This is a genomic window from Pseudomonas sp. HMSC057H01 (genome assembly GCF_001836405.1).
GTDB classification, from domain to species: Bacteria; Pseudomonadota; Gammaproteobacteria; order Pseudomonadales; family Pseudomonadaceae; genus Pseudomonas; species Pseudomonas aeruginosa.
Genome location: NZ_KV828391.1, coordinates 1 through 110,079, shown reverse-complemented (window position 1 = coordinate 110,079; position 110,079 = coordinate 1). Strand labels below are relative to the sequence as shown.

At 66.7% G+C, this 110,079-nt stretch carries 108 protein-coding genes and 1 pseudogene (1 of these 109 only partly in view); 68 read left to right on the top strand and 41 right to left on the bottom strand.

What is annotated here, in order from left to right; all coding sequences use genetic code 11:
• The 6 genes from HMPREF2581_RS04380 to HMPREF2581_RS04355 all read left to right on the top strand — a co-directional run.
• Positions 1-245, top strand: partial view of a serine hydrolase domain-containing protein gene (locus HMPREF2581_RS04380; RefSeq protein WP_016254124.1) — the 3' end only. 901 nt of this gene lie to the left of the window's left edge; the window shows 245 of its 1,146 coding nt (coding positions 902-1,146); its start codon lies off the left edge, out of view; its stop codon occupies positions 243-245.
• A gap of 205 nt (positions 246-450) precedes the next feature.
• A complete protein-coding gene (locus HMPREF2581_RS04375) occupies positions 451-1,332 on the top strand; it encodes an OmpA family protein (protein ID WP_003108672.1) in 882 nt (293 codons plus the stop codon).
• 98 nt (positions 1,333-1,430) lie between these two features.
• On the top strand, positions 1,431-2,078 hold the full coding sequence (pdxH, locus tag HMPREF2581_RS04370) for a pyridoxamine 5'-phosphate oxidase (protein ID WP_003086357.1): 648 nt from the start codon (positions 1,431-1,433) through the stop codon (positions 2,076-2,078).
• Between the two features lie 7 nt (positions 2,079-2,085).
• On the top strand, positions 2,086-3,198 hold the full coding sequence (locus tag HMPREF2581_RS04365) for a CdaR family transcriptional regulator (RefSeq protein WP_003112517.1): 1,113 nt from the start codon (positions 2,086-2,088) through the stop codon (positions 3,196-3,198).
• A 159-nt stretch (positions 3,199-3,357) separates the two neighbouring features.
• Complete coding sequence (locus tag HMPREF2581_RS04360; protein ID WP_003086363.1) at positions 3,358-4,716, top strand: GntP family permease; 1,359 nt, start codon at positions 3,358-3,360, stop codon at positions 4,714-4,716.
• 41 nt (positions 4,717-4,757) lie between these two features.
• Positions 4,758-5,903, top strand: coding sequence for a glycerate kinase (locus HMPREF2581_RS04355; RefSeq protein WP_003140617.1), 1,146 nt, complete (start codon positions 4,758-4,760; stop codon positions 5,901-5,903).
• Here the strand turns inward: HMPREF2581_RS04355 and HMPREF2581_RS04350 are convergent.
• Positions 5,882-6,124 (bottom strand): hypothetical protein, encoded by a 243-nt coding sequence (locus HMPREF2581_RS04350; RefSeq protein WP_003082053.1) that lies wholly within the window; start codon positions 6,122-6,124, stop codon positions 5,882-5,884. The two genes, HMPREF2581_RS04355 and HMPREF2581_RS04350, sit on opposite strands and share 22 nt — an antisense overlap.
• Before the next feature lie 187 nt (positions 6,125-6,311).
• On the opposite strand from HMPREF2581_RS04350, the gene HMPREF2581_RS04345 reads away from it, so the two are divergent.
• From HMPREF2581_RS04345 to HMPREF2581_RS04295, 11 genes are all read left to right on the top strand, one after another.
• The gene (locus tag HMPREF2581_RS04345; protein ID WP_003082056.1) at positions 6,312-6,776 is read left to right on the top strand and encodes an outer membrane lipoprotein; all 465 of its coding nucleotides are present in this window, start codon (positions 6,312-6,314) and stop codon (positions 6,774-6,776) included.
• A gap of 328 nt (positions 6,777-7,104) precedes the next feature.
• Entirely contained in the window at positions 7,105-9,906 is a 2,802-nt protein-coding gene (locus HMPREF2581_RS04340) for a monovalent cation/H+ antiporter subunit A (protein WP_003108684.1), read from the top strand.
• On the top strand, positions 9,906-10,244 hold the full coding sequence (locus tag HMPREF2581_RS04335) for a Na+/H+ antiporter subunit C (RefSeq protein ID WP_003082068.1): 339 nt from the start codon (positions 9,906-9,908) through the stop codon (positions 10,242-10,244). The genes HMPREF2581_RS04340 and HMPREF2581_RS04335 overlap by 1 nt, the downstream gene beginning before the upstream one ends.
• The gene (locus HMPREF2581_RS04330) at positions 10,241-11,740 is read left to right on the top strand and encodes a monovalent cation/H+ antiporter subunit D (protein WP_003140614.1); all 1,500 of its coding nucleotides are present in this window, start codon (positions 10,241-10,243) and stop codon (positions 11,738-11,740) included. The genes HMPREF2581_RS04335 and HMPREF2581_RS04330 overlap by 4 nt, the downstream gene beginning before the upstream one ends.
• Positions 11,737-12,261: a Na+/H+ antiporter subunit E gene (locus HMPREF2581_RS04325; RefSeq protein ID WP_003086371.1), complete on the top strand. Its 525-nt coding sequence runs from the start codon at positions 11,737-11,739 to the stop codon at positions 12,259-12,261. The genes HMPREF2581_RS04330 and HMPREF2581_RS04325 overlap by 4 nt, the downstream gene beginning before the upstream one ends.
• The gene (locus tag HMPREF2581_RS04320; protein ID WP_003082079.1) at positions 12,246-12,515 is read left to right on the top strand and encodes a K+/H+ antiporter subunit F; all 270 of its coding nucleotides are present in this window, start codon (positions 12,246-12,248) and stop codon (positions 12,513-12,515) included. The genes HMPREF2581_RS04325 and HMPREF2581_RS04320 overlap by 16 nt, the downstream gene beginning before the upstream one ends.
• On the top strand, positions 12,512-12,859 hold the full coding sequence (locus tag HMPREF2581_RS04315) for a Na+/H+ antiporter subunit G (protein WP_003140612.1): 348 nt from the start codon (positions 12,512-12,514) through the stop codon (positions 12,857-12,859). The genes HMPREF2581_RS04320 and HMPREF2581_RS04315 overlap by 4 nt, the downstream gene beginning before the upstream one ends.
• Before the next feature lie 113 nt (positions 12,860-12,972).
• Positions 12,973-13,878 (top strand): DMT family transporter, encoded by a 906-nt coding sequence (locus tag HMPREF2581_RS04310; protein WP_003140610.1) that lies wholly within the window; start codon positions 12,973-12,975, stop codon positions 13,876-13,878.
• A 10-nt stretch (positions 13,879-13,888) separates the two neighbouring features.
• Positions 13,889-14,986: a PLP-dependent cysteine synthase family protein gene (locus tag HMPREF2581_RS04305; RefSeq protein ID WP_003140608.1), complete on the top strand. Its 1,098-nt coding sequence runs from the start codon at positions 13,889-13,891 to the stop codon at positions 14,984-14,986.
• Between the two features lie 10 nt (positions 14,987-14,996).
• Positions 14,997-15,518, top strand: coding sequence for a GNAT family N-acetyltransferase (locus tag HMPREF2581_RS04300; RefSeq protein ID WP_003140606.1), 522 nt, complete (start codon positions 14,997-14,999; stop codon positions 15,516-15,518).
• A complete protein-coding gene (locus HMPREF2581_RS04295) occupies positions 15,515-15,766 on the top strand; it encodes a hypothetical protein (protein WP_003140605.1) in 252 nt (83 codons plus the stop codon). Before HMPREF2581_RS04300 ends, HMPREF2581_RS04295 begins: the two co-directional genes overlap by 4 nt.
• 28 nt (positions 15,767-15,794) lie before the next feature.
• Here the strand turns inward: HMPREF2581_RS04295 and HMPREF2581_RS04290 are convergent, their stop codons facing one another.
• Entirely contained in the window at positions 15,795-16,460 is a 666-nt protein-coding gene (locus tag HMPREF2581_RS04290; protein WP_003082099.1) for a COG3650 family protein, read from the bottom strand.
• 94 nt (positions 16,461-16,554) lie between these two features.
• Between HMPREF2581_RS04290 and HMPREF2581_RS04285 the strand changes: the two genes are divergently transcribed.
• Complete coding sequence (locus tag HMPREF2581_RS04285; protein ID WP_016254125.1) at positions 16,555-16,953, top strand: DUF488 domain-containing protein; 399 nt, start codon at positions 16,555-16,557, stop codon at positions 16,951-16,953.
• Positions 16,954-16,963: 10 nt separating this feature from the next.
• Here the strand turns inward: HMPREF2581_RS04285 and HMPREF2581_RS04280 are convergent, their stop codons facing one another.
• Complete coding sequence (locus HMPREF2581_RS04280; protein WP_016254126.1) at positions 16,964-17,563, bottom strand: short chain dehydrogenase; 600 nt, start codon at positions 17,561-17,563, stop codon at positions 16,964-16,966.
• 105 nt (positions 17,564-17,668) lie between these two features.
• On the opposite strand from HMPREF2581_RS04280, the gene HMPREF2581_RS04275 reads away from it, so the two are divergent.
• The 3 genes from HMPREF2581_RS04275 to HMPREF2581_RS04265 all read left to right on the top strand — a co-directional run bounded on the left by HMPREF2581_RS04275 (position 17,669) and on the right by HMPREF2581_RS04265 (position 22,923).
• A complete protein-coding gene (locus HMPREF2581_RS04275; protein ID WP_003082110.1) occupies positions 17,669-18,583 on the top strand; it encodes a LysR family transcriptional regulator in 915 nt (304 codons plus the stop codon).
• Between the two features lie 98 nt (positions 18,584-18,681).
• On the top strand, positions 18,682-20,592 hold the full coding sequence (locus tag HMPREF2581_RS04270) for an ATP-binding protein (RefSeq protein WP_003140603.1): 1,911 nt from the start codon (positions 18,682-18,684) through the stop codon (positions 20,590-20,592).
• 36 nt (positions 20,593-20,628) lie between these two features.
• Entirely contained in the window at positions 20,629-22,923 is a 2,295-nt protein-coding gene (locus tag HMPREF2581_RS04265; RefSeq protein WP_003082116.1) for a tetratricopeptide repeat protein, read from the top strand.
• A gap of 76 nt (positions 22,924-22,999) precedes the next feature.
• Here the strand turns inward: HMPREF2581_RS04265 and HMPREF2581_RS04260 are convergent, their stop codons facing one another.
• The 5 genes from HMPREF2581_RS04260 to HMPREF2581_RS04240 all read right to left on the bottom strand — a co-directional run bounded on the left by HMPREF2581_RS04260 (position 23,000) and on the right by HMPREF2581_RS04240 (position 28,023).
• Positions 23,000-23,701: an ABC transporter ATP-binding protein gene (locus HMPREF2581_RS04260; RefSeq protein WP_003086389.1), complete on the bottom strand. Its 702-nt coding sequence runs from the start codon at positions 23,699-23,701 to the stop codon at positions 23,000-23,002.
• 2 nt (positions 23,702-23,703) lie between these two features.
• Positions 23,704-24,471, bottom strand: coding sequence for a high-affinity branched-chain amino acid ABC transporter ATP-binding protein LivG (gene livG / locus HMPREF2581_RS04255; protein ID WP_003082125.1), 768 nt, complete (start codon positions 24,469-24,471; stop codon positions 23,704-23,706).
• The gene (locus HMPREF2581_RS04250) at positions 24,468-25,721 is read right to left on the bottom strand and encodes a high-affinity branched-chain amino acid ABC transporter permease LivM (RefSeq protein ID WP_003140602.1); all 1,254 of its coding nucleotides are present in this window, start codon (positions 25,719-25,721) and stop codon (positions 24,468-24,470) included. The genes livG and HMPREF2581_RS04250 overlap by 4 nt, the downstream gene beginning before the upstream one ends.
• Positions 25,718-26,641, bottom strand: a complete 924-nt coding sequence (livH, locus tag HMPREF2581_RS04245; protein ID WP_003086391.1) for a high-affinity branched-chain amino acid ABC transporter permease LivH — start codon at positions 26,639-26,641, stop codon at positions 25,718-25,720. Before livH ends, HMPREF2581_RS04250 begins: the two co-directional genes overlap by 4 nt.
• 260 nt (positions 26,642-26,901) lie before the next feature.
• A complete protein-coding gene (locus HMPREF2581_RS04240) occupies positions 26,902-28,023 on the bottom strand; it encodes a branched-chain amino acid ABC transporter substrate-binding protein (protein WP_003086396.1) in 1,122 nt (373 codons plus the stop codon).
• 298 nt (positions 28,024-28,321) lie between these two features.
• Between HMPREF2581_RS04240 and HMPREF2581_RS04235 the strand changes: the two genes are divergently transcribed.
• The 31 genes from HMPREF2581_RS04235 (at position 28,322) to fliJ (ending at position 62,875) form a co-directional block, all read left to right on the top strand.
• Positions 28,322-28,639: a DUF2288 domain-containing protein gene (locus HMPREF2581_RS04235; RefSeq protein WP_003086400.1), complete on the top strand. Its 318-nt coding sequence runs from the start codon at positions 28,322-28,324 to the stop codon at positions 28,637-28,639.
• A 66-nt stretch (positions 28,640-28,705) separates the two neighbouring features.
• On the top strand, positions 28,706-29,068 hold the full coding sequence (locus HMPREF2581_RS04230) for a DUF5064 family protein (RefSeq protein ID WP_003082140.1): 363 nt from the start codon (positions 28,706-28,708) through the stop codon (positions 29,066-29,068).
• A 252-nt stretch (positions 29,069-29,320) separates the two neighbouring features.
• Complete coding sequence (gene flgB, locus HMPREF2581_RS04225; RefSeq protein WP_003082144.1) at positions 29,321-29,728, top strand: flagellar basal body rod protein FlgB; 408 nt, start codon at positions 29,321-29,323, stop codon at positions 29,726-29,728.
• Positions 29,729-29,733: 5 nt separating this feature from the next.
• Positions 29,734-30,174, top strand: a complete 441-nt coding sequence (gene flgC / locus HMPREF2581_RS04220) for a flagellar basal body rod protein FlgC (protein WP_003082150.1) — start codon at positions 29,734-29,736, stop codon at positions 30,172-30,174.
• A 12-nt stretch (positions 30,175-30,186) separates the two neighbouring features.
• Positions 30,187-30,900 (top strand): flagellar hook assembly protein FlgD, encoded by a 714-nt coding sequence (flgD, locus tag HMPREF2581_RS04215; protein WP_003111390.1) that lies wholly within the window; start codon positions 30,187-30,189, stop codon positions 30,898-30,900.
• Positions 30,901-30,927: 27 nt separating this feature from the next.
• The gene (gene flgE / locus HMPREF2581_RS04210; protein ID WP_003086405.1) at positions 30,928-32,316 is read left to right on the top strand and encodes a flagellar hook protein FlgE; all 1,389 of its coding nucleotides are present in this window, start codon (positions 30,928-30,930) and stop codon (positions 32,314-32,316) included.
• Positions 32,317-32,532: 216 nt separating this feature from the next.
• Entirely contained in the window at positions 32,533-33,282 is a 750-nt protein-coding gene (gene flgF, locus HMPREF2581_RS04205) for a flagellar basal-body rod protein FlgF (RefSeq protein ID WP_003082159.1), read from the top strand.
• 46 nt (positions 33,283-33,328) lie between these two features.
• Positions 33,329-34,114, top strand: a complete 786-nt coding sequence (gene flgG / locus HMPREF2581_RS04200; protein WP_003082164.1) for a flagellar basal-body rod protein FlgG — start codon at positions 33,329-33,331, stop codon at positions 34,112-34,114.
• A gap of 45 nt (positions 34,115-34,159) precedes the next feature.
• Positions 34,160-34,855 carry a flagellar basal body L-ring protein FlgH gene (gene flgH, locus HMPREF2581_RS04195; protein ID WP_003086407.1) on the top strand — a complete coding sequence of 232 codons (696 nt, stop codon included), beginning with the start codon at positions 34,160-34,162 and terminating at the stop codon, positions 34,853-34,855.
• Between the two features lie 11 nt (positions 34,856-34,866).
• On the top strand, positions 34,867-35,976 hold the full coding sequence (locus HMPREF2581_RS04190) for a flagellar basal body P-ring protein FlgI (protein ID WP_003082169.1): 1,110 nt from the start codon (positions 34,867-34,869) through the stop codon (positions 35,974-35,976).
• A 10-nt stretch (positions 35,977-35,986) separates the two neighbouring features.
• On the top strand, positions 35,987-37,189 hold the full coding sequence (flgJ, locus tag HMPREF2581_RS04185) for a flagellar assembly peptidoglycan hydrolase FlgJ (RefSeq protein ID WP_003116316.1): 1,203 nt from the start codon (positions 35,987-35,989) through the stop codon (positions 37,187-37,189).
• Positions 37,190-37,207: 18 nt separating this feature from the next.
• Entirely contained in the window at positions 37,208-39,259 is a 2,052-nt protein-coding gene (flgK, locus tag HMPREF2581_RS04180; protein ID WP_003140599.1) for a flagellar hook-associated protein FlgK, read from the top strand.
• 25 nt (positions 39,260-39,284) lie between these two features.
• Positions 39,285-40,604 (top strand): flagellar hook-associated protein FlgL, encoded by a 1,320-nt coding sequence (flgL, locus tag HMPREF2581_RS04175; RefSeq protein ID WP_003111492.1) that lies wholly within the window; start codon positions 39,285-39,287, stop codon positions 40,602-40,604.
• Between the two features lie 54 nt (positions 40,605-40,658).
• The gene (locus HMPREF2581_RS04170) at positions 40,659-41,420 is read left to right on the top strand and encodes a class I SAM-dependent methyltransferase (protein WP_003116317.1); all 762 of its coding nucleotides are present in this window, start codon (positions 40,659-40,661) and stop codon (positions 41,418-41,420) included.
• A gap of 4 nt (positions 41,421-41,424) precedes the next feature.
• Positions 41,425-42,027: an HAD-IB family phosphatase gene (locus HMPREF2581_RS04165; protein ID WP_003082178.1), complete on the top strand. Its 603-nt coding sequence runs from the start codon at positions 41,425-41,427 to the stop codon at positions 42,025-42,027.
• The gene (locus HMPREF2581_RS04160) at positions 42,003-42,665 is read left to right on the top strand and encodes a phosphocholine cytidylyltransferase family protein (RefSeq protein WP_003082180.1); all 663 of its coding nucleotides are present in this window, start codon (positions 42,003-42,005) and stop codon (positions 42,663-42,665) included. Before HMPREF2581_RS04165 ends, HMPREF2581_RS04160 begins: the two co-directional genes overlap by 25 nt.
• A complete protein-coding gene (locus HMPREF2581_RS04155) occupies positions 42,658-47,742 on the top strand; it encodes a CDP-glycerol glycerophosphotransferase family protein (RefSeq protein WP_003140597.1) in 5,085 nt (1,694 codons plus the stop codon). Before HMPREF2581_RS04160 ends, HMPREF2581_RS04155 begins: the two co-directional genes overlap by 8 nt.
• Positions 47,743-48,099: 357 nt before the next feature.
• Complete coding sequence (gene fliC, locus HMPREF2581_RS04150; RefSeq protein WP_003082185.1) at positions 48,100-49,566, top strand: B-type flagellin; 1,467 nt, start codon at positions 48,100-48,102, stop codon at positions 49,564-49,566.
• Between the two features lie 78 nt (positions 49,567-49,644).
• Positions 49,645-50,016: a flagellar protein FlaG gene (locus HMPREF2581_RS04145; protein ID WP_003082188.1), complete on the top strand. Its 372-nt coding sequence runs from the start codon at positions 49,645-49,647 to the stop codon at positions 50,014-50,016.
• Positions 50,017-50,101: 85 nt separating this feature from the next.
• Complete coding sequence (gene fliD / locus HMPREF2581_RS04140) at positions 50,102-51,526, top strand: flagellar filament capping protein FliD (protein ID WP_003140595.1); 1,425 nt, start codon at positions 50,102-50,104, stop codon at positions 51,524-51,526.
• A 121-nt stretch (positions 51,527-51,647) separates the two neighbouring features.
• Entirely contained in the window at positions 51,648-52,028 is a 381-nt protein-coding gene (fliS, locus tag HMPREF2581_RS04135) for a flagellar export chaperone FliS (RefSeq protein ID WP_003082192.1), read from the top strand.
• Positions 52,029-52,050: 22 nt separating this feature from the next.
• The gene (gene fleP / locus HMPREF2581_RS04130; protein WP_003082194.1) at positions 52,051-52,347 is read left to right on the top strand and encodes a pili length/flagellar attachment protein FleP; all 297 of its coding nucleotides are present in this window, start codon (positions 52,051-52,053) and stop codon (positions 52,345-52,347) included.
• 281 nt (positions 52,348-52,628) lie between these two features.
• Positions 52,629-54,101, top strand: a complete 1,473-nt coding sequence (gene fleQ / locus HMPREF2581_RS04125; protein WP_003086448.1) for a transcriptional regulator FleQ — start codon at positions 52,629-52,631, stop codon at positions 54,099-54,101.
• A gap of 112 nt (positions 54,102-54,213) precedes the next feature.
• A complete protein-coding gene (gene fleS / locus HMPREF2581_RS04120; protein WP_003109120.1) occupies positions 54,214-55,422 on the top strand; it encodes a sensor histidine kinase FleS in 1,209 nt (402 codons plus the stop codon).
• A gap of 4 nt (positions 55,423-55,426) precedes the next feature.
• Positions 55,427-56,848 (top strand): sigma-54-dependent response regulator transcription factor FleR, encoded by a 1,422-nt coding sequence (fleR, locus tag HMPREF2581_RS04115; RefSeq protein ID WP_003082202.1) that lies wholly within the window; start codon positions 55,427-55,429, stop codon positions 56,846-56,848.
• Between the two features lie 246 nt (positions 56,849-57,094).
• Positions 57,095-57,424, top strand: a complete 330-nt coding sequence (fliE, locus tag HMPREF2581_RS04110; protein ID WP_003140591.1) for a flagellar hook-basal body complex protein FliE — start codon at positions 57,095-57,097, stop codon at positions 57,422-57,424.
• A gap of 22 nt (positions 57,425-57,446) precedes the next feature.
• Positions 57,447-59,243 (top strand): flagellar basal-body MS-ring/collar protein FliF, encoded by a 1,797-nt coding sequence (fliF, locus tag HMPREF2581_RS04105; RefSeq protein ID WP_003109118.1) that lies wholly within the window; start codon positions 57,447-57,449, stop codon positions 59,241-59,243.
• A 5-nt stretch (positions 59,244-59,248) separates the two neighbouring features.
• Positions 59,249-60,265 (top strand): flagellar motor switch protein FliG, encoded by a 1,017-nt coding sequence (fliG, locus tag HMPREF2581_RS04100; protein ID WP_003082212.1) that lies wholly within the window; start codon positions 59,249-59,251, stop codon positions 60,263-60,265.
• Between the two features lies 1 nt (position 60,266).
• Positions 60,267-61,073 carry a flagellar assembly protein FliH gene (fliH, locus tag HMPREF2581_RS04095; RefSeq protein ID WP_003140589.1) on the top strand — a complete coding sequence of 269 codons (807 nt, stop codon included), beginning with the start codon at positions 60,267-60,269 and terminating at the stop codon, positions 61,071-61,073.
• Positions 61,063-62,418, top strand: a complete 1,356-nt coding sequence (fliI, locus tag HMPREF2581_RS04090; RefSeq protein ID WP_003086458.1) for a flagellar protein export ATPase FliI — start codon at positions 61,063-61,065, stop codon at positions 62,416-62,418. The genes fliH and fliI overlap by 11 nt, the downstream gene beginning before the upstream one ends.
• Before the next feature lie 13 nt (positions 62,419-62,431).
• The gene (gene fliJ, locus HMPREF2581_RS04085; protein ID WP_003082220.1) at positions 62,432-62,875 is read left to right on the top strand and encodes a flagellar export protein FliJ; all 444 of its coding nucleotides are present in this window, start codon (positions 62,432-62,434) and stop codon (positions 62,873-62,875) included.
• Between the two features lie 4 nt (positions 62,876-62,879).
• Here fliJ and HMPREF2581_RS04080 read toward each other — a convergent pair whose 3' ends face one another.
• The 3 genes from HMPREF2581_RS04080 to HMPREF2581_RS04070 all read right to left on the bottom strand — a co-directional run bounded on the left by HMPREF2581_RS04080 (position 62,880) and on the right by HMPREF2581_RS04070 (position 66,262).
• Positions 62,880-63,593 carry a TorF family putative porin gene (locus HMPREF2581_RS04080; RefSeq protein WP_003086461.1) on the bottom strand — a complete coding sequence of 238 codons (714 nt, stop codon included), beginning with the start codon at positions 63,591-63,593 and terminating at the stop codon, positions 62,880-62,882.
• Positions 63,594-63,791: 198 nt separating this feature from the next.
• On the bottom strand, positions 63,792-64,988 hold the full coding sequence (gene roeA, locus HMPREF2581_RS04075; RefSeq protein WP_003086463.1) for a diguanylate cyclase RoeA: 1,197 nt from the start codon (positions 64,986-64,988) through the stop codon (positions 63,792-63,794).
• A gap of 116 nt (positions 64,989-65,104) precedes the next feature.
• Positions 65,105-66,262: a multidrug effflux MFS transporter gene (locus tag HMPREF2581_RS04070; RefSeq protein ID WP_003140585.1), complete on the bottom strand. Its 1,158-nt coding sequence runs from the start codon at positions 66,260-66,262 to the stop codon at positions 65,105-65,107.
• Between the two features lie 89 nt (positions 66,263-66,351).
• On the opposite strand from HMPREF2581_RS04070, the gene HMPREF2581_RS04065 reads away from it, so the two are divergent.
• Entirely contained in the window at positions 66,352-67,131 is a 780-nt protein-coding gene (locus HMPREF2581_RS04065; RefSeq protein ID WP_003140583.1) for an AraC family transcriptional regulator, read from the top strand.
• 4 nt (positions 67,132-67,135) lie between these two features.
• Here HMPREF2581_RS04065 and HMPREF2581_RS04060 read toward each other — a convergent pair whose 3' ends face one another.
• Entirely contained in the window at positions 67,136-67,846 is a 711-nt protein-coding gene (locus HMPREF2581_RS04060) for an rRNA pseudouridine synthase (RefSeq protein WP_003140581.1), read from the bottom strand.
• A 112-nt stretch (positions 67,847-67,958) separates the two neighbouring features.
• Between HMPREF2581_RS04060 and hcuA the strand changes: the two genes are divergently transcribed.
• Positions 67,959-68,582 (top strand): hydrophobic compound transporter HcuA, encoded by a 624-nt coding sequence (hcuA, locus tag HMPREF2581_RS04055; protein ID WP_003086467.1) that lies wholly within the window; start codon positions 67,959-67,961, stop codon positions 68,580-68,582.
• A 92-nt stretch (positions 68,583-68,674) separates the two neighbouring features.
• Complete coding sequence (gene hcuB, locus HMPREF2581_RS04050; RefSeq protein ID WP_003140579.1) at positions 68,675-69,823, top strand: hydrophobic compound transporter HcuB; 1,149 nt, start codon at positions 68,675-68,677, stop codon at positions 69,821-69,823.
• Between the two features lie 3 nt (positions 69,824-69,826).
• Here hcuB and HMPREF2581_RS04045 read toward each other — a convergent pair whose 3' ends face one another.
• Positions 69,827-70,048: a VF530 family protein gene (locus tag HMPREF2581_RS04045; RefSeq protein ID WP_003082243.1), complete on the bottom strand. Its 222-nt coding sequence runs from the start codon at positions 70,046-70,048 to the stop codon at positions 69,827-69,829.
• 100 nt (positions 70,049-70,148) lie between these two features.
• A complete protein-coding gene (locus tag HMPREF2581_RS04040; RefSeq protein ID WP_003109112.1) occupies positions 70,149-70,340 on the bottom strand; it encodes a hypothetical protein in 192 nt (63 codons plus the stop codon).
• A gap of 470 nt (positions 70,341-70,810) precedes the next feature.
• Here HMPREF2581_RS04040 and hcuC point away from each other — a divergent pair, with 470 nt between their 5' ends.
• Positions 70,811-72,577 carry a hydrophobic compound transporter HcuC gene (hcuC, locus tag HMPREF2581_RS04035; RefSeq protein WP_003086478.1) on the top strand — a complete coding sequence of 589 codons (1,767 nt, stop codon included), beginning with the start codon at positions 70,811-70,813 and terminating at the stop codon, positions 72,575-72,577.
• Positions 72,578-72,579: 2 nt separating this feature from the next.
• Here the strand turns inward: hcuC and HMPREF2581_RS04030 are convergent, their stop codons facing one another.
• Both HMPREF2581_RS04030 and HMPREF2581_RS04025 read right to left on the bottom strand, forming a co-directional pair.
• Positions 72,580-72,915, bottom strand: a complete 336-nt coding sequence (locus HMPREF2581_RS04030; protein ID WP_003086480.1) for a lysozyme inhibitor LprI family protein — start codon at positions 72,913-72,915, stop codon at positions 72,580-72,582.
• 103 nt (positions 72,916-73,018) lie between these two features.
• On the bottom strand, positions 73,019-75,343 hold the full coding sequence (locus HMPREF2581_RS04025; protein ID WP_003140575.1) for an LTA synthase family protein: 2,325 nt from the start codon (positions 75,341-75,343) through the stop codon (positions 73,019-73,021).
• A 254-nt stretch (positions 75,344-75,597) separates the two neighbouring features.
• Between HMPREF2581_RS04025 and HMPREF2581_RS04020 the strand changes: the two genes are divergently transcribed.
• Positions 75,598-76,437, top strand: a complete 840-nt coding sequence (locus HMPREF2581_RS04020) for a CvfB family protein (protein WP_003082250.1) — start codon at positions 75,598-75,600, stop codon at positions 76,435-76,437.
• 9 nt (positions 76,438-76,446) lie between these two features.
• Here the strand turns inward: HMPREF2581_RS04020 and HMPREF2581_RS04015 are convergent, their stop codons facing one another.
• From HMPREF2581_RS04015 to yfiR, 5 genes are all read right to left on the bottom strand, one after another.
• A complete protein-coding gene (locus HMPREF2581_RS04015) occupies positions 76,447-76,821 on the bottom strand; it encodes a hypothetical protein (protein ID WP_003082252.1) in 375 nt (124 codons plus the stop codon).
• A gap of 106 nt (positions 76,822-76,927) precedes the next feature.
• A complete protein-coding gene (locus HMPREF2581_RS04010) occupies positions 76,928-77,482 on the bottom strand; it encodes a magnesium transporter (RefSeq protein WP_016254128.1) in 555 nt (184 codons plus the stop codon).
• Between the two features lie 274 nt (positions 77,483-77,756).
• Complete coding sequence (locus HMPREF2581_RS04005) at positions 77,757-78,263, bottom strand: small colony variant regulatory network protein YfiB (protein WP_003133895.1); 507 nt, start codon at positions 78,261-78,263, stop codon at positions 77,757-77,759.
• On the bottom strand, positions 78,235-79,542 hold the full coding sequence (gene tpbB / locus HMPREF2581_RS04000) for a small colony variant regulatory network diguanylate cyclase TpbB (RefSeq protein ID WP_003116327.1): 1,308 nt from the start codon (positions 79,540-79,542) through the stop codon (positions 78,235-78,237). The genes HMPREF2581_RS04005 and tpbB overlap by 29 nt, the downstream gene beginning before the upstream one ends.
• Complete coding sequence (gene yfiR, locus HMPREF2581_RS03995) at positions 79,542-80,114, bottom strand: small colony variant regulatory diguanylate cyclase inhibitor YfiR (RefSeq protein WP_003086488.1); 573 nt, start codon at positions 80,112-80,114, stop codon at positions 79,542-79,544. Before yfiR ends, tpbB begins: the two co-directional genes overlap by 1 nt.
• 209 nt (positions 80,115-80,323) lie before the next feature.
• Between yfiR and def the strand changes: the two genes are divergently transcribed.
• The gene (gene def / locus HMPREF2581_RS03990) at positions 80,324-80,863 is read left to right on the top strand and encodes a peptide deformylase (RefSeq protein ID WP_003086490.1); all 540 of its coding nucleotides are present in this window, start codon (positions 80,324-80,326) and stop codon (positions 80,861-80,863) included.
• A 33-nt stretch (positions 80,864-80,896) separates the two neighbouring features.
• Here the strand turns inward: def and HMPREF2581_RS33470 are convergent, their stop codons facing one another.
• On the bottom strand, positions 80,897-81,028 hold the full coding sequence (locus HMPREF2581_RS33470; protein WP_003086493.1) for a hypothetical protein: 132 nt from the start codon (positions 81,026-81,028) through the stop codon (positions 80,897-80,899).
• A 132-nt stretch (positions 81,029-81,160) separates the two neighbouring features.
• Positions 81,161-81,481 (bottom strand): DUF2025 family protein, encoded by a 321-nt coding sequence (locus tag HMPREF2581_RS03985; protein ID WP_003082265.1) that lies wholly within the window; start codon positions 81,479-81,481, stop codon positions 81,161-81,163.
• 230 nt (positions 81,482-81,711) lie between these two features.
• On the opposite strand from HMPREF2581_RS03985, the gene dgt reads away from it, so the two are divergent.
• Positions 81,712-83,208, top strand: a complete 1,497-nt coding sequence (gene dgt / locus HMPREF2581_RS03980; RefSeq protein WP_003109104.1) for a dGTPase — start codon at positions 81,712-81,714, stop codon at positions 83,206-83,208.
• Positions 83,209-83,221: 13 nt separating this feature from the next.
• Positions 83,222-83,974, top strand: coding sequence for an SIR2 family NAD-dependent protein deacylase (locus HMPREF2581_RS03975; RefSeq protein WP_003140568.1), 753 nt, complete (start codon positions 83,222-83,224; stop codon positions 83,972-83,974).
• 6 nt (positions 83,975-83,980) lie between these two features.
• Here HMPREF2581_RS03975 and HMPREF2581_RS03970 read toward each other — a convergent pair whose 3' ends face one another.
• The gene (locus HMPREF2581_RS03970) at positions 83,981-84,568 is read right to left on the bottom strand and encodes a DUF4234 domain-containing protein (RefSeq protein ID WP_003082271.1); all 588 of its coding nucleotides are present in this window, start codon (positions 84,566-84,568) and stop codon (positions 83,981-83,983) included.
• A gap of 94 nt (positions 84,569-84,662) precedes the next feature.
• On the bottom strand, positions 84,663-85,652 hold the full coding sequence (locus tag HMPREF2581_RS03965) for an aldo/keto reductase (protein WP_003082273.1): 990 nt from the start codon (positions 85,650-85,652) through the stop codon (positions 84,663-84,665).
• Between the two features lie 134 nt (positions 85,653-85,786).
• Between HMPREF2581_RS03965 and HMPREF2581_RS03960 the strand changes: the two genes are divergently transcribed.
• Together HMPREF2581_RS03960 and HMPREF2581_RS03955 are read left to right on the top strand one after the other, a co-directional pair.
• Positions 85,787-86,698 carry a LysR family transcriptional regulator gene (locus HMPREF2581_RS03960; protein WP_003086503.1) on the top strand — a complete coding sequence of 304 codons (912 nt, stop codon included), beginning with the start codon at positions 85,787-85,789 and terminating at the stop codon, positions 86,696-86,698.
• Between the two features lie 34 nt (positions 86,699-86,732).
• Positions 86,733-87,140 carry a FosA family fosfomycin resistance glutathione transferase gene (locus HMPREF2581_RS03955; RefSeq protein WP_003082280.1) on the top strand — a complete coding sequence of 136 codons (408 nt, stop codon included), beginning with the start codon at positions 86,733-86,735 and terminating at the stop codon, positions 87,138-87,140.
• Here the strand turns inward: HMPREF2581_RS03955 and HMPREF2581_RS03950 are convergent.
• Both HMPREF2581_RS03950 and HMPREF2581_RS03945 read right to left on the bottom strand, forming a co-directional pair.
• Positions 87,137-88,114: a rhamnosyltransferase gene (locus HMPREF2581_RS03950; RefSeq protein WP_003140566.1), complete on the bottom strand. Its 978-nt coding sequence runs from the start codon at positions 88,112-88,114 to the stop codon at positions 87,137-87,139. The genes HMPREF2581_RS03955 and HMPREF2581_RS03950 overlap by 4 nt on opposite strands.
• Positions 88,102-89,370 (bottom strand): MFS transporter, encoded by a 1,269-nt coding sequence (locus HMPREF2581_RS03945; RefSeq protein WP_003140564.1) that lies wholly within the window; start codon positions 89,368-89,370, stop codon positions 88,102-88,104. The genes HMPREF2581_RS03950 and HMPREF2581_RS03945 overlap by 13 nt, the downstream gene beginning before the upstream one ends.
• Before the next feature lie 312 nt (positions 89,371-89,682).
• On the opposite strand from HMPREF2581_RS03945, the gene HMPREF2581_RS03940 reads away from it, so the two are divergent.
• On the top strand, positions 89,683-90,372 hold the full coding sequence (locus HMPREF2581_RS03940; RefSeq protein ID WP_003140562.1) for a hypothetical protein: 690 nt from the start codon (positions 89,683-89,685) through the stop codon (positions 90,370-90,372).
• 9 nt (positions 90,373-90,381) lie between these two features.
• Here the strand turns inward: HMPREF2581_RS03940 and HMPREF2581_RS03935 are convergent, their stop codons facing one another.
• From HMPREF2581_RS03935 to hchA, 3 genes are all read right to left on the bottom strand, one after another.
• The gene (locus tag HMPREF2581_RS03935; protein ID WP_003140561.1) at positions 90,382-90,732 is read right to left on the bottom strand and encodes a DUF7079 family protein; all 351 of its coding nucleotides are present in this window, start codon (positions 90,730-90,732) and stop codon (positions 90,382-90,384) included.
• A gap of 66 nt (positions 90,733-90,798) precedes the next feature.
• Positions 90,799-91,212: a thiol-disulfide oxidoreductase DCC family protein gene (locus HMPREF2581_RS03930; RefSeq protein WP_003109099.1), complete on the bottom strand. Its 414-nt coding sequence runs from the start codon at positions 91,210-91,212 to the stop codon at positions 90,799-90,801.
• Between the two features lie 255 nt (positions 91,213-91,467).
• Positions 91,468-92,343 (bottom strand): glyoxalase III HchA, encoded by an 876-nt coding sequence (hchA, locus tag HMPREF2581_RS03925; protein ID WP_003140559.1) that lies wholly within the window; start codon positions 92,341-92,343, stop codon positions 91,468-91,470.
• 171 nt (positions 92,344-92,514) lie between these two features.
• On the opposite strand from hchA, the gene HMPREF2581_RS03920 reads away from it, so the two are divergent.
• Positions 92,515-93,246: a PA1136 family autoinducer-binding transcriptional regulator gene (locus HMPREF2581_RS03920; protein ID WP_003140557.1), complete on the top strand. Its 732-nt coding sequence runs from the start codon at positions 92,515-92,517 to the stop codon at positions 93,244-93,246.
• Between the two features lie 6 nt (positions 93,247-93,252).
• On the opposite strand, the gene HMPREF2581_RS03915 is transcribed toward HMPREF2581_RS03920, so the two are convergent.
• Positions 93,253-94,239 (bottom strand): NAD(P)H-quinone oxidoreductase, encoded by a 987-nt coding sequence (locus HMPREF2581_RS03915; RefSeq protein ID WP_003082297.1) that lies wholly within the window; start codon positions 94,237-94,239, stop codon positions 93,253-93,255.
• A gap of 145 nt (positions 94,240-94,384) precedes the next feature.
• Here HMPREF2581_RS03915 and HMPREF2581_RS03910 point away from each other — a divergent pair, with 145 nt between their 5' ends.
• Both HMPREF2581_RS03910 and HMPREF2581_RS03905 read left to right on the top strand, forming a co-directional pair.
• A complete protein-coding gene (locus HMPREF2581_RS03910) occupies positions 94,385-95,260 on the top strand; it encodes a LysR family transcriptional regulator (protein ID WP_003109095.1) in 876 nt (291 codons plus the stop codon).
• 90 nt (positions 95,261-95,350) lie between these two features.
• A complete protein-coding gene (locus HMPREF2581_RS03905; protein ID WP_003082304.1) occupies positions 95,351-96,199 on the top strand; it encodes a CAP domain-containing protein in 849 nt (282 codons plus the stop codon).
• A 97-nt stretch (positions 96,200-96,296) separates the two neighbouring features.
• Here the strand turns inward: HMPREF2581_RS03905 and HMPREF2581_RS03900 are convergent, their stop codons facing one another.
• The 5 genes from HMPREF2581_RS03900 to HMPREF2581_RS03880 all read right to left on the bottom strand — a co-directional run bounded on the left by HMPREF2581_RS03900 (position 96,297) and on the right by HMPREF2581_RS03880 (position 101,191).
• A complete protein-coding gene (locus HMPREF2581_RS03900) occupies positions 96,297-97,133 on the bottom strand; it encodes a bifunctional allantoicase/(S)-ureidoglycine aminohydrolase (RefSeq protein WP_003086528.1) in 837 nt (278 codons plus the stop codon).
• Between the two features lie 136 nt (positions 97,134-97,269).
• On the bottom strand, positions 97,270-98,172 hold the full coding sequence (locus HMPREF2581_RS03895; protein WP_003109090.1) for a LysR family transcriptional regulator: 903 nt from the start codon (positions 98,170-98,172) through the stop codon (positions 97,270-97,272).
• Positions 98,173-98,337: 165 nt separating this feature from the next.
• A complete protein-coding gene (locus HMPREF2581_RS03890) occupies positions 98,338-99,054 on the bottom strand; it encodes a UTRA domain-containing protein (protein ID WP_003086532.1) in 717 nt (238 codons plus the stop codon).
• A gap of 81 nt (positions 99,055-99,135) precedes the next feature.
• The gene (locus tag HMPREF2581_RS03885; RefSeq protein ID WP_003101837.1) at positions 99,136-99,789 is read right to left on the bottom strand and encodes an HAD family hydrolase; all 654 of its coding nucleotides are present in this window, start codon (positions 99,787-99,789) and stop codon (positions 99,136-99,138) included.
• Between the two features lie 67 nt (positions 99,790-99,856).
• Positions 99,857-101,191 (bottom strand): MFS transporter, encoded by a 1,335-nt coding sequence (locus HMPREF2581_RS03880; RefSeq protein ID WP_003140556.1) that lies wholly within the window; start codon positions 101,189-101,191, stop codon positions 99,857-99,859.
• 493 nt (positions 101,192-101,684) lie between these two features.
• Here HMPREF2581_RS03880 and HMPREF2581_RS03875 point away from each other — a divergent pair, with 493 nt between their 5' ends.
• The gene (locus HMPREF2581_RS03875) at positions 101,685-102,587 is read left to right on the top strand and encodes a LysR family transcriptional regulator (protein ID WP_003140555.1); all 903 of its coding nucleotides are present in this window, start codon (positions 101,685-101,687) and stop codon (positions 102,585-102,587) included.
• A gap of 4 nt (positions 102,588-102,591) precedes the next feature.
• Here the strand turns inward: HMPREF2581_RS03875 and HMPREF2581_RS03870 are convergent, their stop codons facing one another.
• The 5 genes from HMPREF2581_RS03870 to HMPREF2581_RS03850 all read right to left on the bottom strand — a co-directional run bounded on the left by HMPREF2581_RS03870 (position 102,592) and on the right by HMPREF2581_RS03850 (position 109,019).
• Entirely contained in the window at positions 102,592-103,773 is a 1,182-nt protein-coding gene (locus tag HMPREF2581_RS03870) for an iron-containing alcohol dehydrogenase (RefSeq protein ID WP_003086539.1), read from the bottom strand.
• A gap of 101 nt (positions 103,774-103,874) precedes the next feature.
• Positions 103,875-105,365 (bottom strand): APC family permease, encoded by a 1,491-nt coding sequence (locus HMPREF2581_RS03865; protein ID WP_003140554.1) that lies wholly within the window; start codon positions 105,363-105,365, stop codon positions 103,875-103,877.
• Positions 105,366-105,624: 259 nt separating this feature from the next.
• A complete protein-coding gene (gene toxA / locus HMPREF2581_RS03860) occupies positions 105,625-107,532 on the bottom strand; it encodes an exotoxin A (RefSeq protein WP_003140553.1) in 1,908 nt (635 codons plus the stop codon).
• Between the two features lie 311 nt (positions 107,533-107,843).
• The gene (locus HMPREF2581_RS03855) at positions 107,844-108,623 is read right to left on the bottom strand and encodes an ATP-grasp domain-containing protein (protein ID WP_003082336.1); all 780 of its coding nucleotides are present in this window, start codon (positions 108,621-108,623) and stop codon (positions 107,844-107,846) included.
• Positions 108,624-108,650: 27 nt separating this feature from the next.
• Complete coding sequence (locus HMPREF2581_RS03850; RefSeq protein WP_003133848.1) at positions 108,651-109,019, bottom strand: DUF2195 family protein; 369 nt, start codon at positions 109,017-109,019, stop codon at positions 108,651-108,653.
• 494 nt (positions 109,020-109,513) lie between these two features.
• Between HMPREF2581_RS03850 and HMPREF2581_RS31620 the strand changes: the two are divergent.
• A pseudogene (locus tag HMPREF2581_RS31620) lies at positions 109,514-110,079 on the top strand (pyocin killing protein); the annotation flags it as partial.

The window sequence follows — 110,079 nt, the reverse complement described above, 5'->3', positions numbered from 1 at the left end:
ATCGGACCTTGCTGACCCGGACCCGCTTCGGCCTCGGCACCATGCTCGACCAACCGGGCGTGGCCAATGCGACCTACGGACTCGGCCCCAAGGCCTTCGGCCACCCTGGAGCGGGTGGCTCGATCGGCTTCGCCGATCCCGAGCGCGACCTGGCTTTTTCCTTTGTCAGCAACGCCTTGGGGCCGTACGTGCTGATGGATCCGCGGGCGCAACAGTTGGCGCGTGTCGCGGGGGAGTGTCTGTAATCCGTTGGTTAACTTTTAACCGCTTGTCGGCTCGACGCTAAATTTCATTGCCAAATAATGGCTTAGCGACACAATCTAAAGCGTCGTATGAGATAGGGCGTTGCCGGGGCAGTGGATCGACTCCGGCATCGCTGCGATGTGACCGGCGGTTGAGCCGAATGTTCCATCGGGCTCGCCTTCTTTCACTTCCAACGGACCCCGACGTATGAAACTGCTTAAGACCTCGACGCTTCTTCTCTGCATGACCGCCTCTGGCTGCAGCTATTTCCAGACCCAGGATGCTTCCTCGCAGCCAGCCAAGGCTCCGGCCGAGCAGGCTTCCAGCCATTCATGGTGGCCGTTCGGCAAGGACGACGGACAGACCGTCGCCAAGCAGGCCACGGAACAGAAGGCCGAAGCCGAGCATGTCGGCTCCAGCCACTGGTGGTGGCCGTTCGGCAAGGACGAAGGCGGTCGGGACGTAGCCGCCAAGGCTGCGGAGCAGAAGGCCGAGATCGCCGCGGCGAAGAAAGAAGTCGCCGCCGCAGCCGAGCCGAAGGCCGCCAACCCCTGGTGGTGGCCGTTCGGCGCCAGCTCGGCGAGCAAGGCGTCGGGCAAGCCGGCACTGGTCCAGCAGAAGGTCACCAAGGAGTGGCTGGATACTCATGAGAAAGCCCTGCGCGAAGCGATCGCCGGTAGCGAGTTCACCCTCGAACGCCGCGACAACGCATTGATCGTCATCGCCCCCGCCGACTACTCGTTCAATCCCAAGCGCCACACCATGCTGATGCCGATCACCCTCAACCCGCTGGGCAAGGTCGCCAAGATGGCCCAGGCCGATCCGCAGAGCGGTATCCTGGTGCTCGGCCATACCGACAGCACCGGCAGCAAGGCGGTCAACGACAAGCTGAGCTTCGAGCGTGCCCAGTCGGTGGCGGCGATCTTCCGCCTCAGCGGCCTGAAAGGCGATCAATTGCGCCTGAAGGGGGTCGGTTCCGACATGCCGCGCGCGGACAACGCCAGCGCCGCCGGCCGCGCCCAGAACCGTCGCGTCGAAGTGCTCTATACCCAGCGCGCCAGCCTGCTGTCCCTGGCCCAGGGCAACTGAGCCGAACCGGGGCAGGGCGCTTGGCGCCATTGTCCCGGATCAAGCGCGAGGCGGAGTCTGCGGTTAAGCTATGGCGCATTTCCCCCTGGAGATGCGCCATGACCCAGTCCCTGGCCGATATGCGCCGCGAGTACACCCGCGATGGCCTCAGCGAGGCCAACGCCCCTAGCGATCCCTTCAGCCTGTTCCGCCAGTGGTTCGACGACGCGGTGAAGACCGAGCGCCTGCCGGTCGAACCCAACGCCATGACCCTGGCCACCGTCGACGCCGACGGCTATCCGCATTGCCGTATCCTCCTGCTCAAGGGCCTCGACGAGCGCGGCTTCACCTTCTTCACCAACTACGAAAGCGCCAAGGGCCGGCAACTGGCGGCCAATCCGCGGGCGGCCATGACCTTCTTCTGGCCGGCGCTGGAGCGTCAGGTGCGCATCGAAGGCAGCGTCGAGAAGGTCACTCCCGAGGAATCCGACGCCTACTACCAGGTGCGTCCGCTGGGCAGTCGCCTGGGCGCCTGGGCCTCGCCGCAGAGCCGGGTCATCGCCGATCGCGCCGAGCTGGAACGGCTGCTCGCGGACACCGAGCGGCGTTTCGCCGACCAGCCGCCGAGCTGTCCCGAGCACTGGGGCGGCTACCGTCTCCTGCCGCAGCGCATCGAGTTCTGGCAGGGGCGGCCGAGCCGCCTGCACGACCGTCTCGACTATCGACGCCAGGACGGCGGCTGGTCGCGCGAACGCCTGGCGCCCTGAGTCCTCCATGTTCGAACTGGATTCGACGCTGGCGCAGCACATCGTCGATCGGGCGATGGCGATCCTGCCGCACAACATCAATGTGATGGATGCCCAGGGCATGATCATCGGCAGCGGCGATCCATCGCGCCTGCATACCCGCCACGAAGGGGCGCAACTGGTGCTGGCCAACCGGCGGGTGGTGGAAATCGACGAGCAGGCCGCCGCCTGCCTGCGCGGGGTGCGGCCAGGGGTGAACCTGCCGTTGCTGCACGCCGAGCGGCTGGTCGGCGTGCTCGGCATCACCGGCGCGCCGGAGGTGGTCCGGCCCTATGCCGAGCTGGTGCGGATGGCAGCGGAAATGCTCATGGAACAGCGCCAGATGCAGGACGAGCGACACTGGCAACGCCAGCGTCACGAAGCCTGGCTGCGCCAGTTGCTCGATCCCGGCCACGGCCTCGGGGCGCTGGCGGCCGATGCCGAACACCTGGGGCTGGCCATGCACTGGCCGCGCCAGGCGGTCTTCCTGGAGCTGCCCGAGCATGCCGATCCGCTGCCTTGCCAGGCTCGCCTGCTGGCGGCACTCGGCGGCCGGGCGGAGCACTGGAGCGCGGCGCTGGGCGAGCGCCTGGTGTTCTGGTGCCGGCCGGTAGCCCACGCAGATACGCTCGAGCACTGGCTGGAGCGCGCCGACGCGCGCGGCTGGGGCGTGGCGCGCCTGTGTGCCGGCGACCCGGCGCATGACCTGGCCGAGCTGCGCGCCTCGGCCTGCGCCGCGCGCGACCTGCTGGACTATGCGCGCAGCCGGTTGCCCGGTCGGCGGGTCGTGACCCTGGACGGACACCGCCTCGCCAGCCTGCTGTTCAGCCAGCGCGACAGTTGGCAGGTGCGGCAGCTGCTGGCGCCCTTGCAGCGGTTGCTCGACCACGATCCGCAAGGTTCGCTGGCCGCTACCCTGGAGTCCTGGTGCGCCCATGACGGGCACGCCCAGGCCTGTGCCCAGGCGCTGGGAATCCATCGCAACAGCCTGCGCTACCGACTGGAGCGCATCGCTTCGATCAGCGGGCTCGATCTCGCTCGCCTGGAGCACCGCCAGCAATTGTTGCTGGGGCTGCAATTGCTCGTTCCGCGCCGCGGGTAACGGGCGGATCAATCGATTCACTGTGCAGTCGCACAAAATGTTCCCCTTCCAGCGCCGTCTTCCTCTGGCCGTTGCACAAGGCGTGTCCGGTCCCGACGGAGCGAAAATGACCCGCCCCTGGGCGCCCATCCCACACCCATAACAACAAGGAGGCGGCTCATGACCCTGGTCCTGATCCTGCTGGCGTTGATCGCCTTTATCGTCCTGTCCACCACGCGACTCAAGCTGCACCCGTTCCTCGCCCTGCTGGCGGCCGCGCTGATCGCCGGCTTCGCCTACCAGGTACCCACGGCGGAAATCGTCAAGACCGTTACCGGCGGCTTCGGCAGCATCCTCGGCTACATCGGCATCGTCATCGTGCTCGGCACCATCATCGGGGTGATCCTCGAGCGCAGCGGTGCGGCGATCACCATGGCGGAAAGCGTGATCCGCCTGCTCGGCGAACGCTTCCCGACCCTGACCATGTCGATCATCGGCTACCTGGTGTCGATCCCGGTGTTCTGCGATTCCGGCTTCGTCATCCTCAACTCGCTGAAGAACGCCCTGGCGGCGCGGATGAAGATATCCACCATCGCCATGAGCGTGGCCCTGGCCACCGGTCTCTACGCCACCCACACCTTCGTGCCGCCGACCCCGGGACCGATCGCCGCGGCCGGCAACCTCGGCCTGGACGCCAGCCTTGGCCTGGTGATCGTGGTCGGCCTGGTGGTCGCCTTCGTCACCGCGATGGCCGGCATGTGGTGGGCCAATCGCTTCGTCGGCAAGGACATTCCCCTGGTCGACGACGGCCAGGTCGTCCAGACCGAAGAGGATTTCAGCGAGCTGCGTGCCCGCTACGGCAAGCTGCCCAGCGCGACCCAGGCGTTCGCGCCGATCTTCGTACCGATCCTGTTGATCTGCCTTGGCTCGGTCGCGGTATTCCCGAGCAAGCCGCTGGGCGAGGGCGTACTGTTCGCCTGCCTGAACTTCCTCGGTCAACCGGTGATCGCCCTGCTGGTCGGCCTGGCCCTGGCCTGCACCCTGCTCAAGGGCCAGAGCAAGCGCGAGGAGTTCCATGAGCGCGTGGTGGAAGGCATCCAGTCGGCCGCGCCGATCCTGCTGATCACCGGCGCCGGCGGCGCCTTCGGTGCGATGCTGAAGATCACTCCGCTCGGCGACTACCTGGGCAGCACCCTGTCCGCGTTGGGCATCGGCCTGTTCATGCCGTTCGTGGTGGCGGCCGCGCTGAAGACCGCACAGGGCTCGACCACCGTGGCGCTGGTCACCACCTCGGCGCTGGTCGCTCCGCTGCTGCCGCAGCTCGGCCTGGACAGCGAGATGGGCCGGGTGCTGACGGTCATGGCGATCGGTGCCGGGGCGATGACGGTGTCCCACGCCAATGACAGCTTCTTCTGGGTGGTCACCCAGTTCAGCCGCATGACCGTATCCACTGCCTATCGCGCCCAGACCCTGGCGACCCTGGTCCAGGGTATCGCCGGTATGCTCGCGGTATGGCTGCTCAGCCTTGTGCTGCTCTGATTGAAGCGGGGCCGGGGACTCCCGGCCCTGTGAGGTGACTGATGAAAATCGTGATTGCTCCTGATTCGTTCAAGGAAAGTCTGTCAGCGCCCGACGTCGCCGAGGCTATCGCCCGCGGTTGGCGGCGAGTCTTCCCGCAGGCCGAGGTGTTGCTGCGGCCACTGGCGGACGGCGGCGAAGGCACGGTCGATGCGGTACTCGCCGCCACCGCCGGCGAACGTCGCGAATGCCGGGTGGAAGGCCCGCGCGGTGAGCCGACCCTGGCGCACTGGGGCTGGCTGGACGACGCCACCGCAGTGATCGAAATGGCTTCCGCCAGCGGCTTGCACCTGGTTCCGCGCGACCGCCGCGACGCCACGCGCAGCAGCAGCCGTGGCACTGGCGAGCTGATCCGTGCGGCGCTGGACGCCGGGGCGCGGAAGATCATCCTCGGCCTCGGCGGCAGCGCTACCAACGATGCCGGCGCCGGCCTGCTGGGCGCGCTCGGCGTGCGTTTCCTGGCTGCCGACGGCGAGGAACTGGCGCCCGGCGGCGCCGCGCTGGCGGGCCTGCACAGTCTCGACCTGGGCGGGCTGGATCCGCGCCTGGTGGATGTCGCGGTGGAAGTCGCCGCGGATGTCGACAACCCGCTATGCGGGCCGCGCGGCGCGTCGGCGGTGTTCGGTCCGCAGAAGGGCGCCAGCGCCGAACAGGTGGCGCAACTGGATGCCGCCCTGGCGCACTTCGCCAAGGTGGTCGCGGCGACCCTGGGCGAGGACTTCAGCCGGGTGCCGGGCGTCGGCGCCGCCGGCGGCCTGGGTTTCGCCGCGAGGGCATTCCTCCGTGCGCGTTTCCGCCCAGGCATCGAACTGGTGGCGGAGCTGGCCGGGCTGGCCGATGCGCTGGTCGGTGCCGACCTGGTGCTGACCGGCGAGGGCCGCCTGGATGCGCAGAGCCTGCACGGCAAGACCCCGGTGGGCGTGGCGCGGATCGCGCGCCAGGCCGGCGTTCCCGTGGTAGCCCTGGCCGGCAGCCTGGGCGACGGCTACCAGCGCCTGCACGACGCCGGCATCGATGCGGCGTTCAGCCTGGCGCCGGGACCGATCAGCCTGGAGCAGGCCTGTGCCGGAGCGGCGGCGGAACTGGAGGCGCGCGCCGAGCAGATCGCCCGGCTCTGGCGCCTGGCTCAGGCTTCGCGAGAAGGGTAGTCGGCGGCGGCGCGCTCCAGCCAGGCCGGCAGGTCGCGCCGCTTCACCTTGCTGGCCTTGGCTTCGGCCAGTCGCTGTAACAGATAGTCACGCTTTTGCGGGTCGTCGCCGGCGAATGACAGCGCCAGGTCGCGGTCCATCCAGCGGCGGATGCGCCAGTAGATCCACCAGTGGAAATACAGGCCGGCGGCGGTGGTGACGACGATGATGAAATAGTCCATGGCTGTTCCTTCTGCGGGCGCTCACCCTAGCCGATCGGTTCCGCCGATGAAAGCGGGAGGGTTCGGTCGAAACTGAACGAACCTGTACCATTGCTGAATCGATTCGATTATCTCGCGCCGGCCAGGTGACAGGAGCGGCTGCGGGAGAGTCTAATATTCGTCAGTTATCCCTTTCGGAGATGCCGTTATGCGCAAGTCTGCCTTGATCGTTGCTTCCTTCACCGCCATGGCCCTGGCTCTTGGCGGCTGCCAATCCAGCCTCACCGGCGATACCTACAGCCGTGAGGAAGCCCGTACCGTGCAGACTGTACGCATGGGCACCATCCAGGCCTTGCGCCCGGTCAAGATCGAAGGCACCAAGACCCCGATCGGTTCCATCGCCGGTGCCGGCGTCGGCGGTGTCGCCGGCAGCGCGGTGGGCGGCGGCAAGGGCAGCTACGTCGCGGCCATCATTGGCGCGGTCGCTGGCGGTCTGCTGGGCGCGGCTACCGAAGAAGGCCTGACGCGCACCCAGGGCGTCGAGATCACCGTGCGCGAAGACGACGGCAGCACCCGCGCCTACGTCCAGCAGGTCGACCAGGGCCAGATCTTCCGCGTCGGCGAGCGCGTGCGCATCCTGACCGTCAACGGCACCAGCCGCGTCGCTCACTGATTCTTCCCTCGTTGTCCCACGGCCGGCACTTCGCCGGCCGTTTTCGTTGTGTCGCCGAGCCACTGTCGGGGTTGTCTTGCTAAGCTTCAAGTCGTTGCCGTTGCAGAGTTTTTTTCGGCTTTCCGGCAGTCGGAACGCCTGAATTTTGTAATAATTCAATCCATGACGTTCGTTCGATAGATTGCGATAATCGCAGCTCCGTTGCGCCGCGCCTGCCGGTGGCGGGCGGGGCTTCGAGCTGCTGGCGATCCGGCCGCGCACCGACAACCGCGGGGAAGCACCGCCGGCCAGGCATGCCGGGGGCTCCGCCACCGAAGAGGAGTAGCCCATGATTCTGGCGCTGATCATCGCGCTGCCGTTCATGGGGGCGTTGTTGCCCCTGCTCGCCGAGCGTGGCGGCCGCACCTTGTGCGCGGCGTCCGCCGGCGTGGCGCCGCTGATCGGCCTGGTCCTGTTGCTCGGGCAGCGCGGCACGGTGTTCGCCGGGCAGACCCTGACCGCCAGCTATTCCTGGCTGCCGGAAATCGGCATCAACCTCAGCCTGCGCCTGGACGGCCTCGGTTTCCTCTTCGCCCTGCTGATCCTCGGCATCGGCCTACTGGTGATCCTCTACGCCCGCTACTACCTCTCCGAACAGGAGCCGATGGGGCGTTTCTTCGCTTTCCTGCTGCTGTTCATGGGCTCCATGCTCGGCGTGGTGCTCGCGGAAAATCTCTTGCTGATGATGCTCTTCTGGGAGCTGACCAGCCTGTCCTCGTTCCTGCTCATCGGCTTCTGGGGCAGCCGTTCCGACGCCCGCAAGGGTGCGAGGATGGCCCTGACCGTTACCGGAGGGGGCGGCCTGGCGCTGCTGGCCGGGGTGCTGCTGCTCGGCCACATCGCCGGCAGCTTCGAACTCACCGAGGTCCTCGCGGCTGGCGAGCTGATCCGCGCCCACGCCCTGTATCCGCTGGTACTGATCCTGATCCTGCTCGGCGTGTTCACCAAGTCGGCGCAGTTCCCCTTCCATTTCTGGCTGCCCCACGCGATGGCGGCGCCGACCCCGGTTTCCGCGTACCTGCACTCGGCGACCATGGTCAAGGCCGGCGTGTTCCTGCTGGCCCGGCTGTATCCGGCGCTGGCCGGCACCGAGTGGTTCTTCTACCTGGTCAGCCTGAGCGGCCTGGTAACGCTGTTGCTGGGCGCCGGCATGGCACTGTTCCAGCATGACCTGAAGGGGCTGCTGGCCTACTCGACGATCAGCCACCTGGGCCTGATCACCCTGCTGTTCGGCCTCGACTCCCCGCTGTCGAACGTCGCCGCGGTGTTCCACATCATCAACCACGCGACCTTCAAGGCCTCGCTGTTCATGGCCGCCGGGATCATCGACCACGAGACCGGCAGTCGCGACATGCGCCTGATCAACGGGATGTGGAAGTACCTGCCGCATACCGCGGTGCTGGCCATCGTCGCCTCCCTGGCGATGGCCGGGGTGCCGCTGCTGAACGGCTTCCTCAGCAAGGAGATGTTCTTCGGCGAAACCCTCAGCCAGAACCTGCTGGGCAGCTTCAACTGGCTGGTGCCGGCGGTGGCGACCCTGGCCGGGGTGTTCTCGGTGGCCTATTCGCTGCGTTTCATCCACGACGTGTTCTTCAACGGCGAGCCGGCCCGGTTGCCGAAGTTCCCGCCCCACGAGCCGCCGCGCTACATGAAGGTACCGGTGGAGATCCTGGTGTTCCTCTGCCTGTTGGTCGGCATGCTGCCGGCCTACACCGTGGCGCCGCTGCTGGCCGCCGCCGCCAGTGCCAGCCTTGGCGGGCAACTGCCGGAATACAGCCTGGCGATCTGGCACGGTTTCAACCTGCCATTGCTGATGAGCGTGGTGGCGCTGGTTGGCGGTGTGCTGGTCTATGTCCTGCGCAAGCCGCTGTTCAACTGGTATGCCGGATTGCCGGAGGTGGACGCCAAGCTGGTCTTCGAGCAGCAGGTGCAACGTGTGGTGGCCCTGGCCGCGCGCCTGACCGCCTGGCTGGAGAACGGGTCGCTGCAGCGCTACCTGGCCTGGCTGCTGGGCGCGGCGCTGGTCGTGGTGGCGGTCGAGCTGGCGCCGCTGGCGAGGCTGACCGGCTCGCGCGGGCTGACCCCGCTGGACGGTATCACCGCCCTGGGCATGCTGGTGCTGGCCTTCAGCGGCCTGGCCACGGCGCTGTTCCATCGCATGCGCCTGGTCGCGCTATTGATCCTCAGCGTCGCCGGCCTGCTGGTGGCCCTGGCCTTCGCTCGCTTCTCGGCCCCGGACCTGGCGCTGACCCAACTGTCGGTGGAAGTGGTGACCATGGTCCTGCTGATGCTGGCGCTGTATTTCCTGCCCTCGCGCACTCCGGCGGAGTCCTCCAGCCTGCGCGGCTTGCGCGACGTGGCGCTGGCCGGCGGGGTCGGCATGCTGGTGGCGCTGCTGGCCTACGCGGTGCTGACCCGGCCCTACGAGAGCATCGCCGGATTCTTCGTCGAGAACAGCGTCTCTGGGGGCGGCGGCTACAACGTGGTCAACGTCATCCTGGTGGACTTCCGTGGTTTCGATACCCTCGGCGAGATCAGCGTGCTGGCGATCGCCGGCGTCGGCATCTACGCGATGCTCGCCGGTTTCGCCCTGCACAAGCCGACCTGCGACCCGCAGGGTCGCAACTGGGCCCACGCCAAGCACCCGCTGATCCTGGAAACCCTGTCGCGGGTGCTGCTGCCGCTGGCGTTGCTGATCTCGGTGTTCATCTTCCTGCGCGGCCACAACCTGCCGGGCGGAGGTTTCATCGCCGGCCTGGTGACTGCCATCGCCCTGGTGCTGCAGTACATCGCCAGCGGCTCGCAGTGGGTCGAGCAGCGCCTGCCGCTGAACTATGCGGCCATGGCTGGCGCCGGAGTGCTGATCGCCGGGCTCACCGGGCTCGGCAGCTGGCTGTTCGGCTATCCGTTCCTGACTTCTGCGTTCGGCCACTTCGAGTTGCCGCTGATCGGCGAGATCGAGCTGGCCACGGCGATGCTGTTCGACCTCGGCGTGTACCTCACCGTGGTCGGTGCCGCGCTGCTGATCCTGTCCTACCTCGGCAAGCTCAGCCTGATGCCTGAACCCGTCGCACAAGAGGAGGCGCTCTGATGGAAGCCCTGTTCGCCATCACCCTCGGCCTGCTCACCGCCAGCGGCGTCTACCTGCTGCTGCGGGCGAGGACTTTCCCGGTGGTGCTCGGTCTCACGCTGATCTCCTACGCGGTCAACCTGTTCCTGTTCGCCATGGGCCGGCTCGGCGGCAGCGTCGCGGTGATCGGCACTCCCGGGGAGTATGGCGACCCGCTGCCGCAGGCGCTGGTGCTGACCGCCATCGTCATCGGCTTCGCCATGACCGCCTTCGTCGTGGTCCTGGCCCTGCGTGGCCTCGGCGACCTCGGCAGCGACCACGTAGATGGACGCCCGGACGAGGAGGAGCCGCGCCCATGAGCCATTGGCTGATCCTGCCGATCCTGCTCCCCCTGTTTGCCGGCAGCCTGTTGCTGTTGCCGCTGGCCGAGCGCTGGCGGCGCGGCTTGTCGTTGCTCGCGGCGCTGGCGCTGATCCCATTGAGTCTGTTGCTGATGCGCACGGCCGCCAGCGGCGACCTGAGCGTCTATGCCCTGGGCAACTGGGCGGCGCCGTTCGGCATTGTGCTCATGCTCGATCGTCTCGCCGCCCTGATGCTGCTGGCCACCGCGGTGCTCGGCAGCGCCGCGCTGATCTACGCGCTGCGTGGCGACGACCGCCTGGGCAAGCATTTCCACGCGTTGTTCCAGTTCCAGCTGCTCGGTATCAACGGCGCCTTCCTGACCGGCGACCTGTTCAACCTGTTCGTGTTCTTCGAGATACTCCTGATCGCCTCCTACGCGCTGCTCCTATATGGCGGCGGCGCGGAGCGGGTGCGCTCGGGCCTGCACTACGTGATCCTCAACCTGGTCGGCTCGGCGTTCTTCCTGATCGCCGTGGGTACCCTGTATGGCCTCACCGGCACCCTGAACATGGCCGACATGGCGCAGAAGATCGCCATGGCCGATGCCGAGCGCGCGCCGCTGCTGGCGGCTGCCGGGCTCCTGCTGCTGGTGGTGTTCGCCCTGAAGGCGGCGCTGTTGCCGCTGTACTTCTGGCTGCCGCGCGCCTATGCCGCGGCCAGCGCGCCGGTGGCGGCGCTGTTCGCGATCATGACCAAGGTCGGCATCTACTCGATCCTGCGGGTCTACACGCTGGTCTTCGGTGAGGCCGCCGGCGAGCTGGCCAACCTGGCGCAGGCCTGGCTCTGGCCGCTGGCCCTGGCGACCCTCGGCCTGGGCGCGATCGGTGCCTTGGCGGCGCGGACCCTGCAAGGCCTGCTGGCCTACCTGGTGGTGGTCTCCGCCGGAACCCTCCTGGCTGGCGTGGCGTTGGGCAGCGAGCGGGCGCTGGCGGCGTCGCTGTACTACCTGCTGCACAGTACCTGGATCGCCGGTGGCCTGTTCCTGCTCGCCGACCTGGTCGCCCGCCAGCGCGGCGACAAGGCCGGCGACCTGGTCCAGGGCCCGGCGTTGCAGAACCCTCGGTTGCTCGGCGGGGCCTTCTTCATCGGTGCCATCGCCGTCGCCGGTCTGCCGCCATTGTCGGGGTTCTTCGGCAAGATCATGCTTTTGCAGTCGGTCGCTCCCGGCAGCCAGGCGCTGGCCCTGTGGAGCGTGGTACTGGGCAGTGGCCTGGTGGCGCTGGTGGCGTTGAGCCGGGCCGGCAGCACGCTGTTCTGGCGCACCGGGCATACCGTGCTCGGTAGCGCCGAACTGGACCTCGGCCGCTTGTTCGCCTGCATCCTGTTGCTCTCCGCCGGCCCGTTGCTGGTGTTCGCTGCGAAGCCGCTGCTGGCCTACGTCCAGGCCACCGCGGCGCAGTTGCACGACCTCGACCTGTATCGCCAGATCATCACCCGCGGAGGTGCCGCATGATCAGCCGTTCGTTGCCGCGTCCGCTTCTTCGCGTATTGCCTCATCCCGTGCTTAGTGTCCTGCTGTTGCTGGTCTGGTTGCTGCTGGTGGATTCCTTCGCCATCGGCCACTGGCTGCTCGGCGCCTTCCTCGGCGTGTGCATTCCGCTGCTGACCAACCGCCTGCTGGTCGGGCGCAGCCAGGAGTGGCATCCGTTGCTGCTGTTGAAGCTGCTGGTGCTGGTGATGTGGGACATCCTCGTCGCCAATGTCCAGGTTGCCCGTCTGACCCTCGGACCGATCCAGCGCTTGCGTCCGGCCTTCGTCGAGGTGCCGATCGAGCTGGAGAACGACCTCGCCATCAGCGTGCTGGTGAGCATCGTCTCGCTGACCCCGGGGTCGGTGTCGTCGGACCTCAGCGACGACCGCAAGACCCTGCTGGTGCACGGCCTCGACGTGCCGGACAAGGCGGCGCTGATCGCCGAGATCAAGCAACGCTACGAAGCGCCGCTGAAGGAGATCTTCCCATGCTCGCTTACGTGATCCCGCTGTGCCTGGCGCTGCTCGGCCTGGCCCTGTTGCTGACCCTGGCGCGCCTGGTCAAGGGGCCGTGCCTGCCGGACCGGGCTCTGGCGCTGGACACCCTCTACGTGAACGCCATCGCCCTGCTGGTGCTGTACGGCATCTGGCGCGACAGCGACCTGTTCTTCGAGGCGGCGCTGCTGATCGCGGTGCTCGGTTTCGTCGGTACGGTGGCGGTGGCCAAATACATGCTGCGCGGAGACATCATCGAATGACTGACGAACCCCTGAGCCTGTGGGTGGAAATCCTCGTCTCGGCGTTCCTCCTGCTGGGCAGCGCCTTCGTCCTGATCGGCGCGATCGGCCTGTACCGCCTGCCGGACTTCTTCATGCGCCTGCACGGGCCGACCAAGGCCACCACCCTCGGGGTCGGCGGGGTGATCGTCGCCTCGCTGATCTATTTCTCCAACCGCCAGGCGGGCATCAGCCTGCATGAGCTGCTGATCAGCCTGTTCCTCTTCATCAGCGCTCCGGTCAGCGCCTACATGCTGGCCAAGGCCGCGGTGCTGCAGCAGTTGCCGCTGGAGAAGAAGACTCGCGGCAAGCCCTGGGAGCAGTGAGGCACGGCGCAACAGTTTTGCCCGCTTTCTGTGCCTGTCGGCGCGGCTAGTCGGCTGCCTATACTGGGAGTCCTTTTTCCGGCGCCGCGACGGCGCCCGTGGTGGAGATTCCCTTGACTCGGACGCGCTGGTTCGCCCTGGCCTGCCTGATCCTGGCGATGGCGCTGTGGGGCAGTTCGTACGTGGTGCTGAAGGTCGCTTTCCGCGAACTGCCGCCGCTCTGGGTGATCTTCGGTCGCATGGCCCTCGGCAGCCTGGTGTTCCTCGTCGCCTGGCGCTGGCGGGGACGCATCGACTACCGCTCGGGCGACTGGAAGTACCTGCTCGGCCTGGCCGTCTGCGAACCCTGCCTGTACTTCCTCTGCGAATCCTTCGCCCTGCAATACACCAGCGCGGCCCAGGCCGGGATGATCACCGCGCTGCTGCCGTTGCTGGTGGCGGTGGGGGCCTGGTTGCTGCTGCACGAACGGATCGGCCGGATGACCTGGATCGGCTTCGGCCTGGCGGTGCTCGGTTCGATCTGGCTGAGCCTCGCCGGCGAGCCCGACCTGCACGCGCCGCAGCCGCTGCTGGGCAACTTCTTCGAACTTCTCGCGATGCTCTGCGCCACCGGCTATACCCTGTTGCTGAAGCACCTGTCGGCGCGCTACTCGGCATTCGCCCTGACCGCCATGCAGGCCTTCGTCGGCACGTTGTTCTTCCTGCCGCTGGCGCTGGCCAGCGCCGACCTGCCGAGCCAGCCCAGCGCGCTGGGGATCCAGGCGGTGGTGTATCTCGGCGTGGTGGTCACGGTGGGCGCCTACGGCCTGTACAACTTCGGCGTCGGTCGACTGCCGGCCAGCCAGGCCTCGGGCTTCATCAACCTGATCCCGGTCTTCACCCTGGTATTCGCCGCGCTGTTCCTCGGCGAAACCCTCAACGGCCCGCAGATGCTCGCTGCCGGCCTGGTCTTCATCGGCGTCGCCATCAGCCAGTGGCGCAGCGCTCCGCCGCCGCCTCCGGCCGGCGTCCTGAACTGAAGGAGTTTCCATGACCGTCGACCAACGCCAATGGGCCCGTGAGGCGATCCGCATCATCGAAGCGGATTTCCAGCGCAGCGCCGATACCCATTTGATCCCTCTGGAGACTCCCGGCCTGCCTGGCGTCGAACTGTACTTCAAGGACGAGTCCAGCCACCCCACCGGCAGCCTCAAGCATCGCCTGGCGCGCTCGCTGTTCCTCTATGCGCTGTGCAACGGCTGGCTCGGGCCGGCCGCGCCGGTGATCGAGGCATCAAGCGGCTCCACGGCGATTTCCGAAGCCTATTTCGCACGCCTGCTGGGCCTGCCCTTCATCGCCGTGATGCCGGCCAGCACCTCGAAGGAAAAGATCGCCCAGATCGCCTTCTACGGCGGCCAGAGCCACCTGGTGGAGGACCCCACCCAGATCTACGCCGAGTCCGAACGCCTGGCGCGGGAGAGCGGTGGCCATTTCATGGACCAGTTCACCTATGCCGAGCGCGCCACCGACTGGCGGGCGAACAACAACATCGCCGAGTCGATCTTCCAGCAGATGCGCCACGAGCCGTACCCGACCCCGACCTGGCTGATCTCCAGCCCCGGTACCGGCGGCACCCTGGCGACCCTCGGCCGCTACGTGCGCTATCGCCAGCACTGCACCCGGGTACTCTGCGCCGACGCCGAGCGTTCGGTGTTCTTCGACGCCTATGTCAGCGGCGACCGTGGCCTGACCCTGGATTGCGGTTCGCGGATCGAGGGCATCGGCCGGCCGCGGGTCGAGGCGTCCTTCCTGCCGGAAGTGATCGACGCGATGGTCAAGGTGCCGGACGCCTGGTCGCTGGCGGCCATGCATTACCTGGCCCGGCGCCTGGGGCGGCGGGTCGGCGGCTCCAGCGGAACCAACCTGATCGGCGCCCTGGTGGCCGCACGGCAAATGGTCGCGGCCGGCGAGAAGGGGTCGCTGGTGGCGATTCTCTGCGATGGCGGCGAACGCTATGCGACCACCTATTATGATCCGGTCTGGCTGGCCAGGCAGGGCTATGCGCTGGAACCCCTGGTCGAGGCGCTGGCTGCCTGCGTCGAGCGCGGCGTGGCGTTGCCCGACGGGCTGCTGGTGGTTGGACTTTGAAGGAGTGGATATGCACCGTTTGCGAGCTGCCGAAACCGGCGATATCGAGGCCATGACCGACCTGCTGCTGAGCCACGGGCCGAATCCCTGGAACCATCTGCCGGAGGAGGGGGGGCGTGCGCATCTGCGAGCCATCGCCGACGGCGAGGTACGGGCCGTCCTGGCCGAGCGCGACGATCGGCTGCTGGGGTTCGCCAGCTTCCGCCGCACCGAGGATTTCGCCCATTACCAGCCGCAGCGTGCCGATGCGCCGCGGGCCTACATCTGCGAGGCGGTAGTGCATCCGGCGGCGGCCGGCCAGGGGCTCGGCAGCGCGTTGCTGGAGGCGGTGCTGGCCCAACTGGCCGACGAAGGCATCGAGGATGTCTATATCGATCGTCACGAAGAGAACCTGGCGTCGGCGGGAATGATGCGCAAGGCCGGCTTCGTCGAGCTGGAGACCTACGCCGATCCGGCGCGGCGGCCGAACGGCTCGGGGCGCTCGACGGTGTGCCATCGCAATCTTTCCCTCCAGCGCAGAGCCGTGCGATGAGTTTCATCCGCCTCAAGGTGCGCACCGCCTTCATGGTCCACGGCTACGACGCGGACAACCGGGAAATCGTCGAGCAGATCGGCGAGGAACGCTTCGTCGAGAAACTGCTGCGCATCGAACGGATCCAGTCGATCAGCGAGAAATACCTGCTGGTCAGCGCCTCCCACGGGCGCGTCGCCTACTGGGAGTACGAGGGCGGCCTGACGGCGCTGCGGCGGCGCCTGGAGCAGGCCGGATTGCTCTTGTAGGGAAAGGGCCGTCGCGCGGCCCCTCGCTTCACTTGCCCAGTGCGCCCGGATAGGCGCAGCCGCGCAGCGTCTCGCCATCGATGCGCAGTTCGGCGGAGTAGCTGCTGAAGGCACCGCTCATGCTGTCGGTGCAGGACGACGGGGCGATCCACAGTTCGACCTTCTTGCCGTTCGCCTCGCTGGAATAGCTGGTGCTGCCGTTCGGCAGTTCCTCGGCGACGTAAGGCAAGGCCAGGGTCTCGTGTTCGGGGCGGTCCAGGCGCAGGCCCTGGTTGTTCACCCTGGCGCTCCAGAAGGGTTCGTTGCCATTGGCGGCGAAGGTCAGCAGCTTGAAGTTCGGGTCGTCGCAGCCGGGGCCCTCGTTCTGCACGCGGTACAGTCGGCTGACCTCCAGCTTGCCGTCGGTACCGCGGACCTTGGCCGGTCCCATGGTGCCGCGCAGGTCGACGAACAGGCCCTGGGCGCCGTCGTCGAACAGGCTATCGGCTTCGCGGCGCAGGCCGGTATTGGCCACGTCCTCGATGCTGAACAGGCGCTTCTCGGTACAGGGGCGGAATTGCAGCGCGCCGTTGATCTTCACCAGTTCGCCCTGGAAGCGGGTGTCTACACTGGTGCTCGGCGATTCGGGCTTCCACACCTGGCAGGCGGCGAACAAGGGGAGCAGGCTGTAGACCAGCAGACGGGCAGGGCGCATAGGGAAGACTCCATCGAAAATGCGCCCACGTTACCGAGCGTCCGGGCCTAGCTCAAGTCCGGATCGGACTTCATCGCAACCAGGGAGTCGATCGATGATCCAATGCAAGCGTGTATACGAACCGGCGTCTCCCGCCGATGGCCGGCGCGTACTGGTGGACCGGCTGTGGCCGCGCGGCATCTGCAAGGAGGCCCTGGCCATGGACGACTGGCTGAAGGACGTGGCGCCCTCCAACGAGGTGCGCAAGCAGTTCTGCCACGATCCGGCACTCTTCGACAGCTTCCGTGAACACTACCGCGCCGAGTTGCAGGCGCACCCGGAACATTGGTGGGGCCTGCTCGACTGCGCTCGCGAGGGCACCCTGACGCTGCTCTACGGCGCCCACGACCAGCAGCACAACAATGCCGTGGTGCTGGCCGAGTTCCTCGAGGAAGAGCTGGACCGCCAGCAGCCGGGCAGTTCGCCGACCTGCTACGCCGACCGCCTCTCCTGAGAAATATCGCTTACCAGATGCGGTACACCAGGCCGGTCTGCGCGCCTTCCACGCTGCGTGCGTAGCCCAGCGCGGCGTCCGCCGCCGGAACCGGCTTGAAGCCACGGAAGTAGGGCGCGTAGCCGGGCAGCGCCTCGCTGACCACGGTCGGGCTGACGGCGTTGATGCGCAGGCCGCGCGGCAACTCCAGGGCTGCGCCGCGGACGAAGCCCTCGACGGCGCAGTTGACCATGCTCGCCGAACTGCCGAAGCGGATCGGCTGCTCGGCGAGCACGCCGCTGGTGAGGGTGAAGGAGCCCCCGTCGTTGGCGTACTCGCGGCCGAGCAGTACCAGGTTGACCTGGCCCATCAGCTTGTCGCGCAGGCCGAGCTGGTATTGCGCCTCGCCCATTTCCTCCAGGGCGCCGAAGTGCACCTTGCCGACCGCGGCGACCAGCGCGTCGAAGCGACCGGTCTTCTCGAACAGGGCGCGAATGGAGTCCGCGTCGCTGATGTCGACCTGGAAATCGCCGCTGCTGTGGCCTACCCGGACGATCTCGTGGCGCTCGCCGAGTTCTTTGTCGATGCCCTTGCCAAGGGTGCCGCTGGCGCCGATCAGGATGATTTTCATACAGGCCTCTCGTTGCGTGAAGGTGAGTGGTTTCCAGTGTAGAGTCGCCTTTGCTGTGGATAATCCTGTCAATCGACAACCTGCCGTTTTCATAGGGAAACAATCGTGAAGGACCTGGACGATCTCGCCGCCTTCGCCGTACTCCACGACCTGGGCAGTTTCACCCGCGCCGCCGAGCGCCTCGGTTGCAGCAAGGGCCAACTGTCGAAGCGCATTGGCGTCCTCGAGCAGAAGCTCGGCGTAACCCTCTTGCACCGCACCACCCGCCGTCTTTCGCTGACCGCCGCCGGCGCCGCGCTGCTGCCCGAGGCGCAGGCGTTGCTGGTGCAGGCCGAGCGCGCGCGGCAGGCGGTGGCGCGCTTGCAGGAGCGAGCGGAAGGACGGGTGCGGGTGACCCTCCCGGTCTCGCTGGGCGAGACCCTGTTCGACGCGCTGCTGGAGGACTTCCAGGAACGCCATCCGCTGCTGCGCGTCGAGCTGGACCTGTACAACGGCCTGCGCGACCTGGTTGGCGAGGGCTTCGACCTGGCGATCCGCTCTGGGGTCGAGCAGGACGCCCGGCTGGTGGCGCGGCCGCTGTTCGTCCTGCAGGAAATCACCTGCGCCAGTCCCGCCTACCTGGCGCGACATGGCGAGCCGCAACGCCCGGCCGAGCTGGCCGAGCGCGAGTGCCTGCTGAACTCGCACTACAGCGGCCACGAGGAGTGGCTCTATCACCGCCACCATCGGCTGGAGCGGGTACGGGTTGCCGGCTTTCTCGCCAGCAACCACTACAGCCTGTTGAAGAAAGCCGCGCTGGCCGGCACCGGCATCGCCCGGCTGCCGTCATACATGGTCCACGACGAACTGGGCGACGGCCGCCTGGCCTGGTTGCTGCGCGACTACCAGACGCGCAGCACGCCGATGTTCCTCGTCCATCCGTTCCAGGGCGGCCTGCCGCGGCGCACCCAGGTGCTCGCCGATTACCTGCTCGACTGGTTCGAGCGCAGCCGGCGACAATTGATCGGCCTGGAGGGTTGAACATTTCGCCGCGACGCGGCTCTATTGCACTCCGGGCCGCTTCCATGCGGCCTGAAGCTCATCGCGGGCACGCCGTTGCACAAGGAACGTGACGGAACGTGGCAGAATCCCGCACCGGACCGCTCGCGTGCGAGCGGACGCCATTCATCGAACGCTTGGATAGGGACATGCAAAGCAGCTTTCCGCAATCGAACACTCCCCAGATCCGTCGCGCTGGAGTTGACCTCAACGGCGTGATGTCGGTGCTCAGCAAGCACCTCTATTCCACGCCCACCGTGGCGTTGCGCGAGCTGGTGCAGAACGCCCACGACTCGATCCTCCGTCGCCGCCTGGAGCAGCCCGACTGGCAAGGGCCGTCGCGAATCGAGGTGATCGGCGACAGCGCCAGCAACACCGTGCGCATCGTCGACACCGGCGCCGGGCTCACCGAACACGAAATCCACGCCTACCTGGCCACCGTCGGCGTCGGCTACACCCGTGGACTGCGCCAGTCCGGCCACGAGGACAGCGGGCTGATCGGCATGTTCGGCCTGGGCTTCCTCTCCGCTTTCGTCCTGGCCCGCCGGGTCAGCGTGCGGACCACGTCCTACCAGCAGCCGGAGCTGGGCTTCTGCTACGTCTCCAGCAACGCCGAGCAATACAGCGTGACGCCGATGCCGGCACGCCCGGTAGGCACCGAGATCACCCTCGAACTGCAGGACGAATACAGTGCGCTGACCCAGGCCGCGCGCCTGCGCGAGATCCTCGAACGCTACTGCGTGCTGTTGCGCGAGCCGATCCACGTCGGCGGCGACGCCCAGCCGATCAACCCGGAGCCGCCGCCGTGGCGGCTGGCCGCCGACGCCGCGCTGCACCCGCTGCAACGGCAGCGCCGCGACCTGGAGTTCGCCGCGCGTTTCGAACATGACTTCGAACCGATCTGCTGCCTGCCGGTGCGCCCGGACGAGCGGGTCGACGTGCAGGGTCTGCTGTGGATCCAGGACGGCGGCACCTATGGCACCAGCGACAACCGCAATCTCTCGGTTTTCCTCCGCGGCATGCTGCTCGACGATGACGCCCGCGACCTGCTGCCGTCCTGGGCCGGGTTCGTCGGCGGGGTGATCGAGTCGAACCGCCTGACGCCCACCGCCAGCCGCGAGGACCTGCAGCGCGACGACCATTACGCGGCGATCCAGCATGCGCTGGCCGAGGCGCTGATCGCCGGGCTCGGCGAGGTGGCGCGGCAGCAGCCGGAGGCCTGGCGGCGGGTCCTGCTGCGGCACAACGAGGCCCTGCTGGGAGCGGCGTTGTGCGACGAGCGTCTGTTCGCGCTGATGATGGACAGCCTGCGCGTACCCACCTCCCAGGGCGACCTCCCGGCTTCCGAACTCCTTTCGCGCGGAGCGGTGCATGTGCTGCTGGACAACGACAGCGGCTTCGAGGAAATGCTGTTCCGTGCCATGGGCGTACCGGTGGCCCATGGCAATCGCTATGCGGTGGTACCCTTCCTCCGTCGCTGGGCGCAGGCCAAGGGGATGCGCCTGGTGGAGCTGGGCACCGAGCAGGGCAACCGCCAGTTGTTCCGCCTCGACCGACTGCCCGAGCGCGAGACCGGCTGGCTGGCCGAACACCTGGGCGGCGCCGAGGAGCAACTGGTGATCGCCCGCTTCAGCCCCGAGGAATTGCCGCTTGTGGTGGTGCCCGACCGCGACGCCGAACTCAAGCGGCGACTGGAGGACGACGAGGCCGACAAGCGTATCTCCACCGCGGCGTTGCGCCTGGCCCGGCAGTTCACCCGCAAGCTCGACAATCGCCAGCCGAGCCGGCTCTACGTCAACCTCGACAATCCGGCGGTGCAGGCGCTGCTCGCGGCCGTCGGCGAGGAACGCGACGAAGCGGCCCATGCGGCGTTGCTGCTGCGCTCGTTCAAAGTGATCATCGCCGGACAGGGACGCGGCCAGCCCGCGACCTCGCTGAACCAGGCCCTGGCCGGACTCGCCGATTCGGTGAAGCGCCTGCTGGGGCAATAAGAAAATTCGCAACACGCCTGATGGAGACTGAAGCATATGGATATCTGGAACTGGGTGGAGAAGCTCCGCGCCGACCTGCGTGAGGCCGGCCAGGAGCAGAGTGCGCGGCTGATCGACGAACTCACCGCGTACGTCTGTGACCTCGAGGTGGAGCGCGCCGAGGCGCTGTTGCCGGAGGTCAAGGCGCTGAGCCGGACGTTGAACAACCCGTGGCTGGAAATCTTCGTCCGCCACTGGGAGATGCGTAACCGGGTCGGCAACCAACTGGAGGGCGAGACCGCCCTGGCCGACGCCGTTTCCCTGTTCGAACTGGCCAACCGCGACGACACCCAGGCCTGCCCGCAGTCGGTCTGCGTGACCCAGGACCTGGCGTCGTGCTACGCCAACGTCGACGGCCCGGGCTGGGTGGAAGAACGCATCGAGGTGTGCGACGAGACCCTGGCGCGGATCGACCCGACCTGGGCCTGCTTCCACTGCCTGAGCAACGAGAAGGCCGAGGCGCTGCTCGACGACGGGCGCGGCGAAGATGCCCTGGCCTTCCTGGCCGAACAGGAGAAGAAGATCCTCGCCGCCGGCGAGGAGGTATTCGACAGCCTCCTGGAGATGCGCGTGGCGATCCTGCTGAACCTGGGGCGCGCGGAACAGGCGCTGGCCCTGATCGGCGAGATGGAGGAGAAGGTCGAGGGCGCGGAGTGGAACAACATCAGCCAGCCGCGGCGTCTGTACAAGGCCCACGGCCTGGCGTTGCTGGGGCGCGACGAGGAGGCCCTGGAGGCGCTGCTGCCGTTCTCCGAGATTGCCCCGCGCTACCGTACGATCTGGCTGCGCGCGGTCTACCTGCTGCTGCAACGGACCCCTGAGCGCAACACCTGGGACTTCGGCGGGCGCCTGCAGCAGATGCTCGAACACTACTCGCAGAAGGGCGCGCACCGAGTGGTCATCGATGTTGCCAGCCAGGCCATCCGCCTCGCGTTGCAACGCGGTTCGGTATGGAGCGCCAGGCGCCACCTGGCGCTGGCCGAACAGCATGCTCAACAGTTGCAGCGCGATCGGGGCGCCAGCCAGTTGCTCGCCGGGTTGAGGGAGGAGATCGATGCCGCGCCGCAGCAGCAGGAGCTGCCGGTGCCGGCTGCGGAGTTGCTCGACTGGCTGGCTGCGCAGGGCAGCGAAGACGCGCCGCGCAACCCGGAGAAAGAAGTGCAGTGGCTGCTCCAGGCGCTGGCCGAGCGGCCCGACGACACCGCCTTGCGCGAAGTGGCCGCCTCGGCGCTACAGGCCTGCTCCGCCGACGACGAGGCCATCGACCTGCTCTGGGAGTACGTCGAGCGCCACACCGACGAGGAGCAGCAACTGGCCTACTACCTGCTCAATGCCTTGCTGGCGCGCGGCGAGTACGACCAAGTCAAGCGCCTCGGCCGGCTCTACGCCGACAGCGTGCCGCTGATCGCGCTGTGGAGCGAAGTCAAGCTGGCCGAGAAACTCAACGACTGGCCGGAGCTGGAGCGCGCCTGCCAATCGGTGCTGGAAATTTCTCCCGGCTCGCTGGGAGCCCACAGCCTGCTGGGTAAGGCGCTGATGGAGCAGGATCGCTTCGCCGAGGCGGCGCTGGCCTACCAGCGTCTGGCCGGCAAGCTGGAGGAGCCGCAGTCGGTGCAGTGGGACCAGATGACCGCCGCCAGCGCCGCGCGCGACTGGACGATGCTGCGCGAGGTCGCTGCCGGCATGGGCATGGAGTTCGCCGCCGGCGACGGACCGATCGAGGAAGACTGGGGCTGGGTGATCGTCCGCTACATCGAGGATGGCGAAGCGCTCGACTACTACGCCCGGCGCACCGGCCCGGTGACCGCGCGGGTCCTCGAGAACGCGCCGGGCAATCGCAGCCAGCGGGTCGGTGACTGGGTGGTGTTCGACGCCGGCCTGATCTATCCGGCTCCGGAAGACGAGGAGGAGCGCAAGCGTTTCGTTCCCACCTATGCGGTGGTGCACGTCCTCGAGAGCGGTGGTTACTCGCCGAGCTGGCTGGTGGACGGCGTCTATCCGGGCGACGAGGCCTTCGACGCCTTCCGCGAAACGCTCGACGCGCGCGGCTGGAAGGTCTGGGTGCACAGCAACCGCGACTACCAGGTCACCGATGCCAGCAGCGGCGAGGAACTGCGGGCGATCTACTTCACCGTCGCGACACCTGCGCAGCAGGCGCCGCGCGACCTGCACCAGGCGTTGCAGGAGGCCACCGGGCAATGGCCGCACCGCATGTGCTGGCTGCGCCTGGCGGAAGCGGCGGAGGTCGACACCCAGCCGCACCTGGACGCTATCGAGCGCTACGGCCTGTAGCCGGTACGCCTCGGCATAAAAAAACGGCCCGTGAGGGCCGTTTTCGTAGGCGCTGAAGTCTACGGCGGGACAGTGCTCAGCCGCCGAGGTAGGCGTCGCGCACCTTCGGGTTGGTCAGCAGGGCGGCGCCGGTGTCGTGCATGACGATCCGGCCGTTCTCCAGCACGTAGGCGCGATCGGCGAGCTTCAACGCCTGGTTGGCGTTCTGCTCGACGAGGAACACGGTGACGCCTTCGCGACGCAGCTGCTCGATGATCTCGAAGATCTGCTGGATGATGATCGGCGCCAGGCCGAGCGAAGGTTCGTCCAGCAGCAACAGCTTTGGCTTGCTCATCAGCGCGCGGCCGATGGCGAGCATCTGCTGTTCGCCGCCGGACATGGTCCCGGCGCGCTGTTCGTAGCGTTCCTTCAGGCGCGGGAAGAGTTCCAGCACCTTGTCCATCTGCACCTGGTAGTCGTCCTTGTCGGTGAAGAAGCCGCCCATCGCCAGGTTTTCTTCCACCGTCAGGCGGGAGAAGACCCGGCGGCCTTCCGGGACCACCGCGATGCTCTTGCGCATGATGGTGGAGGAGGGCAGGCCGACCAGTTCCTCGCCTTCGTAGCGGATGCTGCCGCTGGCCGCCTGCGGCGAGCCGCAGAGCGTCATTAGCAGGGTCGACTTGCCGGCGCCGTTGGCGCCGATCAGGGTGACGATCTCGCCCTTCTTCACTTCCACGCTGACGTCGTGCAGCGCCTGGATCTTGCCGTAGTAGGTGGAAACCTTGTCGAAACTCAGCATGCTCACGCTTCCCCCAGATAAGCCTTGATCACGTCCGGGTTGTCGCGGATCTGCTCCGGCGTCCCGTCGGCCAGGGGGGCGCCCTGGTTGATCACCACGATATGGTCGGAAATGCTCATCACCAGCTTCATGTCGTGCTCGATCAGCAATACCGTCACGTTGTGCTCGCTGCGCAGCTTGGCGATCAGCGCCTTGAGGTCGTCGGTCTCCTTCGGGTTGAGGCCGGCGGCCGGCTCGTCGAGCATGAGGATCCGCGGGCGGGTCATCATGCAGCGGGCGATCTCCAGGCGTCGCTGCTGGCCGTAGGCGAGGGTACCGGCGCTGCGGTTGGCGAACTCGGTAAGGTTGACTTCCTCCAGCCAGTGCGCGGCGTACTCCATGGCCTCGCGCTCGCTGCGGCGGAATGCCGGGGTCTTGAACAGGCCGGCGAGGAAGTTGGTGTTGAGGTGGCGGTGCTGGGCGACCAGCAGGTTCTCCACCGCGGTCATTTCCTTGAACAGGCGGACGTTCTGGAAGGTCCGCACCACGCCCTTGCGAGCGATCTTGTGGCCGGGCAGGCCCTGGATCTCCTCGCCGTCGAGGCGGATCAGGCCGCCGGTGGGCTGGTAGAAGCCGGTCAGGCAGTTGAACACGGTGGTCTTGCCGGCGCCGTTCGGGCCGATCATCGAGACCACCTGCTTTTCCTCGACCTTCAGGTTGACGCCGTTGACGGCCAGCAGGCCGCCGAAGCGCATGGTCAGGCCGCTCACTTCGAGAATCGGTCGGCTCATGGCTTCAGCTCCAGGTGCGGGCGTTGCATCGGCAGCAGTCCCTGGGGACGCCAGATCATCATCACGATCATGGTCAGGCCGAAGATCAGCATGCGGTATTCGTTGAACCCGCGCATTTCCTGGAGCAGCACCATCACCACCGCGGCGAGTATCACGCCGAGCTGCGAACCCATGCCGCCGAGCACGACGATCGCAAGGATCATCGCCGACTCGATGAAGGTGAAGGACTCAGGCGTCACCAGGCCCTGGCGGGCGGCGAAGAAGCTGCCGGCGAAACCGGCGAAGCTGGCGCCGATGGTGAAGGCGGAGAGCTTGACGATGGTCGGGTTGAGACCGAGAGCGCGGCAGGCCACTTCGTCCTCGCGCAGCGCTTCCCAGGCGCGACCGATCGGCATGCGCATCAGCCGGTTGATCACGAACAGGGCCAGCAGCACCAGCAGCAGGGCCACCACGTAGAGCAGGATGACCTTGTAGTTGGTGTTGTAGGCGATGCCGAAGAACTCGTGGAAGGTCTGCATGCCTTCCGGCGCGCGGCGTTCGAAGGTCAGGCCGAACAGGGTCGGCTTGGGGATCGAGCCGATGCCGTTGGGGCCGCCGGTGATCTCGGTCATGTTGCGCAGCAGGATGCGGATGATCTCGCCGAAGCCGAGGGTCACGATCGCCAGGTAGTCGCCGCGCAGGCGCAGCACCGGGAAACCGAGGAGGAAACCGAACAGCGCGGCCATCATCCCGGCGATCGGCAGGGCGGTCCAGAAGCCGAACCCGGCGTACTCGGCGAGCAGCGCGTAGGTGTAGGCACCCACCGCGTAGAAGCCGACGTAGCCGAGGTCGAGCAGGCCGGCCAAGCCGACCACGATGTTCAGGCCGATGCCGAGCATCACGTAGATCAGGATCAGGGTGGCGATGTCCACCGCCCCGCGCGAGGCGAAGAACGGCCAGACGAAAGCCACCACGACCAGGGCGAGTACCGCCCAGCGCTGGGTCGACGGCAGGCTGAGGAAGTTCTTCAGGCCGCTGCCGTTGACCTTGTAGCCGACGCCGCGACCCAGCTTGAGCGGGATGCGGTCGCGGAACAGCTGCCAGACGAACATGGCCAGGGCGGCCACGGCGATGGTCCAGAGGGTCTGCGCATCGGCGCCGAGGACCTCGAGCTTGATGCCGACGGTGCGCAGCTTCAGGCCGAGGATCGGATAGGACACCAGGATCACGAGGAGGGCGCTGAACAGCGCGCGCTTGAGGGACTGGCTCATACTTTTTCCACCTCCGGACGACCGAGGATGCCGGTAGGTCGGAACAGCAGCACCAGGATCAGCAGGCCGAAGGCCACCACGTCCTTGTACTGGTCGCCGAACACGTCGGCGCCGAAGGCTTCGGCGACGCCCAGCAGCAGGCCGCCGAGCATGGCGCCGGGGATGCTGCCGATGCCGCCGAGCACCGCGGCGGTGAACGCCTTGATCCCGGCGAGGAAGCCGATTCCGGGGTTGATCACGCCGTACTGCATGCCCAGCAGCACCGCGGCGACGGCGGCCAGGGCGGCGCCGATGACGAAGGTGAGGGCGATGATGTTGTTGCTGTTGATACCCAGCAGGTTGGTCATCTTCAGGTCCTCGGCGCAGGCGCGGCAGGCGCGGCCCAGGCGGGAGCGGGAGATGAACAGGGTGAGGCCGAACATCACCAGGAAGGTGACGACGAAGATCAGGATCTGCATATAGGAGATCACCACGCCGTTCATGCTGCTTTCGCCGAACACGAAGTTGCCGGGCAGCAGGGTCGGGATGGCCTTTTCCTTGGAGTCCTGCGAGAGCATCACGGCGTTCTGCAGGAAGATCGACATGCCGATCGCGGAGATCAGCGGGATCAGGCGGTTGCCGCCGCGCAACGGGCGGTAGGCGACCCGCTCGATGCTGTAGCCGAAGGCACTGGTGACGATGATGCTGGCGGCGAACGCGGCGAGCATCATCAGCGGAACGCTGTCCAGCCCCATCATCGCCAGCAGGGTGATGGCGATGAAGGCGATGTACGAGCCGATCATGTACACCTCGCCGTGGGCGAAGTTGATCATGCCGATGATGCCGTAGACCATGGTGTAGCCGATCGCGATCAGCGCATAGGTGCTGCCGACGGTCAGGCCGTTAACCAATTGTTGTAGGTAATGATAAATCTCGGGCATGGGACTCTCTCGCTAAACGCCCGCCGTTGTACGGCAGGTAGACGTTCGGCTCGCGGGTGTGGGGCCGGAACGCTGCTGAGACCCGTCACGATCCGGCGCGCGGCGGGCCGGCGGGAGGCAGGGGAAAGCCGCGCTCCCGTCCACCAGGAGTGAACGCTGCCGGTCTTCGCCTGCCCTTGCCGGGCCGCCGCTCGCGGAATCATGCGGGTACTAAAACAAAGCCCACGGTGGGTGACGTGGGCTCCGTACTGCAACGATGCTTACTTGACCTCGGTACGGGTGGCGTCCTTGTGCCACTCGTAGACGGTGAAGTCGAAGTTCTTCAGGTCGCCCTTCTCGTCGAACCCGAGGTTCCCGGTGGGAGTCTCGAAGGTGTTGGCGCGCAGGGCCGCGGCGACCTTCTCCGGATCGGCCTCGCCGGCTTTCTCGATGCCCTTGGCGATCACGGTGACCGCGGAGTAGGCGGGCAGGACGAAGATGCCGCTCGGATCCTGGTTCTTCGCCTTGAAGGCGTCGATCAGGGCCTTGTTCTTCGGATCCTGCTCGAAGGCGCGCGGCAGGGTCGCCAGCATGCCTTCCGAGGCGTCGCCGGCGATCGCGGTGATTTCGCTGTTGCCGACCCCTTCCGGGCCCATGAAGCGCGCGTCCAGCCCGGCCTGCTTGGCCTGGCGCAGCAGCAGGCCCATTTCCGGGTGGTAGCCGCCGAAGTAGACGAACTGCACGCCGGCTTTCTTCAGCTTGCTGATCAGCGCGTTGAAGTCCTTGTCGCCGGCGTTCAGGCCTTCGAAGACGGCAACCTTGATGCCGGCGTCTTCCACTGTCTTCTTCACCTCGGTGGCGATGCCTTCGCCGTACTGCTGCTTGTCGTGCAGTACCGCGATGGTCTTGTCCTTGTAGCGTTCGGCGATGAACTTGCCGGCCACCGGGCCCTGCATGTTGTCCAGGCCGATGGTGCGGAAGATCAGTTTGTAGCCGCGCGAGGTGATTTCCGGGGCGGTGGCTGACGGGGTGATCATCAGCACGCCTTCGTCTTCGTAGATGTCGGTGGCGGGTTGGGTGGAGCTGGAGCAGACATGGCCGACCACGAACTTGACGCCGTCGTTGACCACCTTGTTGGCGACCGCCACGGCCTGCTTGGGATCGCAGGCGTCGTCGTAGATCACGCCTTCGAGTTGCGCGCCGTTCACGCCACCTGCCTTGTTGATCTGTTCGATTGCCATCAGCGCACCGGCGCGCTGCATGTCGCCGTACTGGGCTACCGGACCGGTGACCGGGCCAGCCAGGGCGATCTTGATGGTGTCGGCGGCCATGGAGTAGCTGGCGAACCCGGCAATGGCCATCGCGGCGAACAGGCGGGATAGACGCTGAGTACCCTTCTTCATAGTGCTCCACTCTTCTTGTGTGTTGTCATTGTTGTAGTCTCGCGGCCGCGGGGGCCGGAGGAGACCGGGTGATCGTCATGGACGGACCCCGGGAACTGTACCGGTACAGTGTAGAGCGGCGCTTCGTCGCTTGAAAAGCACGGCACGGCGAGCTCCCGTGAGTCGTGTCGCCTGGTTGACATAAACGTATAGAAAAACGGCGCGGACCTGCATCACCTCCCTGGGCCCGGTTTCCCTTCGGCTGTCGTGGGCTACCGGCGGGCGTTATCATGGCGCCCATGCAATCCAGGTAGATCCCATGACAGAACAAACTAGCACCCTCTATGCCAAGCTGCTCGGCGAGACCGCGGTCATTTCCTGGGCCGAGCTGCAACCGTTCTTCGCCCGTGGCGCCTTGCTCCAGGTCGATGCCGCGCTGGACCTGGTGGAAGTCGCCGAGGCCCTGGCCGGGGACGACCGCGAGAAGGTCGCCGCCTGGCTTTCCGGCGGCGGCCTGAGCAAGGTCGGGGAGGACGCGGCCAAGGACTTCCTCGAACGCGACCCGACCCTCTGGGCGGTGGTGGTGGCGCCCTGGGTGGTCATTCAGGAACGCGCGGAAAAAGCGACGTTGCACTGATCCAGGGCGGTTTTCTTTCGCTCGACCCTGGCTAGACTGATTCCGATTCCCACCAGGAGATTCGTCATGTTCGAACCAGGCCACCTCCATCTGGTCAGCCTGCCCGGCCTCGACCAGCAGGACATCAACATCCATATCCGCTACGAGGTGCGGCAGAACGCCGAATCCGGCGCCTATGTGCACTTCGACATGGACGGCGAGATCGACGGCAAGCCGTTCAGCGACTCCTTCGAGCTGCCGCGCGATACCGCCTTCAACTTCGCCAGCGATGCCACGCGGGTCGCCCAGAAGCACGGCCTGCACCCGAAGTTCGGCGCGATCACCCGGGTGCACAAGGAATACGATGCGATGTTCGAGGACATTCGCGCCAAGCTGCATGCCCATCCCGGCGAACCGGTGGATCTCGAGCGGATCATTCGCCACGAGTGAGCCGTGTCCCCGGCGGCCGGAAGCATGGGAAAGGCCCGATATCGACGATATCGGGCCTTTTTTCGTTTGCCGGAGAAGCCGTTCCAGGGGCTTGCCACCCTTGCCGGCAAGCGGAAACGGCTTGCCGCTTGCCGCTTCCGGGTTGCCCTTAAATAAACTCAACTTATTGAATATAAAGGTTTTTAATAATTTGGCACGGGCCTTGCTGAAGTGTTGGCGACGAAAGCCACACCGGCAAACAGGTTCGCAGCCATGAGCATCAGTTTCGACAGAGCACTCGGTATCCACCAGCAGGCCCTCAGCTTCCGCGCCCAGCGCGCCGAAGTGCTGGCCAACAACCTGGCCAACGCCGATACCCCGAACTACAAGGCTCGCGACCTGGACTTCGCCGCGGTTCTCGCCGAGCAGAAGGACAAGGCCGCCAAGGGTACCTTCGCCACCCGCACCACCAACGAGCGGCATATCGCCGCCGAAGGTTTCGGCATGGGCGAGGGCAGCCTGCAGTACCGCATCCCGGTCCAGCCGTCGATCGACCAGAACACTGTCGACGCCCAGATCGAGCAGGCCAACTACGCCGAGAACGCCATGCACTTCCAGGCGTCCTTCACCTTCCTCAACAGCAAATTCAAAGGGCTGGTCAGCGCCCTGCGTGGAGAGTAACCGCCATGTCCCTCGCCAGTGTCTTCAACATTGCCGGTAGCGGCATGAGCGCCCAGAGCACCCGCCTGAACACCGTGGCCAGCAACATCGCCAACGCCGAGACGGTTTCCTCCAGCGTCGACAAGACCTACCGCGCCCGCCATCCGGTGTTCTCCACCATGTTCCAGCAGGCCCAGGGCGACAGCGGCTCGCTGTTCGCCGACCAGGACAGCTCCGGCGCCGGCGTGCAGGTGCTGGGCATCGTCGAGGACCAGAGTTCGCTGATGCCGCGCTACGAGCCGAACCATCCGGCCGCGGATGCCAACGGCTACGTGTATTACCCCAATGTGAACGTGGTCGAGGAAATGGCCGACATGATTTCCGCCAGCCGTGCCTTCCAGACCAACGCGGAAATGATGAATACCGCCAAACAGATGATGCAGAAGGTCCTGACCCTGGGTCAGTGAGCGGAGTAGAGCATGAGCATCGATAACGTCAGCGGCACCAGCAGCAACACCGGCAACGTCAACGGCAGCAATCGCGCCGCCGGCAGCGGCGCCACCGAGACCGGGCAGAGCGTCAAGGGCAGCAGCAACCTGGGCAAGGACGAATTCCTCAAGCTGCTGGTGGCCCAGTTGAAGAACCAGGACCCGATGTCGCCGCAGCAGAACGGCGAGTTCATCGCCCAACTGGCCCAGTTCAGCACCGTGGAAGGCGTGCAGTCGCTGAACAAGAGCATGGAGAGCATTCTCTCCAACTACCAGTCGTCGCAGGCCCTGCAAGCCTCGTCGCTGGTGGGGCGCAAGGTCATCGTGGCGACCGACAAGTCGGTGGTGGACACCAAGGACACCTTCAAGGCGTCCCTCAACCTGCCGGTTTCCAGCAGCAACGTCTGGGTCAACGTCTACGACGACAAGGGCACCGTGGTCAATCGCATCAACCTCGGCCAGCAGGCTGCCGGCAGCGTCAGCTTCATGTGGGACGGCAAGGACAGCAGCGGCAACATCATGCCGCCGGGCACCTACAAGTTCGAGGCGCAGACCTCGATCGACGGCAAGACCTATGGGCTCCAGACCTACCTGCCGGCCAACGTCGACAGCGTCACCCTGGGGCAGAACGGCGGCGAGCTGATGCTCAACCTCGCAGGCCTGGGCAGCATCGCGCTGTCCAAAGTACAGATCATCGGCCAGTAAGCCGGCGTTTCCGGCAAGGAGCTATCCATGAGTTTCAACATCGGCCTGAGCGGCATCCAGGCGGCCTCCAGCGGCCTGAACGTCACCGGCAACAACATCGCCAACGCCGGCACCGTAGGCTTCAAGCAATCCCGCGCGGAGTTCGCCGACGTCTACGCCGCCTCGGTGCTGGGTTCGGGCAGCAACCCGCAGGGCAGCGGCGTGCTGCTCTCGGACGTCTCGCAGATGTTCAAGCAGGGCAACATCGACTCGACCAACAGCGTGCTGGACCTGGCCATCAACGGCAACGGCTTCTTCGTCACCAGCAACAACGGGGCGATCAGCTACACCCGCGCCGGCTACTTCAATACCGACAAGCAGGATTTCATCGTCGACAACAACGGCTACCGCCTGCAGGGCTATGCCGTCGGGCCGAACGGCCAGTTGCAGAACGGCGTGGTCACCGACCTCAAGGTCGAGCGCGCCAACCAGGCGCCGCAGGCCACCTCGAGCATCCAGCAGTCGTACAACCTTAACTCGACGCTGAAGCCGCCGACCGTGACGCCGTTCGATCCGTCCGACGCCGCCACCTACAACTCGTCCTCTTCGCTGGGCATCTATGACAGCCAGGGCAACTCCCACACCATGAGCCAGTTCTTCATCAAGAACGAGCCGGACCCGAATGCGACCCCGCCGATTCCGGAGAACAGCTGGACCATGAAAGTGCTGATCGACGGGGTCAATCCGCTCGACCCGTCGAACAAGACGCCGATGAGCTTCAACGTCACCTTCGACGCCAGCGGCCAGATGACCTCGGTACGGGCTCCGGACGGCAGCACCAGCGGGCCGGGCTTCAGCATCGACGCGACCACCAACGTGATCCAGTTCAGCCCGGCCACCGGCAATCCGCCGACTCCCGGCACCGGCTGGATTCCGGCGGCCTCGGACGGCAAGACCCCGCCGACCTACGCCTGGAATGGCGCGACCGGTGCCGCCAGCGGCATCTCCTTCGACATGCGCAAGACCACCCAGTACTCCACCGCGTTCGCCCAGAGCAACCCGATCCAGGACGGTTACACCACCGGTCAGCTGGCAGGCCTGGAAATCGACGACACCGGGGTGATCTTCGCCCGCTACACCAATGGCCAGTCCAAGGTGCAGGGCCAGGTGGTGCTGGCGAACTTCGCCAACATCCAGGGTCTGACGCCGATCGGCAAGACCTCTTGGGTGCAGTCCGCGGAGTCCGGCGAGCCGGCGGTCGGCGCGCCGCGCTCGGGCACCCTGGGGGCGCTGCAATCCGGCGCGCTGGAAGCGTCCAACGTGGACATCTCCAACGAACTGGTGAACCTTATCGTCCACCAGCGCAACTACCAGGCCAACGCCAAGACCATCCAGACCGAGGATGCGGTGACCCAGACCATCATCAACCTGCGCTGATGACGGCGTGCCGGTGCCGTCCGGGCACCGGCAAGGCCCTTGCCGCCAGCGGCAACCCCTGGCCAGGGGTTGCCCCCGAAGCCTCCGAAAGGAGGCTTTCTGTTTTATAAAATCCTTTTAAATCAATGTATTAATTGTTTTTCGAATTCTGGCACGGCGCTTGCTGGATAACCTGCAAGAAAGCCCGGCGGATTGTGCCGGTGCCTGGAGGATTCGATGGACAAGATGCTGTACGTCTCCATGAGCGGGGCCAGCCAGAACACCCTGGCGATGCGTGCTCATGCCAACAACCTGGCGAACATCTCGACCAGCGGCTTTCGTCGCGACTTCGAGCAGGCGCGTTCGATGCAGGTGTTCGGCGACAGCTTCCCGGCGCGGGTATTCGCCATGAGCGAGCGGCCCGGTACCGATTTCAGCCATGGCAGCCTCCAGGAAACCGGCAACGAGCTGGACATCGCCATCGACGGCGACGGCTTCGTCGCGGTCCAGGCGCCGGATGGCAGCGAGGCCTACGTGCGTACCGCCGGCATGCACATCGACGCCCTCGGCATGCTGCGCACCGGCGACGGTTTGCCGGTGCTCGGCAACGGCGGACCGATCGCCGTGCCGCCGGAGGAAAAGGTGGAGATCGGCCAGGACGGCACCATCAGCATCCGCGCCCTTGGCGAGAACCCCAACGTGGTCGCCGTGGTGGACCGGATCAAGCTGGTCAACCCGAACCTGAAGCAGATGGAGAAGGGTACCGACGGCCTGCTGCACTACAAGCCGCAGCCGGGCGAGCAGGCGCCGCTGGCCGACGCCAACGTGAAGGTGGTCTCCGGTTTCCTGGAAAGCAGCAACGTGAACGCGGTGGAAGAGATGACCGCGATCCTCTCGCTGTCCCGCCAATTCGAGCTGCACGTGAAGATGATGCGCACCGCCGAGGACGATTCGGCGGCCATGGCGCGGGTTTTGCAAATCAGCTAATCACTTGAGCGTGGTGCCATAAAACCGGCACCCGAGGAGCACGACGATGTTATCGGCACTGTGGGTCAGCAAGACCGGTCTGTCCGCCCAGGACATGAACCTGACCACCATTTCCAACAACCTGGCCAACGTATCCACCACCGGCTTCAAGCGCGACCGCGCGGAGTTCCAGGACCTGCTGTACCAGATCCGGCGCCAGCCGGGCGGCCAGTCGACCCAGGACAGCGAGCTGCCTTCGGGCCTGCAACTGGGTACCGGTGTGCGCGTCGTCGGCACCCAGAAGATCTTCACCCCGGGCAGCCTGCAGACCACCGAGCAGCCGCTGGATATGGCGGTCAACGGGCGCGGCTTCTTCCAGGTTCTGCTGCCGGACGGCACCGTGTCCTACACCCGCGACGGCAGCTTCCACCTGAACTCCGACGGGCAGATCGTCACCTCCAACGGCTTCGCCCTGGAGCCGGCGATCGTGGTGCCCAACGAGACCCAGACCTTCACCGTCGGCCAGGACGGCACCGTCTCGGTGACCACCACCGGCAACGCCCAGCCGCAGGTGATCGGCAACATCCAGACCGCCGACTTCATCAACCCGGCCGGCCTGCAGGCCATCGGCAACAACCTGTTCCTGGAAACCGGCTCCAGCGGCGCGCCGCAGGTCGGCACGCCGGGTCTCAACGGCCTCGGCACGGTTGCCCAGAACACCCTGGAAAACTCCAACGTCAACGTGGTCGAGGAACTGGTGAACATGATCACCACCCAGCGCGCCTACGAGATGAACTCCAAGGTCATCTCCACCGCCGACCAGATGTTGTCCTTCGTCACCCAGAATCTTTGACGGGCCCTGACCGGGCCCAGGCTGTACGCCGCGAGGTAGCTTGATATGAACCGGCTGATGATCGTCTCCCTGCTTGGCATCGCCACCGCCCTGGGCGGTTGCGTCAGCCCACCGCCGAAGCCGAACGATCCGTACTACGCGCCGGTGCTGCCGCGCACCCCGCTGCCCGCCGCGCAGAACAACGGCGCGATCTACCAGGCCGGCTTCGAGCAGAACCTCTACGACGACCGCAAGGCCTTCCGCGTGGGCGACATCATTACCATCACCCTCAACGAGAAGACCCAGGCGAGCAAGAAAGCCAACTCCGATATCCAGAAGGACAGCAAGACCAAGATGGGGCTGACCTCGCTGTTCGGTAGCGGCATGACCACCAACAACCCGATCGGCGGCGGTGACCTCAGCCTCAGCGCCGAATACGGCGGCTCGCGCGACGCCAAGGGCGACAGCCAGGCGGGGCAGAGCAACAGCCTGACCGGCTCGATCACCGTGACCGTGGCCGAGGTGCTGCCCAACGGCATCCTCTCCGTGCGCGGCGAGAAGTGGATGACCCTGAACACCGGCAACGAGCTGGTGCGCATCGCCGGCCTGGTCCGCGCCGACGATATCGCCACCGACAACACCGTGTCCTCGACCCGCGTGGCCGACGCCCGGATCACCTATTCCGGCACCGGCGCTTTCGCCGATGCCAGTCAGCCGGGCTGGCTGGACCGCTTCTTCCTCAGCCCGCTGTGGCCGTTCTGAGGACGCTCGCGATGACCAAGTTCAAGCACCTGCTGGCCCTCGCCGCGCTGCTCCTGGCCGCCGGCGCGGCCCAGGCCGAGCGATTGAAGGATATCGCCAGCATCCAGGGCGTGCGGACCAACCAGTTGATCGGCTATGGCCTGGTGGTCGGCCTGAGCGGCAGCGGCGACCAGACCACGCAGACGCCGTTCACCCTGCAGACCTTCAACAACATGCTGGCGCAGTTCGGCATCAAGGTGCCGGCCAACGTCGGCAACGTGCAGTTGAAGAACGTCGCCGCGGTATCGGTGCATGCCGACCTGCCGCCGTTCGCCAAGCCGGGCCAGCCGATCGACGTCACCGTGTCGTCCATCGGCAACGCCAAGAGCCTGCGCGGCGGCAGCCTGCTGATGACTCCGCTGAAAGGTATCGACGGCCAGGTCTACGCGGTCGCCCAGGGCAACCTGGTGGTCGGCGGCTTCGACGCCGAAGGCCGCGACGGCTCGAAGATCACCGTCAACGTACCGTCCGCCGGACGTATCCCGGCCGGCGCCACCGTCGAGCGCGCGGTGCCGAGCGGCTTCGACCAGGGCAACAGCCTGACGCTGAACCTCAACCGCCCGGACTTCACCACTGCCAAGCGCATCGTCGACCGCATCAACGAACTGCTCGGTCCGGGCGTCGCCCATGCGGTGGACGGCGGCTCGGTGCGGGTCAGCGCGCCGCTCGACCCGAACCAGCGAGTCGACTACCTGTCGATCCTGGAGAACCTCGACGTGCAGCCGGGCGAGGCGGTGGCCAAGGTCATCATCAATTCGCGCACCGGCACCATCGTCATCGGCCAGAACGTCAAGGTATCGCCGGCCGCCGTCACCCACGGCAGCCTGACCGTGAGCATCACCGAAGACCCGATCGTCAGCCAGCCCGGTGCCTTCTCCAACGGCCAGACCGCGGTGGTGCCGCGCTCGCGGGTGAACGCCGAGGAGGAGACCAAGCCGATGTTCAAGTTCGGTCCCGGCACCACCCTGGACGACATCGTCCGCGCGGTGAACCAGGTCGGCGCCGCGCCGAGCGACCTGATGGCGATCCTCGAAGCCCTGAAGCAGGCCGGCGCGTTGCAGGCCGACCTGATCGTGATCTGAGGACGACGCCATGGATTCCCGTTTGCTCAGCGGTATCGGCGCAGGCCCCGACAGCGGCTCCTATACCGATCTCAACCGCCTCAACCAGCTCAAGGTCGGCAAGGACCGCGACGGCGAGGCGAACATCCGCAAGGTCGCCCAGGAATTCGAATCGCTGTTCCTCAACGAGATGCTCAAGTCCATGCGTTCGGCCAACGAAGCGCTGGGCGACGGCAATTTCATGAACAGCCAGACCACCAAGCAGTACCAGGACATGTACGACCAGCAACTGTCGGTGAGCCTGTCGAAGAATGCCGGCGGCATCGGCCTGGCCGACGTGCTGGTGCGCCAGTTGTCGAAGATGAAGCAAGGCTCCAGGGGCAACGGCGAAAACCCGTTCGCCCGGGTCGCCGAGAACGGCGCCGGTCGCTGGCCGAGCAACCCCAGCGCGCAGGCCGGCAAGGCCCTGCCGATGCCGGAAGCCGGCCGCGACGACTCGAAGCTGCTCAACCAGAGGCGCCTGGCGCTGCCGGGCAAGCTGGCCGAGCGCATGCTCGCCGGCATCGTTCCCTCCGCCTCGCCGGCCGCCAGCCAGATGCAGAGCCTGGGCCAGGACAGCTACCTGCCGGCGCAGAGCTACCCGGCGGCGAGCCGCCGCGGTTTCTCCACCGATGGCGTCGACAGCCAGGGCAGCCGGCGCATCGCCCAGCCGCCGCTGGCCAGGGGCAAGTCGATGTTCGCCTCGGCCGACGAGTTCATCGCCACCATGCTGCCGATGGCCCAGAAGGCCGCCGAGCGGATCGGCGTCGATGCCCGCTACCTGGTGGCCCAGGCCGCGCTGGAGACCGGCTGGGGCAAATCGATCATCCGCCAGCAGGATGGCGGCAGCAGCCACAACCTGTTCGGCATCAAGACCGGCAGCCGCTGGGATGGTGCCTCGGCGCGCGCCCTCACCACCGAATACGAAGGCGGCAAGGCGGTCAAGGAGGTCGCGGCGTTCCGCTCCTACTCGTCGTTCGAGCAGAGCTTCCACGACTACGTCAGCTTCCTCCAGGGCAACGACCGCTACCAGAACGCCCTGGACAGCGCCGCCAACCCCGAGCGCTTCATGCAGGAACTGCAGCGCGCCGGCTACGCCACCGATCCGCAGTACGCCCGCAAGGTGGCGCAGATCGCCAGACAGATGCAGACCTACCAGGCCGTCGCCGCCGCCGGCACGCCGCCTCTGGGTTGAGCAAGGAGGAACTGACCCATGTCCGACCTACTCTCGATAGGCCTGTCCGGCCTCGGCACCAGCCAGACCTGGCTGACCATCACCGGGCACAACATCACCAACGTCAAGACGCCGGGCTACAGCCGCCAGGATGCCATCCAGCAGACCCAGGTCCCGCAGTTCAGCGGTGCCGGCTACATGGGCTCGGGCAGCCAGATCGTCGACGTGCGCCGCCTGGCCAGTGACTTCCTCACCGGCCAGTTGCGCAACGCCACCAGCCAGAACAGCGAGTTGAGCGCTTTCCTGGGCCAGATCGACCAGCTCAACTCGCTGCTGGCGGATAACACCACCGGGGTCAGCCCGGCGATGCAGCGTTTCTTTTCCGCCTTGCAGACCGCTGCGCAGAACCCGTCCTCGACCGAGGCGCGCGAGGCGGTGCTGGCCCAGGCGCAGGGCCTGAGCAAGACCTTCAATACCCTCTACGACCAACTGGACAAGCAGAACAGCCTGATCAACCAGCAGTTGGGTGCCCTGACCTCGCAGGTGAACAATCTCAGCCAGAGCGTGGCCGAGTACAACGATGCCATCGCCAAGGCGAAATCCGCCGGGGCCGTGCCCAACGATCTGCTGGACGCGCGCGACGAAGCGGTGCGCAAGCTCTCCGAGATGGTCGGCGTGACCGCGGTCACCCAGGACGACAACAGCGTCAGCCTGTTCATCGGCAGCGGCCAGCCGCTGGTGGTGGGCAATACCGTTTCGACGCTGAGCGTGGTGCCGGGGCTGGACGACCCGACCCGCTACCAGGTGCAGCTCACGCTTGGCGACTCCACGCAAAACGTGACCCGGTTGGTCTCCGGCGGGCAGATGGGCGGCCTGCTGGCGTATCGCGATACCGTCCTGGATAGCTCCTACAACAAGCTCGGCCAACTTGCGCTGACCTTCGCCGATACCGTCAACAAGCAACTGGGGCAGGGCCTGGACCTGGCGGGCAAGGCCGGCGCCAACCTGTTCGGCGACATCAACGATCCGGACATCACGGCGCTGCGGGTCCTGGCGAAGAACGGCAACACCGGCAATGTCCACGCCAACCTGAACATCACCGATACCAGCAAGCTGAATTCCAGCGATTTCCGCCTGGACTTCGACGGCACCAATTTCACCGCGCGGCGCCTGGGCGACGACGCAAGCATGCAGGTCACGGTCAGCGGTACCGGTCCCTACACCCTCTCGTTCAAGGATGCCAACGGCGTCGACCAGGGCTTCAGCGTGACCCTCGACCAACTGCCGGCCGCGGGCGACCGCTTCACCCTGCAGCCGACCCGGCGCGGCGCCAGCGATATCGAGACAACCCTGAAGAACGCTTCGCAACTGGCTTTCGCCGGGTCCGCTCGCGCCGAGGCAACCACCAACAACCGCGGCAGCGGCGCCATCGGCCAGCCGAACCTGGTCGGCGGACCGTCGCCGATCGATCCGGCGGTTCTGCAGAACGCCTTCGGCGCCAATGGTCTGCCGCTGAGCGCGACGGTCAGCGCGGATGGCAAGACCTACACCATGACCTCGCCGCTGCCGGCCGGTTGGAGTTATGTCGACAAGGACGGCAACGCGCTGCCCGGCAGTCCGACGCTGAACAGCGGTACCAGCAACAGCGTGCGCATGGCCTATACCGATCCGGGCAGCGGCCAGACCTATACCTACGAGTTCAACCTGTCCAACGTGCCGCAGACTGGCGACAGTTTCACCCTGAGCTTCAACAAGGACGGCATTTCGGACAACCGCAACGCCCTCAACCTGAATGCCTTGCAGACCAAGCCGACGGTGGGCGGTACCGGCAGCACGGGGTCTACCTACAACGACGCCTACGGTGGACTGGTGGAGCGGGTCGGCACCCTGACCGCCCAGGCGCGCGCCAGCGCCGACGCCTCGCAGACCGTGCTCAAGCAGGCGCAGGACAGCCGCGACTCGCTGTCCGGGGTGAGCCTCGACGAAGAGGCGGCCAACCTGATCCAGTTCCAGCAGTACTACAGCGCGTCGGCCCAGGTCATTCAAGTTGCCCGCTCGCTGTTCGATACCCTGATAGGCGCGTTCCGCTGAGCGCCTTAACCGAGAGACCGTCGTCATGCGCATTTCAACGATCCAGGCTTTCAACAACTCGGTCAGTGGCATCTCCCGCAACTATGCCGACCTGACGCGCACCCAGGCCGAAATCAGTGCCGGCAAGCGCCTGCTGACCCCGGCCGACGACCCGGTCGGCGCCGTCCGGCTGCTTCAGCTGAACCAGGAGCAGGCGCTCAACAGTCAGTACAAATCGGGCATCACGGCAGCGAAGAACAGCCTGCAGCAGGAGGAGACCATCCTCAATTCGGTCGGCACGGTCATCCATCGTATCCGCGAGATCGCCGTGCAGGCCGGCAACGGCGGCCTCGACGCCTCGGACAAGAACGCGCTGGCCACCGAACTGGCGCAGCGCGAGGACGAACTGCTGAACCTGCTCAACAGCCGCGACGCCAGCGGCAAGTACCTGTTCTCCGGCAGCCAGGGCGATACCCAGCCGTTCGTTCGCAACCCGGACGGTACCTACTCCTACAACGGCGACGAAGGCCAGCGTGAGGTACAGATCGCCAGCAGCACCTTCATTGCCATCAGCGACAACGGCAAGATCCTTTTCGAAAGCGGCAGCAACGCCAACCGGGTCTCCACCGGCAAGGACGCCGCAGGCCTGGACGCCAGCGGCAACCCCAGCGACAGCAGCATCTCCCTGGGCCTGGTGACGGACAAGGAAGCCTACGACACGGTGTTCCCGTCGAGCACGCCACCGCTGGCCAGCGATGGCGTCGGTATCCACTTCACCGACGCCAAGAACTACGTGGTCTACGACCTCAAGACGATCCCGCCGGGCTACGACTGGAGCACCAGCGACCCCAACCCGCCGAGCTTCGCCACGCTCGCCAGCGGCAAGATCGACGACAACGCCCAGACCAGCGACTTCATCACCTTCGGCGGCGTCAAGGTACAGATCGACGGCGAGCCGCAGGGCGGCGACACCTTCAGTATCAAGCGCCAGCCGGACCAGGAAAAGCGCAGCTTGCTCAATACCGTGTCGGACTTGCGCAAGGCCCTGCTCAGTGCCGAGGACACTCCGGCTGGAAACCTGGCTATCCGCGACGCGGTGGGGGTGGCGATCTCCAACCTGGACTCGTCGAACTCGCAGATCCTCACGGGCCAGGGACGCATCGGCGCGCGGATGAACGTCGCCGAATCGACGGAAACCTTCATCGACGACGTGACCCTGGTGAATACCGCCGTGATCTCGCAGATCCAGGATCTGGACTACCCTGAAGCGCTGTCACGGCTGACCCTGCAATCCACCATCATGGATGCGGCGCAGCAGAGTTTCGTCAAGATTCGCGGCTTGAGCCTGTTCAACTACCTGAGTTAAGCGGATGACAAGCGATAGCCCAGCAGGGGCGCGGAGTCGACAGCAGGCTACGGAATGACCGACAAACAACGGATAAAGGGCAGGCCTGTCGCTATCGACTACGAAAGCACGCTGGCTTTCTTCGAAGGTCGGGCCGCCCGCGAATATCGCAATGCCCTGAGTTCGACGATGTATCAGGACCAGCAGCCGGAGCTGGTCGAGGAGCGCGATCGGCGCGAGAAACTGCGCGTCGCTCCGGGACTCGCCCTCGGTATGGCCCGGCGGGTCCTCGACATCGGCTGCGGTATCGGGCGCTGGGGCTGGCTGCTGGCCGAGGAAGCGCCGCAGGCCGATTACCTGGGCATCGACTTCTCCGCCGCGCTGGTGGAGAAAGCCCGCGACGAGGCACGGCAGCGCGGCTACGAGCGGCTGCTTTTCCAGCGGATGTCGGCGACCGACATCCGTCCCGCCGAGCTGGCGCTCAGTCCTCCCTACGACCTGCTGCTGGTCTCGGGACTACTCATCTATCTCAACGACAGCGACTGCCAGGAACTGTTGCGCCAGGCGCTGCAGCTGTGCGCACCGGGCGGGCGGATCTACCTGCGCGAACCGGTAGCCGTGGAACAGCGCCTGACCCTGGATCGCTTCTTTTCGAAGGAACTGGAACACGAGTATTCGGCGGTCTATCGCACGGTCGCCGAACTCAAGGACATGCTCGTACAGGCCGGCGGAGGGGAAGGGCCTGCGATTCTCGAAGAGGACGGCCTGTTCGCCGAAGCGCTGGAAAAGCGTGCGGAGACCCGCCAGTACTTCATGATCCTGCAGCGACGGGGATGACTCTGTGCGCACTGCCTACTGCTTCGACCTGGATGGAACCCTGACCCGTCAGGAACTGTTGCCGCTGATCGCGTCGTCCGTCGGTCTCGAAGACGAGATCGAGGTGCTGACCCAGGCCACCATCGACGGTTTCCTGCCGTTCGACAAATCCTTCAAGCTGCGTGTCCGCTTGCTGCGCGACGCGAACCTGGAGTGGATCCACAGCGCCCTGCGTCAGCAGGTGGAGCTGGACCCGCATATCCAGGCGTTCATTTCCGCGCGCCCTCGGCAATGCTTCGTCGTGACCGGCAACCTGGACCTCTGGGTCGAGCCGGTGCTCGAACGCCTCGGAGTGCGCAGCTTCACCTCGCGGGCGCGGATGCGCGACGGACGTCTGGAGGGAGTCGAGGAGATCCTCCACAAGGGCGATGCGGTGACCTCCCTGCGCGGCGAGTTCGAGCGCATCGTCGCCGTCGGCGAAGGGATGAACGACGTGCCGATGTTCGAGGCCGCCGATCTGCGCGTGGCCTACGGCGGAGTGCATGTGCCGAACCGGGTGCTGACCGGCCTGAGCGATTTCGTGGTCCATGAAGGAGAAGCCCTGTGTCGCCTATTGAACATGCTGTGATCAGCGCGGCGGGCATCGGCTCTCGTCTGGGACTGAACAAACCCAAGTGCCTGGTCGAGGTTGGTGGCAAGACGCTGCTGGCCCAGCACCTCGAGCGCCTGGCGGAGATCCCGAACGTCTGGGTCGTGGTGGGGTTCCAGGAGGAACTGGTCATCGAGCAGGTGCGCAACCTGCGCAGGGACGCGATCATCGTGCGCAACCCCGATTTCGACCGAACCAATACCTTGCAGAGCATCCACCGGGTTTCGCGTTATCTCGACCGGCGCTTCCTCGCCGTGGATGGCGACACCTTCATCGAGAATCGCTCGTTCGAACGCTTTCTCCGCGCCGCCGCCGGGCAGGCGGGCCTGATCGGCGTCTCGCGCTACACCACCAGCGATGGCGTGCGTGTTCTGCTGGATGCGGGTGGCGAGGCGGTCACAGCTTTCACCCGCGAGCCGCAGCACGCCTACGAATGGACGGGTATCGCGATTCTCCGGCCGGACATGGTGGTGGACCGGCCGATATACGTGTACCAGGCGCTCGAACCGTACCTGCCGCTGCCCGCGCAGGAACTCGACGCCTTCGACATCGATACCGCCAGCGACCTGGATATGGCGCGGCGCGTGCACCTGAATAACTGGAACCTGAATGATTGAGGACAGCGTGAGCGAACCCGGCCGGCGCGACGGCGGGGATGCCGGGAAGCGATTGGCCTGGCTGCAGCGGCAGGTCTTGCCGGTGCTGGAGGAGGGGGACGCGGTCTGGGTTTCCGGGCTGGACGGCGCGCCGTTCGCCGGGGGCGCACACAAGGTCGTCGAGGCTTCCGCCGCTGGCGAGCTGCCTGGCAACGAGCGTTTCCGCCTGGCTTGCCTGGGCGGGGCGGTGGGAGGCGTGGCGGACGACTGGCAGGCCATGCGCCTGCTCCTGCGCGCGGTGGAGAGCCTGGAGGATCGCGGCTGGCTGCTGCTGGAGGAGGCTCTCTCGGTATCCGCCGCAGGCGCTTGCCGGAGTCCCCAGGCGCAGGCCCGCCTGGCGCTTTCCCTGGGCTTGCGGCAGGTCGCGGAACTGCGCTTGGGCGCGCCGGACGACGGCGGACGCCAGCGGGTGCTGCAACTGTTCCGGCAGGACCTGGCGGTTGCGCGCATGCAGCGCTACTCGGGCCTGAGGGTCGCCTGTTACGGCAACATGCCTTTCCACTACCGCTCGTTGCGTCCTTTGGCCGAGTGTTTCGAGGACAGCCTCCTGAGCCTCGACATCGATGAAGTCATGGCCTGGAAACCGGACGTGATAGCGGTGGCCGACGGCTGGTCGGTGGAGTTTTGGCGCGACTACTGCGATGCGCACAACGTATTGCTGGTCGGCATGCGCCATGGCTCGGTCACCCGCTACGGATTCGCCGAGGGCACCTACCGCTACGCCGACTATCTGTGCGGCAGCGCCTGGGACATCGACGACACCCTGGCTTCCTCGGTGATGCCGCGCAACGGTTTCCTGCTGACCGGCAACGCCTGGTGCGACGAGGTGTTCCGGCTGCCCGCGAGAACCCCGGCGGAGAACGCGCCGACCATCCTCTTCGCCCCCACCTACAACCCCGAGATCAGCGCCGCCGTCCACCTCGGCGAGCGTGTGGTGGCGTTGATCCGCAAGGTCTATCCCGCGTCGCGGATCATCATCAAGCCGCATCCCGCCATCGTCCAGCACGAACATGCGTTCGTCAGCGACAAGGATCTGTTCCGCGACCTCATGAAGCTCTGGCGCGAACAGTCACGCACGGACCCGCTGGTCACTCTGGTGGACGACCCCGAGGCGAGCATCGCGGCCAGCTTCGCCGAAGCCGACATTCTGCTGGCGGACCGTTCTTCGCTGATCTTCGAGTTCATGACGCTCGACCGACCGATCCTGCTGTTCTCCCGCGAACAGCGGATCGCCCGCTGGGCCTACAACCCGGAGGCACCAGGGAACGCCTGGCGCGATATCGGACTGGAGTTCGCCGACGACGAGCAACTGCTCGACCTGCTGGCCAATGCCTTTACCCGGCACGCGGAGAGTCGCGATACCCAGGAGAACCGCACGCAGCAGCTGTACGGCCGGTTTCGCGACGGACGCAGCGTCCAGAGGGTCGCCGCAGCGATCGCCGAGGCGCCGCGCTTGCAGATCGTGCTCGACGCGCGGGCCGCTGCGGATGGCGGGCAGCGACTGGCCGAACATTATGCGGCCTGCTTCGCCCATCGCCGTATCGACCTGATCGCTCCGTCCGGCGCGGCATTGCCGGCCGACGTGCGGCGCTTCGATTCGTGGCGGGCCTGGTGCGACGCGGAGGCTGCCACGCTCGAACGCAGGGCTTCGGCGGTGCTTCTGGTGGAAGACGACGGCCAGTTGCTGCCGGGCAGCGCGCATCAGGTAAGCGCGCTCCTGCCGGCCATCGCCATGGGCCAGTTGCGGCATGCCCGGCTGGCGTTGGAAGAGCGCGAGGCCGGGCCCGCTGGCGAAACCGACTGGAGCGCTCGCCGCCTGCACAGGTTGCTCGCCCGCCTGCAGCCGAAGCCGGCCTGGCGTCTGCTGGCGCCCGCGCTGTTGCGCGAGGAACTGGCCGACCTGCCGGACGAAGCGGAGCAGCCGTTGTGGCTGCGCGCCGTGGCGGCAGCCGAGGCGCCGGTCGAATGGCCCGTCGGGCAGTTGAACCTGTTCGCCGAAGAGGGACTGTTGCGCCAGGGCGACGTGCATATGCTCTGCGCGCGCGCTCGGCTGCGCGCGGTTCCTTGCGTGTCGGGCCTGCCGCTGCGCCAGCGCCAGGTCGTCCTGCAGGTCACGCCCTTCGCCAGCCAGCTTTACGACCGCTTCCCGTTCCAGTTGCGCGTGTGCCTCAACGGCCAGCTCTTCAGCCGCGTGAGCGTCGAGGACGCGCGAGCGAAGTCGCTGGTCCTGCCGTTCCGGGGTGACGAACGCGGTGGCATGACGATCGAACTGGAGTGCGACGGCAGCTATCCGGCTTTCGAAGGCGTTTCCACGCCGGTCTCCCTGCTGCTCCAGACCGCGTTCCAGCCGGCGCCGGGAGACTATTGCGCGGCCCTCGCGGCCGGCGCAGCGAGCCCGGAGGCGGGGGAGGACCTCCGCAGCGAATACGAGACCTGGCTGCACGGGCGCGAAGTGGAGCCGGCCCGCTACCGTCCCTTCATCGACGCTTTGCGACGCGACTCGCGGATCGAAGTCCTGGTGCTTGCCGAGGAGGCCGAGGACGCAGACCTGCAGCGCAGCCTGGCGAGCATCGACGGCCAGGCCTTGCCGGCCTGGCGCACGCGGATACTGGGCAGAGCCCCGGCGTTCGCGCGCAAGGGCCTGGCGTGGCTGGCCGAGGGTGGTTCCGCCGCCGAGCGGATCAACCTGGCGGCGGCCGCCAGCGACGCCGACTGGCTGATCGTCATCCATGCCGGAGACGAACTGGCGCGTTCCGCGTTGCTCCTGCTGGCAGAAAAGATCCGTACGGAAACCGCGCTGCTGTGCTGCTACAGCGATGAAGACCATGTGTGCGACGGACGCTACGAGGCACCGTTGCTGAAGCCCGACTTCAACCTCGACCTTCTGCGCAGCTACCCCTACTGCGGTCGTTCCCTGGCCTTCCAGCGTGCCGCCTTGCTGGCGCAGGGCGGCTTGCAGGAAGGCTTCGGCGATCTGGCGTTGCAGGACTTCATGTTCCGCCTGGCGGAGCGGGAGGGCCTGGATCGTATCGGCCATCTCGCCGAGGTCCTCTACCACAGCGCTCGCGCCTTCGGAGAATGGCTGGCGAGCGCCGCCGTGCGCCCGTTCATCGCGAGCGTGGTTGACGAGCACCTGAACCGCCTCGGGGTTCCGCATCGAATCGAGCCGGGCCGGCTGGCGGTGATCAACCGCATCGCCTACGACTATCCGGGGACGCCGGCAGTGTCCCTGCTGCTTCCCGTGGGAGACAGCCTGAGCGCTCTCCAGCGCAGCGTGGAAAGCTTCCTGGAGAACACCGACTACCCGTCCTACGAATTACTGCTGGTCGCCTCCGGCCCGCTGGCGCCCGACATGGCCGCCTGGCTGGAGGCGGTCCAGGGACTGGGGAGCGAGCAGATCCGGGTGCTCAGCCCGCAGGCTTCGAGCCTTGCCGGGTGCCTCAACCTCTGCGTGGCCGAGGCCCGAGGCGAATTCCTCCTGTCGTTGGGGGCGGGGGTCGTGGCCCTTCGTCCGGACTGGTTGCGCGAGTTGCTCAACCACGGCCACCGCCCGGAGGTCGGGGCGGTCGGCGGCAAGCTCCTGGGCCTGGACGGAACGATTCGCGAGGCGGGCCTGGTGCTTGGCCTGGGCGGCACGGCGGGCCGCGCGTTCGCCGGCGAGGCGGGAGACAGCGCCGGCTACATGCATCGCCTGCTGGTCGTCCAGAATCACACGGCTCTGTCGGCTTCCTGCCTGTTGTTCAAGCGCTCGCTGCACGACGAACTCGGCGGCTTCGACGAGAACGACTTCGCTCATGGCCACGCCGACGTCGATTTCAGCCTGCGTGCCCGCCAGCTCGGCTACCTGTCGGTGTGGACGCCCTATGCAATCCTGGCCCAGAACGGAAACGTCGAGCTGCCTTCCGTGGAGGCCGATGAGTCGCTCTACCGGCGCTGGCTACCGGCATTGGCGCGGGATCCCGCGTACAACCGCAATCTCAGCCTGGAGGGGGCCGGGTTCGCCCTGGAGCGCCCCGAGGTACCGGCCTGGCAACCGCTGTTCGGACGGTCGCCGCTGCCGCGGGTCCTGGCGCATCCTGCCGATCCCTACGGTTGTGGCCACTATCGCGTGCGTCAGCCGTTCCGCGCGCTGCACGACGCCGGCCTGCTGGACGGCATGCTCAGCGAGTCGCTCCTGCAGCCGGTGGCGTTGGAGCGCCTGGAGGTCGACAGCGTGATTCTCCAGCGGCAGATCAGCGAAGAGCAGTTGCGGGCCATTTCCCGGATGCAGTCGTTCAACCGCGCCTTCCGGGTCTACGAACTGGACGACTATCTGCCCGAGCTGCCGCTGAAGAGCCTGCATCGGGCCGAGATGCCCGGCGACATTCGCCAGATCCTCGGTCGTGCCCTGGGCCTGGCGGACCGTTTCGTGGTCTCGACCGAACCGTTGGCGGAGGCATTCCGGCGCATGCACGGGGACATCCGGGTCGTGCCGAACCGCCTTCCGTTGCCCTGGTGGCGCGACCTTTCCAGTCGGCGCCGGGACGCAGAGCGGCCACGGGTCGGATGGGCCGGCGGGATCGGCCATGGCGGCGATCTCGAGGTGATCGCCGAGGTCGTGCGCGAGCTGGCGGACGAGGTGGACTGGGTGTTCTTCGGATTCTGCCCGGATGCCTTGCGTCCCTATGTGCGCGAATACCATCCGGGGGTGGAGATCGAACGCTATCCCGCCTACCTGGCCAGCCTCGACCTCGATCTCGCCCTGGCGCCGCTGGAGCAGAACCGCTTCAACGAGTGCAAGAGCAACCTGCGCCTCCTGGAGTACGGCGTGCTCGGCTTCCCGGTGATCTGCAGCGACGTGCTCTGCTATCGCGACAGTCTCCCGGTCACGCGGGTGAAGAACCGTTCCAGGGACTGGCTGGAGGCGATCCGCGCGCACCTGGCCGATGCGGACGCCAACGCCGCAGCCGGCGCGCAGTTGCGCGAGGCGGTGCGCCGCGACTGGATGCTCGAAGGCGCGCATCTCGAGGCATGGGCGGCAGCCTGGCTGCCGGACTGAATCCGGGTTTTTCTCGAACGAGGCCGGTGGCGCAAGCCATCGGCCTTTTTTCATGCCCGTGTCCCGTTGCACGGGAGGGCTAAAGAAAATCGCCGGGGGGTCGATGCAATGGGTGTCGGAACTTCCACCCTCTGCCGGACCAACCGGAGGCGGTTCAGGACCGATATTGGCGAGTCCTCTTCGAAGCATGTAACCCACTGAAGAGGAAGAGAAAAAGAAAATGTTGATTTTTTCTCTAAAGCTCCGCCGGGAAACGCCGATAAACACCATGAACGCGAATTCTTGGGGCACCTGAGCAAGCAGGCCGAGAGATCGCAAGCTCAGGTAACCGAAATAGGTCCTTTGGAGGAAATCACCATGGCCCTTACAGTCAACACGAACATTGCTTCCCTGAACACTCAGCGCAACCTGAATGCTTCTTCCAACGACCTCAACACCTCGTTGCAGCGTCTGACCACCGGCTACCGCATCAACAGCGCCAAGGACGATGCTGCCGGCCTGCAGATCTCCAACCGCCTGTCCAACCAGATCAGCGGTCTGAACGTTGCCACCCGCAACGCCAACGACGGCATCTCCCTGGCGCAGACCGCTGAAGGTGCCCTGCAGCAGTCCACCAATATCCTGCAGCGTATCCGCGACCTGGCCCTGCAATCCGCCAACGGCTCCAACAGCGACGCCGACCGTGCCGCCCTGCAGAAAGAAGTTGCTGCGCAACAGGCCGAACTGACCCGTATCTCCGATACCACCACCTTCGGTGGCCGCAAGCTGCTCGACGGCTCCTTCGGCACCACCAGCTTCCAGGTCGGTTCCAACGCCTACGAGACCATTGACATCAGCCTGCAGAATGCCTCTGCCAGCGCCATCGGTTCTTACCAGGTCGGCAGCAACGGCGCGGGTACCGTCGCCAGCGTAGCGGGCACCGCGACCGCTTCGGGCATCGCCTCGGGCACCGTCAACCTGGTCGGTGGCGGTCAGGTGAAGAACATCGCCATCGCCGCCGGCGATAGCGCCAAGGCCATCGCCGAGAAGATGGACGGTGCCATCCCGAACCTGTCGGCTCGTGCCCGTACCGTGTTCACCGCTGATGTCAGCGGCGTGACCGGTGGTTCGCTGAACTTCGACGTAACCGTTGGCAGCAACACCGTGAGCCTGGCAGGCGTGACCTCCACTCAGGATCTGGCCGACCAACTGAACTCCAACTCGTCGAAGCTGGGCATCACCGCCAGCATCAACGACAAGGGTGTACTGACCATCACCTCCGCTACCGGCGAGAACGTCAAGTTCGGTGCGCAGACCGGTACCGCTACTGCCGGTCAGGTCGCAGTGAAGGTCCAGGGTTCCGATGGCAAGTTCGAAGCGGCCGCCAAGAACGTGGTAGCTGCCGGTACTGCCGCTACCACCACCGTCGTGACCGGCTACGTGCAACTGAACTCGCCGACCGCCTACTCGGTCAGCGGTACCGGCACCCAGGCTTCGCAGGTCTTCGGCAACGCCAGCGCCGCGCAGAAGAGCAGCGTTGCCAGCGTCGACATCTCCACTGCCGACGGCGCCCAGAACGCCATCGCGGTAGTCGATAACGCCCTGGCTGCGATCGACGCCCAGCGTGCCGACCTCGGTGCTGTTCAGAACCGCTTCAAGAACACCATCGACAACCTGACCAACATCTCGGAAAACGCTACCAACGCTCGTAGCCGCATCAAGGACACCGACTTCGCTGCCGAAACCGCGGCGCTGTCGAAGAACCAGGTGCTGCAACAGGCCGGTACCGCGATCCTGGCCCAGGCCAACCAGCTGCCGCAGGCGGTCCTGAGCCTGCTGCGCTAAGCCCGGGAACGGTCACTCACGCGGTACTGGGAGGAAGGGGTGACCCTTCCTCCCTTTTCCCTTTGCGAGGCATGAGAAATGGACGTCGGAAATATCACTTCCCTTTCTACGTTCAAGACCGGCAGGGCCCCGGAGGCCAGCGGCGATATCTTTGCGCCGCGCAGCGCAGCGGATGGCAGCGGCAAACCGTTGCCGGAAGTGACGGCTTCCCGGGAGGCCAGCGAATCTCGCGATGACCTGGGGCTCGCCGTCAGCGACATCCAGTCTTTCGTGCAGAGCGTCAAGCGCAACTTGAACTTCAGCATCGACGACTCCTCTGGCCAGGTCGTGGTCAAGGTGATCGACGGTGACTCGGGCGAAGTCGTGCGGCAAATCCCTTCCGAAGAAGTACTAAAACTTGCCGCCCGGCTCGACGACGTACGCAGTGTCCTGTTCGAAACCCGCGCCTGACGCGCGGGTTGAACGACTTGGCATGGTGCTTGCCCTGTCGAAGGGATAGGGCAGTACATGCACGGTTTTTTGACGGAGATGGATTATGGCCGGTATCTCGATAGGAGTAGGCTCGACCGATTACACCGATCTGGTGAACAAGATGGTGAACCTGGAGGGCGCGGCTAAGACCAACCAGCTCGCCACCCTGGAGAAGACCACCACTACTCGTCTCACTGCCCTGGGCCAGTTCAAGAGTGCGATCAGCGCGTTCCAGACGGCGCTCACGGCGCTGAACAGCAATGCTGTGTTCATGGCGCGCACCGCCAAGTCTTCCAACGAAGACATTCTCAAGGCGAGCGCCACCCAGAGCGCGGTGGCTGGCACCTACCAGATCCAGGTCAACAGCCTTGCCACCAGCAGCAAGATTGCCCTGCAGGCCATCGCCGATCCGGCCAATGCCAAGTTCAACAGCGGTACGCTGAACATCTCCGTCGGCGACACCAAGCTGCCGGCGATCACCGTCGACTCCAGCAACAACACGCTGGCCGGCATGCGCGATGCCATCAATCAGGCCGGCAAGGAAGCGGGCGTCAGCGCCACCATCATTACCGACAACTCCGGCTCGCGTCTGGTGCTGAGCAGCACCAAGACCGGCGACGGCAAGGACATCAAGGTCGAGGTCAGCGATGACGGCAGCGGCGGCAATACGTCGCTCAGCCAACTGGCTTTCGATCCCGCGACGGCTCCCAAGCTCAGCGACGGCGCCGCTGCCGGCTACGTGACCAAGGCGGCAAACGGTGAAATCACCGTCGACGGCCTCAAGCGCAGCATCGCCTCCAACAGCGTGAGCGACGTCATTGACGGCGTCAGCTTCGACGTGAAAGCCGTCACCGAAGCCGGCAAGCCGATCACCCTGACTGTTTCCCGGGACGATGCCGGGGTGAAGGAGAACGTCAAGAAGTTCGTCGAGGCCTACAACACCCTCACCAAGTTCATCAACGAACAGACCGTGGTGACCAAGGTTGGCGAAGACAAGACTCCGGTCACCGGAGCTCTGCTCGGCGATGCCTCCGTCCGTGCGCTGGTCAACACCATGCGCAGCGAACTGATCGCCTCCAACGAAAACGGCAGCGTGCGCAACCTTGCCGCCCTCGGAATCACCACGACCAAGGACGGCACGCTGGAGATCGACGAGAAGAAGCTCGACAAGGCGATCAGCGCCGACTTCGAAGGCGTTGCCAGCTACTTCACCGGCGATACCGGCCTGGCCAAGCGCCTGGGCGATAAGATGAAGCCCTACACCGACGCCCAGGGTATTCTCGACCAGCGCACCACGACCTTGCAGAAGACCCTCAGCAACGTCGACACGCAGAAGGCTGATCTGGCCAAGCGGCTGGCGGCGCTGCAGGAGAAACTGACCACCCAGTTCAACCTGCTTTCCGCGATGCAGGATGAAATGACCAAGCGTCAGAAGAGCATCACGGACAACCTCGCCAGCCTGCCTTACGGCAGCGGCAAGAAGACCTGATCCGCTGGCTGGCGGTGCGGCCCAAGGCCGTATCGCCGGCAAAAAAACCTCCCGCCCACCGTAAAGCTCCCGCGCTCCTTGCCGATAACTTGGTCATAGCGAAGCCCACTGGGAGCGGTCCATGTACGCGATGAAAGCGATGAAGCAATACCAGCAGGTCAGCATCGAGGCTCAGGTTTCCGATGCCAACCCGCACCGTCTGATCCAACTGCTCATGCAGGGTGGTCTGGAGCGTCTGGCCCAGGCGCGTGGTGCGATGGAGCGGGAGCAGATCCCGGAAAAGGGGATCCTGATCGGCAAGGCCATCGGCATCATCGGCGGCCTTCGCGAAGCGCTGGACAGCGAGCGTGGTGGCGAGCTGGCCGGCAATCTGGATCGTCTCTACGAGTACATGATCGCTCGTCTGGTCGAGGCCAATACCAGCAACGATACCAGCCTGCTAGACGAGGTCAGCGCCCTGTTGTTGGAAGTGAAGTCCGGTTGGGACGGTATTTCGCACTGAAAGAGATTCAAAGGGATCGGTTATGAGCCAAGCCACGCAACAACTGGATGAAACCCGACTCGCCCTGGCCGATGCGTTGCAGGCCGGCAACTGGGATGCCATCGGTGAGCTGGATCAGGTCTGTCAGGTCAAGATCGACCAGGCCATGCATGATGACGAGCGCGACGAGCAGGCCCTGCGCGTGAGCCTGGAGCAGTTGCTCAGCTTGTACAACGATATGCTCAGCGCTTGCCGGCAGCAGCGCGAAGCAATCGGTGCGGAGCTGACCGGTCTGCAGCGTGCGAGTAAAGGCGCCAAGGTCTACCAGATGTTCGGATAAGTTTTTCATGGCTTTGTGCCGTTACTTTGGCGCAAGGCTTTTCGGAAAAATTTACATATCCCCAAAAACCCCTGCCAGTACTGCTTTCCATGCGGTCTGTAGGGGTTTTTTATTGCCTCTCCCTCTCGGAAACAGCAAAAAAAACACGCCATAAAATTGACTAATCGTTCACATTTGACTTAACTAGTGGCCAAATGCTGGCTGCTTATTAGAAATAGGCATTAGTCCCAGCCCTCTTTCGGGTCGAGCGAGACCCATTCGATGCAAGGCAGCTGATCAAAATGTGGCGCGAAACCAAACTCTTGCTGATTGACGACAATCTCGATCGCAGTCGCGACCTGGCAGTCATTCTCAACTTCCTCGGCGAAGATCAGCTGACCTGCAACAGCGAGGATTGGCGAGAGGTAGCGGCGGGCCTGAGCAACAGTCGCGAAGCCCTGTGCGTGCTGCTCGGCAGCGTCGAGTCGAAGGGCGGGGCGGTAGAGCTGCTGAAGCAACTGGCCAGTTGGGACGAGTACCTGCCGATCCTGCTGATCGGCGAGCCGGCCCCGGCCGACTGGCCGGAGGAGCTGCGCCGCCGGGTGCTCGCCAGCCTGGAGATGCCGCCCAGCTACAACAAGCTGCTCGATTCCCTGCATCGCGCCCAGGTCTACCGCGAGATGTACGACCAGGCCCGCGAGCGCGGCCGCTCCCGCGAGCCGAACCTGTTCCGCAGCCTGGTCGGCACCAGCCGGGCGATCCAGCAGGTGCGGCAGATGATGCAGCAGGTCGCCGATACCGATGCCAGCGTGCTGATCCTCGGCGAGTCCGGCACCGGCAAGGAAGTGGTGGCGCGCAACCTGCATTACCATTCCAAGCGCCGCGAGGGGCCCTTCGTCCCGGTGAACTGCGGGGCGATCCCGGCGGAACTGCTGGAAAGCGAACTGTTCGGCCACGAGAAGGGCGCCTTCACCGGTGCCATCACCAGTCGTGCCGGACGCTTCGAGCTGGCCAACGGCGGCACCCTGTTCCTCGACGAGATCGGCGACATGCCGCTGCCGATGCAGGTCAAGCTGCTGCGCGTGCTGCAGGAGCGCACCTTCGAAAGGGTCGGCAGCAACAAGACGCAGAACGTCGACGTGCGGATCATCGCCGCGACCCACAAGAACCTCGAGAAGATGATCGAGGACGGCACTTTCCGCGAAGACCTCTACTACCGCCTCAACGTATTCCCCATCGAGATGGCGCCGCTGCGCGAGCGGGTGGAAGACATCGCCCTGCTGCTCAACGAACTGATCTCGCGGATGGAGCACGAGAAGCGCGGGTCGATCCGCTTCAACTCGGCGGCGATCATGTCGCTCTGCCGCCACGACTGGCCGGGCAACGTCCGCGAACTGGCGAACCTGGTGGAGCGCCTGGCGATCATGCATCCCTACGGGGTGATCGGGGTCGGCGAACTGCCGAAGAAATTCCGCCATGTCGACGACGAGGACGAGCAACTCGCCAGCAGCCTGCGCGAAGAGCTGGAAGAGCGCGCGGCGATCAACGCTGGGCTGCCGGGAATGGACGCGCCGGCGATGCTGCCGGCCGAAGGCCTGGACCTCAAGGACTACCTGGCCAACCTCGAGCAGGGCCTGATCCAGCAGGCCCTCGACGATGCCGGCGGAGTGGTCGCGCGGGCCGCCGAACGCCTGCGCATCCGCCGCACCACGCTGGTGGAGAAGATGCGCAAGTACGGCATGAGCCGGCGCGACGACGACCTGTCGGATGATTGACAGGTCGTTTCGCAACGCTTTGATTTTCAAATGAAAAAAATTTAGGCACGGGTATTGCTATATCTCCGTCGACCGACAGAACCATGACGTCGCGCCGACCGAGAGAAACGCAATGCAACCAGCCCTCAACGCCTTCCCCGAGCAGCCAGCCGATACGGCCGAGGCCACCAGCCGCGCCGGCCTCGAGCAGGCCTTCGCGCTGTTCAACCAGATGTCCAGCCAGCTCAGCGAGTCCTACAGCCTGCTGGAGGAGCGCGTTACCGAGCTGAAAGGGCAACTGGCCCTGGTCAGCGCGCAGCGCATGGAGGAGCTGGCGGAAAAGGAGCGCCTGGCCAACCGCTTGCAGAGCCTGCTCGACCTGCTTCCCGGCGGCGTCATCGTCATCGATGCCCATGGCGTGGTCCGCGAGGCCAACCCGGCGGCCCTGGGCCTGCTTGGCGAGCCGTTGGTGGGCATGCTCTGGCGCGAGGTGATCGCCCGCTGCTTCGCTCCGCGCGAGGATGACGGCCACGAGATTTCCCTGCGCGACGGACGTCGCCTGTCCATCGCCACCCGCTCGCTGAACGGCGAACCGGGTCAACTGATCCTGCTCAACGACCTTACCGATACCCGCCGTCTCCAGGAGCAACTGGCGCGCCACGAGCGCCTGTCGGCGCTGGGGCGGATGGTCGCCTCGCTGGCCCACCAGATCCGCACGCCGTTGTCGGCGGCGTTGCTCTATGCCGGGCACCTCAGCGAGCAGGCGCTGCCGACCGACCAGCAGCAACGCTTCGCCGGGCGCCTGAAGGAGCGCCTGCACGAACTGGAGCATCAGGTACGCGACATGCTGGTGTTCGCCCGCGGCGAGCTGCCACTGACCGACCGGGTGGCGCCGAAGGCGCTGTTCGACAGCCTGCGCGCGGCGGCCGAAGTCCATGTCCAGGGGCTCCAGGTGCGTTGGCAGTGCGAGGCGCGCGGCGGCGAGCTGCTGTGCAATCGCGACACCCTGGTGGGCACCGTGCTCAACCTGGTGGAGAACGCGATCCAGGCCTGCGGGCCCGAACTGCGCCTGAAGGTGCATCTCTATGCCCGCGCCGACAGCCTGCGCCTCAGCGTCAGCGACAACGGACCGGGCATGGATCCGGCGACCCTGGCGCGCCTGGGCGAACCCTTCTTCACCACCAAGACCACCGGTACCGGGCTCGGCCTGGCGGTGGTCAAGGCCGTGGCGCGCGCCCACCAGGGGCAATTGCAGTTGCGCTCTCGGCCGGGGCGCGGCACCTGCGCCACCTTGATCCTGCCGCTGATTCCGGCGGCGCCTCTTTCTGCGATTCAGGAGTAACCCCATGGCAGCCAAAGTCCTGCTGGTCGAAGACGACCGCGCACTACGCGAAGCCCTCAGCGACACCCTGCTGCTGGGCGGTCACGAGTTCGTCGCCGTGGACTCGGCGGAGGCGGCGCTGCCGGTCCTGGCCCGCGAAGCCTTCAGCCTGGTGATCAGCGACGTGAACATGCCGGGCATGGACGGACACCAGTTGCTCGGCCTGATCCGTACGCGCTACCCGCACCTGCCGGTGTTGCTGATGACCGCCTACGGCGCGGTCGATCGCGCCGTCGAGGCGATGCGCCAGGGCGCCGCCGACTACCTGGTCAAGCCGTTCGAGGCGCGGGCGCTGCTCGACCTGGTGGCACGCCATGCGCTGGGCCAGTTGCCGGGCAGCGAGGAGGATGGTCCGGTGGCCCTGGAGCCGGCCAGCCGGCAGTTGCTGGAACTGGCCGCGCGGGTCGCGCGCAGCGATTCCACCGTGCTGATCTCCGGCGAGTCCGGGACCGGCAAGGAAGTCCTGGCCAACTATATCCACCAGCAATCGCCGCGTGCCGGCAAGCCGTTCATCGCGATCAACTGTGCGGCGATCCCGGACAACATGCTCGAGGCCACCCTGTTCGGCCACGAGAAAGGTTCCTTCACCGGCGCCATTGCCGCCCAGCCCGGCAAGTTCGAGCTGGCCGACGGCGGCACCATTCTTCTCGACGAGATATCGGAAATGCCCCTCGGCCTGCAGGCCAAGTTGCTGCGCGTATTGCAGGAGCGCGAGGTGGAGCGGGTCGGTGCGCGCAAGCCGATCAACCTGGATATCCGCGTGCTTGCCACGACCAACCGCGACCTCGCGGCGGAAGTCGCGGCGGGGCGTTTCCGCGAGGACCTCTACTATCGCCTGTCGGTCTTCCCGCTGGCCTGGCGGCCGCTGCGCGAACGCCCTGCGGACATCCTGCCGCTGGCCGAGCGTCTGCTGCGCAAGCACAGCCGCAAGATGAACCTCGGCGCGGTGGCGCTCGGCCCCGAGGCCGCCCAGTGCCTGGTCCGGCATGCCTGGCCGGGCAACGTACGGGAACTCGACAACGCCATCCAGCGTGCGTTGATCCTGCAACAGGGCGGCCTGATCCAGCCCGCCGACCTGTGCCTCACCGCGCCGATCGGCATGCCGCTCGCGGCCCCGGTGCCGGTGCCCATGCCGGCAATGCCACCGGCCACCCCGCCGAGCGTCGAGATTCCGTCGCCGGCCGCAGGCCAGGACGCTAGCGGCGCGCTGGGCGACGACCTGCGCCGCCGCGAATTCCAGGTGATCATCGATACCCTGCGCACCGAGCGCGGCCGCCGCAAGGAGGCTGCCGAGCGCCTTGGTATCAGCCCACGGACCCTGCGCTACAAGCTCGCCCAGATGCGCGACGCGGGGATGGACGTGGAGGCCTATCTCTACGCCATCTGAGTGCTCGCCATGTTCCCCAGGCCCGCCTCGTGCGGGCCTTTTGCGTCCGCCGCCGGTCGTCGCCCGGGGCTGTTCGAGCGTGCGCGCCTGCCGATAACCGGAGCAGGGACGGACCCTGCAGCGGTTGCGGGCATTGGCGGCGAACGCCGATGCCGGGCCTTGGGGTCGACTTGGCACCCTTGTTGCTAACTCCTCTGCAAAGTGCCGGGCGGCGTCAAAAAAGCCGCGGCTGTTGGAGGAAGAGTCATGAGTCAGGGTGTCGAGTTCAATCGTCTGATGCTGGAAATGCGTTCCATGCAAATGGAAGCCATGGCCAAGGCCAAACCGGTTCAGGCGCCGGCCGAAGCGGGGGCGCCGAGCTTTTCGGAAATGCTCTCCCAGGCCGTGGACAAGGTGAACGAGACCCAGCAGGCCTCCACCGCGATGGCCAACGCCTTCGAGGTCGGCCAGAGCGGCGTCGACCTGACCGACGTGATGATCGCCAGCCAGAAGGCCAGCGTGTCGTTCCAGGCCATGACCCAGGTGCGCAACAAACTGGTCCAGGCCTACCAAGACATCATGCAGATGCCGGTCTGAGCGGCGCGAGGATAACTAGTTCATGGCCGATGCACTGATCGACAGCCAGGTTCCCGCCAAGAGCGGCGGTGCCGGGATGCTGAAGAAATCCTTCCCGGGACTGTCGTTCCTCGACAACCTTTCCGAGATGACCATGCTGCGCCAGATCGGCCTGCTGGTCGGTCTCGCCGCCAGCGTGGCGATCGGCTTCGCCGTCGTGCTCTGGTCCCAGCAGCCGGACTACAAGCCGCTCTATGGCAGCCTCAACGGGGTCGACGCGAACCGTGTGGTGGAAGCGCTGACCGCGGCGGACATTCCCTACAAGGTCGAACCCAACTCCGGCGCGCTGCTGGTCAAGGCCGACGACCTCGGCCGGGCACGCATGAAGGTGGCCTCCGCCGGCGTGGCGCCGACCGACAACAACGTCGGTTTCGAGATCCTCGACAAGGAACAGGCGCTGGGCACCAGCCAGTTCATGGAAGCCACCAACTATCGCCGCGGCCTGGAAGGCGAGCTGGCGCGCACCGTGTCGAGCCTGAACAACGTCAAGGCCGCCCGCGTGCACCTGGCGATCCCGAAGAGTTCGGTGTTCGTCCGCGACGACCGCAAGCCCAGCGCCTCGGTGCTGGTCGAGCTGTATCCGGGGCGCAGCCTGGAGCCGAGCCAGGTGATGGCGATCGTCAACCTGGTCGCCACCAGTGTGCCGGAGCTGGACAAGTCGCAGGTCACCGTGGTCGACCAGAAGGGCAACCTGCTCTCCGACCAGCAGGAGCTCTCCGAGCTGACCATGGCCGGCAAGCAGTTCGACTTCACCCGGCGCATGGAAGGCCTGCTCACCCAGCGCGTGCACAATATCCTGCAACCTGTGCTGGGCAACGGTCGCTACAAGGCCGAGGTGTCCGCCGACGTCGACTTCAGCGCGGTCGAGTCGACCTCGGAGATGTACAACCCGGACCAGCCGGCCCTGCGCAGCGAGCAACGCAACAACGAGGAACGGCAGAATTCGTCCGGCCCGCAGGGCGTGCCGGGGGCGCTGTCGAACCAGCCGCCGGGCCCGGCCAGCGCGCCGCAGCAGGCCACCGCCAGCGCGCCGGCCGACTACGTCGCGCCGGGCCAGCCGCTGAAGGACGCCAACGGCCAGACCATCATCGATCCGAAGACCGGCAAGCCGGAGCTGGCGCCGTACCCGACCGACAAGCGCGACCAGACTACCCGCAACTATGAACTGGACCGCTCGATCAGCTACACCAAGCAGCAGCAGGGGCGCTTGCGCCGACTGTCGGTGGCGGTGGTGCTGGACGACCAGATGAAGGTCGACGCGAAGACCGGCGAGGTCAGCCACCAGCCCTGGAGCGCCGACGAACTGGCGCGCTTCACCCGCCTGGTACAGGATTCGGTGGGCTACGACGCCAGCCGCGGCGACAGCGTCAGCGTGATCAACGCGCCGTTCGCCCCGGCCCAGGCCGAAGAGATCGACAGCATTCCGTTCTACTCGCAGCCGTGGTTCTGGGACATCGTCAAGCAGGTGCTCGGCGTGCTGTTCATCCTGGTCCTGGTGTTCGGCGTGCTGCGTCCGGTGCTGAGCAACATCACCGGCGGCGGCAAGGGCAAGTCGCTGGCCGGCGGCGGCGGTCGCGACGGCGACCTGGCGCTGGGCGAGAGTGGCCTGGAAGGCTCGCTGGCCGACGATCGGGTGAGCATCGGCGGGCCGTCGAGCATCCTCCTGCCGAGCCCCACGGAGGGGTATGATGCGCAATTGAACGCGATCAAGAACCTGGTCGCACAGGACCCGGGCCGCGTCGCCCAGGTCGTGAAAGAGTGGATCAACGCCGATGAGTAAGCGCCATGAGTGAGAATCGTCTCGCCGCCAAACTGACCAAGGTCGACAAGGCCGCCATCCTGCTCCTGTCGCTCGGCGAGACCGACGCGGCGCAGGTGCTGCGGCACATGGGACCGAAAGAGGTGCAGCGGGTCGGCGTGGCCATGGCGTCGATGCGCAACGTGCATCGCGAACAGGTCGAGCAGGTGATGGGCGAGTTCGTCGAAGTGGTCGGCGACCAGACCAGCCTCGGCGTCGGTGCCGACGGCTACATCCGCAAGATGCTCACCCAGGCCCTCGGCGAGGACAAGGCCAACAACCTGATCGACCGCATCCTCCTCGGCGGCAGCACCAGCGGCCTGGACAGCCTGAAGTGGATGGAGCCGCGTGCCGTGGCCGACGTGATCCGTTACGAACACCCGCAGATCCAGGCCATCGTGGTCGCCTACCTCGATCCCGACCAGGCCGCCGAGGTGCTCAGCCATTTCGACCACAAGGTGCGCCTGGATATCGTCCTGCGCGTCTCCTCGCTGAACACCGTGCAGCCCTCGGCGCTGAAGGAACTCAACCTGATCCTGGAGAAGCAGTTCGCCGGCAATTCCAACGCCACCCGCACTACCATGGGCGGGGTCAAGCGCGCGGCGGACATCATGAACTACCTCGACAGCTCCATCGAAGGCCAGCTGATGGATTCGATCCGCGAGGTCGACGAAGACCTGTCCGGACAGATCGAGGACCTGATGTTCGTCTTCGACAACCTCGCCGACGTCGACGACCGCGGCATCCAGGCGCTGCTCCGGGAAGTCTCCTCGGACGTACTGGTGCTGGCGCTCAAGGGCTCCGACGAGGCGATCCGCGAGAAGGTCTTCAAGAACATGTCCAAGCGTGCCGCCGAGCTGCTGCGCGACGACCTGGAGGCCAAGGGGCCGGTACGGGTCAGCGAAGTGGAAGGTGCGCAGAAGGAAATCCTCACCATTGCCCGGCGCATGGCCGAGTCCGGCGATATCGTGCTGGGCGGCAAGGGTGGCGAGGAGATGATCTGAGGTGGTCCCCCACGACAAGGACAAAGACAATCCCAGCGAACTGATCCGCGGCAAGGACGTGGCGGCCTTCGGCCTCTGGTCGTTGCCGAGCTTCGACGAGCCGCGCGACGAGCCGGCCGTTGCCGCGCCGCAGGTGCCCGCGGTCGCCGAACCCGCGCCGGCGCCGGCGGCGGTGGAAGAGGTCGAGCTGGAGACCGTCAAGCCGCCGACGCTGGAGGAGATCGAGGCGATCCGCCAGGACGCCTACAATGAAGGTTTCGCCACCGGCGAGCGCGACGGTTTCCACGCCGGCCAGTTGAAGGCGCGGCAGGAAGCCGAGGAGGCGCTGAAGGAGCGCCTGCAAAGTCTCGAGCGTCTGATGACGCAGCTCCTGGAACCCATCGCCGAGCAGGACGCCCTGATCGAGCAGGGCATGGTCAACCTGGTCAACCACGTTGCCCGCCAGGTGATCCAGCGCGAACTGCACATGGACTCCAGCCATGTCCGCCAGGTCCTGCGCGAGGCTCTGAAGCTGCTGCCGATGGGCGCGGCGAACATCCGTATCCATGTTAACCCGCAGGACTTCGAGCGGGTCAAGGCGCTGCGCGAGCGCCACGAAGAGAGCTGGCGGATTCTCGAGGACGATTCGTTGCTGCCCGGCGGCTGCCGCATCGAGACCGAGCACAGTCGCATCGACGCGACCATCGAGACGCGCCTGGCGCAGGCAGTGAAGCAACTGTTCGAGCAACAGCGCGAACAGGCGACCCATCCGCTGGCCAGCGACATCCGGATCGACCTCGACGCCCCCGGAGACGTCGATGCGCCTTGAGCGAACCAGTTTCGCCAGGCGCCTGGAGGGCTACACCGAGGCTGTCTCGCTGCCGGCGCAGCCGGTGGTCGAGGGCCGCCTGCTGCGCATGGTCGGCCTGACCCTCGAAGCCGAGGGCTTGCAGGCCGCGGTCGGCAGCCGCTGCAACGTGATCAACGAAAGCGGCTACCACCCGGTGCAGGTGGAGGCCGAAGTGATGGGCTTTTCCGGTAGCAAGGTGTACCTGATGCCGGTCGGCAGCCTCGCCGGCATCGCGCCCGGCGCGCGGGTCGTGCCGCTGCCGGACACCGGGCGCCTGCCGATGGGCATGTCGATGCTCGGCCGCGTGCTCGACGGCGCCGGCCGCGCCCTCGACGGCAAGGGCGGGATGCGCGCCGAAGACTGGGTGCCGATGGACGGCCCGACGATCAACCCGCTCAAGCGCCACCCGATCAGCGAACCTCTCGACGTCGGCATCCGCTCGATCAATGGCCTGCTCACGGTCGGCCGCGGCCAGCGCCTCGGCCTGTTCGCCGGTACCGGGGTGGGCAAGTCGGTGCTGCTGGGGATGATGACCCGTTTCACCAGGGCCGACATCATCGTCGTCGGTCTGATCGGCGAGCGGGGCCGCGAGGTGAAGGAGTTCATCGACGAGATCCTCGGCGAGGAAGGCCTCAAGCGCTCCGTGGTGGTCGCCTCGCCGGCCGACGACGCGCCGCTGATGCGCCTGCGTGCCGCGCAATACTGCACGCGGATCGCCGAGTACTTCCGCGACAAGGGCAAGAACGTATTGCTGCTGATGGACTCGCTGACCCGCTACGCCCAGGCCCAGCGCGAGATCGCCCTGGCCATCGGCGAGCCACCGGCGACCAAGGGGTATCCGCCATCGGTGTTCGCCAAGCTGCCGAAGCTGGTGGAACGCGCCGGCAATGCCGAAGCCGGTGGCGGCTCGATCACCGCGTTCTACACCGTGCTCTCCGAGGGCGACGACCAGCAGGACCCGATCGCCGACGCCGCTCGCGGCGTGCTCGACGGGCACTTCGTATTGTCCCGGCGGTTGGCCGAGGAAGGCCACTATCCGGCCATCGATATCGAAGCTTCGATCAGCCGGGTGATGCCGCAGGTGGTCGAGGCCGAGCACCTGCGCGACGCCCAGCGCTTCAAGCAGCTCTGGTCGCGCTACCAGCAGAGTCGCGATCTGATCAGCGTCGGTGCCTACGTGGCCGGCGGCGATCCCGAGACCGACCTGGCCATCGCTCGCTTCCCGGTCATGCGCCAGTTCCTGCGCCAGGGCCTCGACGAAAGCGAAAGCCTGGCGGAAAGCCGTGCGCGGCTGGCGAGCCTGCTCGCCGGCGGGCAGGCCTGAGGCGCGCTGAGGCATGGAGAAGCGCGCGGCGCGGCTGGCGCCGGTGGTGGACATGGCCAGCAAGGCCGAGCGGGATGCCGCGACCCAGCTGGGCAGGTGCCAGCAGCAATTGCTCGCGGCACAGCAGAAGCTGGCGGAGCTGGAACGCTACCGCAACGACTACCAGCAGCAATGGATCAGCCAGGGCCAGAAGGGCGTCAGCGGCCAGTGGCTGATGAACTACCAGCGCTTCCTCTCGCAACTGGAGACCGCCGTCGCCCAGCAGGCCAACAGCGTGACCTGGCACCGCGAGGCGGTGGACAAGGCGCGGCTCAACTGGCAGGAGAGATACGCCCGCCTGGAAGGGCTGCGCAAGCTGGTCGAGCGCTACCTGGAAGAGGCGCGCCAGGCCGAGGACAAGCGCGAGCAGAAACAGCTCGACGAACTCGCCCAGCGTACCCGCCGCCAGGACGACTGACGACTCAGAAGAACGGACGCGACGCCTTCAGCATGAATGTGGTGTCGCAGTAGCTGTTGTGTCCCGAGTAGGCGCTGCAATCGCTGCCGGTCAGGCTGGTGCCGCTGTAGGACAGGTTCAGGTCGATGCCCAGCCAGGGCCGCGAGAGGTTCACCGACCAGTCGTTGAAGACGCTCACGTAGCCCCCGCCGCTGAGGCTCGCCGGGTTGTCCAGGCGATGGTTGCCGTACTTCAGGGTGACGTCGAAACCGAACGGCGGGTTGACCCCGAGGTCGGCGAACAGGGTGGTGTCGTTGCGCCCCGGGTCGCTGCTCAGGGCCGCGCCGAGCCGGCTGCCGAAGATCGACAGGCCGCCGTAGAGTTCGGCTGCGTCGTTGGCCGGCTGCTCCGGGCGGCTGTAGCGGATCAGGCCCATTTCGTAGCCCAGGCGGTTGTTCAGCGGGCGCTTGAAGCCGGCGTAGGAGTCGATCTCGGTGGGCTTGCCGGGGTCGAGGTTGGAGGTCCAGTTGCCGATGTACCAGCCACTTTCGTGGCTTAGGTCGAGGCCGCCGTGGAAACTGCCGGAGCTGCCCGGGGTGACCAGGCCCTGGGCCATGCTGCGGGTCGGACTGGTGGCCAGCTTGAGTTCGAAATCGCCCAGGTCGCGGGCCATCACCTGGGCCAGGGCCGAGGAGCTGGCGAGCAGGGCACAGGTGAGCACGAGCAGGTGCTTGAGCATGGTTCTCCCCTGGTAATGCGGACAACGGCGCTGCGCCGGTCTTCCCGCACGACGCCAACGGCAAGGCCGCGGCATGGGGCCGGGCGAGGTCGGGCAGGTCGGAAGGGCAGGAAGAGCGGCGAGCTAGAGCGCCACGGACCATCTTAACCAAGGTTCGGGCGGCTGACCGACCGCTCGTCAGGGCCGGCCGATCAATTGTTACCGCAGGCTTTCCGCGAGGCTGGCCAGGCGAATCACTTCGACCCGGTTGCGACCGCTGCTCTTGGCCCGGTAGAGAGCCTGGTCGGCGGCGCTGTAGAGCTGCTCGTAGCTGGCCTGGCCGCCTCCGTCGAGGCTGGCCACGCCGAAGCTGGCGGTCAGGCAGAGCACGCCGTCCTGCGTCGCCAGCGGGGTACCTTCGAGGCGTTCGCGGAGTTTTTCCGCAAGGCTGCGAGCCTGCTGCTCGGCGGTGTCGGGCAGGAGCAGGAGGAATTCTTCCCCGCCCAGGCGCGCCACGCTGTCGCTGCTACGGGTATTGCCGCGCAGCAGGTTGGCGGCATGGCGAATGACCTCGTCGCCGAAGGGGTGCCCATAGCGGTCGTTGATGTACTTGAAGTGATCCAGGTCGACCATCAGCAGGCTCAGCGGCTGCGGTTGGCGAGCGATGCGCGCGAGTTCCATGAGCACCAGCTGGTCGAATTCGCGACGATTGAACAGGCCGGTCAGCGGGTCGTGACCGGCCAGGTACTCCAACTGGCGATTTTTCTCCTCCAGCTCCTGCCGCTGCAACTCCAGCTTGCGTTGCTGGCGCAGGTTGCGCACGTGCCCGTGCCAGAGGATCAGCGACAGCAGCAGGCCGAGGCCGAACGCGGTGAGGCCGTTGGCCTGGTTCGACAGGCGCAGTTGCGGGTCGGCCTGGGCGTAGCCCATCGCCAGTTGGAAGACCAGCATGGCCAGGCCGTAGAAAGGCACCGCGTAGGCCGGGCGGATCAGGATGAACATGGCGCAGGCGAAACAGGCCAGCAGCAGCGGCGTGATGTTGCTGGTGATGCGCTGGTCGATGCAGGCGATGGCGACGCCGAAGCCTATGATCCCTGCGCCGCCCAGCAGGATCAGCAGGCGCATGCGCCACAGCTTGGGTGGCTGGCGGCGCAGCCATAGCGCGAGCAGGCCGATGCCGCCGAAGAGCAGGGCCATGGCGCCATGGGCGTACATGATTTCCTGGCGCCAGAGCTGATGGCCGAGGTCCGGGCGGAAGTCCTTCAGGGAAAACACCAGAATGTGGATCAGGTTGAAGGGGACGGTCAGCAGCGCGAGGTGGGTCAGACGCGAGAGATTCTCCAGGGCGATGGGAAGGGCCAGGGACGAATTCACCTCGATGGCGTGCTGGATCGATTCGAGCGTCGTTCTGGCCACGTTCTGCGGGTCCGCGTGGGCGCTGTGCCATCACAGCATAGCAGCGTCGCGACGGCCGCCCTATCCGGCTTTCCGGGCCGGTCGTCCGGTTTGCACGGGCGTACCTGGCGCCGCTTTCATTCCGGCAGCCGCCTGGCCAGCAGCAGTGCGACCAGGCCCAGCAGGCTCCAGTACGCCGCCAGCGGCCAGGGACGGTCGAACGGTAGCAGGGTGGACGCGCCCAGTCCGAGGCCGATCAGCAGGTAGTAGGCGAGCCCGAACAGGGCTCCGGCGCGTCCCCGGCAATCGTCGTAGGCGTACAGCGCCGGACCCAGCAGGTTGGGAATCGCCACGCCGAAGCCTACGAAGATCGGCAGGGCCGGCAGGGCCCAGGACAGGCCTTCGGCGTATCCGCCGGCGGCCAACAGCGTCTGCGCTGTCGCGCCGGCGGCTGCCAGCGCCAGGCCCAGGCGTACCCGGCGAGCGCTGTTCCAGGTGTGCGGCAGGCGTCGGTTGAGCAAGGCGCCGAGGCTCCCGGCAAGGGCGATGGCCAGGCCGATCCAGCCGAAGCCCAGGCCGGGCAGGTCGCCGACCATGAACGGCCCGGCGGCGTAGAAGGAGAACACCAGTACATTGAGCACCGCCACCAGCAGTGCGCGCGTCTGTAGCGGTCGGTCGGCCAGGACCCGTCGGAAGATCGCCAGGGTCGCGGGCTCGGGCGTGCCCGCCAGCAGCGGACGGGTTTCCGGCCAGGCCGGGACGACCAGCGCCGCCAGCGAGGCGAGCAGCACCGCCAGGGTGGCGAACACCGCCGGGTGCCCGCCGAGGTCGGCCAGCCACTGGCCGCCGAGGGGGCCGACTGCCGGCGACCAGGCCAGCACCGCGCCGAGCGTGACGAAATAGCTCATCAACGCCGGGCCTTGCAGCACATCGCGCAGGCTGGCCTGCACCGTCACCGAGCAGGTCGCCAGGCCGAGGCCCTGGACCAGGCGACAGGCAAGCAGGTAGGAATAGTCGGTACTGGCCCAGGCACCGAAGGTCGCCAGGGCCGCCAGGCCGAGCCCGCCGAGCAGAGCCGGGCGCCGGCCGAGGCGGTCGGCCAGCCAGCCCCAGAGCCAGATGCCGGGGGCGAAACCGACGAAGAACAGCGCCATGGTCCACTGGCTGGTAGCGTCGTCCAGTCGCCAGTGGCTGGCCAGGGCCGGCAGCGCGGGGGAAAGGATGGTTTCGGCGACTTGCGGCAGGGCTAGCAGGGCGAGCACCAGCAGCAGGGGAGGGCGAGGACGGTCAGGCATGATGGCTCCGGAAAAAAGAGCCAAGCCTAGGCCGCCTGCGCCTGGCAGAATGCTGCGGTCAGGACGGAAAACATCGCGAAGAGGACAAGGTGCCGCGCTATCCCTACGAACGGGTCGAGGATCCCGATCTCGCCCGCTGCCCGGTGGTCGGCCTCGAGGTCGACAGCACCGGCCACCGCAGCGACTGGCATTGCCACCGGCGCGCGCAGTTGCTGTACATGGCGGCCGGTAGCGTCACGCTGTATTTCGCCGAGCGCATTTGCCAATTGACGTCGCTCCAGGCCGCCTGGCTGCCGGCCGGCGTGCCGCATCGCACGGTCCTTCACGGGCGCTTCGCCTACCGTAGCCTGTACTTCGAACCCTCGGCGTTCGCCGAGCTGCCGGACAGCGTCCAGGTCCTCGAGGTCGGGCCGCTAATGCGCGAACTGATTCTGCGCATGACCGGCTGGGCAGCCGACTTGCAATTGGAAGGGCCGCACCTGACGCTGTTGCGCGCACTGTTCGATGAACTGGCGAGCGCGCCGGCACACGCCGCGAGCCTGCCGATGCCGCGCGATGCGCGGGCGCTGAAGGTGGCCGAGGCGCTGCTGGCGCAACCCGCGCTGGACTGGAGCATCGAGGCGTGGGGACGTGAGGTCGGCGCCAGCGGGCGGACCCTGGCGCGTCTGTTCACCGAGCAGACCGGCCTGGGTTTCTCCCGCTGGCGAACCCAGGCGCGCTTGTTCGAAGCGCGGAGGCGCCTGGCCGAAGGCCGCTCGGTGACCGAGGTCGCCCACGCCCTGGGCTACGCCAGCGACAGCGCGTTCATCGCCATGTACCGGCGGGTCTGCGGGCAGTCGCCGGGGCGCGCCCTGCGTGGCCTCGAATGAGCGCTCAGAAGCGTTCGTGGAGGCCGAGGTAGCGCCATTCGCCGAGCGGTAGCCTGGCCAGCGGCAGCGCGCCGATGCGCAGGCGGCGGATGCTCCGCACTTCCAGCCCCTCGCTTTCGCACATGAAGCGCAACTGGCCGGGCAGCACGTCTTTGAGGGCGAAGCGCAGGTGGCTTTCGTTCTGCCAACTGACCTTGCACGGCGATAGCCTGCGGCCCTGGTAGGCGAGGCCGTGGCGCAGGCGCTCGAGGCCGCCGGCGGCCAGGTCGCCGGCGACCTCGACCAGGTATTCCTGCTCCAGCCGTGCACCGTCGTCCACCAGCTTGCGCAGTACGCCGTGCTGCTGGCTGAACACCACCAGCCCGGAAGCCTCGCTGTCCAGCGCCAGGGTGGGACGCTGGCGGGCGAAGTGTTTTTTCAGCGCTCGCAAGGGACTGGGGTCATCGCTCCAGCGCCGCCCCGCAGCGAGCAGGCCTTCGAAATCGTCGTGGCGCCAGCCGGCCGGCTTGTGCAACAGCAGGGTGGCCGGTTCGATCGTTTCCGCGCGGGCGCCCGGCAGCAGCTCCACGCGCTGGTCGAGCACCTTGAACTGTGGCTCCTCGATCACTTCGCCGTCGACGCTGACCCAGCCGCCCTCGATGTACAGCTCGGCTTCGCGGCGCGAGCAGGCGGTGAGTTCGGCGAGGCGTTTGGACAGGCGGATCGGGTCGGTCATGGCGAGGCTACTGGAATGAAAGACCGCCAGTTTACTCGTTGTGGCGATGGGCGCCGAGGAATGATTCGGCGCCCGCTCGGTCCCAACTTAAGGAACCGGAGAGGAGACCCTCATGCAGTCACGCCTGATCGATGGCCTGGAATGGGACCTGGACGAGGATGGCAGCGGCGGCCTGTGCAACGCCAATGGCGACAAGGTCCATCTGCGCCAGGGCGACATGGACGGCGCCTGCGGGCCCTACTGTCTGGTCATGGCGATGCTGGTCCGCGGCCAACTGCGCCGGCGCCAGGCCAAGGGCCTGGAGCGGGTCGACAGTCGCAGTCGCTACGGGCGCCTGATGAAGGCGCTGGACCAGCACGGCCCGCTGCTGCGCGTCGGCACCACCGGCGTCGACCTGCTGGAGCTGCTGGCCGAGATCAACGATACCGAGCATTTCGCCCTCAAGGGCGAGGGGCGCAGGTTGGTCCGGCACACCCGCGAATACCTGGAGGCCGGCTTTCCGGTAGTGCTCGGTTTCCACGGCCGCAAGGGCAGCGATATCCGCCATTGGGGCCTGGCCATCGGCATGAGCGAGCGCGCCTTCCTGCTCCTCGACCCGGCCCACGACCTGCCGCGCGGGCAGGCCTGGAACGCGGTGATCACCAGCGAGGCGCACGGTTCCCGGTTCGGCTATCGCTATATCAATGCCAAGGGCACCTGGGCGGTGACCCTCAAGGAAATGGTCGCCTTGCTTTGAGGGGCGGGTTTGTTACAGCCCGTGTGCGGACCGCTAGGCGCGGCGGATCTGCGACTAGAGTGGTGTTTTTCGCTTGGGGAAGGAGAGAACGCATGCCGGGCCTGTCTTTGAATGCCATCCTGCTGAGCGCCGCCGCGCTGCTCGCCCCGTCGGCCGAGGCGGTGGACGCCGGTCGCCACGACAGCGAGCTGGGCGCCGTCGAGGTCACCCCGGTGGTTGGCGGTCTGGCCTATCCCTGGGCCGTCGCCTTCCTGCCGGACAACCAGGGCATGTTGGTCACCGAGCGGCCCGGCAGCTTGCGTTTCGTCAGTCCCGAGGGACAGTTGTCGGCGCCGCTGGAAGGCGTACCCAGGGTCTTCGCCAGCGGCCAGGGGGGCCTGCTCGACGTCGCCTTGTCGCCGGGGTTCGCCGAGGACCGGCTGGTCTACCTGACCTATGCCGAGGCCGGCGAGGACGGCCGCGCCGGAACGGCGGCGGGACGCGGCCGGTTATCGGCGGACAAGCGACGGCTGGAGGGTTTCCACGTGATCTTCCGGCAGTTGCCGAAGCTTTCCAGCGGCCATCACTTCGGCTCGCGCCTGGTCTTCGACGGCAAGGGCCACCTGTTCATCGCCCTCGGCGAGAACAACCAGCGCAGCACCTCGCAGGACCTGGACAAGTTGCAGGGCAAGATCGTCCGCCTGTATCCGGACGGCGGCGTTCCCAAGGACAATCCCTTCGTCGGCCGTGCCGACGCGCGGCCGGAGATCTGGAGCTATGGCCACCGCAACCAGCAGGGCGCCGCGTTGAATCCCTGGACCGGCCGGCTCTGGACCCACGAGCACGGCCCGCGCGGCGGCGACGAGATCAACATACCCCAGGCCGGCGGGAACTACGGCTGGCCGCTGGCGACCCATGGAATCAACTACACCCTGCTGCCGATCCCCGAAGCCAGGGGCAAGGCCGTCGACGGTACCGAGGCGCCGCACCATGTCTGGGAGAAGTCGCCGGCGATCAGCGGCATGGCGTTCTACGATGCGCAGCGCTTCCCGGCCTGGCAGCACAACCTGTTCATCGGCGCGCTGGCGACGCAGGAACTGATCCGCCTGCAACTGGATGGCGACCGGGTCGTCCACGAAGAGCGCCTGCTGGGCGATCTCGGGGTGCGCATCCGCGACGTGCGGCAGGGCCCGGACGGCTATCTCTACCTGCTCACCGACCAGAAGGACGGGCAATTGCTGCGCCTGGGGTTGGCGCGCTAGCCTTCAGCCTTGGTTGCGTTTGAGCTGGACGTAGAGCGCCTCGACCTTTTCCCGGGCCCAGGGCGTCTTGCGCAGGAAGGCGAGGCTGGACTTGATGCTCGGGTCGTTCCTGAAACAACGAATGTCGACCCGTTTGCCAAGCTCCGCCCAGCCGTGGTGGGCGACCAGTTCGGTGAGCAGTTTTTCCAGGGTGACGCCGTGCAGTGGATCGGGATGGCCAGGCATGAAGGGCTCGGGATTCAGGCAATGAAAAAGGGGATGGAGCGTGGCACATCTGCGTGCCGGCCTGCCATCCCCTTCGTAGTCCCCGGCGAGGGGCGGGCGATCAGCGCTTCTTGCTGATGGTGATCTGCCGCGACGGGCCGTAGACCTGGCCGCTGACGCCCTTGGCGATCTTCTGGATCTCGCCGCCGGCCTGGAGGAAGGCGGCGACCTGCGCTTCGATGGATTCGCGGGTTTCGACCGCGGGAGCCGGCTTGGCGGCTTTCGGCGCGACGGTTTTCTTCATGATGGCCATATCCGGGGACCTGTCTCTGCATTAAATATGGCCGTTCATTATAACCGAAGCGGCGTTTTATTTCATCTTGAATATTGTCGATCAGATTTCGGACGTAACCTGCTGTTTTCTATAAAGTCCGTTAGGCAATACCCGAGCGAGGCGCTGCGGCATTGGCGAGCCGGCGGCGAACTGCTCGAGGTCTCCGCGGCTGGATGTCCCGCCGACCCCGGGCGACGCAGGATACCGCCAGGTGGATAACTCCTTCGCGCATCCCGGCATGAATTCCAATGTTTGCACTAATTGAGCGAGAAAGTTCTCCGGGGCTCTAACTCGCCTATATCGAGAATAATGAAAAGTTCACGATTAGTTATCGGCTAAGTTGCCCGGATATATACGTCGATATCATCGCGCTGCCGGCCGGGGCATGCATCGCCTCGCTGCGTTCCCGGTGCTAACCTGCGGAACCCCAGCCGCCGAGCGAGCGCCGCATGCCAGCCATTCTCTCCTCCCGCCAACGTATCGCCCTGCGCCTGGCCTGGCGCTTCATGGCGCCTTACCGCTGGCGCATGCTCGGGGCCCTGGTGGCGTTGCTGTTCACCGCGGCGATCACCCTGTCCCTGGGCCAGGGCATCCGCCTGCTGGTGGACCAGGGGTTCCTCACCGCCTCGCCCGAATTGCTCAATCGCTACATCCTGCTGTTCTTCGTGCTGGTGCTCGGCCTGGCCGTAGGCACCTTCGTGCGCTTCTACCTGGTGTCCTGGATCGGCGAGCGCTTCGTCGCCGATATCCGCAAGCGCGTGTTCGACCACCTGATCGAGTTGCATCCCGGTTTCTACGAAACCAACCGTAGCTCCGAGATCCAGTCGCGCCTGACCGCCGACACTACGCTGCTGCAGACGGTGATCGGTTCCTCGCTGTCGATGGCCCTGCGCAATGCCCTGATGCTGGTCGGCGGGGTGCTGCTGATGTTCGTCACCAACGCCAAGCTGACCAGCATCGTGGTGCTGGCGTTGCCGCTGGTGATCGCCCCAATCCTGCTGTTCGGCCGCCGCGTGCGCAGCCTGTCGCGGGAAAGCCAGGACCGGGTGGCCGACGTCGGCAGCTACGTCGGTGAGACCCTCGGTCAGATCAAGACCGTGCAGGCCTACAACCACCAGGCGCAGGATCGCCAGCGCTTCGCCGGCACCGTCGAGCGCGCCTTCGACACCGCGCGCAAGCGCATCGCCCAGCGTGCCTGGCTGATCACCGTGGTGATCGTGCTGGTGCTCGGCGCAGTCGGCATCATGCTCTGGGTCGGCGGCCGCGACGTGATCGCCGGCAGCATCTCGGCCGGCGAACTGGCCGCGTTCGTCTTCTACAGCCTGATCGTCGGCATGGCCTTCGGCACCCTCAGCGAGGTGATCGGCGAATTGCAGCGCGCCGCCGGCGCCGCAGAGCGCATCGCCGAGCTGCTCAGGGCGCGCAGCGAGATCCGCCCGCCAGCGCAACCACGCAAGCTGGCGGCGCGGGTGAGCGGGAGGATCGAATTGCAGGCGGTGCGCTTCGCCTATCCGACCCGTCCCGAACACTGGGCCATCGACGACATCAGCCTGGCCGTCGAACCGGGGGAAACCCTGGCCCTGGTCGGACCTTCCGGTGCCGGCAAGTCGACCCTGTTCGATCTGCTCCTGCGTTTCTTCGATCCGCAGCAGGGGCGGCTGCTGCTGGACGGACAGCCGATCGTCGAACTGGACCCGGCCGACTTGCGCCGCAGCTTTGCCCTGGTGTCGCAGAACCCCGCGCTGTTCTTCGGCAGCGTCGAGGAAAACATCCGCTACGGCCGTCCGCATGCCAGCGCCGCCGAGGTCGAGGCCGCAGCGCGTGCCGCGCATGCCCACGAGTTCATCCTGGGTCTGCCGCAGGGCTACGCCACCCACCTGGGCGAGGGCGGCATCGGCCTGTCCGGCGGCCAGCGCCAGCGCCTGGCGATCGCCCGGGCGTTGCTGGTAGACGCGCCGGTGTTGCTGCTCGACGAGGCGACCAGCGCCCTGGATGCGGAAAGCGAGCACCTGATCCAGCAGGCCCTGCCAGGCCTGATGAGCGGACGTACCACCCTGGTGATCGCCCATCGCCTGGCCACGGTGCAGAGCGCCGACCGCATCGCGGTGATCGACCAGGGGCGGCTGGTGGCGATTGGTAGCCACGCCCGTCTGATCGCCGAGAACCCGCTCTATGCGCGCCTGGCGGAACTGCAGTTCGCCGTCGGCGGACGCTAGCTTCAGAGCGGCTTGTCGATGCCCGCGTACTGCTTGTCCAGCTCGTCGATACGCTGCGCGTAGGCACGGGAGAGGCAGTCGGTGTCGCCACCGCAGCGCCGGCGCTCACGCAGCCAGTCCTGCTGCCGGTCCTGCATGGCGCCGCGGCCGCCCATGGCGAACAGGCCGCGGAGGAAGTGGTACTTGACGCTCATCTCGACGTCCTTGTCGTTCAGCGCCCGGTTCGCGCAGATGGCCTTTTCGTCCGCTCGCTCAGCCTTTTCGCAATCGAAGCTGGCCGCTTCGGCCAGGGGCGCCAGCAGGAGTCCGCCGAGGGCGAGGAATGCCAGGTGCTTCATGCCGTTCTCCGTTTCGCCTGGTTGCTTGCGAATCTTCGACGCCCGCGACGGCGCTGGGTTCAGCGGGGAGCGCGCGGCGGCCGGGCGGGCCGCTCCGGCGCGGTCAGTGCGAAAGGATCAGGGCCTTCTGCTCGGGGATGACGGTGCGCTCCCGAGGGGCGTCCGCGCGTTCCGCTTCCTCGGTTTCGGGGCGGTTGGCGAACAGGCTTTTCAGGGTGCTCAGCAGCGGCTGTTCCTTCGCCGCTTCGGCGACCTGGCTGCGGCTTTCCACGGGTTCCGGGTTGGCCGCCGTGACCACGTGGAAGTCGCTGATCTCGATGATCCCGCGGCCCTCGGCGAGCAAGTGGAAGGAGAAGGCCTTGCGCGCTTCCGGGTTGTCGAAGGTGAAGCTCATGTCCAGCGGCTTGCCTTTGAGCAGGCGCGGGATGTCCGGTACCGGTATGGGAACGTCGCGTTCGAACTCCTTGGTCTTCAGCGTCACCCGGGCGCCGTTGCGGTCCATCTGCAAGGCGCGGATCTTCAGGGTGACCGTGGTCCTGCTGTTCTTCGGCATCTCCAGGTATTGCGCGCCGATCAGGTTGTCGGTCCAGTCGTTGTGGGTTTCCGGCTTCAGGCGGATGCGTTCGTGGGTGGCGAACTGGAACTCCTGGCCCAACTGGCCGGCCTGTTGCACGGAGTGGTCGAGGACGGCGGCGCGCTGGCTGACCAGGCGTGCCTGGCGTCCGCTAAAGCGACCGAGGAACTCGGCTTCGTCGGCGATGAAGCCCTCGCTGCGGTAGCGCCGGCAGACCTGCTGGAAATCGCACTCGACGAAGGTGGCCTTGCCGTCGTGGTGGCGCAGCATGCCGTTGGTGTAGGACATCATTTCGCGACCGCTGGCGTAGTCGCGGAACAGCGAGCGCCCGGAAATCCCCGCCGGCACGCGGTAGCCGAAATAGTCGAGGACGGACGCGGCGAGGTCGACGTGGCCGTAGACGCCGCTCTTGATCGGCGGCAGCGCCGCCTGTTCCGGTGCCAGCACCAGGTTGAAGCCCCAGGCCGAGGCGAGGCGCACCTGGTCGACACCGTGGGACTCGTCGGAAGTGAGCACCACCAGGGTGTCGCGCAACACGCCCTGTTTCTCCAGGTCGGCGAGGAAGGCGCCGATCGCGTCGTCGAGATAGGCCACCGCGGCCTGCTTGGCGTTCGGGTAGCGGGCCAGGTAGTCGGCAGGCGCCGAGTAGGGCTGGTGGGTGCCGACGGTGAGCAGGGTCAGCATCCAGGGTTTCTTCTGCTGGCGCAGCTGCTTCACGTAGGTCGCGGCGCCCTCGAAGAAGGCCTTGTCGTCCATGCCCCAGGGAAACTCCAGGTAGGACTTGTTGCGGAACCAGTCGCGCCCGAGGGTCTTGTCGAAGCCCATCTGCGGCATGACCTTGTCCTTGGCCATGAAGCGCAGGCCGGCACCCTGCAGGAAGTGCGTGCTGAAACCGTGCTGGCGCAGCTGGGCGGGCAGGCACTCCCTGGCCCGGGCCGGGTTGTTGAGCAGCTCGACGCCCTTCGGCGTGCCCGAGTCGAGCTTGCTGTAGTCGCCGCAGAGCATGGCGTAGAGGCCGCGGATGGTCTGGTGGCTGTGCAGCACGTAGTCCGGGGTGGTCATCGCCCGTTCGGCCCAGCCACTCAGCCTGGGCATCGGCGCTTCGTGGTAGCTGCTGTTGATGGCGGCGCGGTTGGCGGCGATATACGCGCCGGGGATTCCCTCCATGGCCACGATCAGGACGTTGCGCGCGCGCCCTCCGCCGGCCAGCAGCGGCGTTCCGGAAAGGTCGAGCTGGTTGAGCCCGGCGACGTCCGGCGGGGTGTCCGGACGGTCGCCGGCGAGCCAGTCTTCGACCGCCAGTTGGCCACTGCTGAGCGCGCTGGCCAGCAGTTTGTGCGGCAGGTTGTACTGCTGCCACTGGTCGGCATCGCTCGGACGCAGGTATTGCAGGCCGACATGCGCCGCCAGGAACGCCGCCGGCAGCGCGTAGGCATAGCGCGGCAGGCGCGGACCGCGGCGGCGCCAGAGCAGCACGCAAAGCAATGTCGCGCCGCCGAGGCCGAGCGCCAGTGGCAGGTGGGCGAGGCCGCCGCCCTGGGTGGAGCTGCTGACGAACTGCGGATCCAGCAGGTACTTGAGGTCGGAAGGCTCCGGCATGCGCCCGACCGCGCCGACCAGTTCGGCATTGCCGATCAGGAACAGGCACCAGAGCAGCATGACCGGGAGCGCGAACCACAGGGAGCGTCGATGCAGGAGCAGCACCAGCAGGCTGCCGAGGGCCAGGTCCGAGAGATAGCCGAACGGCGTCGACCAGCCGAGCCAGTAGCGGCCGGCGAGGGGAACGACCAGGAACAGCGCGGCCAGCGCCAGAAGCGAGCCGCAAGATGAGAGCCAACGGCTGAGTGGACGCACAGGAACTCCTGATGAGCGGCAGCGAGAATCCTTGATAAGGATGTTCCAAAAAAGTCTTTAGGGTTCACGATTTTGAAACATCGTTGTGCTTACTGCCAGTAGACAGTCGGCATTTGGGAAATGTCCGCGTGGTTCAGGATGTTTCGGCGCGAACGGCCGGCAAGGCGATGAGCGGCGTCGGCGTACCGGCAAAAACTTCCGCCCGCCTGCGTGGCGCCCGGTAGAATGCCGCCCCTTCGACAGGGGGAGACAACATGGCGGTCATCGGGCGTTTCAATTCACTGCAGGTGGTCAAACACACGGAGTTCGGGCTCTATCTCGACGGTACCCAGCACGGCGAGATCCTCCTGCCCAAGCGCTATGTGCCGAAGGACCAGCCCAGCGAAGTGGGCGACTGGCTCAACGTGTTCATCTACCTGGACAGCGACGACCGCCTGATCGCCACCACCCAGACGCCCAAGGTCCAGGTCGGCGGTTTCGCCAGCCTGAAGGTCGTGGAGATCAACCGGATCGGCCTGTTCCTCGACTGGGGCCTGCCCAAGGACCTGCTGCTGCCGCATTCGGAAGAGAAGCGTCCGTTGCAGGTCGGCGACTACTGCGTGGTCTACGTCTACCTGGACAAGCGCACCAACCGCATCACCGCCACCGCGCGCCTGGACCGCCAGCTGGATAACCTGCCGCCGCGCTACAGCGTCGGCCAGGCGGTCGACCTGCTGGTGGTGGAGCGTACCGAGATGGGCTTCAAGGCGATCATCGAGGGCAAGCACTGGGGCCTGATCCACAAGAACGAGGCGTTCAAGTTCCTCCGCAGCGGCATGCGCGAACAGGGCTACATCAAGGAATTGCGCGCGGACGGCAAGATCGCCCTGAGCCTGCAGCCGGTCGGCGCCGAGGCCGCCGTCGAGCTGAGCCAGCAGATTCTCGCCCGGCTGCTGGAGGCCGGCGGCAGCCTGCCGCTCAGCGACAAGAGTTCGCCGGAAGATATCCACCGGCTCTTCGGGGTCAGCAAGGGGACCTTCAAGAAGGCCATCGGCGGTCTCTACAAGAAAGGCCTGATCCTGATCCACCCGGAACGCATCGAACTGCCGCGCTGAGGTTTCCGCTCAGGGCTGGAGGAACGGGGCGAAGTCCAGGCCAGCGCCGCCGGGGCGGACGTCGCGCAGGCGCTTGCCGGGGTCCGCGCTCAGCTCCAGGCTGAGGGTCGGCCGGCGGGCGTTCTTGTCGCGCAGTTCCAGACTGTCCTGCTGCTGGCGAAGGAAACCGGTGGGCACCTTCAGGTGCTCCACTGCATCGCCGGCCGGGTTCGCCAGCAGCAGGTTGAGGAACTTGCCGGCCTTCAGTTGGCTGAGCGGAATATCGAACCACCAGACGTTCTTGCTCTTGTTGAAGCGGGCGAGCAGGGTGTTGCCGGCATCCAGCACGGACATGCCCAAGGCCTGGTTGAGCTGTGCGATGGCTGCCGCTTTATCGAGTTTCATGGAGTTTCCTGACGGGCCGCGCCGGCCGGGATGGCGGACGGGTAGCCGTATATTCTAGCAGCCGGAGGGACGGCGCAGGACCTGCGCGGTGCGCAGGCCCCGCCGCTCAGACCATCCGCCGGAACCGCCGCCAGCGTTGCTGCCAGCCCAGCAGCAGCGGAGAGACCGCGGGGCCGGTGCCGGCGTCCTGCAGGCGCGGGTGGTGGCTGACCACGTTGACCAGGATCGGCTCCTGGACGTTCTTCACATCGACGAAGAACAGGTGCTGCCCCTGGTGCAGGCGTTCTTCGAAGGGGCGGAAGGCGCGGTTGGTGCGCTGCAGGCCGAAGAAGCTGCCTTCCCACAGGCAGAACGCGCAGAGCACGGCGCCGAGGAAGATCACCGGAATCCAGCCGGCGGCGGTTTCCGTCCAGCCGCTGGCATAGGCGAAGGCCACGGCGACGATGGCCAGGGCGAGGCCGACCAGCAGGCCGACACGGCCGGAGCGGACCACATCCTTCTTCATGAACGGAGAGACTTCGTGCAGATGGCGCTGGCCGGTCTCCGCGTCCTTTTCGCTGAGGACGTGGATCTGCTCGGTGGCGATGCCGCTGGCTTCCAGTTCGGCTTCGAGCCGTTCCAGCTCGTCGAGGTTGTCGCTGATGTAGTAATGCCGGTTCATGGCATGCCTCCCATCGTCTGACGGCCTGTTCCTTGGGCGAACAGGCAAAGGTCGATACCCCCTGTCGGTGAATCCCGGAGCACCCGCAAACGGCAGGTCGGCCGGGATTGTCGGTTTCTTGCGCAGCATTCAGTCTAGCATCCGCGGCAGCGGCGGCCGGTACGCCGGTCTGCTGGCTTCTTCCTTCAACATAGGCCGGAAGCGGGGTGGCGGCGGGGCCGGGCGATGGACGGGCCAGGTACGGGTGGGCCGTACGCAGCCCGCGAGCGCAGGATTACTCGGCGGGAACGATGATGGCGACGCGGCGGTTCTCGCTGCGGCCGGCGCGGGTCTTGTTATCGGCCACCGGCTTGCTCATGCCCAGGCCGCGGACCTCGATGTTGGCCGCCGGCATGCCGGCTTCGCGGAACACCGCGGCTACCGATTCGGCGCGCCGTTCGGAGAGCTTCTGGTTGTAGCCTTCGTCGCCGTAGTTGTCGGTGTGGCCTTCCAGGCGGACCTTGTCGATGTCTACCGCGAGCAAGGCGTGGGCGATCTTCGTCAGGGTGTTGCGGCTGTCGGGATTGAGACGGTCGAGATTGTTGCCGAACAGCACCTTGCTGGACATGCCGAACTCCCAGCCTTCGTCGCGGAGTTCGAAGCCCTGCTCCTGGAGCACGGCGATCTGCTCGGCGCTCAGGCCGGTCTGCGGCGGTTTGGTCTGGCAACCGGCCAGGCCCAGCACAAGGCTGAACAGGGCGAGGGCGAGCAATCTACTTGGGTGGAGCCTCTGGGGTAGCACTGTCTATCTCCTTTTCTTCCTGAAGGATGCGGGGGTCGTTGAGTTCCGCCAGGCGCCGGCTGCCGCGGGCCTGGCGCTTGGCGATGTACATCGCCATGTCGGCGTCGTGGAGCAGCGCCGCCGGGGTATCCGCGTGCTCGGGATAGAGGGCGATGCCGATGGTCAGCGAGGTACTCACCGTGCTGCCGTCGCTGAGCCGGATCGGCGCCTGCATGCTGGCGATGATGTTGTCGGCGATGCGCAGGGCGTCGGCGCCGGACGCCAGCGGTGCGAGCAGGACGGCGAATTCGTCGCCACCCAGGCGCGCCACCAGGTCGCTTTCGCGCAACTGCCCACGGATGCGCATGGCGATGTTGACCAGCACGGTGTCGCCGGCGGCATGGCCGAGGCGGTCGTTGATCTCCTTGAAACGGTCGCTGTCGATGAACAGTACCGCCAATTGCTCGCGGTGCTCGCTGGCATCGCGCAGCGCCCGGCTCAGGCGGCCTTCGAAGAAGGCGCGGTTGGGCAGGCTGGTCAGGCTGTCGTGGTGGGCCTGGTGCGCCAGCGAGGCGTTCTCGTCCTGCAAGCGCGCCTGCCAGGATTCGAGTTCGTCGAGCAGGGCGTTGAAGTCCTCGCCCAGTTGGCTCAGCTCGGCGATGCCGGCTTCCGGTACGCGCTTCTCGAAATCCCGTTCGCGGCGCACGGTATGCGCGACCTTCGCCAGTTGGTCGAGCGGGCCGACGATACCGCGTACCAGCCGCCGTGACAGGTAGAAGGCGCCCAGGGCGGTAAGCAGCAGGCACAGGACCATGCCGGCGAAACCGGTGAGCAGGAAGCGCAGCAGGCTGCCGCCGGAGCCTTTCACCTCCACCGAACCGATCTTCTGGCCGTCGTGCAGGATCGGTTGTTCGGTCGGCGCGCTGAGCAGCCAGTGCGCCAGTTGCTGTTCCAGCAGGTGCAGCGGCCCGGTGCTTTCCCGATGCCAGCTGGCCAGGGGCTGCCCCTGGCGGTCGTAGACGATGGCGCTGGAGACCTCTTCGCTGGAGGCGATCAGCGCCAGGGATTCCTCGGCGGCCTGGGCATCGCCGAAGACCACCGCGGCTTCGACGGTATAGCTGATGGAACGGGCGATCAGTTGCTGGTTGGGGTCCGCGTAGGCGCGCAGGGTCAGCAGGCCGACCAGGGTCACTGCCAGCCCGGCGGTGAATACCGCGACCAGCGCCACGCCCAGGTGCGCGCGATAGAGCACCCGGCGCAGCGATGGATTGGAACCCGTATAGCGACGACGACGGTTCATCACGGAGTGGCCTGCCGCCTTGCCAGTTTCAATACGCTCGGGTGCACGCGTACGCCGCTGCGGGCGATGGAGTCGAGATTGGCCTCGAAGGTGATGCGCGGACCGCCGACGTTGAGGCAGAACATGCTGCCGACGCTGCATTCGGTGCCACGCTCGCTGATGGACAGGACCGGATGCCCGGCCAGGCTGTGGAACACCTGCTGGCGCTCGCGCTCGTCGACCACTCCGAGGTAGATCACGTTGCAGAGCGTGCCGAGGTCCGGGTTGTCCACCGCGCGGCGTTCCGCATGCACGCGCCTGCCATTGGCCTGCACCATGCCGCGGAGCAGACCGTCGGCGTACTCGGTCGGGCCGACCACGCAGAGTTGCAGAACCGCCGGTTCCTTCGGCCAGCGCACGTAGCTGAATATGCCCAGCAGAACCTGGCTGACCGCGTTGCTGCGTTGCTCGACCGACGTCCGTGCGTCGTCCGCCCACAGGCCTCCGCCGCCCAGGCAGGAAACCGCCAGGACCAGGCAGGCCAGGGTGCGCCTGTAGAGGTCGAGGGGCTGCAAGGTGGGCAACGAAGGCAAAAAGGTTTCCTCCAGGAAAACGTAGCGGGGTGGTACGACTGGCCAGTGTAGTCGGTGTGCGGCGAATATTACCGGATGTGCCGGGAAAGAAAGCCGTTCGGTGTCAAACCAATGACGCAATTGCCGGAGATGGAAGCTCTTTGCGTCTTGTCCTGTCTGGTTTTCTGGCTGAGCATGTAGGACGTTACTGACCTTTATCAGGGGGCGGCATGATCCGGGAAATCCTCAAGATGGGTGACGAGCGCCTGTTGCGCATTGCGCAGCCGGTGCCGTCCGAACTGCTCGGCAGCGAGGAGCTGCAACGGCTGATCGACGACATGTTCGAAACCATGCATCACGTCGGCGGGGTAGGGCTGGCCGCGCCGCAGATCGGCGTCGACCTGCAACTGGTGATCTTCGGTTTCGAGCGCAGCGAGCGCTATCCGGACGCCCCGGCCGTGCCGCCGACCATCCTGCTGAACCCGCGGATCACCCCGCTGGACGACGAGATGGAAGAGGGCTGGGAGGGCTGCCTGTCGGTGCCGGGGTTGCGCGGCGCGGTATCGCGCCATCGGCGCATCCGCTACCAGGGCCTGGACCCGCAGGGACAGCCGATCGACCGCAGCGTCGAAGGGTTCCATGCGCGGGTGGTGCAGCACGAGTGCGACCACCTGATCGGCCGCCTGTATCCCTCGCGAATCACCGACTTCAGCAAGTTCGGCTTCACCGAGGTGCTGTTCCCCGACCTGGACCCCGCCGCGGACGATTGAGCGGTTGCGCCTGCGGCTCTGCTCCGGCCTGGCTCAGCTCCGCGATGGGGTGCCGAGCGGCGCCGCCGGAGCGTGTTTTTTCGCTCGTTTCGCCAGGCGTTTCTCCTGGGCGGTTTTCAGCGGTTTCCTACGAGTTTCCTTCTTCGCGTTCAGTCCCTTGCTCATGGCGTTCACCTCCCCACGCAGCACCTGCGTGGCGCGCCGGATGGCCGATGGCGTCCGCGACGCCGGACGGCGGCGGACGCTTCCAGCATAATGCGTGGCGCAGCGCCCGGCGCGGGCGGCGATCGACGGCGCTCAGCGCAACTGGCGTTGTGCGGTGATTTCCGGCAGGTCCTGGCGGCGCAGATAGACCAGTAGCGGCTCGCCGATGTTCAGTCGTTCGTTGATGTTCTGTTCCAGCAGGATCTGCAACTGCTCGCGGCCCAGGCGCATGACGTCGTCGCGTACCGAACTCCAGACGAACTCGCTGGTGGGCGTGATGCTGTCGTCGGCTACGTCCATGCCGAAGGAGTCTTCGCTGAAACGCACGATGTAGCGGCCGGTCTTGCGGTTGAAACCGACGAACCCCTTGAGGGCATCGGCGGCCTGGCAGATATCGGTGGATGTGATGCTCATGCGGAACCTCCCTGAACGTTCCTGTTTCTATGGGCGCACGCATGATCGGCGGCGCCCCCGTTCTGCGGCGGGGGTCGCTGGTGCCGAGCGGGGTATTCTGCCAGTTGCCGCCGCCCGGGGAAGAGGGCGGACCGCGAACGGTAGTGGGACGGATTGTCGCGACCTTGGTTAAACCGCCGCCACGCGCTAGGCTCGGGGTTCGCAGCCGACCGAGTGGAGAACAGCGCCAGATGCCAGGGGCCGTGGATTTCAAGGAGCGGATATCCCGCCAGCGTCCGCATGACAGGGAAACCTACGGACATGCCGGGAATACCGATCTGCAAGACATCGTCTACCAGTTGGAAAGCGACCGCGGGCGCATCGTCAATTCCGCCGCCGTGCGGCGCCTGCAGCAGAAGACCCAGGTCTTCCCGCTGGAGCGCAACGCGGCGGTGCGCAGCCGCCTGACCCATTCCCTGGAAGTGCAGCAGACCGGGCGTTTCATCGTCCGCACGCTGTTCCGCCAACTGGGCCCGCGTGCCGCGGAGGTCGGCCTGGACGGGCTGGAAGGCGCGCTGGAAAGCCTGGTGGAAATGGCCTGCCTGATGCACGACGTCGGCAATCCGCCGTTCGGTCATTTCGGCGAGTACGCCATCAACGATTGGTTCGAACGCAATCTCGACGCCCTGTTCGAGCGCCGCGTACCGCCGGGCCAGGGCGACGGCCTGTTGCAGCAGCGCATGCTCACCGACCTCAAGCATTTCGAAGGCAACGCCCAGGCCATCCGCCTGGTGGTGAAGCTGCTGCGCCTGAACCTCACCTACACGCAGACCGCCGGCCTGCTCAAGTACGTGCGTCCGGCCTACGAGCCGAAGCCGGACAAGGCAGCGGCGAACCACTACCTGAACAAGAAGCCGGGCTTCTATCTTTCCGAGGAAGCCTTCGTCGACGAACTGCGCCAAGTCCTCGGCATGCGCCCGGGCACTCGCCACCCTGTGGCCTACATCATGGAAGCGGCCGACGATATCTCCTATTGCCTGGCCGATATCGAAGACTCGGTGGAAAAAGGCATCCTCGACATCCGTCAATTGGCGGATCTGCTGGTGAAGAAGTTTGCCGTCCACCATTCGCCGGACGCACCGATTCCCGGCGACGCGGACAACATGAGCTTCCAGCGGATGGTCGACTACTCGCTGGAAAAGGCCGAGCGGGAGCCGATCAACAAGGTCAGCGAATTCTTCATCCGCCTGCGGGTGAAAATGATCCACCCGCTGGTCCAGCACGCCGCCCAGCAGTTCATCGACAACCTCGAAGCGGTTCATGCCGGCACCCTCGGCCGCGCGCTGATGGAGGACGGCAGCCTGCCGCACGCCATCGTCCAGACGTTCAAGGACGTGGCCATGGAATGGGTGTTCTGCCATCCGGAGGTGGAAACCCTGGAATTGCAGGGCTACCGCATCATCCAGGGCCTGCTGGATTTCTACGCGCCGCTGCTGCGCCTGCCGGCCGAGGAGTTCCAGGCCCTCGCCGAAGGTCGCCAGGCCGCCGCGCCGCATCCGCAACTGCTGGTTCGGCGCCTGCCGAGCCAGCAGATCAAGGCTTACCTGGAGGCCATGAAAGGTGTGGCGGAGGACCCGTTGCAGCGGCAGTGGGAGTTCTACCACCGCTGCCGCATGCTCCAGGATTTCGTCAGCGGCATGACCGACCAGCATGCCCAGGACGAATACCGCGCGTTGTCCGCGCTGTAAGCGGAGGAGCGAGATGCGCGCTGTCGTCGAACTGCTCGCCGGCGCCCGCCGCCTGGTGATCTTCACGGGCGCCGGGGTGTCGGCGGAAAGCGGGATTCCCACCTTCCGCGATGCCCTTGGCGGTCTCTGGGCGCGCTACGATCCGGCGGCCCTGGCTACGCCCGCGGCCTTCGCCGACGATCCCGCGCTGGTCTGGGGCTGGTACGAGTGGCGCCGCCTGAAGGTGCTGGGTGTCCAGCCGAATCCCGCGCACCGGGCGATCGCCGCGTTGAGCGGACGGATCGCCGACACCCGGTTGGTCACCCAGAACGTCGACGACCTGCATGAACGCGCCGGCAGCCGCGACGTCCTTCACCTGCATGGCAGCCTGCACGCGCCGCGTTGCGCGACCTGCGCGGCAGCCTACCGGGACGCCTTGCCCGATTCGGTCGAGCCGGAAGAGGGACGACGGATCGAGCCGCCGCGTTGTCCGGCCTGCGGCGGACAGGTCCGGCCGGGCGTGGTCTGGTTCGGCGAGGCGCTGCCCGAGGCGGCGCTGCGCGAGGCTTTCGCCGCGGCCTGCGAGTGCGACCTGTTGCTCAGCGTCGGCACTTCCGGCGTGGTGCAGCCGGCGGCGCGGATACCCGGACTGGCGCTGGAACACGGTGCCAGCGTCGTGCATGTGAACCCGCAACCGGTGCGCACCCGCCATCCGCGCGAACACTGTCTCGTCGGTCCGGCCGGCGAGATGCTGCCCGAACTGTTGCGCCGGGCGTTTCCCGGCTGAGGCGGCTCAGCCCTGGGACGAGCCGAAGAGGATCACCGCGGAACCGATCAGGATCAGCAGCCAGTAGAGCGCGCCGAGCACGATGAACAGCAGGTTGTAGCCCGAATAGCCGGCGTTGCCCGTGCCCTGCGGGTCGCCGCTGGCGAGGTTGGCCTGGCGCTGGATGTTGCGCATCGGGATAAGCGGCGTGAGCAGCAGCAGGAGCGAGGGCAGCGAGTAGGGCTCCAGCGCGGGGACCACGTCGGTGAGGTGGCTGATCAGGTTCGCCGCGACCGTCAGCAGCACCGCCCAGGTCGCATCCTTGCTCGGGCTCCATAGTGCCTGGCGCTCTTCCGGCAGGGCCTGGTGGATCCGCCGGGCGAGGGCGTGGAAAAAGAAGATGCCGAAGATCGCCCGCCATACCGGGCTGATCCGCCGCTCCATCTGCGGTTGCTGGGCCTTCCAGTGCTTGTACATCCAGTACACGCCGTACAGCCCCAGGGTGACGAGGAAGAGCACGCTCATCTTGCCCAGGGAAGTGACGAAGAAATGCGCCCGCTTCGCGCCGCGGGTTTCCACCAGGGGCGCTTCCGGGGTCTTGTAGACGTTTTCCATAACTGATCCGGCAGTCCTTGAGAAAAACCGCCATTTTGCCTTCCGCCGCTCCGTCAGGCCAGCGGCCAGGGGTGTTGCCGCCCCGGCCGTCCGATCAGGCGTTGCGGCTGGGCGGCGCCATGAACTCGGGACCGACCGGATCCTGGATGGTCTCGGCGAGGATCCGCTCGATGCGGGCCATGGCCTCGTCGTCCAGGCGCCAGCCGAAGGCGTCGGCGATGCCGTTCAACTGCTCCGGCTTGCGCGCCCCCCACAGCGCCACCGTAGGGCCGCGATCGAGAATCCAGCGGATGGCCAGGGCCAGCACCGACTTGCCATAGCGCTCGCGAGCCAGTTCCTCCAGTTGCGCGACCGCTGCCAGGTACTGGGCGAAGCGGGGCTGCTGGAACTTCGGGTCGGACTTGCGCAGGTCGTCGCCATCGAAGCGGGTCTCGGCGTTCATCCGTCCGGAAAGCAGGCCGCGGCACAGCGCTCCGTAGGCCAGCACGACGATGCCGTTACGCTCGGCGTAGGGCAACACGTCGGCGTCGATGGCGCGCTCGAACAGGTTGTAGGGCGGTTGCACGCTGGCCAGCGGAGCGAACTGGCGGAACCCGTCCATCTGTTCCGGCGAATAGTTGCTCACGCCGATGGCGAGGATCTTGCCGTCGCGGCGCAGGCGCTCCAGTTCGCCGGCGGTCTCCTCGTGCGCCACCAGCGGGTCCGGCCAGTGGATCTGGTACAGGTCGATGCGATCGGTCTTCAGCCGTCGCAGTGAGTCCTCGACCTCCCGGCGGATGCGTGCGGCGGAGGCGTTGCGGTGGATGCCCGCGTCGCTCCACTCCAGCGCCGCCTTGGTGGCGATCACCGCCTTGTCGCGCAGGCCCTGCAAGGCCTTGCCGACGACCTCCTCGGAATGGCCGAAGCCATAGACCGGCGCGGTGTCGATCAGGTTGATCCCGGATTCCACCGCACGCCGGATGGTTTCCACCGACGTCGCGTCGTCAGCGCCGCCCCACATCCAGCCGCCGATGGCCCAGGTGCCGAGGCCGATGCGCGAGACCGGCGTGTCGATACCCTCGATGCGAATGCTTTCAACGCTCATGGAAATACTCCTGCAGATCGGGAAAACGCTTGCCGGCAATGCGCTCGGCGGCACGGAGCGATTACTCTAGATCACCCGAGATTGAATGTGGCTCAATGCTGCATTGACCTCCGAGAACTGCCAGGAGCCCTGGAATGCCGGCTTTCACCCGTTCCGAACTCGCCGACCTGAACGTCTTCATGACCATCGTCCGGCGCCGCAGCTTCCGTCACTCGGCCCAGGAACTGGGTGTCAGTACCTCGGCGCTGAGCCACAGCATGCGCAACCTCGAGGCGCGGCTCGGGGTGAAGCTGCTCAACCGTACCAGCCGTTCGGTGGTGCCGACCGATGCCGGCAGCGCGCTGGCGGCCAAGCTGGAGGATGGTTTCCAGGTGATCGGCGAGGCGCTCGGCGAACTCGATGCCTATCGCACCTCGCCGGTGGGCCGGCTGCGCCTGAACGTGCCGCGCGATGCCTCGCGGCTGCTGCTGGGGCCGGTCCTCAGGCGCTTCACCGAGGCGTATCCGGACCTGCAACTGGAACTTTCGGTGGAGGACCGCATGGTCGACATCGTCGCCGACGGCTACGACGCCGGCATCCGTTACGGCGGCACGGTGCCCCAGGACATGGTCGCGGTGCCATTGACCGGGGAGCTGCGCTGGGTGGTGGCCGCGTCGCCCGATTACCTGGCGCGCCACGGCGTGCCCCAGCGGCCGGACGACCTGTTGCGGCACGCCTGCATCCGCATGCGCCTGGGCGACAACTCGTTCTACAAATGGGAACTGGGCGACGGCGAGCGGATGGTCGAGGTCGACGTGCCCGGCCCCTTCAGCGTCAACGAAAGCAATACGGCGGTTGCCGCGGCCCTGGACGGTGTCGGCCTGGCCTACTGCCTGGAGGTGGGAATCGCCGAGGAGCTGCGTAGCGGCCGGCTGCAACTGGTATTGCCGGACTGGACCTCGATGGGCGCGCCGTTCTGCCTCTACTATCCGAGCCGACGCCAGCCGCAACCCGGCTTGCGCCAACTGATGGAAATGATCCGCGGCGACTGGCTGGGACGTGCCTGAATCGACCTCTCGCCACACCTTGCAAGGAGCCCCCATGCTTACCGGTCTCAATCACCTGACCCTGGCGGTCGCCGATCTGCCGGCCAGCATCGCCTTCTACCGCGATCTTCTCGGCTTTCGCCTGGAAGCGCGCTGGGACCAGGGCGCCTATCTCGAACTGGGTTCGCTGTGGCTGTGCCTGTCCCGGGAGCCGCAGTACGGCGGGCCGGCCGCGGACTACACGCACTACGCCTTCGGCATCGCCGCCGCGGACTTCGCCCGCTTCGCCGCGCAGCTGCGCGCGCATGGCGTGCGCGAATGGAAGCAGAACCGCAGCGAGGGCGATTCGTTCTACTTCCTCGACCCGGACGGCCATCGCCTGGAGGCCCACGTCGGCGACCTGCGCAGCCGGCTCGCGGCGTGCCGGCAAGCGCCCTATGCGGGAATGCGTTTCGCCGACTAGGCCTTGGCCTTGCCGGAAGCTACGGACGCCACGGCCGGACCGGCGAGGCGCTTCAGCAGGCGCGGGCGGTTGCGCTCCAGTGCGCCGCCGCGCCCCCGCAGGCCGTCCCACAGGCCCCAGCCCAGGCAGCGCAGCTTGAGCAGCTTGTCGCGTTCGAGCAGGAGCACCGCGAGGCCCTGGGTCAGGGTCGGCAGGTTCGCCAGCAGGGCCAGCGGCGAGGACCGGGCGTAGCGGCGCAGGACCAGCAGGCCGTTGCGCGCCAGGTAGTAGCGGCGCAGCGGGGCGTGGTTCATCGCGCTGAGGCTGAGACCGCCGAGGCGGCGGGTCTTGCGCGTGCCGATGCGGTGCTCGAGGACCAGCCGCGGGTCGACGTACAGGGGCACGTCCAGCGCCTGGGCGCGCAGGCTGTACTCGGTGTCCACATGGTCGATGAACAGTTCCTCGTCGAAGTGGCCGAGGCGCTGGTAGGCCTCGCGGGTCAGCAGGCAGCCGGAGGAGATCAGGAACGAGGTGCGCTGTGGGATCGTCAGGCCGTCCAGGGACAGTTGCCTGAGCGCCAGCCCGTCGAGGTGGATGGCCGGCAGGAAGCGCCGGTCGCCCCGGTCGAAGATCCGTGGGCCGAGCAGGCAGGCCTGACCGTTGCGCGCCTGCAGGTTGCGCCACTGGGCGGCGAGGAAGGCGCCGCCGGGACGGGAGTCCTGGTCGAGCAGCAGCACACCCTGCACGCCACGCCGGAACAGCGCGTCGAGCCCCTGGTTGAAGGCGCCGGCGATGCCCTGCCGGTTGCCGTGGTGCAGCACGGCGATGCCTTGCCCGCGCAGCCGGGCATTGCGCTGCGGATCGCTGTGCGGTGAGTTGTCGACGGCGAGGAAGCGCAGTTGCGGAAACGCCGCCGCCAGTTCGCCAAGGTGTTCCAGGTCGTCGTCGCCAGGATTGAACAGCACCACCAGCACGCCCATGTCTATCCGGTCCATGATCGTTCTTCTCCCGTAGGTCGAAGTTGCCAGGCCAGGACCAGCCCGGCCAGAACGAGAAGGGCGCCGGCGAGGAATGGCGCGCCGGCCAGGGGCACTGGCGCGAGCGGACCGCTGCCCCAGTGGAACAGGCCGCTCATCAGCGGCGGACCGACGATCGCGGCGAGGCTCATCAGGCTGCTCAGCACGCCCTGCAACTCGCCCTGGCGATCGACCGGCACGCGGGCCGAGAGCAGCCCCTGCATGGCCGGGGTGGCGAGGCTGCCGAGCGCGAAGGGCAGCAGCGCGCAGACCAGCCAGAATGACGAGTCGACCAGGGCGAACAGCAGCAGGCCGCAGCCTTGCAGGGCGAGGCCCAGGCGCAGCAGGCGGGCGTCGTCCAGGCGCCGCTTGCAGAGGTTCACGCCGAGGGTCTGGGCGAGCACCGCGAGCACGCCGTAGAGGGCCAGCGAGTAGCCGATCCAGGCGCTGCTCCAGTGAAACTTCTCGATCACGAAGAAGGGCCAGACCACCATCACCGCCTGCAAGCCGAGGAATACCAGGGCAAGCACCGCCAGCAGGCGTCCGACCCCCGGTTGCCGAGCCAGGCCGCTGATCGAGCGCAAGGCGTTCATCCGCCTCGGATCCAGGCGGCGGCGTCGCGTCGGGGGCAGGGTTTCCTCGAGGAACAGGCCGGCGAGCAGGGCGTTGAGCAGGCACAGGCCGGCGGCCAGCAACAGCGGCAGCGTCGTGCCGTGCACCGCCAGCAGCCCACCGAGGGCGGGGCCGAGGATCATGCCCAGGGCGAGGCCGGCGTACAGCCAGCCGAAGTGCCGGGTGCGCTGCCCGTGCGTGCCGAGGTCCGCCGCGCAGGCCATCGCGGTGGCCACGCTGGCGCCGGTGAGCCCGGCCAGCGCGCGACCGAGGAACAGCATCCAGAGGCTGTCGGCCAACGCCAGAAGCAGATAGCTGAGGGCGAAGCCGAGCATCGCCAGGACCAGGACGGGGCGGCGTCCGAAGCGGTCGCTGAGGCTGCCGAGGACCGGCGAAAAGAACAATTGCAGCAGCGCGAAGGTCATCACCAGGGCGGCGCCCCAGGTGGCCGCGTCGCGGACCGCCAGCGGCGCCACGCTGCCGATCAGCGTCGGCAGCAGGGGCACGATCAGGCCGACGCCAGAAGCATCCAGCAGGCAGGTGAGGAACAGCAGAGGCAGGACGCGTTTCGCGCCGGGACCGTGTTCCCGCGTGGCGGAGGGGCAGAGGCTGGTCGTGGACACGCCAGGATCCTCCCGGCGAACACAGGAAATCCCGATCCTGGGACGCCAGCGACGGCAAGGGAAACTACCGGAATTCACAGGTTCGACGAACGGTCGCGGCAACGCCGGCGGGCGGCGTGATGTCATAATGATGCGACCCGTGCGCCAGTCGGGTATCCTTGCCGGCCTCTCAACGTTGTTTCCTAACGATATTTTCCTCCTGTCGCGAGCAAAGGGATTTCAATGACGCCCAGAAAAGGAAAGCTACCTGCCGTGCTCGCCTGCATGGCATCGCTGGCGGGCTGCAACATCAACCCGGCGAACCAGGGCTCGGTGTCGTCCTGGTTCTCCATGCGCGCCGGCGATCCGCCCAGCTTCGTCACCGGCGTGGTCGGCTTCGAGAACACCGGCAGCAACGACCCGTCCACCCGCCTGACCCTGCGTTTCCGCGATCCCGTCTCCAAGACCCATGCGGCCCACGTCACCACCTCGTCGTACTCCGAGCTGTTCAGCCTCGCACTGACGCCGCGCTACTACGAGCTTTACGAGTTCGAGGTGAGGTACCTGTCCTATACCGTCACCCGCGAGACCGGTGCGTACGAGGAGCGCTGCGAGGCCAACGGCGAGGCGCTGGAGAAGACGGTCCAGAAAAGGAAGCGCAGCGTCACCCACACGGCGGTGAACGTGGAGTCCAACTGTCGTTCTACGCCGCTGACCAAGACCGACTACTACTACGAGACCTATACCTCCAAGCCGTTCTCCGCGCCGTTCCGTGCCGAGAGCTTCGCCACCAACTACATCGGCGACTTCCGCGTGCAGTGCAGCTACAAGGAGAAGAAGGGCAAGACCCTCGTCGATAGCTGCCGTCTCAACTACGGCGCCGTCAGCCGCGATCGGGTGGATGCCTGGGTGGCGCAGATGAACGAGGCAGACAAGGACAAGCGCGAGCCGCTGCCGCCGGTACGCCAGCAGGCGGTCGACACGAAGAAGGCCGGCAAGCTCATCCATTCGGTATTTCGCTGAGGCGCTCGCTCAAAGAGCGCCGGCGATCGCGCGCCAGGTGTCGGCGTATCGCCATCGCAGCCAGGCGACCAGGCAGCGCTCGTGCCAGCGTCGCAGGGCGCTGCTCCTTAGCCGCGCCAGGCGTCGCTCGATGGCCTCTTCCAGCCAGGCCTCGTCGAAGGCGGTCCATACCGCCGGAGCGGGGCTGAGCAGGTTGCCGTGGCAGACCGGCGCCACCTCCTCGAAGAACAACCGTTCCAGCAACGCCGGGTCGACGCCCTTTATCCGCCGGGCGATATCCTCGGGCTCCAGGAGAGTGTCGACGAAGGCGTCGGATAGCGCGTGGCGCAGTCGTCGGCGTTGGCTCGGGTCAAGGGCCATGGCAGGTATGGGTCCGCAGGCTGGTGCGCAGGCAGCATAACCCGCCACGGCCAGTGCGGAGAGGCGTCAGGCCCGACGGGGACGCCAGGAGCGACGACGGAGGGGCTGGCGCTGGCGGCCGAACCAGCGCCAGCGGTTGCGCCGTAGCGCCTCGTGGCACTCGTCGCGCAGCCAGGCTGGCAGCAGGCGCAGCCAGCGCAGGTGACGCCAGGGGCCCGGCAACAGGCGCAGCACCTCGAGCAGGGCATCGTTGTCGTCGCAGGCGTAGGCGCCGTCGACGAACAGCCAGGTGTCGAAATGATCGGGTGCCAGCCCGAACCAATCGAGAATCGCCAGGCCTTCGGCGGACTGCGCGGCAAGCAGCTTCAGCCGGTGGTCGGCGCGGCGTGCCAGGAAACCGCTCCAGAGCGTGCAGAAGCGGCAGTGCTGGTCGTACAACACGACCTTGTCGCCGGGCTGGAGGTACGGCGGCAGTGACATGAGGGGCCCCCTTGGGTTCGGCTTTGTGCGCAAGCCCGGAACCGTAACGGCGGGAAGGGAGGACGACTAGTCGGTGTGCTGTCAGAGTTTTCTTTCTGTGCGGTCATCGATTCGTCTTTCGCCGGACGGCGTCGGGCAACGCGCCATTCCTCTTCCTGAAGGACGATGCTGCGCCAGGCCGGTTTAAGTTCGATGACGCCGGGACGAACGGGAGATGTCCCCGTCCGTGGGGCACGGACGGGGCGCGGCGGGGAATCAGCGGGCGAACGCTTCGAGAAGGGTCTTGGCGGCCAGCTTGCCAAGGTTGTTGGAGGCCAGCGGGCTGTCGCCGGTGAGCAGCTTGCGGTCGCGGTGGACCTGGCCGGTGATGCCCTTGTTGAGGATCTTCACCCCGAGCTTCTGCAGGTTCTCGCCCACCAGCCAGGGCAGCGGGCCCGGCATGTAGCCGATTTCCAGGTTGGCGCCGGTGTCCAGGGCGTCAGGGAACACGCAGATCTCGTAGCCCTTGAACGGGTAGTCCTCCGGCTTCTCCTCGACCGCCGGTGCCAGCAGGCAGGCCGGACCGTGGCAAAGGGTGATGATGTAGCGGTCCTTGGCGAGGAAGGCATTGAGCAGCCGTTTCACCTCCCGGCTGTGCGGAATGCCCGCCAGCACGCCGTGGCCGCCGGGAACGAACACCGCGGCGTACGGCGAGTCGTCGGCGACGGCCTGCTCCAGGAGGTCGGCGAGCTTCTGCGGCGCTTTCAGCTTGGGCAGGTACTTCGCGTAGATGCTCTTCACCGCCTCGTCCTCGCCGGGCATCGCCCACATCTCCAGCTTCACCGGGTTGCCGGAGAGCGTGGCGACATCGAACTCGAAGCCGGCCTTGTCCAGGTGATACATCGGCAGGAGCATTTCCACCGGGTGGTTGCCGGTGGAGAACATGCTGCCGTTCTGCATCAGGATGTAGCGTTCGTCGGTACCGATCATCAGCACCTTCTTGCCGCCGTTGTACGGGGTCGGGTAGTCGGCGCCGTCGAAGTCGGTCTTCGCCGAGGTGTACTGGCTCAGGGAATAGGGCGAGGGAAAGAACGCGTTGTGCTCGGCGTGGTCGGGCGTCGGGGTTCTGCTGGTGTCGCGCTCGTTGCTCATGGCTCGTTCCTTTCTGCGTGATGGAGGTCGCACCAAGACGATAGGCGGGGTCGCCGGCCGGCGAAATAGGGGAAATCCCCTAACCCACGATCGGTCGCCTGAGGGTTTTCCCCTATGGGCTTTTGCCGGCAAGCCGGGGATCATGCGGGAAAAGCCAGGAATGCCCGCGCCATGACCGACTACGCCAGCCTTCTCTTCGACAGCGTCGCCCGGCTGCGCAAGGCCGCTACCACCGAGGCAGTCTGCCGCGAGATGGTGGAGTTCGCCGCACGCCTGGGCTTCGACCGGGTGATCGTCTGCAGCCTGTTCCCCCGCCCCGGCGAGGACGAACTGATCGACGAGCTGTTCTTCGTCCATGGCGACTGGGCTGAAGGGCGCAGCGCCCAGGAGCGCGACGCCTATCTTCTGCACTGTCCGGTCACCCGGCACATCCTCGAACTGGACGAGCCGTTCTTCTGGTCGAAGAACCCCTCGGAGGATCCGGCGCGCATGACCTACCGCATCGTCCGTGGGGTCCGCGACCTCGGCCAGGTCAATGGCATGCAGGTGCCGGTGTTCGGCCGCAACGGTCTGGAGGGCGCGGTGTCTTTCGCCGGCGAGCGGCTGGACCTGAATGCCGGTTGCAAGCTCGCCGCCCAGGCCTTCTGCCCGATCCTGTTCTTCGCCCTGAAACGCCTGCGCGGCCCTGTGTCGGCGGGCGATGCGCAAGCGCTCAGCGAGCGCGAGCGGGAAGTCCTGCAATGGATCGCCCTGGGCAAGCAGCAGGCGGAGGTGGCGGCGATTCTGATGATTTCCGAGCGCACCGTGGAGAATCACCTGCGTGCCGCCCGCCGCCGTCTCGGCGCGGCGTCCACCGCCCAGGCGGTGGCGCGGGCGCTGCGCCTGGGCGATATCGAGGTCTGAGCGGCCTCAGGGAGCGGACGTGAGGACGATCTTGCCGATGTGCTGGCCGGAGTCCATCAGTTCGTGGGCCTGGCGCGCCTGTTCCAGGGGGAAGGTGCGGAACACCTGCGGCCGGACAGTGCCGGCGCGCACGTGCGGCCAGACCTGGCGCTCCAGTTCGGCGATGATCGCGCCTTTCTCGTCGTGGCTCCGCGAGCGCAGGGTCGAGCCAAGATGGACCAGGCGCTTGCTCAGCATCGGGAACAGGTCGACTTCGGCGGCCTTGCCCTTGATCACGCCGATCTGCACGATCCGTCCGTTCATCGCCGCCGCCTGGTAGTTCCGCGTCACATAGTCGCCGGCAACGATATCGACGATCACATCGACCCCGCGACCTTCGGTGCCGCGCAGCACTTCCTCGACGAAATCCTGCTCGGTGTAGTTGATCGCCAGGTCAGCGCCGAGGCGCAGGCTGGCCTCGCGCTGGGCCTCGCTGGAGATCGTGGTAAAGATTTTCGCCGCGCCGAAGGCCTTGCCCAGCATGGTCGCGGCGGTGCCGATGCCGGAGGCGCCACCGTGGACCAGCAGCGTCTCGCCGGCCTTGAAGCCACCGCGCTGGAACAGGTTGACCCAGACGGTCATGAAGGTTTCCGGCAGCGCCGCCGCTTCCTCCATGCCCAGGCCGTCGGGCAGGTGCAGGGTGGTGCGCTCGTCGGCCACCGCGAACTGCGCGTAGCCGCCGCCGGGAATCAACGCCATCACCGCCTCGCCGACGGCGAAGCGGCTGACCTCGCTGCCGACCGCCCGCACCGTGCCGGCGATTTCCAGGCCGGGAATGTCCGAGGCGCCGGGCGGCGGGTCGTACACGCCCTTGCGCTGAAGCACGTCGGGGCCATTGACGCCGGCGGCGCGGACTTCGACCAGGACCTCGCGCGGGCCGGGCGTCGGCAGCGGCCGGCTGGTCGCCACCAGTACCTCGGGGCCGCCGGGCCGGGCGATCTCGATGGCGGTCATTCGTTCGGGAAATCGGTTCGTGCTGCTCATCGCATGCTCCTGGGAAAGTGGTTCGGACCTGGTTCGCATGGTAATCAGCGCGGATGCCGTGGTCGTGCAGCGCTTTTTCATTAGACTGATGCGAAAATGCATCAGGAAAACCGCCATGAATTGGGACGACACCCGCGTCTTCCTCGCGCTCTGCCGCGAGCACACCCTGCGCGGCGCCGCCCGCGCGCTTCACATCGACCAGGCCACGGTGGGCCGGCGGCTGGCGTCGCTGGAGGCGGCGCTGGGCTCGACCCTGTTCCTGCGCACCTCGTCCGGCTACCTGCTGACCCCGGCCGGCGAGGCGGCCTTCGAACTGGCCGAGAAGATGGAGCGCTCGGCCCTGGAGCTGCTGCGGCGGACCCGCGGGATGGACCACCGACTGTCCGGCGAGGTGCGGTTGTCCACCACCGACTCCCTGGCCGTCGACTTCGTGCTACCCGCCCTGGCCCGCCTGCACCTTGAACACCCGGATATCCGCGTGCTGCTCGACAGCGCTTCGGCCGTGGTCGACCTGCCCAAGCGCGAGACCGACATCGCGATTCGCACCCTGCGGCCGGAAAATCCCGATTTGATCCTGAGAAAACTCGCCAGTTGGCCCATGGGCCTGTTCGCTTCCGCGGACTACCTGCGGCGCAACGGCGTACCGGTGCCCGGCGAGCGTTTCCGCGGCCACGACCTGGTGATGTACGAACCCTATTGGCACAGCCAGCGCGAACTGACCCTGGGCGGCGAGCCGATCCGCGACGGCCGGGTGGTCATCGCGGTGAATTCCAACATGATGGTGCGCCAGGCCCTGGCGCGTGGCCTGGGGCTCTGCGAGCTGCCGCTGTACATGGGCGAGCGCGACGGACTGGTGCGGGTCTGGCCGCAGCGTGAGCGACGCCGGCCATACGAGGTGTGGATGGTTACCCACAAGGACCTGCGCCACACCGCGCGGGTCCGCGCGGTGATCGAGCGGCTGGTGGAGGCGTTCGCCGAAGCGCCGGCCTGAGCCTGCAACGCCGGCGCCGGGTTCCGGTCGAATGCGGCGGCGCGCCGCGGAATCGCGCATCATAGGCGCCATCAGATCGAGGAGATTTCCATGGCAATCCCAAGCATCCCGCGTTTGGCCGTACTGACGCTCGGACTGGCGCTCGCAGCGGCCGCCAGTGCCGCCGACGAGGCGCAACTGGTCGAGGCGATCAACGCCTACCGTGGCCAGGTGCAGTCCTGCGGCGGCCAGGCCAGCGGCGAACTGCCGCCGCTGGCCGCCGATCCGCGCCTGGCCTTGCCGGTGAATGCCGCCGGCGACCTGCAGCAGGCGATGGCGCAGGCCGCCTACCCGATGGTCAACGTGCAGTCGATCAGCCTTTCCGGGCCGCGCGATGCCGGCGCGGCGATGAAGGCGCTGCAGGAAAGCTTCTGCCGCGTGGTGCTCGACCCGCAATTCGTCGACGTCGGCGTCAGCCGCCAGGACCGCGACTGGCGCATCGTCCTCGCCCGGCCATTGCTGCGCGGCGGCATGGGCGATTGGCAGGCGGAAGGGCAGAAGCTCCTGGAACGGATCAACGCCGCCCGCGGGCAAGCCCGCCAGTGCGGTGGCAAGCCCTACGCAGCGGCCCAGCCGCTGGCCTGGAACGCCACCCTTGGCGGCGCCGCCGAAGCGCATTCGCGGGCGATGGCCAACGGCAACTTCTTCGACCACCTCGACCGCGACGGCCGCACCCCCGGCGACCGCGCCGAGCTGGCCGGCTACAGCGGCGGGCTGATCGGCGAAAACATCGCCGCCGGCCAGGACGGGGTGGACAAGGTGGTCGACGGCTGGCTGGCCAGCCCGGGCCACTGCGCCAACCTGATGAACCCCGGCTACCGCGAGCTGGGCGCGGCCTACGCCACCGATCCGAAGAGTGACGCGGGAATCTACTGGACGGCCATGTTCGGTTCGCCCTGAAGTCCTCCGCGCCCGGAGCTGACGACGGGCTGGGCGCCTTCCGCAAACGAAAAACCCGGCGCCATGGCGCCGGGTTCCCTTTCAGCCTGTCCCGCCCTCAATGCGGCGCATTGAGAGTCAGGCGCATGTGCCGGTTGACATCCTTGTACAGCAGGTAGCGGAAGCGCCCCGGGCCGCCCGAATAGCAGGCCTGCGGGCAGAAGGCGCGCAGCCACATGAAGTCGCCGGCCTCCACCTCGACCCAGTCCTGGTTCAGGCGGTACACCGCCTTGCCTTCCAGCACGTACAGGCCGTGCTCCATCACGTGGGTCTCGGCGAAGGGGATCACGCCGCCCGGCTCGAAGTTGACGATGTTGACGTGCATGTCGTGGCGCATGTCGCTCATGTCGACGAAGCGGGTGGTGCTCCAGCGGCCTTCGGTGTCCGGCATCACCAGCGGCTGGATGTCCTGCTCGTTGGTGACGAAGGCTTCCGGCAGCGGTACGCCGTCGACCTTCTGGTAGTGCTTGCGGATCCAGTGGAAGCGGGTGTGCTGGCCGGTGGTATTGCGCACCTTGTAGTCGGCGCCCGGCGGAATGAAGGCGTAGCCGCCCGGCTGCATGGCGTGGACCTGGCCCTGCAGGGTCAGGCTCAGCTCGCCTTCGACGACGAACAGCACGGCCTCGGCGTTGGGATCCTGCTCCGGTTTGTCGCTGCCGCCGTTGGGCGCCAGTTCGACGATGTACTGCGAGAAGGTCTCGGCGAAGCCGGACAGCGGGCGGGCGATCACCCACATGCGCATGTTGTCCCAGAACGGCAGGTGGCTGGTGACGATATCGCGCATCACCCCCTTGGGAATCACGGCATAGGCTTCGGTGAACATCGCCCGGTCGGTGAGCAGCTCGGTCTGTGCCGGGTGCCCGCCGTGCGGCGCGTAGTAGCTGGACTTGGACATGGAGCGTTTCCTCGTTGTTGTCTTGCTGCCGGCGCACGCGCCGCCGGAGCGAAACGGGCGGGCGCGAGCCGTTGCTGACGGCAACGATATCCAGCGTCTGTCACATGCACAAATTAAATGTTGGAATCCAGCATATTCATTTTTCGAATGCGGGCCGGCTCCGGGTATCTTCCGCCAGCACCCGCGACAGCACGCGCGCCAGCGCCTTCACCATCGGATCCGCCGCCGGCCGGTGCAGCAGCGCCACTTCGAACACGTCCACCGCCGGCAGCCCGGCGTTCTTCGGCAGCACCGCGTGGCCTGCGCTCACCGCGCGCAACGGCAGCAGGCCTATACCCATGCCGTCGGCGATGGCCGATTGCAGGCCGCTGAGGCTGGAACTGGTGAAGCTGATGTGCCAGCGCCGGCCGACCGCTTCCAGGGCGGCGATCATCTCGTCGCGGTAGACCCCGCGCGGCGGGAAGGTGACGATGGGCAGTGGGTCGAGGTCGATGCAGGGGTTCCTGGCGCTGTCCACCCAGCATGTCTTTTCCGGCCAGCAGGCCAGTGCCTCGCGGCTGGCGCGGCGCTGCTTGAGCAGCACCAGGTCCAGTTCGCCGCGGTCGTAGCTGGCGCTGAGGTCGCGGCTCATGCCGCTGGTGACTTCCAGCTTGACCTGTGGATAACGCCGGTTGAAGGCCGCCAGTCGCTCGGTGGTGCGGCCGGCGGCGAAGTCGTCCGGCACGCCGATGCGCACCGTCAGCGCCACCGTGGCGCCGGACAGCGCCTCGGCCAGTTCGTCGTTCAGCGCCAGCAGGCGACGGGCGTAGCCGAGCAGCGTATCGCCGGCGTCGGTCGGCAACACGTCGCGGTTGCCGCGCTCCAGCAGGCGGTGTCCGGCCATTTCCTCCAGGCGGCGAACCTTCTGGCTGACGGTCGACTGGGTCGAGTGCAGGCGCGCGGCGGCAGTGGTGAAGCTGCCGCAGTCGGCCACCGTGACGATGGCGCGGAGCAGGTCGAGGTCGAACAGGCGGCTATTCGATTTTTCACTGTCGCTCATGGTCGTATCGCATTTTCGAATGTTTGCGCCGCTTTTAGCAGGCCGTGCCGTCAGCGGCAACCGCTCAGCGTCGACGCAGCGTGCCCAGCGGTCGACCAATGCGCTGGAAGCGGCGGGAAACCCGCCAGGCGGTCATGCATGCGCCAGGAACAGGACTGCGGAGCGCTACTCGGGCACCTCGACGTTGACCTGTAGCGCGTCGTGGCGCCAGTACTCCAGGTCGCAGTCGATCAGGCGGCCCGCCTGGTCGCGGTTGACCCGCACGATCTGTAGCGCCGGGCTGCCCACCGAGACCCGCAGCGGCCCGGCGGCCTCCGCCGGGAGGATGGTCGGGACCATCTCGAAGCGCACCCGGCCGTAGCGGATGCCGTAGTGGTTGGCGTAGAGATCGGTCAGCGAGCGAGTCAGGTCGAAGCGCTCGATGCCGGGAAAGTAGGCGGGATTCAGGTAGTGCTCGACGTACAGCACCAGCCGCCCGTCGACCCGCCGCGCCCGGCGGATCTGGAACACCCGCGACAGCGCCGGCAGCTCCAGGCGCTGGCAGATGTCGACGCTGGCCGGGATCATCGCCGCGCCGAGCACCTCGGTCTCCGGCACCCGGCCCTGGTCGGCGACCATCGCGTGGAAGTGGCTGCGCACCAGCGGGTTGTACAGCAGCCGCTGCGGCGAGACGAACCAGCCGCGGCGTTCCTCGCGGTAGATCAGGCCCTGGTCCTCCAACTGGCCGAGCGCCTCGCGCAGGGTGATGCGGGTGGTCGAGAACAGCTCGCTCAACTGCCGTTCGCTGGGCAGCTTGCTGCCGCGCGCGAGCAGGCCGCGCTCGATCTGCTCGCGCAGGGACTGGTAGATCACCGTCAGGGGTCGGGACGGCTCGTCGCGCATATCGACGCTTCTCCGCTGGGGCTCCGGGGGGCTACAGGGTAATGCTTCCGGGCCGCCGGCGGTATAGCGCGGCGCGCCTTCTCAGCGCCATTCCAGCACCGGCCAGCCGGCCTCGCGGGCGTGCCCGAGCAGCGCCGGGTCGGGGTTCACCGTGTGCGGCCGGTCGACCCGCGAGAGCAGCGGCAGGTCGTTGCGCGAGTCGGAATAGAAGGTCGCGCCGGCCAGCGTCTCGCCCTCCTGGGCCAGCCAGGCGTCGAGGCGACGGACCTTGCCCTCGCGGTAGGTGAGGGTGCCGCGGGTGCGCCCGGTGTAGAGGCCGTCGCGCTCCTCGATGTCGATCGCCAGCACCTCGTCCACCCCCAGCCGGCGGCCGATGGCGCTGACCAGGAAGTGCGCCGAGGCGGAGATGATCAGCAGGCGGTCGCCGGCCTGGCGGTGGCGTTCCAGGCAGCGCACGGCGTCGGCGTGGATGCGCGGCGCAACGATCCGCGCGACGAAATCCTCGACGGCGCCGGCGATTTCCGCCGGGGTGCGGCCGGCGATGGGCGCCAGGCTGAAGTCCATGTAGTCCTCCATGGCCAGCCGGCCCTCGGCATAGAGTTCCATGAGGCGGCGTTCCTGGTGCAGGAAGGCGGTTTTCTCGACCCAGCCCAGTTCGGTCATGTAGCGCCCCCAGAGGGTCGCGCAGTCGCCGTCGATCAGGGTGTCGTCGAGGTCGAAGAGGGCAAGTGGCATAGGCGGTTCCTTGTTCGCTAGGGATTGGCCCGGCGCGCCTGGCGCCGGGCGGTGGTTCGGAGAGGTTTCAACGCGGCTTGCCGGCCGCCAGCAGCGGCCCGCCGGCATGCGCCTTCGGTTCGACGCGGCGCGCGCCCGGCCGGCTGTTCCAGAACGGCACCAGCAGCAGGCTGGCGAGCAGCGCGGTGGCGGTGAACACGAAGAACACCGTGAGGGTGTCGAAGTAGCCCGGCAGCAGGCCGCCGAGGATCGCCCCGACCGAGCCGCAGCCGTTGACGAAGCCGGTGGCGGTGCCGGCCGCCTCGCTGGTGCCGAAGTCGATGGCGGCGGCGCCGCTGATCATCGAGTCCGGCCCGTAGAGGGTGACGCCCATCATGAACAGCAGGCCGACCACCAGGTACAGGCTGCCGCTCTGCATCGCCGGGACGAACAGCGCCAGGCTCAGGGTCAGCGCCGCCAGGCTGAGCACGCAGGCCGGCATGCGGCGGGCGCCGAACAGCTTGTCCGAGGCCAGGCCGATGAGGATCGGCCCGGCCAGCCCGGCGACCTCGAAGGCCGAAGGCACGATGGCCGAGGCGACCTTGCCGATCTCCGGCATGCGTTCGTAGATGATCACCGGGCCCCAGAGCAGGATCGCGTAGCGCGCCGGCTTGAGCAGGAAGTAGGCGATGCCGAGGACCAGCACGTGGGGATTCCTGAGCGCCTTCAGCAGGGCGCCGGAATGGCTCGGCCGGGGCGCGTTGGCGGGGGGCGCGGCCTCGGCCTCCACGGGCGGCAGGCCGACGTCCTGCGGACGGTTGCGCTGGAGGAAGAAGAACAGCACGGCCACCGCCAGCACCACTCCCGCCGAGGACAGGAAGGCCATGCGCCAGTCATGCGTCAACCGGTAGGCGCACCAGCCGGCGAACGGCGTCGCCACCAGCCCGCCGAAGGCGTAGCAGGTACTCCACAGGCCGAGCACGCGGCCTCGCTCGTAGGTGGCGAAGAAGGCGCCGATGTTCTTGCACAGCCCCGACCAGCCGGTGGACTGCGCCAGGCCCTGGACCACCATGCAGGCGGCGAAGATCGGCAGGGTGGCGAAGGTACCCATCGCCAGCGCCGCCAGCGCCGAGGTGAGCAAACCGCCGAGCACCACCACGCGGGTGCCGAAGCGGTCGGCGAACACCCCCCACATGAACTGGCCCACGGCGTAGGCGGCCAGGTAGAGGGCATCGAGATCGGCCATGGCGCTCTTGTCGAGTTCGAAGGAAGGGTCTTCGGCGATGCCGAGCTTGGCCACCGAGAAGGCCTTGCGGGTGAAGTAGAAGGCGGCGTAGGCCAGCCAGGTGATGACGAAGATCTGGATGCGCCAGCGCTGGAGCGATTGCCAGCCACGGTGCAGGGTACCGTTGTGGTTGTTCATGTGGGTCCCTATGGGTCTAGACAGTGCGGGGAGGTTGTTCTTGTTGTGCTGCTGCAAAGCTGTCCGGATGCATGGTCTAGGCCAGATGCCTTTTCCATGGCTTTTTTCGTGCGCAAGGTTGGCTGTCGACGCGCTCCTGCTCGGTCCTGCCGAGACTGAGATGGATTGTGAAGGTGTGGCGGCGGTGCGTGGCGCCGATCCGGTCAGGCTGGGCCGGCTGGCGAAGGTCAATCTAGCACCGGGTATTTTTATGGTCTAGACCAAAAATAGAGCGAAACCATTCGATTTTTTCGAGGGATTGCCCGGTATTGGTGCGTTTTCTTGTCCTGATTGCACCTTTGGGCGGGACTTTTCCGCGTATTTTCAAGAAATTGGAATAGACCAGATTTTCGATGATGTGCCAGCGCCTCTGGCGCGTCGTGCGCCGCCGCTGGATGGCCGTGTGTCGCGGCGCTCGGCTAGACTGCGGGACCTCGCGCCGGATCGGACCGCCATGCTGAGAAACGTCACCGACCTAGACCTGCGTCTGTTGCGCATCTTCGCCTGCGTGGTGAAGTGCGGCGGTTTCACCGCGGCCCAGGCCGAGCTGAACATGAGCCAGTCGAACATCAGCATGCACATCGCCAGCCTGGAGAAGCGCCTCGGCTACCGGCTCTGCGAGCGCGGCAAGGGCGGCTTCCGACTGACCGCCAAGGGCCGCCGGGTGCTGGAGGCTTCGCGAACGATGTTCGACGCCATCGGCCTGTTTCGCGACCAGGCGCAGGCGTTGTCCGGACGTTTGGTCGGGGAACTGTACCTGGGCCTGGCGGACAATCTCGCGACCTTGCCCCAGGCCCGTTTCGGCGATGCGCTGGCGCGCTTCCAGCGGCGCGACCAGGATGTCCAACTGAACCTTTTCGTCAATTCGCCCACCGAGCTGGAACTGGCGGTGATCGAAGGCGAGCTGGACCTGGCGATTTCCTATTTCAGCCGTTCGCGGCCGAGCCTCGAATACCGCCCGCTGTATCGTGAAGAGATCGGCGTGTTCTGTGGCGATCACCATCCGCTGTTCGCCGAGGCGCAGCCGACTCTGGAGCGGATCGCCGCCTGCGACTGGGTGATGCACGGCTTCCTGCCGGAAAACCTGGTCCTGCCGCTACGCCCGTCGCGCAGCCGCGCCACCGCCTACCACATGGAAGCGGTCGCCCATGCCGTGCTGGCCGGCACCCACCTGGGCTACCTGCCGACCCATTACGCCGAAGCCTGGATCGAGCGCGGGCGGATGCGCGCGCTGTTGCCGGAGCGGCTGAGCTATCCGGTGGAGCACCGCATGATCGTCTATGCCGGGCGCCCCCTCAGCGAAGCCGCCCGCGCCTTCATCGACGACCTGCTGCAGGTCCACGGCCTGACGTCCTGAGCACTCAGGCGAGAGTCCCGGCCACCGCCTGGCGGTAGATGCGCGCATAATCCCGGGCATCGAGCGGCAGGGCGTTGGTCGCCGAGGAGGACAGGTCGGCCAGCGCCTGCTCGCCCACCCATTGCGCGTCCTCGCCGTCCAGGCCGAGGGCGGCGAGGTTCGCCGGGATGCCGATGCGCGCGCGCAGTTCGAGGATCCACGCCAGCAGGCCGTCGAAGCTCGCTTCGTCGAGTTCCAGGTAGCGCGCCAGGCGCGCGGCGTCGGCTTCTATCGCCGGGCGGTTGGCCAGCAGAACGTAGGGCAGCAGCACGGCGTTCAGCAGGCCGTGGTGCAGGTGATGGCGAGCGCCCAGCGGGTGGGCCAGGGCGTGGACCCCGCCAAGCCCCTTCTGGAATGCCACCGCGGCGCTGGCCGAGGCTACCAGCATGCCTTCCCGGGCGGCGAGGTCGTTGCCGTCGCGCACGGCGTTTTCCAGGTGCTGCCTGACCAGGCGCACGCCTTCCAGGGCGATGCCCGCCGACATCGGATGGTAGAGCGGCGAGAACAGCGCCTCCAGGTGATGGGTGAGGGCGTCCATGCCGGTGGCGGCGCTCAGCGCCGGCGGCAACCCGCGGGTCAGGCGCGGGTCGAGGAATACGCAGGCGGCCAGCAGCTCGCGATGGCCGACGACCCGCTTGATGCCCAGTTGCGTGTCGGTCAGCACCGCCTCGCGTCCCAGTTCCGAGCCGGTGCCGGCGGTCGTGGGCAGCGCCAGCAGCGGCGGCAGGCCGAGCAGCGGGTAGTCGGCGAGGGTCGGATAGCTGCGCAGCGTCTGTGTCCATTCGAAGCGTTCGAGGCCGTGCGGATCGCGGCTGAGCAGGGCGATACCCTTGGCCGCGTCGAGGGCGCTGCCGCCGCCGAGGGCGATCAGCGCGTCATGCCCGCCAGCCTCGAAGCGCCTGGCGCCGCCCTGGACTTCAGCGAGGCTGGGGTTGCTCGACAGTTCGTGGAACAGGTCATGGTCGATGCCGGCGCGTTCCAGGCACTCGCGCACCAGGCGCAGGGGCTCCAGGGCGAGCATGCCGGGATCGGTGACCAGCAGGGGCCGGCGTGCGCCCGCCAGCGCGCAACGCCTCGGCAGTTGTTCCAGGGCGCCGACGCCGCAGAGGATATCGGTGGGGTAGTTCCAGTAATGCAGGTCGCTCATGGCGATGCTCCGTGAAAGCAGGATGAGCCGGGCCCCGCCGGGCGCGAAGCCAGCGTGCGGGAACAACCGGAGGAGGCGCCGGAACGGCCGGCGCGTGCGGGTCAGTCCGCCGGCGGAGCGGCGAAGCTGAGGCTGGTGGCGATGCGCCGATGCGGCTTGGCGATGACCATGTAGAGCAGGCCGAACGCGGCCAGCGCGGAGAACACCACGACCACCGCCCAGACCTGGAACCAGGGCGCGTCGGGCGGGGCGAGGCTGGCCCGCGGCCAGGCGACGTTGAGCGCCTCGAACGACAGCCAGGCGACTGCCAGGACGTTCACCGCCAGCCCCGCGCGTCCCAGGCGCAAGGCGCCCTTGTCCGGGTCCCAGCGGCCGACGAGGCGGGCCCAGAGGGCGCAGGCGGCGACGATCAGAAAGACCACGAAGAAACCGCCGCTGCCGAACGCGATCAGCGTGCCGACCGCCGTGGCGTTCAGCCCCAGGGCCAGGCCTAGGCTGGCCAGCAGCGTGCTGCAGACCATCGCCGCCATCGGCACCTTGCGCCGGTCGACCCGGCGCAGCAGGGCGGAGCCGGGCAGGATGGCGTCGCGCGCCATGCCGAAGATCGCCCGGCCGATGTAGGTCTGCACCGACACCACGCAGGCGACGAAGGCGATCAGCACCACTGCGACGAAGGGCCGCTCGGCCCAGGCGCCGAAGGCGTCCACCACCGCCGGGGTGACCGGGTCGACCACCTGGCCGCTGACCACCGCGCCGATGTCCTGGTAGGACAGGGTCACGGCGAAGGCGGTGAGCATCACGGTGAGTCCCACCACCAGCATCGAGCGCAGGATCGCCCGGGGAGTGGAGACGCGGGCATCGGTGGTTTCCTCGGAAATCTGCGAGCAGGCGTCGAAGCCGAGGAAGGCCCAGCCGCCCACCGCCAGCGCGGTCAGCACGCCGTCCAGGTAGGAACCGTCCGCATCGCCTGTGCCGCCCGGGCCGCTGAACAGCAGATCGAGCGGATGGTTGCGGAAGAACAGCAGCAACAGCACGCCGATACCGATGGAGGCGATGGCCTCGGCGACGATCCCGGCATTGACGAAGTACTTCAACGGGTTGATCCCCAGCAGGTTCACCGCCAGTCCCAGCGCCAGCAGCAGCGCGCCGCAGAGCACCTGGCCGTTGGCCGACGGCGGCGCGCCGGTCGCCAGCAGGCCGAGCCAGAAGCCACCGAGGTAGGCCACGGTAGTCAGCGAGGCCAGCGCCGAAGCCAGGTAGAGGAAGCCGGTGAACCAGGCCAGGCGGTCGCCCACCAGGCGCCGCACCCACTGGTAGCAGCCGCCGGCCAGCGGAAACTGCGAGGACAGCTCGGCGTAGACCAGCGCCACGCCGAACTGCAGCAGCAGGCACAGCGGCACCACCCAGACCCAGGAGGGGCCCATGCTCATGGCGCCGAGGGACATCACCGAGTAGATGCCCACCACCGGCGAGATGGTGGCGAAGCCGACGGAAAAGGACGACCACAGGCTCAGCCCGCGCTCCAGTTCCTGGCGATAGCCGTGGGCCGCCAGCAGGCGTTCGTCGCGGGAGGTATCGCGGAGATCAGTCATGGCGGTCTCCGGGCGAGCGCTGCGGGGAAGGGGAAAGGCGGATGCCACCGGTGCGATGGGTGAGCATGGAGAGTCCTCGTCGGCTATTGGAATTGTTATGGCCGCTTCCGGGACGAGCGAAAGCGTGGCAGACGCAGGTTAGGCGGATTATCTATCAGGATGAATTCATATTCGATTGGGCTGGCATCAGGAAAACCTGATGTATGGCCAGGCCCCGAGAAGGCCGGCTCCTGCGAAGGGAGCCGGCCGGTCGCGGCAGCTACTTCAGGTCCTCGCGCGACGGTTTGCCGGGCTGGCTGGCGTAGTCCGGCAGGGCGCTGATCGCCTGTTCCTGGTCGGGGATGCTGGACGGGTCGAGGTCGCCGCCGACGTTGCGCGGGTCGGTGGGGATCGCCGAGGGAATCACCACGGTGCGCTCGGCCAGCGGCCAGCCGAGAATGGTCTCCAGGCGCCCGCCTTCCTCCTCGGGGCCGGTGATGGCGTCCAGGCGCAGCGGCAGCGGATGGCCGATCAGCCGTTCGACCTCGCCCGCCGCCTCCGGCGCGGCCAGGGTCAGGCCGGTGCGGTAGAAGCCCGGCAGACTCGAGCGCGGCACATAGACCCGCAGCAGGGCACCGTTGCGGATCCGGCCGCGCGCGTCGGGTTCCTGGTCCTGGGCGTAGCCGTAGGCCAGCGCCGGATCGCCGGCGATATAGAAACCGCGCCAGATCGCGTCGAGGTCCTGGCTGCGCGCGCGCACCCCGCCGAAGACGATGCTTTGCGCCGCTTCGAGGAAGGTGCCGTGGTAGCCGACGAACACATAGCCGCGCTCCTCCAGTTGGCGGTGCGCCTGGAGCAGCCGCTCCACCGTCCAGTTCTGCGTGCCGCGGGTGCTGAAGCTGACGTCGCCGCCGTCGCCGAGGAACTCCGCGCCAGTGGGATAGTTGCGCTCCAGCAGGGCGTCGCCGCTGTCCGCCGGGCCCGCGCATTCACCGGCGGCGACCGGGCAGGTCAGGCTCACCACGTCGGCGCTGGCCTCGTCGTTGCCGGTGCCCTGCCGGACGAAGCGCTCGCTCTCGGCGGCGGCCAGGGTCAGGGCCAGACGGGCCTGCTCCGGCTGCTCGCGGATCGCTTCGCCCAGGTCGCCGCCGCTGCCGGGGCTGGCCAGGGCGTTGCGGATCACCTGGTCGACCTGGTTCCACGACAGCCGCGCCGCCAGGTAGAGGGCGACCAGCCGCTGCACCGGATAGCCGCACTGCTCCAGTTGTTCCCAGCCGCGCGGCTGGCGATGACGGGTGAAAGTCTCCAGCGGCAGGTGGCAAGCCTGGTGCGCGGTCAGCGCGGCCAGGCTGCCGCCCTCGGGGAAGTGCAGGCGATGACTGATGACCGTGGGCTTGATGTCCAGGTCATGCTTCGCCGGGTTGCCGGCGAGCACCCGGTAGATCTTGCCTTCCCAGGTATCGTCGAGGTTGCAGCGTTGCTGGGCGAGGTAGTTGTAGACCCCGTCCAGCGGGTCGAGCAGGCACAACACCTTGCCGCTGGCCCATTCGCTCCAGCGCTTTTCCCGGCGCGGCTGGGTCTGGGCCATGACCACGCTGACCCCGGCATGGCTGATGGCGAGCGTCGGCTGCATCTCGTTGCTCTCGTGCGCCCTGACGAAGAAGGTGGCATCGCGCGCCAGCTTCGCCAGCAACTCGTCGCCCATCTCGATGGTGTAGATCGGCGACATGTGGCTGAGCTGGTTACCGGCGTTCAGTTCGTGGATGAACACCTTGATGTTCGAGGGCTTCTCGTGGCCGATCGGTACCAGCCAGTTCAGCGACCAACTGCCGCGCGCCTGGCGCGTGTAGCTGTAGCGCACCGGCTTGTTCGGCTCGACGCCGCCTTCGAGGCGGATGGTCAGGCCGTCGCTGGTGATGCTGAGGGCGTTGTCGATGGCCAGCTTGAGCGCGTCGTTGCCGCCCTCCAGGACCATGGAGTAGTGCAGCACGCCCTGGCCGTTGGTGTCGGCGATGGCCGGGTCGACGCTCATGCGGCTGGAACGCACGCCGTCCTTGAGGTCGAGCACGCAGGCCTTGGCGCATTCGTTCCAGAGGTCGAAGGCTTCCTCGGCGGCGGACGCGAACGAGCCGCCGGCGAGCAGGCCGAGGCTGGCGACCAGGGGGATCCAATGGGGTATCAGGTGCATCGCGATGGCTCCTGTGATGGGTGAAGGATGAGGCTGATCGAGCGGTTGGTTTTTCTTGTCGGGCGAGCCGGCGGAGAGCGGCGGGGCGTCTAGGGTGCGGGATGCGGGGAGGCTGGCGGGGAGCGGAAGAGGGCTTTTATGGGATTTATGAACTGGATTGCAGAGTGGAAGAAATATCCATGGGCGAGGGGACGGACAACCGTTCCTGGGCTTCGGATGAGAGTAAGTGGTCGAGGCACTGGGCGAGTGACGAGCCCCCCTCGGGATCGATCAAGGGGAGCTTGGTCGGGTTGGGATTGCAGCGGTTCCGACTATGCCTGTGCCAGCATCGCCGCGAAGCGTGCGGCGGGCCATTGCTTGCGGTCGGAGACCTGGCCATCGCCGAGTTCCATCAGGCGCAACTCGCCACTGGTCGACTCGACCACGTCGACGGAAAAGAACGGGCAATCGATACGTTGTGCCACCTGTTCCACTAGCGGCGGGACGGTATCGAGACGCCCGTGAGCGCGGCCGTGAAGAACGAAGTAGCGTTCCTCGGTTTCCGCACGCAGCGCCTCGAACTCCCGAAGGCATACACCGCCTTCGATGGTGCCTCGATAACGCTCGATCGAATCGAGGACTTCCCGCACTTCCGCAGCATTGGTGGCCTTCGAGCCGCGCTGGGTGGTCAGGGATTTCACATGGTCCTTGACGAACCAGGCGCGCCACGGGCTTTGCGCCAACACTGCCTCGAAGTCGGCGTTCCTGGACAGGAACAGGGTCGCCGGCGTGAGGTCCTCACAGAGCGGATACCACTCTGGCAAGTAATGGCAGTGCCGATATTGCTGTGGACTGGTCAGGGGCCGTCCGCCAGCGACGAGGATCGCGCCGTGCAGGCGAGCGTAGTTTTCCGGTGTGAGCATCCAGCCGCGATACAGCACCTGGGTGTTTGCCGGAAACTCCGGGCGGGCGCGGAAGCGTCCACTTTCCAGTTCCTCGTCGCAGAACAGCGAACAGGCCAAGCCTGCCGAACGGGCCGCGTCATATTCCTCGGCGAAGAGTTCATCGACCGCGTTGCTGCGATCGGGGGCGGAGGGGTAAAGCAGGTGCATCGCGAACCTCGCTGGGTCGGTGGATGGTCATTCGGCGACGGCGCAACCAAGACGTACCACGAGCGTGCTGTCGGCCGCCAGTTGCGCATCCGCTGCCAGCGTTAGGGTACGGGTGCCTTCGTAGCGACCGTCGAGCAGACCTTCCTGAAGGACCTGTGCCTTCGCATTGGCATGCATGGCCAGCAGCCGATATCGCACCAGCGCTGAGGTACAGCCGCATTCGCCGGTGGAGCGCCGGGCCTCAAGGATGATTGGCTGGTGCAACTGGCCCTCCGCCGTGTGCGGTGCACCGAGCCGGGCGGCGAGGCAGGCGGAGAGGGCATTGTCGAGCGTCGCCGCGTCGGCGAATGGGGCGGCCAGGCAGAGGCTGCCGAGGAGCAGAGCTTTGGCGTCCATGTCGGGGTTCCGCTGGGGATGGAAAGGGCATCATGGCTGAGGTGGCTTTATTCGTCGAACGATGGCTGGCCCTGCCGGTATATCGGCCAGGACTTCATGTGCTGCGGAAATGGCCTGACCAGGTGCAGCGGCTTGCAATCAAAAACGCTGGGCTCGCAATCAGCGTGGCTTTGTCCGGAAGCTCGCGAAGGGGCGGCATGGATGAATTTTGAAAGTGGGAGTTCGTTAATGAACTGAAGGTATGCGGCTTCCGTGACTGGCCGGGGTAGATGAGGTGTGCGTTCAGGAAATGACCGTTTGATGGACACATGCGCAAATGAGTCAGCTCTATTGAAGGAAATCGATGACGCTCATGGTCGTGTGGAGGGATTGTAGTTGATTGGCGTGTGTGCCAGGTGCATTGGCGTTGATTTTAGAAGTTGGATTCCAGTGGGCACATATTCCAGCAAGAATACCTCTGTATATTTTCTCAAGCTCAAATCGAGGTAAAAACTATGGCTGATGCACCACCGCCACTGATTGTTAGATACTCAAGTCGCCCCGGGAAACCTGGCGGAGTTAGCATAGACGTATCACGAGACAGGCAGGACATACTAAGCAACTATCCGTTCGGTAACCCTTTCCGTGGTTTTACTCTGGCCATGGAGGCTGACTTCAAAAAGAGGAAAGAGAGTCTGGAAGCCGACGTTCAGGCAGAGTTGGATACGGAAGCTGCCAAGTATCCGGCACTACCTGCCAGCTTCACACCTGAGCAGTGGCTGGAAAGATCAACCGTAGTTGTCACCGGGCTGCTAAATCGAAAGCGCCCTGAACTAGATAACGAATTGGATGTGGTTCAGAACTCGGCTAGTCTGGATAAGCTGCAAGCAAGCTACAACACAATCATCCTGAATGATCAGATCAATAGTCTTCAAGAGCGCTTGAACAAGCTCAATGCTGAAACCGACCGCCGCCGGGCGGAGGCAGAAGCCCAGCGTCAGGCAGAAGCGGACGCCAAACGCAAAGCGGAAGAAGCGGCACGCCTGGAAGCCCAGCAGGTCACTCAACAGCTCGGTGCCGA

Excerpts from the sequence above, each read along its gene's own strand:
- HMPREF2581_RS04015 (WP_003082252.1), bottom strand. The coding sequence starts at position 76,821 with ATGAAACTCGATAAAGCGGCAGCCATCGCACAGCTCAACCAGGCCTTG.
- HMPREF2581_RS04345 (WP_003082056.1), top strand. The coding sequence starts at position 6,312 with ATGCGCAAGTCTGCCTTGATCGTTGCTTCCTTCACCGCCATGGCCCTG.
- flgK (WP_003140599.1), top strand. The coding sequence starts at position 37,208 with ATGTCCGACCTACTCTCGATAGGCCTGTCCGGCCTCGGCACCAGCCAG.
- fleS (WP_003109120.1), top strand. The coding sequence starts at position 54,214 with ATGCAACCAGCCCTCAACGCCTTCCCCGAGCAGCCAGCCGATACGGCC.
- HMPREF2581_RS03880 (WP_003140556.1), bottom strand. The coding sequence starts at position 101,191 with ATGAACAACCACAACGGTACCCTGCACCGTGGCTGGCAATCGCTCCAG.
- HMPREF2581_RS04265 (WP_003082116.1), top strand. The coding sequence starts at position 20,629 with ATGGATATCTGGAACTGGGTGGAGAAGCTCCGCGCCGACCTGCGTGAG.
- HMPREF2581_RS03905 (WP_003082304.1), top strand. The coding sequence starts at position 95,351 with ATGGCAATCCCAAGCATCCCGCGTTTGGCCGTACTGACGCTCGGACTG.
- HMPREF2581_RS33470 (WP_003086493.1), bottom strand. The coding sequence starts at position 81,028 with ATGAGCAAGGGACTGAACGCGAAGAAGGAAACTCGTAGGAAACCGCTG.
- HMPREF2581_RS04285 (WP_016254125.1), top strand. The coding sequence starts at position 16,555 with ATGATCCAATGCAAGCGTGTATACGAACCGGCGTCTCCCGCCGATGGC.
- HMPREF2581_RS03965 (WP_003082273.1), bottom strand. The coding sequence starts at position 85,652 with ATGAGCGTTGAAAGCATTCGCATCGAGGGTATCGACACGCCGGTCTCG.
- HMPREF2581_RS04375 (WP_003108672.1), top strand. The coding sequence starts at position 451 with ATGAAACTGCTTAAGACCTCGACGCTTCTTCTCTGCATGACCGCCTCT.
- livG (WP_003082125.1), bottom strand. The coding sequence starts at position 24,471 with ATGAGCCGACCGATTCTCGAAGTGAGCGGCCTGACCATGCGCTTCGGC.
- HMPREF2581_RS04320 (WP_003082079.1), top strand. The coding sequence starts at position 12,246 with ATGCTCGCTTACGTGATCCCGCTGTGCCTGGCGCTGCTCGGCCTGGCC.
- HMPREF2581_RS04325 (WP_003086371.1), top strand. The coding sequence starts at position 11,737 with ATGATCAGCCGTTCGTTGCCGCGTCCGCTTCTTCGCGTATTGCCTCAT.
- HMPREF2581_RS03875 (WP_003140555.1), top strand. The coding sequence starts at position 101,685 with ATGCTGAGAAACGTCACCGACCTAGACCTGCGTCTGTTGCGCATCTTC.
- toxA (WP_003140553.1), bottom strand. The coding sequence starts at position 107,532 with ATGCACCTGATACCCCATTGGATCCCCCTGGTCGCCAGCCTCGGCCTG.
- HMPREF2581_RS04330 (WP_003140614.1), top strand. The coding sequence starts at position 10,241 with ATGAGCCATTGGCTGATCCTGCCGATCCTGCTCCCCCTGTTTGCCGGC.
- HMPREF2581_RS04145 (WP_003082188.1), top strand. The coding sequence starts at position 49,645 with ATGGACGTCGGAAATATCACTTCCCTTTCTACGTTCAAGACCGGCAGG.
- HMPREF2581_RS04235 (WP_003086400.1), top strand. The coding sequence starts at position 28,322 with ATGACAGAACAAACTAGCACCCTCTATGCCAAGCTGCTCGGCGAGACC.
- fleP (WP_003082194.1), top strand. The coding sequence starts at position 52,051 with ATGAGCCAAGCCACGCAACAACTGGATGAAACCCGACTCGCCCTGGCC.
- HMPREF2581_RS03955 (WP_003082280.1), top strand. The coding sequence starts at position 86,733 with ATGCTTACCGGTCTCAATCACCTGACCCTGGCGGTCGCCGATCTGCCG.
- HMPREF2581_RS04365 (WP_003112517.1), top strand. The coding sequence starts at position 2,086 with ATGTTCGAACTGGATTCGACGCTGGCGCAGCACATCGTCGATCGGGCG.
- tpbB (WP_003116327.1), bottom strand. The coding sequence starts at position 79,542 with ATGAACCGTCGTCGTCGCTATACGGGTTCCAATCCATCGCTGCGCCGG.
- livH (WP_003086391.1), bottom strand. The coding sequence starts at position 26,641 with ATGCCCGAGATTTATCATTACCTACAACAATTGGTTAACGGCCTGACC.
- HMPREF2581_RS03935 (WP_003140561.1), bottom strand. The coding sequence starts at position 90,732 with ATGGCCCTTGACCCGAGCCAACGCCGACGACTGCGCCACGCGCTATCC.
- HMPREF2581_RS04315 (WP_003140612.1), top strand. The coding sequence starts at position 12,512 with ATGACTGACGAACCCCTGAGCCTGTGGGTGGAAATCCTCGTCTCGGCG.
- flgG (WP_003082164.1), top strand. The coding sequence starts at position 33,329 with ATGTTATCGGCACTGTGGGTCAGCAAGACCGGTCTGTCCGCCCAGGAC.
- HMPREF2581_RS04290 (WP_003082099.1), bottom strand. The coding sequence starts at position 16,460 with ATGCGCCCTGCCCGTCTGCTGGTCTACAGCCTGCTCCCCTTGTTCGCC.
- HMPREF2581_RS04280 (WP_016254126.1), bottom strand. The coding sequence starts at position 17,563 with ATGAAAATCATCCTGATCGGCGCCAGCGGCACCCTTGGCAAGGGCATC.
- HMPREF2581_RS03920 (WP_003140557.1), top strand. The coding sequence starts at position 92,515 with ATGACCGACTACGCCAGCCTTCTCTTCGACAGCGTCGCCCGGCTGCGC.
- fliF (WP_003109118.1), top strand. The coding sequence starts at position 57,447 with ATGGCCGATGCACTGATCGACAGCCAGGTTCCCGCCAAGAGCGGCGGT.
- HMPREF2581_RS04070 (WP_003140585.1), bottom strand. The coding sequence starts at position 66,262 with ATGCCTGACCGTCCTCGCCCTCCCCTGCTGCTGGTGCTCGCCCTGCTA.
- HMPREF2581_RS03885 (WP_003101837.1), bottom strand. The coding sequence starts at position 99,789 with ATGCCACTTGCCCTCTTCGACCTCGACGACACCCTGATCGACGGCGAC.
- fleQ (WP_003086448.1), top strand. The coding sequence starts at position 52,629 with ATGTGGCGCGAAACCAAACTCTTGCTGATTGACGACAATCTCGATCGC.
- dgt (WP_003109104.1), top strand. The coding sequence starts at position 81,712 with ATGCCAGGGGCCGTGGATTTCAAGGAGCGGATATCCCGCCAGCGTCCG.
- flgH (WP_003086407.1), top strand. The coding sequence starts at position 34,160 with ATGAACCGGCTGATGATCGTCTCCCTGCTTGGCATCGCCACCGCCCTG.
- HMPREF2581_RS04250 (WP_003140602.1), bottom strand. The coding sequence starts at position 25,721 with ATGAGCCAGTCCCTCAAGCGCGCGCTGTTCAGCGCCCTCCTCGTGATC.
- flgE (WP_003086405.1), top strand. The coding sequence starts at position 30,928 with ATGAGTTTCAACATCGGCCTGAGCGGCATCCAGGCGGCCTCCAGCGGC.
- HMPREF2581_RS04350 (WP_003082053.1), bottom strand. The coding sequence starts at position 6,124 with ATGGACTATTTCATCATCGTCGTCACCACCGCCGCCGGCCTGTATTTC.
- HMPREF2581_RS04335 (WP_003082068.1), top strand. The coding sequence starts at position 9,906 with ATGGAAGCCCTGTTCGCCATCACCCTCGGCCTGCTCACCGCCAGCGGC.
- fliC (WP_003082185.1), top strand. The coding sequence starts at position 48,100 with ATGGCCCTTACAGTCAACACGAACATTGCTTCCCTGAACACTCAGCGC.
- HMPREF2581_RS03985 (WP_003082265.1), bottom strand. The coding sequence starts at position 81,481 with ATGAGCATCACATCCACCGATATCTGCCAGGCCGCCGATGCCCTCAAG.
- flgF (WP_003082159.1), top strand. The coding sequence starts at position 32,533 with ATGGACAAGATGCTGTACGTCTCCATGAGCGGGGCCAGCCAGAACACC.
- HMPREF2581_RS04340 (WP_003108684.1), top strand. The coding sequence starts at position 7,105 with ATGATTCTGGCGCTGATCATCGCGCTGCCGTTCATGGGGGCGTTGTTG.
- fleR (WP_003082202.1), top strand. The coding sequence starts at position 55,427 with ATGGCAGCCAAAGTCCTGCTGGTCGAAGACGACCGCGCACTACGCGAA.
- HMPREF2581_RS03895 (WP_003109090.1), bottom strand. The coding sequence starts at position 98,172 with ATGAGCGACAGTGAAAAATCGAATAGCCGCCTGTTCGACCTCGACCTG.
- HMPREF2581_RS04155 (WP_003140597.1), top strand. The coding sequence starts at position 42,658 with ATGATTGAGGACAGCGTGAGCGAACCCGGCCGGCGCGACGGCGGGGAT.
- flgL (WP_003111492.1), top strand. The coding sequence starts at position 39,285 with ATGCGCATTTCAACGATCCAGGCTTTCAACAACTCGGTCAGTGGCATC.
- HMPREF2581_RS04060 (WP_003140581.1), bottom strand. The coding sequence starts at position 67,846 with ATGACCGACCCGATCCGCCTGTCCAAACGCCTCGCCGAACTCACCGCC.
- HMPREF2581_RS03855 (WP_003082336.1), bottom strand. The coding sequence starts at position 108,623 with ATGCACCTGCTTTACCCCTCCGCCCCCGATCGCAGCAACGCGGTCGAT.
- fliD (WP_003140595.1), top strand. The coding sequence starts at position 50,102 with ATGGCCGGTATCTCGATAGGAGTAGGCTCGACCGATTACACCGATCTG.
- HMPREF2581_RS04260 (WP_003086389.1), bottom strand. The coding sequence starts at position 23,701 with ATGCTGAGTTTCGACAAGGTTTCCACCTACTACGGCAAGATCCAGGCG.
- HMPREF2581_RS04305 (WP_003140608.1), top strand. The coding sequence starts at position 13,889 with ATGACCGTCGACCAACGCCAATGGGCCCGTGAGGCGATCCGCATCATC.
- HMPREF2581_RS04045 (WP_003082243.1), bottom strand. The coding sequence starts at position 70,048 with ATGCCTGGCCATCCCGATCCACTGCACGGCGTCACCCTGGAAAAACTG.
- HMPREF2581_RS04190 (WP_003082169.1), top strand. The coding sequence starts at position 34,867 with ATGACCAAGTTCAAGCACCTGCTGGCCCTCGCCGCGCTGCTCCTGGCC.
- HMPREF2581_RS04080 (WP_003086461.1), bottom strand. The coding sequence starts at position 63,593 with ATGCTCAAGCACCTGCTCGTGCTCACCTGTGCCCTGCTCGCCAGCTCC.
- HMPREF2581_RS03970 (WP_003082271.1), bottom strand. The coding sequence starts at position 84,568 with ATGGAAAACGTCTACAAGACCCCGGAAGCGCCCCTGGTGGAAACCCGC.
- HMPREF2581_RS03865 (WP_003140554.1), bottom strand. The coding sequence starts at position 105,365 with ATGACTGATCTCCGCGATACCTCCCGCGACGAACGCCTGCTGGCGGCC.
- hcuB (WP_003140579.1), top strand. The coding sequence starts at position 68,675 with ATGCCGGGCCTGTCTTTGAATGCCATCCTGCTGAGCGCCGCCGCGCTG.
- flgD (WP_003111390.1), top strand. The coding sequence starts at position 30,187 with ATGAGCATCGATAACGTCAGCGGCACCAGCAGCAACACCGGCAACGTC.
- fliE (WP_003140591.1), top strand. The coding sequence starts at position 57,095 with ATGAGTCAGGGTGTCGAGTTCAATCGTCTGATGCTGGAAATGCGTTCC.
- fliI (WP_003086458.1), top strand. The coding sequence starts at position 61,063 with ATGCGCCTTGAGCGAACCAGTTTCGCCAGGCGCCTGGAGGGCTACACC.
- HMPREF2581_RS04030 (WP_003086480.1), bottom strand. The coding sequence starts at position 72,915 with ATGAAGCACCTGGCATTCCTCGCCCTCGGCGGACTCCTGCTGGCGCCC.
- HMPREF2581_RS04170 (WP_003116317.1), top strand. The coding sequence starts at position 40,659 with ATGACCGACAAACAACGGATAAAGGGCAGGCCTGTCGCTATCGACTAC.
- flgC (WP_003082150.1), top strand. The coding sequence starts at position 29,734 with ATGTCCCTCGCCAGTGTCTTCAACATTGCCGGTAGCGGCATGAGCGCC.
- HMPREF2581_RS04040 (WP_003109112.1), bottom strand. The coding sequence starts at position 70,340 with ATGGCCATCATGAAGAAAACCGTCGCGCCGAAAGCCGCCAAGCCGGCT.
- HMPREF2581_RS03930 (WP_003109099.1), bottom strand. The coding sequence starts at position 91,212 with ATGTCACTGCCGCCGTACCTCCAGCCCGGCGACAAGGTCGTGTTGTAC.
- flgB (WP_003082144.1), top strand. The coding sequence starts at position 29,321 with ATGAGCATCAGTTTCGACAGAGCACTCGGTATCCACCAGCAGGCCCTC.
- HMPREF2581_RS03900 (WP_003086528.1), bottom strand. The coding sequence starts at position 97,133 with ATGTCCAAGTCCAGCTACTACGCGCCGCACGGCGGGCACCCGGCACAG.
- HMPREF2581_RS03890 (WP_003086532.1), bottom strand. The coding sequence starts at position 99,054 with ATGCGCGACGAGCCGTCCCGACCCCTGACGGTGATCTACCAGTCCCTG.
- HMPREF2581_RS03915 (WP_003082297.1), bottom strand. The coding sequence starts at position 94,239 with ATGACCGCCATCGAGATCGCCCGGCCCGGCGGCCCCGAGGTACTGGTG.
- HMPREF2581_RS04355 (WP_003140617.1), top strand. The coding sequence starts at position 4,758 with ATGAAAATCGTGATTGCTCCTGATTCGTTCAAGGAAAGTCTGTCAGCG.
- def (WP_003086490.1), top strand. The coding sequence starts at position 80,324 with ATGATCCGGGAAATCCTCAAGATGGGTGACGAGCGCCTGTTGCGCATT.
- hcuA (WP_003086467.1), top strand. The coding sequence starts at position 67,959 with ATGCAGTCACGCCTGATCGATGGCCTGGAATGGGACCTGGACGAGGAT.
- HMPREF2581_RS04240 (WP_003086396.1), bottom strand. The coding sequence starts at position 28,023 with ATGAAGAAGGGTACTCAGCGTCTATCCCGCCTGTTCGCCGCGATGGCC.
- HMPREF2581_RS04295 (WP_003140605.1), top strand. The coding sequence starts at position 15,515 with ATGAGTTTCATCCGCCTCAAGGTGCGCACCGCCTTCATGGTCCACGGC.
- fliG (WP_003082212.1), top strand. The coding sequence starts at position 59,249 with ATGAGTGAGAATCGTCTCGCCGCCAAACTGACCAAGGTCGACAAGGCC.
- HMPREF2581_RS04360 (WP_003086363.1), top strand. The coding sequence starts at position 3,358 with ATGACCCTGGTCCTGATCCTGCTGGCGTTGATCGCCTTTATCGTCCTG.
- fliS (WP_003082192.1), top strand. The coding sequence starts at position 51,648 with ATGTACGCGATGAAAGCGATGAAGCAATACCAGCAGGTCAGCATCGAG.
- flgJ (WP_003116316.1), top strand. The coding sequence starts at position 35,987 with ATGGATTCCCGTTTGCTCAGCGGTATCGGCGCAGGCCCCGACAGCGGC.
- pdxH (WP_003086357.1), top strand. The coding sequence starts at position 1,431 with ATGACCCAGTCCCTGGCCGATATGCGCCGCGAGTACACCCGCGATGGC.
- HMPREF2581_RS03960 (WP_003086503.1), top strand. The coding sequence starts at position 85,787 with ATGCCGGCTTTCACCCGTTCCGAACTCGCCGACCTGAACGTCTTCATG.
- HMPREF2581_RS04020 (WP_003082250.1), top strand. The coding sequence starts at position 75,598 with ATGGCGGTCATCGGGCGTTTCAATTCACTGCAGGTGGTCAAACACACG.
- HMPREF2581_RS03870 (WP_003086539.1), bottom strand. The coding sequence starts at position 103,773 with ATGAGCGACCTGCATTACTGGAACTACCCCACCGATATCCTCTGCGGC.
- HMPREF2581_RS04300 (WP_003140606.1), top strand. The coding sequence starts at position 14,997 with ATGCACCGTTTGCGAGCTGCCGAAACCGGCGATATCGAGGCCATGACC.
- HMPREF2581_RS04230 (WP_003082140.1), top strand. The coding sequence starts at position 28,706 with ATGTTCGAACCAGGCCACCTCCATCTGGTCAGCCTGCCCGGCCTCGAC.
- hcuC (WP_003086478.1), top strand. The coding sequence starts at position 70,811 with ATGCCAGCCATTCTCTCCTCCCGCCAACGTATCGCCCTGCGCCTGGCC.
- HMPREF2581_RS03975 (WP_003140568.1), top strand. The coding sequence starts at position 83,222 with ATGCGCGCTGTCGTCGAACTGCTCGCCGGCGCCCGCCGCCTGGTGATC.
- HMPREF2581_RS04010 (WP_016254128.1), bottom strand. The coding sequence starts at position 77,482 with ATGAACCGGCATTACTACATCAGCGACAACCTCGACGAGCTGGAACGG.
- fliJ (WP_003082220.1), top strand. The coding sequence starts at position 62,432 with ATGGAGAAGCGCGCGGCGCGGCTGGCGCCGGTGGTGGACATGGCCAGC.
- HMPREF2581_RS03950 (WP_003140566.1), bottom strand. The coding sequence starts at position 88,114 with ATGGACCGGATAGACATGGGCGTGCTGGTGGTGCTGTTCAATCCTGGC.
- HMPREF2581_RS03910 (WP_003109095.1), top strand. The coding sequence starts at position 94,385 with ATGAATTGGGACGACACCCGCGTCTTCCTCGCGCTCTGCCGCGAGCAC.
- hchA (WP_003140559.1), bottom strand. The coding sequence starts at position 92,343 with ATGAGCAACGAGCGCGACACCAGCAGAACCCCGACGCCCGACCACGCC.
- HMPREF2581_RS03850 (WP_003133848.1), bottom strand. The coding sequence starts at position 109,019 with ATGGACGCCAAAGCTCTGCTCCTCGGCAGCCTCTGCCTGGCCGCCCCA.